Consider the following 108992-nt stretch of genomic DNA (forward strand, 5'->3'; position numbering starts at 1 on the left):
AGGCATCCATGCCTGTCACCTCCCTCCGCAAGACCTGCGTTCGGCCTTCTGAAGTCGCGAAGATCAAAAGCAAGATCCAAAGCCAAAGCAAGATCAACAGCAACAGCAACAGCAACAGCAAAAAGTTGACAATGTAAGGTCAGGAGTTAATACATGGCGTGCGAGCAGAATCAGGGTTCGCGTCGTTGCTTCATTAACGTGTGCTTGCCCAGACACTATGGTTAAGTGAGTTTCTGCCTGAAGCATTGCTGACTGAGTCGGGTCGGGTTTCCCTTGTTTCTATAGGCTAAGCGATAGCGCAGTTAAGATTATGACTTTGATAGTCAGAGGGGTATCCGTTTCTCCCGCTGGGCACGATTTTTTGCAGCACTGGTGTGCCGTATATTACCTCCATTATGGCATCCGTGCCTCCAGTTCGAACTTCACCTCATTCAAGTTACCTTCGACCTTGTAATAGGCCGTATTGTGAAATTCGTAGATCTTATTTAGGGTGCGTAGTTTTACGGAACGTCCGGTAATCTCGTGGACCGCACCCGTACTTCTCGTCACCAAAAAAGGGACTGAATCTTTGCTTCTCTGTAAGGCGGCTTCATGACTGGGCTGGACCTCCATCACGAAGTACCTGTACACATGAGGGACTGTAGCGCCCCCACCACTGTACCGAACTTCATAGATGGCGCCGTTCTCTCCGACACGGGACACGGAAATGATTTCATCGGGATCTGGCAAAGTACGGTTGGATGCATAAATGTAGATCATCTGGCCTAGGCAGAGCAGTGTTAATAACCAGAGGCAAATCCTAGTGTTCTTTGGACTTGGCATAATCAATACCTGCTTTAATCCATGCTTGATCTACTGGATCGTCACCGTATGGCGCCTCTGCCCACCAAGCGTCGAAATCCGCTTGCGATGTGCCTGAAACCAACTGTGCAGCCCCCGCAGCTCTTAAAAGGACGGCTTCGGATATCCCGCTTGCAGTACCTGTAGCACCATAATTGAAATTTCCAAAGCTTTCAAACTGCGGGCCCAGCTGCTTGTAATCCCACTCACCACGATTACGCACTTTCTTATAAAACCAGCTCAGTAGAAAAGCGGTACCACCATTCTTGAAGTGCTCTTTTTGAGCTTTGGATTCTTCGAGGTTCTGGTCAAGTGATACACCTGGGGGTGGAGAAGGATACTGATTCAGACGAATCTGTTCCATTGCCACGCTTAGTGCTTCCGCTGCGCGGATATTTTGTGTGCTTTCGATAGCTAAAAGGGTTTCTACACGCGCTCGTAGACGTTGTGCTATTTCAGTGTAAATTTGAAAAAGTTTAACAGCTTGTAAACTGTCCGCCCAGTCCGCTAGGCGCTTTTGGTCGACTACCACCTTGTAGCCTTTGGCGCGTACAAAGCTGGAGGGTTTGGCACTGGCCGGATCAAAGCCGTGATTGCTGGCGAAACGCAGTGCAATGGCGTTTTTTTTCAGTGGCGGTTGATTCTTTGGCCATGTAGAGTTTGATTAATAAATTTTTCTCGTTCCTGACAATATTGATGGGTGTTAATATGTCGATGGTCGTGTTTAGTCCGCCTGCCTCCAAGATGTCAGCATCTAGTTCGGCATCCAATGCGTTTAAGTTTTCATCATGTTGCTGATTAATTTCATTTTCTTTCTGTGTCATCCAGTCTTGGACATATTCGTTAGCGCGAATCAACCAGTCCAATGTGTCCTGTGCTTGGGGGTCAAGAGGTTCCACAGCTGGACGGACAGTGAGTGGCGAAAAATCGGCACGACGATCAGTAATGACCGTGGCAGGTAGCTCTCTTGGCATTTAAATGACCATTATCTAGATGTTACGTTTGAGTGGGGTGCCGTGAGGTTGCTCTCGGCTCAGGAACCTTAAAAAATAACCCGGGCGCACGCAAGATAATGAGATAAAACGAAACATATTCCTATTGCGGCTTCTGTGTCTATTCTGTTGTAACAAGAAGAAACGGATACGCATTTAGTTGTGTAGAAAGTTTTCTTCAATGCAGTGTCATGGCTCCTGGCCAAGTATTTAGATGCTGTACAGCGCGTCCCACGACTTATTATTGCAGGCGATAAATGCACCTTGACTTGGCTGGGCACACGTCACGATAGCGCGGTGCCCAATTCACACTACTGATGCCGCTAGACAGGTCAGCCGCCTAGCCACTTGGGTCGCCCGCGTGGCCGCGGGCCCATATGGACGGCTCAAAGATTCAGGCCAACAGGCCATCCCCCTCACACTCCCTGCGAAAGCACCCGATCGATACAGTCCACAAAATAATCCACACTCGCCCGCGTGGTGCACATCGGCGGTTTGATCTTCAGGATGTTCAGGTAATCGCCCGTCGGCTGCATGAAAATCCCCAGCTCGCGCAGACGGTCACACAACACCATGGTTTCCTCGGACGCAGGTTCCAGTGTATCCCGGTCGCGCACCAGTTCCAGCCCCAGATAAAAACCCGAACCATGCGCCGCCCCCGCCAAGGGGTGCTTGTCGACCAGCGCTTGAAGCTGGGCCTTGAAATAGCGCCCCGTCTCGCGGGCGTTGTCCCACAGGCCCTCCTGCTGCAACACATCCAGTACCGCCATGCCAATGCGGCAACTGACCGGGCTACCGCCGGCAGAGGAAAAGAAGTAACCCTCAGCCTCCAGCGCCTCGGCGATTTCGCGACGCGTGATCACCACCCCCAGCGGCTGGCCATTGCCCATGCCCTTGGCCATGGTGATGATATCCGGCACCACGCCTTGCTCCTCGAAACCCCAGAAATGTTCCCCTAGACGGCCATAGCCCACCTGCACTTCGTCGGCGATGCATACCCCGCCGCGTGCGCGCACCTTCGCATAGGCCGCTTGCAGGTAGCCTGGCGGCAAGGCAATGCCGCCGGCATTGCCATACACAGGTTCGCAGATGATCCCAGCCAGCTGGCGCCCGTTCGCATCAAGTTCGGCCAGCCGGTTATCGACGTCGCGCAGGTAGTCAGCAGCGCTGTCCGGGCCTCGGAAACGGCCGCGGAACGTGTTGGGGGCTTCGACCGGGTGCACCCAGGCGGGGCGGGTTTCCAGGGCCTGCGGGTTGTCGGCAATGGACGTGGAGATCGCATCGGTCGCCACCGACCAGCCATGGTAGGCCTCCAGTACGCTGAGCATGTCGCGTCCACCGCTGTAGGCCCATGCCAGGCGGATCGCCAGGTCATTGGCTTCGGTACCGCTGTTGACCATGAACACGCGGTCGAATCCGTCGGGCGCCAGGGCCAGCAGGCGTTCGGAAAATTCGGTGACGGCGGCGTAGTGGAAGCGCGAATTGGTGTTGAGCAGCGACCATTGCCGTGCCGACTCGGCCGCCATGCGCGGATGACCGTGCCCGAGTACGGCCACGTTGTTGAGCATGTCCAGGTATGAGCGACCTTGCAGATCGATCAGGTAGTTGCGCCAGCCGCGCTCGATCTGGGGTGGGTCTGGGTAATAATGCTTCTGCGACCGGGCAAAACTGGCCTCGCGTCGAGCCAGTAACGCGTGAGGGTCTGGCAGGGCGTCTGCGTTGCAGTCCAAACCCAGTAAGCCCGCAGGGGAAGGGCATAGGGCCAGCCATGCTGGCGCGTGGGAGGGCGCGGCGAAGAACGGCGGTTCGAGGCTGCTGTCCAGGCATAGCTGGACGCTGAGCCTCTCGCCGCTGTTGCCCACTGCATCGCCCTTTCGCAACCATTGCCCATCGGCGGGGGCCTGTGCCAAACCATTGAGCCACAGGTCCCATGAGGAGGTGCGCAAGTACCCGCTATGTTCATCTACAGACCGCCATGTGCCGTCCTCCGGCGCCTGCACGGCCGTGCCAGGCTCCAGTTTCAGCTCCACCCCCAATGCGCAGGTTGCCGGTTCTTCGCTGCGATCAATGTGTGTCTGGGACAAGCGATACTGCCCATGCAACGTGCACGCTGGCGCTGACTGGGCTGCCAGCAGGCGCTGGTCGAACCCTGGCACCTCCCAGTTGCCGGCATCGCAGTGCACGCTCAGCACCCCCAAATCGAGGCGGGCGACAGGGTGGCCAGCCACGGTAGGTAGCAGCGGTGCGCAATCATCGAAGCGGGGGGCCGAAGGCGCCAAGCCAGCTGCCTGTAAAATGGCGACTTCCATCAGTGCCAACGGTGCGGCCTGCGCAGTCTCGAAAATCTGCCATTCATGGGCGGCGTTATCGCGAATGTAGTGGTTACCGGGGTCGATGGCCTGCTGTTGAGCGCTGCTGAGCACCAACACGATTGCACGGTTGAGCACCAAGGGCCACAACGCGCGTAGTTCTGCCTCGGTCAGCGGATTGACCGCCTGATAGGCACTGACGGCGGCGAGCACCCTGAAGGGGTCGCCGTCGGCATGATGCAGCAGCGCTGCGCAGGTCACCGACAGATCGGCAACGCGCCAGGTGCGAACCAGGTCGCCGAAATCGATAAGCCCCTGCAGTTGCCACTGGCGCTGCGCATCTTGAGCCCAGACGGTGTTGTCATCGGTGATGTCCAGGTGCACGGCCTGGATGGGCAACTGCTTCATCAGCGGGGACAGGCGGATGGCAGCGGCTCGTGCTGCCTCGCTCAGCCGTCCGCGTAGCCTGGGGTCTTCCACCTGTGGCAGCAGGCGGTCAATCAGTGCCGGGGCGTGCCTGGGGTCCCACTGCAGCGTGCGCGCCAGACCTTCGTGGTCGAAATCTGCAAGGGCCCTGTCGACCCGCGCGCAGAGCTTGCCCATCGCCTGGATCACAGGGGCTGGAAGCCACCCGCATCGGGTCAAGGGCTGTCCTTGCAAGTACTCCAAGACCCGGACCCTTAGCGCCTGCCCTTCGATATCCAGTGTCAGCAGGGTGTTGCCAGTCTTTGCGGCAACCACCGAAGGCACTGGCAAGCCCTGGTCACGCAGCACACCCAGCGCAGCATGCTGAGCGTGCAGCTCGGGCTCGGCATAGCTGGCATGGCACGCCTTGAGCACGAACTTGCCCTGGCCAGTATCCATAAGCACATTCAGATCCTGTTGACTGCCCAGCGGCTGTAGTTCACCGCAGAGGCCGTAGTGCTCCGAGAGCAGTTCACGTGCCTGGGAGGGTGCTAGACAGGGCGCTGGCAGGCTCACACGTTCTGTGATCTGGCGAAGGACGGTGGCGGCATCAAGAAGACGTGTAGGCATGGGTCGTACCGGGTCATAAGGAGACTGACGTTATTTATGCGCGTTCTGGACGATGAAGAAAGACGATTGTCTTCAGTTTTTTTGAAAACCTTCCACGCGGCAGCGCGGAGCAAAGGCCCTTGCATTCTACTTGTACACAGGTGATTTCTTGTACAGAAAGGTGATGTCTGGATGATGGCGTCCTTCGCCGCGCCTTCGTCCTGTTCAATCACATTTATTAAGCCTTTCTATAGGAACGACCGCCGTATCTTCGAGTCGAAACGGCATCAGGGACGTGATGGCTAGACCCCAGGTACCCCATTGGACCGCGCTGTGGGTCTGTACAAGTATTGACTGATCTGTCACACGTAAGCAGTGACAGTACGCTGGTGCTGACGCACCCCACCCTCAGGTGACCCCCATGTTCAATCGGCAACTCAAAGCTACCTTGGCCGCCCGCGAAACCGAACTGGCTACGCTTCGCCAGCGCCTGGACGTTTTGGAAAGCGGCGCGTTCCTGCGCCTTGATGCACAACGTCGCGCTCTGGAATGCAGCCCGGCGTTCGCCACCGCCTTGGGCGTTTCGCCCGAAGCGGTGGTAGGGCAGCCACTCGGGAACTGGCTGGCGGCTCCTGCGCAAGAAAGCCAGGCGCTGCTGGAGGCCCTGTTGCGCTCCAGCGCCATCATCCAGTTCGACCTTGAGGGCAAGGTGCTGGCCGCCAACCCCAACTTCCTGACGGCGTTGGGTTACCGCCTGGACGAAGTGGTGGGGCAGCATCACCGCATGTTCTGCAGCCCTGATGAGGTCAAGAGCGAGGCATACAGCAACTTTTGGCGCACCCTCAACGCAGGTCGCTACGTGACCGGGCGTTTCAAGCGCCTGGACCGCCACGGGCATGAGGTCTGGCTCGAGGCCAGCTACAACCCGGTCAGCGATGCCAGCGGCAAGCTGGTGAGGGTGGTCAAGTTCGCTTCCTTGGTGACCGACCAGGTGCAGCGTGAAGAGGCCGTCAAGCAAGCGGCGCAGGTGGCGCTGGAGGTGTCGCTGCAAACCGATGGCAGCGCCAGCGAAGGGGTCGTGGTCATGCAGGAAGTGGGGCAGTCCATGCAGGGGGTCGCGCGTCAACTGCAGTCGGCCGGTGACACCATCAGCGCGCTTGGCCAGCAATCGACGGTGATCAGTGCCATCGTCCAGACCATTGGCGCCATTGCATCGCAAACCAACTTGTTGGCGCTCAACGCAGCCATCGAGGCGGCGCGGGCGGGTGATCAGGGGCGTGGCTTCGCCGTGGTGGCAGACGAGGTGCGCAAACTGGCCGGTCGTACCAGCGCGGCCACGGCGGAAATTGATGCGGTGGTGGCACGTAACCAAGCGTTGGTGACCCAGGCCGTGGGCGAAGTGCAAAGCAGCCGTGCCGAAGCGGCTAACGGCCTGCAGCTGGCTGACCATGCAGGGCATGTAATCAGCAGTATCCAGGAAGGCGCCAAGCGCGTGGTCGGCGCTGTCGAGCGGGTCAGCAAGGACCTGCGTTAGCGTCCTGCAGGTCCGGGCGCAGGGGGCAGGCCAGCTCCAGGCGGTGCAGCAAGGCTGCACGCAGCCCCTGCAGGTCGGCCATGCGCTGCTCGATGAGCGCCAGTTTATCGCGCAACAATGCTTCAACGGCTTGTGCCGGCTCGCTAGCGCTCCACAACTGCTGCACGTTGCTGCCAATTTCGCTGAGGCTGAACCCAAGCTGCTGCGCGGTACGGATGAAGCCGACCAGTTGTACGGTGTCATCGGCATAGTCCCGATAACCGTTGGGCGAGCGCTGGGCCTTGATCAAGCCCCGGGCCTCATAGAACCGCAGGGTATCGCGGCTGACCTCGCAGCAGGCGGCAAGTCGACCAATTCGCACAGCAATCTCCTTCTTGGGGTGCTTGACCCTGGAGCATACTCCAGGCTTTAGCTTAGGGCCTTCTTTACTTGAGGAAGGCGTTCGACGATGTGGAGCAAGGCCCAATACCGCAAGCTGGTGCGTACCAGTGGTTATTACGATTTGCTGATGACCATCGGTTTTGCGACCCCATGGACATTCGTCTGGTTGCACGGCTGGCTGGGTGACATGCACGCCTCCCTGGGGCTTTCCGGTGAACTGCCGGTGTTCGAGCCGATGCACATGTTGATGGCCAACCTCATGGGGTCGATCGTCTGCGTGTGGGCGTGGCTGCGCATACGTCATCCTCAAGTGCGGTTCGGACGTTATGATGCGGCCGGTCGCGTGCTGTTCAGTACCTGGCAGCTCTATGCGCTGATGCACGGCGGTTCAGTGCTGATCTGGGGCATCCTGGTGATGGAAGTGGTGTGGGCAATTCTGCAATTGATGCCCGTCACCGGTCGTTGTCAGGCGCAGTGTGAAACGCCCGCCGCCGCCTGACAGCGTGTCAAACCGACGCGCCCTGTAGAAGAGCGCGCCGGGCCGGGACACGGTTAACGCGCCGTGGGCGTTAACGGGCTTCAGGCTGCAAGAACGCGGCCTCCAGCAGTTGCTGGGTGTAGGGGTGTTGCGGGGCCTGAAAGATGGTTTGAGCATCCCCTTGCTCGACCACATGGCCTTGCTTGATCACCATCAGTTGATGGCTCAAAGCCTTGACCACTGCCAGGTCGTGACTGATGAACAGGTAGGTGAGGTTGTATTTCTGTTGCAGGTTGCGCAGCAGCTCAACCACCTGGCGCTGTACCGTCCGGTCCAGCGCGGAGGTGGGCTCGTCCAGCAGGATCAGCGCCGGCTTGAGCACCAGGGCCCTGGCGATCGCGATGCGCTGGCGCTGGCCGCCTGAGAACTCATGGGGGTAGCGATGGCGCGTCTGCGGATCCAGTCCGACCTCCTGCAGCGCTGCGATGATGGCGGCTTCCTGTTCCTGGGCGGTCCCGATACGGTGGATGCGCAGGCCTTCACCCACGATCTCGGCCACGCTCATGCGGGGGCTGAGGCTGCCGAACGGGTCCTGGAATACCACCTGCATTTCCCGCCGCAGGGGGCGTACGGCTTGCTGGTTCAGCCCTTGCAGTTCTTTCCCGTGGAAGCGGATGCCACCTTGGCTCCCGATCAAGCGCAGAATCGCCAGGCCCAGGGTCGACTTGCCTGAGCCCGACTCGCCCACGATGCCCAGGGTCTGCCCCTGGGGCAGGCTGAAATTGATACCGTCCACGGCTTTGACGTGGTCGACGGTGCGGCGCAGCAAGCCTCTCTTGATCGGGAACCAGACCCTCAGGTCATCCACTGCCAGCAGTGGCGAGCCGGGGATGTTGTGCGCTGGCAAACCGCTGGGTTCGGCGTTGATCAGCATCTGTGTATACGGGTGCTGTGGGGCATCGAATAGCGTGGCGCAGTCGGCTTGCTCGACGATCTGCCCCTGCTGCATCACGCACACCCGGTGCGCGATTCGCCGTACCAGGTTCAGGTCGTGGCTGATCAACAACAAGGCCATGCCCAGGCGCGCCTGCAGCGCCTTGAGCAGGTCAAGCACCTTGAGTTGCACGGTTACGTCCAGCGCGGTGGTCGGTTCGTCTGCAATCAACAATTCTGGCTCGTTGGCCAACGCCATGGCGATCATCACACGTTGACGTTGCCCGCCCGAGAGTTCATGGGGTAGCGCCTTGAGGCGCTTGCGCGGCTCTGGGATGCCGACCATCTCCAGTAACTCAAGGGTGCGAGCGGTGGCCTGCTTGCCGGTCAGCCCCTTGTGGATGAGCAGTATTTCGTTGATCTGCTTTTCGATGCAGTGCAGCGGGTTGAGCGAGGTCATCGGCTCCTGGAAGATCATCGCGATACGGTCGCCACGAATGCGCTGCATGCTCCTTTCGTTCTGCTGCAGCAAATCCTTGCCTAGGTAGCGGATCGTGCCACCGGGATGACGCGCCAGGGGGTAGGGCAGCAAGCGCAGGATCGAGTGGGCAGTCACCGACTTGCCCGAACCGCTTTCTCCGACCAGCGCCAGCGTTTCACCTTTGCGGATGTCGAAGCTGATGCCGTCGACCACCCGGTTGGTGTGCTCGCCGTTCACGAACTCGACGGCAAGGTCGCGCACTTCGATCAGGTTTTCTTCGCTCATGTCACTTCCTCGGGTCGAAGGCGTCGCGGGCGGACTCGCCGATAAATACCAGCAGGCTCAGCATCACGGCCAGCACGGCAAATGCGCTGATGCCAAGCCACGGCGCCTGCAGGTTGGACTTGCCCTGCGCAACCAATTCGCCAAGCGACGGAGCGCCCGGAGGTAGCCCGAAGCCGAGAAAATCCAATGCGGTCAGCGTGCCGATCGCGCCGGTGAGAATGAACGGCATGAACGTCATGGTCGAGATCATGGCATTGGGCAGGATATGCCGGTACATGATCGCGCCGTTGCGCATGCCCAGTGCGCGCGCGGCGCGAACGTACTCCAGGTTGCGTCCGCGCAGGAATTCGGCGCGGACCACGTCCACCAGGCTCATCCAGGAAAACAGCAGCATGATGCCCAACAACCACCAGAAATTGGGCTGCACGAAGCTGGCCAGGATGATCAGCAGGTAGAGCACTGGCAAGCCGGACCAGATTTCCAGGAAGCGTTGCCCTGCCAGGTCCACCCAGCCACCATAGAACCCCTGCAAGGCACCGGCGATCACGCCGATGATGGAGCTGAGCACGGTCAGGGTCAGGGCGAACAGTACCGAAATGCGGAACCCGTAGATCACCCGTGCCAGCACGTCGCGCCCTTGATCATCGGTGCCCAGCCAGTTGTCGGCTGAGGGGGGAGCGGGGGCGGGCACGCGCAGGTCGTAGTTGATGCTCTGGTAGCTGAACGGTATGGGTGCCCACAGCACGAAGCTGTCCTTCTTGGCCAGCAGGTCGCGCACGTAGGGGCTCTTGTAGTTGGCTTCCAGCGGGAACTCACCGCCAAACGTGGTTTCCGGGTAACGCTTGAAGGCAGGGAAGTACCACTGGCCGTCGTAATGCACGGCAATGGGCTTGTCGTTGGCAATCAGCTCGGCGCCCAGGCTCAGCCCGAACAGGATCAGGAACAGCCACAGCGACCACCAGCCACGGCGGTTGGCCTTGAAACGCTCGAAGCGACGACGGTTCAGGGGGGACAAGGCCATGTCAGTGCTCCCGGCTGGCAAAGTCGATGCGTGGATCGACCAAGGTGTAGGTCAGGTCGCCGATCAGTTTCACCACCAGCCCCAGGAGGGTGAAGATGAACAGGGTGCCGAAGACCACCGGGTAATCGCGGTTGATGGCCGCTTCGAAACTCATCAGGCCCAGCCCGTCGAGGCTGAAGATCACCTCGATCAGCAGCGAGCCTGTGAAGAAGATGCCGATGAACGCCGAGGGAAAGCCTGCGATCACCAACAACATGGCATTACGGAACACGTGGCCGTACAGCACCCGTGACCGGCTCAGGCCCTTGGCCTTGGCGGTGACCACATACTGTTTGTTGATTTCGTCGAGAAAACTGTTCTTGGTCAGCAGTGTCATGGTGGCGAAGTTGCCGATCACCAGGGCCGTGATCGGCAACACCAGGTGCCAGAAGTAATCGAGGACCTTGCCCGTGGTGCTCAGCTCATCGAAGTTGTTGGAGGTCAGGCCGCGCAGTGGGAACCAGTCGAAATAGCTGCCGCCGGCGAACAGCACGATCAGAAGGATCGCGAACAGGAACGCCGGGATGGCATAGCCCACGATGATTGCCGAGCTGGTCCACACATCGAAGTGACTGCCATGGCGAACCGCCTTGGCGATCCCCAGGGGGATCGAGATCAGGTACATGATCAACGTGCTCCAGAGCCCCAGCGAGATCGATACCGGCATCTTCTCCAGGATCAGGTCGATGACCTTGGCGTCACGGAAGAAGCTGTCGCCAAAATCCAGCCGGGCATAGTTCTTGATCATGATCCACAGGCGTTCGGGCGGCGATTTGTCGAAGCCGTACATGCGCTCGATCTCCGCCACCAGCGCAGGGTCCAGGCCTTGGGCACCCCGGTAGTTGGAGCCGGCCACCGACACCTCGGCGCCCCCACCTGCGATTCGGCTAGTGGCGCCTTCGAACCCTTCGAGCTTGGCGATCATCTGCTCTACGGGACCGCCAGGAGCGGCCTGGACGATGATGAAGTTGATGATCAGGATGCCGAACAATGTGGGGATGATCAGCAGCAGTCGCCGCAGGATATAGGCCAGCATGTCAGTTGGCCTCGCTGGCAGTGGCCTGGCTTGCCTTGGGCGATGTGCCGGGCTTGAGCCACCAGGTGTCGATGCCGATGTCGTACTTGGGCGAAACCTTGGGGTGACCGATGTGGTTCCAATAGGCCACGCGCCAGGTCTTGATGTGCCAGTTCGGAATCACGTAGTAGCCCCACAGCAATACCCGGTCCAGGGCGCGGCAGTGGTCGATCAGGCTCTGGCGCGACTCGGCGTTGATCAGGCCATCGACCAGTTGGTCGATGGCAGGGTCACGCAGGCCGATGAAATTGCGGCTGCCGGGGTTGTCGGCGGCCGCGCTGGACCAGAATTCCCGTTGCTCGTTGCCAGGGGAGTTGGACTGGGGGTAGCCGCCGACAATCATGTCGTAGTCGCGCGAGCGCAGGCGGGTGATGTACTGAGACACATCGACCCGGCGGATGTTGAGCTCGATACCCAGGTCCGCGAGGTTGCGCTTGAAGGGCAGCAAAACGCGCTCGAACTCGGTCTGGGCAAGCAGAAACTCGATGCTGACCGGCTGGCCGTTGGTGTCGACCATCTTGTCGTCGACGATTTTCCAGCCCGCCTCCTGCAGCAACTTGTAGGCTTGGCGCTGCTGCTCCCGGATCATCCCGCTGCCGTCGCTGACCGGGTTATGGAAGGCCTGGGTGAAGACCTGCTCAGGCACCTGGCTGCGCACCGGTTCGAGGATTTTGAGTTCGCCAGGGCCGGGCAGGCCACGGGCCGCCATCTCGGAGTTCTCGAAGTAACTGCCGGTGCGCGTATAGGCGCCGTTGAACAGCTGCTTGTTGGTCCATTCGTAGTCCAGCAGCAGGCTCAGCGCCTTGCGCACGCGTATATCCTGGAAGACCGGCCGGCGGATGTTGAAGATGAAGCCTTGCATGCCGGTGGGGTTGCCATTGGGCAGCTCCTCCTTGATCAAGCGGCCGTCGCGCACGGCCGGCACGTTGTAGGCTGTGGCCCAGTTCTTGGCGCTGACCTCCAGCGCATAGTCGAAGGCGCCGGCCTTCAGTGCCTCCAGCGCAACCGTAGTGTCGCGGTAGGAATCGAAGGTCATGGCGTCGAAGTTGTAGAAACCACGGTTGATGGGCAAGTCCTTGGCCCAATAGTCCTTGACCCGCTCATAGCGCACCGAGCGCCCGGCCTTGACCTCGGCCACCTTGTAGGGCCCGCTGCCCAGCGGAATTTCCAGGTTGCCGCGGTTGAAGTCGCGCTGCGCGTACCAATGCTTGGGCAGCACGGGCAACTGGCCGAGAATCAGCGGCAGTTCACGGTTGCCCTTGTGCTTGAACTTGAACACGACCTTGAGCGGGTCTTCGGCGACCACCTCGGCCACGTCCGCGTAGTACTGACGGTACAGGGGGGCACCGTCCTTCATCAGTGCATTGAAGGTGAACACCACGTCTTCGGCGCGCATGGGATGGCCATCGTGGAACCGCGCCTCGGGGCGCAGGTAGAAGCGCACCCAGCTGTTGTCAGGCGCCTTCTCGATCTGTCGAGCGACCAGGCCGTATTCGGTGAAAGGCTCGTCCAGGCTCTGGCGCATCAAGGTGTCGTAGATAATGCTGATGTTTTCGGCAGATACCCCCTTGTTGATGAAGGGGTTGAGGCTGTCGAACCCACCAAAGCTGGACTGGCGGAAGGTGCCACCCTTGGGAGCGTCCGGGTTTACGTAATCGAAGTGCTTGAAATCCGCTGGGTATTTGGGCGGCTCGTCGTACAGGGTGAGTGCGTGCTGCGGCGCTGCCAGCGCGGGAAGGCTCAGGCAGGCCAGCAACAGGCTGCCGGCCAGCCGGCGCAAGGAATGCGTGGGCGTCATTGGGCTTTCTCCGAAGTCTTGATCCACCAGCTGTTCAGCCCGAGGGTATAGGGCGGCGTGGTGACGAAGCCGAACCGATTGCGGTAGGCCAGGCGGTGGTTGTCGAGGTACCAGTTGGGAATCATGTAGTGCTGCCATGAAAGCACGCGGTCCAGCGCTCGCGCGGCTGCGACCTGGTCATCACGGGTGCGCGCCGCCAGCAAGGTGTCGAGCAGATGATCGACCACAGGGTCGTCAACCCCGGCGTAGTTCTTGCCGCCCTTGGTGGCCGCCTGGCTTGAATGGAAGTACAGCCACTGCTCGAGGCCCGGGCTCAGGGTCTGGTTCAGGGTCATCAGAATCATGTCGAAGTCGAACTGGTCCAGTCGCTGTTTGTACTGGGCGCGGTCCACGGTTCGCAAGCGCGCGTCTACACCGATGCTGGAGAGGTTTTCGACATACGGCTGCAGGATGCGTTCCAGGTTGGGGTTTACCAGCAGCACTTCCATGCGCAGCGGTTGGCCCTTGCTGTCGACCAGGCGCTGACCCTTGAGTGTCCAACCGGCCTCCGCCAGCAAGGCTAGGGCCTTGCGCAACGTCTGCCGGTCGATCCCGCGCCCGTCCGTGCGGCTGACCTGGTAGGGTTCGGTGAACAGCTTGGCCGGAAGCTGGTCGCGAAACGGGGCCAGCAACAGCCATTCCTTGCCCTGGGGCAGGCCGGCGGCTGCGAATTCACTGTTGGGGTAATAACTGGTCGAACGGCGGTAGGCGCTGCTGAACAGCGCACGGTTGGTCCACTCGAAATCGAACATCAGGCCCAGCGCCTGGCGCACCCGCGGATCGCTGAAGGTGGCCCGACGGCTGTTCATGAACAGGCCTTGGGTCTGGGTCGGGATGCGGTGGGGGATCTGCGCCTTGATCACCTCGCCACGCCGTACGGCGGGGAAGGTGTAGCCGTTGGCCCAGTTCTTGGCCTGATGCTCGATGTAGATGTCGAACTCGCCTGCCTTGAATGCTTCGAAGGCAACGGTCGAATCGCGGTAGAACTCGTACTCGACACGGTCGACGTTGTACTTGCCGCGATTGACCGCCAGATCCTTGCCCCAGTAATTTTTGACGCGCTCGAAAACCAGGCGCCGGCCTGGCTGTACCTGGGTCACCCTGTAGGGCCCGCTGCCCAGCGGGGGCTCGAAGGTGGTGGCCTTGAAGTCGCGTGTGCGCCAGTAATGCTGGGGCAGAACGGGCATTTCCCCAAGGCGCAGGATCAGCAGCGGGTTGCCGGCACGCTTGAACACGAAGCGGATACGCAGCGGCCCGAGAATGTCCACCCGCTGAACTTCCTGCAGGTTGGTCCGGTAAAGCGGATGGCCTTCCTTGAGCAGTGTGCGGAAGGAGAAGGCCACGTCTGCCGACGTGATGGGCTTGCCATCGTGCCAGCGGGCTTGCGGGCGCAGGTTGAACACCACCCAGCTGCGGTCCTGGCTGTATTCGACCGAGCGGGCGATCAGCCCATAACTGGAGGTCGGCTCATCGCCCGAGGGGTCGTACTGGCCAGTGCCCACCATGAGGGTTTCGTTGAGTTCGTTGACCCCATACTGTTGAAAGTTGGGCGTGCTCACCGGGCTCGTACCCTTGAAGGTATAGGGGTTGAGGGTGTCGAACGTACCGAAGGCCATCGCCCGCAAGGTGCCACCTTTGGGGGCTTGCGGGTTGACCCAGTCGAAATGGGTGAACGAGGCCGGGTACTTGAGCGTGCCGAACTGCGCGTAACCGTGGCTTTCGCTTACGGTTGCGACGGCGGGAAAGCTCAAGGCCAGGCTGAGTGTAAGAAGGAGGGGACGTATCAAGTCGGCATCCGATCCAAAGGCATTGGGCTTTGATCGGGCTACAGTAACAGTTTGCACTGGCGCGGCAAGCGCCAAACGGCAAGAAAACACAGGTACGCGCACGTACGGGTGTCCCCTTGCCGCCAGGGGTCAGTGGCCGACGTAGACGGTCAGGGTCTGGCCTGGTTTCAGCGCATGGCCACTGCGCGGGTTCCAGCGCTTGAGGTGGGTCATCTCGACATTGAAGCGTTTGGCCACCAGATACAGCGAATCGCCCTTGCGCACCTTGTATTGAGTAGTGCGTTTTGCCGAACTGGCGACCCGGTTGGCGGCGCCACTGGAGGCTTTGCCGCCGCGCAGGGCTAGCACCTGGCCTGCGCGCAGGCTGCTGCCCGAAAGGCGGTTCCAGCGCTTGATGTCCGCAATGGAGACACGGTTGGCCTTGGCGATGGCCCCCAGGTTGTCACCACGCCTGACCTTGTAGCTGCGCGCGGCTACAGGCGCCTGGGCTTCGGCCACGGCGCGAGCGAAAGCTGCCTTGGGGGGCTGAAGGGTGACCAACTGCTCGGGGTTGAGGTTGGAAAGGCTGGCCGAGAGCAACTGCGCCTTGGCCGTGGGTACCAGCAACTGCTTCGGGCCATCGACCGTCATGCGCTTTTTAAAGGCTGGGTTCAGCTGGATGAGTTCGTCTTCGTCGATGTCGGCGAAGGCAGCCACCCTCGTCAGGTCGAGCCGGTCGTTGATCGCGACGGCCTCGAAGTACGGTTCGTTGGCAATCGGCGTCAGGTTCACGCCGTAGGCTTCAGGCGTGGAGACTACCTGTGACAAGGCCAGCAGTTTCGGCACATAGTCACGGGTTTCCTGAGGCAGTGGCAGGTTCCAGTAGTCGGTGGGCAAGCCCAGCTTCTCGTTGCGCTCCATTGCCCGGCTGACCGTGCCTTCGCCAGCGTTGTAGGCCGCCAGCGCCAGCAGCCAGTCGCCGTTGAACATGTCGTGCAGGCGCGTCAGGTAGTCGAGCGCGGCGTTGGTCGAAGCGGTGACATCGCGGCGCCCGTCATAGAAGTTGGTCTGGCGCAGGTTGAAGTGCCGGCCGGTGGCTGGCATGAATTGCCACATGCCGGCTGCACTGGCGCGTGAGTAGGCCATTGGGTTGTAGGCGCTCTCGATCGCTGGCAGCAGGGCCAACTCCAGTGGCATGCCGCGCTCTTCGAGGCGTTCGACGATGTAGTGCAGGTAGAGGCTGCCACGCTCGCCAGCACTTTCGATGAACGTCGTGTTGCTGGCAAACCACAGGCGCTGCTGATCGATGCGCGGGTTGACGTCGCGGTATTCCTGGAGCACGAAGCCCTGGCGCATGCGTTCCCAGACATCCCGAGGCGCTTGCTCGACCGGCTTGACCAGCAACGGTGCGGGTCTGGGCTTGATTCGCGCTTGCTGGCTGTGCGCACGGACGCTATCGGCTTCGTCGAGCTGACGCGTGCTCTGGCAACCCACCAAGGTGGCGGCCAGCGCGAGCGCACTGACCTGGGCCAGGCGCGTCAGCGCGACGGAATGAGAGGTTCTGCGGCTTCGGGAAGACATCGGCGGGCACAGGTATCCGGGCAAAAAATTTCGGCGATTCTAGGAACCGCTCCGGACCGGGTCAACCTCTGACCGCCACTTGCGATATATCTTGGGGTTATCAGAAGCTATCTTTCCAAGACCTCAAGGCAGCAAAAACAGCGACATGCGAGGTGTTGGAATGTCCCTTCCATTCGTCTGCTTTTTGTTTAACAGATGTTTCAGCGGTACGCAGGAAGGGGTTGGTCAGCCGTTCCAGGGCAATGGTGGTGGGCAATGTGATGCGATCTTGCGCACGCAGCCGAGAAACCGCTTCGAAGCGCTTCAATACATCTTCATTCCCAGGTTCCACGGCCTTGGCGAAACGCAGGTTGCTCAAGGTGTATTCATGGGCGCAGTAGACCTGGGTCTCGGCTGGCAGGGCTGCCAGGCGGGCTAGCGCCGGTTGCATCTGCTCGGCAGTGCCCTCGAACATGCGCCCGCACCCGGCTGCGAACAGGGTATCGCCACTGAACAGTACAGGTGTAGCCGCGCCAGCGTTGAAGAACGCGATATGCCCCAGCGTATGGCCCGGCACGGCAAGCACGTCATACACCTCTCCCAGCACCGTGACCTGATCGCCATCGTCCAGTGCCACATCCCTGCACGGGATGCGCTCGTTGGCTGGGCCGAACACTTGCGCGCCAGTCAACGCCTTGAGCCGCTCCACCCCGCCCACATGGTCGTTGTGATGGTGAGTGATGAGCATGGCGGTCAGCTGCCACCCAGGGTGAGCGGCCAGCCACCGTTCCACTGGGCCAGCATCGCCAGGGTCGACCACCGCGCAGTGGCGTTTGGCAGTATCCTGTAACAACCAGATGTAATTGTCCGAGAAAGCGGGCAACGCTTCGATCTGTATCATGGTGGGAATCCGATTCGCCTTGCTTGGCACATGAAGGCATCTTAGCCGCGATGGCGCGGTGGGAGAACCTTCCGAGGAATTGCACAATGACCGACCAAGCCTTCGCCCAGGCCGACCCGGACTGGGTCAAGCTGATCAGCCTGGCCCGTGAGTGGTTTCAGGGCCCGCTCGGCCAGTTGATGCTGCACGAAGAACAGAAGCTGCTGGAGGAAGAGCTGGGGCGCTTCTTCGGTGGCTACCTGGTGCACTACGGCCCTTGCGCCGATGCCCCGCCCAGTGCGCCGAAGGTCCAGCGCAACGTGCGCCTCGGCGCACCGCTGCCGGGGGTGGAGATCGTCTGCGAGGAACAGGCCTGGCCGTTGAGCGAGCACGCGGCCGATGTGGTGGTGTTGCAACACGGGCTGGATTTCAGCCTGTCGCCCCATGGGCTGCTGCGTGAGGCCGCCAGCGCCGTGCGCCCCGGCGGCCATCTGCTGGTCGTTGGGATCAACCCGTGGAGCAGTTGGGGGGTGCGTCACCTGTTCAGCCGTGGCGCTTTACGCAAGGCTCGCTGCATCTCGCCTTCGCGACTGGGTGACTGGCTCAATCTGCTGGGCTTTGCCTTGGAGAAACGCCGCTTCGGGTGCTATCGTCCGCCGCTTGCTTCGCCTGCCTGGCAGCAGCGCCTGCAAGGGTGGGAGCGCATGGCGGGCGGGTGGCAGAGCGCTGGCGGCGGTGTCTATGTGCTGGTGGCGCGCAAGATGGTCGTGGGCCTGCGTCCGCTGCGGCCCCAGCGTCGCGAGCCGATGGGCAAGTTACTGCCGTTGCCATTGGCCAAGGTCAACCGCACCTCGGTGACCCCCGATCCCGATAAGCAGTGAATACGAGTGGTACATGAGCGATAGCGTCGAAATGTTTACCGATGGTGCCTGCAAGGGCAACCCTGGCCCCGGCGGCTGGGGTGTGCTTATGATTTTCAAGGGCGTTGAAAAAGAGTTGTGGGGCGGCGAACGTGAGACCACCAACAACCGCATGGAGTTGATGGCCGCCATCCAGGGGCTCATGGCGCTCAAGCGTGAGTGCGAGGTCGTGCTGACGACTGACTCGCAGTACGTGATGAAAGGCATCAACGAGTGGATGGTCAACTGGAAAAAGCGTGGCTGGAAGACCGCGGCCAAGGAACCTGTGAAGAACGCCGACCTGTGGCAGTTGCTCGACGAACAGGTCAACCGCCACAAGGTGACCTGGAAGTGGGTGCGCGGCCACATTGGCCACCCCGGCAACGAGCGTGCGGACCAGCTGGCCAACCGTGGCGTGGACGAAGTGCGCGCCCGGGCCTGAAGCGCTGAACCCGATGCCAGGTGCGAAGGGGGCACAGCGCTCGCCTTCAGCCTGCTGTTATACTGCGCACCTTTGTAAGCGATGCAAGTTGGAGTCCCCCAGGTGGAGCAACAGCAAGACAAGCGGTTCGTTATCCTCGATACCGAAACCACGGGTATGCCGGTCAGCGAGGGGCACCGCATCATCGAGATCGGCTGCGTCGAGGTGGTCGGCAGGCGCCTGACAGGCAGGCACTTTCACGTCTACCTGCAGCCTGACCGCGAAAGTGACGAGGGCGCGATCAACGTCCACGGCATCACTGACGCCTTTCTGGTTGGCAAACCTCGCTTCAGCGACGTAGCCGAGGAGTTCTTCGCGTTCATCCAGGGCGCCACGCTGGTCATCCACAACGCAGCGTTCGACGTGGGGTTCATCAACAACGAGTTCGCGCTGCTGGGCCAGCAGGACCGTGCCGACCTGTCCCAGCACTGCACCATTCTCGACACCTTGTTGCTGGCGCGGGCGCGTCATCCGGGGCAACGCAACAGCCTGGATGCCTTGTGCAAACGCTACGATATCGACAACTCGGGGCGCGAACTGCACGGCGCGCTGCTCGACGCCGAGCTGCTGGCAGATGTCTATCTGGCAATGACCGGCGGCCAGACCAGCCTGTCGTTGGCAGGGCATGGCAGCGATTCGGACGAAAACGGGCAGGGCAGTGGTGGAGCTGATATTCGCCGCATCAGCGGACGTGCGCCGGGTCGGGTCATTCTGGCCGCATCGGATGAGCTCGAAGCCCATGCCGAACGCCTTGCAGCGATTGCCAAGTCCGCCGGCGGTCCATCGCTCTGGCAGTCGCTGACTGAGCCTTCAGCTGACTGAAAAAATTACAGCCTGCTCAACCAGGGCCGCCAAGCGATCCAGACATGATTGAGCAGTGATGGGCTAAGGCCGTCTTCCTGTCATGGGATACGAATGATTTCGACACCGGTGCGGGCAAGCTCGAATCGATTTTCACCCAGATAGTTGACGCGGTCGCCGATGGCAAGGCGGTAGGTAGTGATAGGTGCGCCGGTCGTGCTGCCGTCCAGTTGCAGGGTAGATTCCTGGAACTCGTGCACGGGATAGATACGGCCTTCGGCGTCGCGGGCATGGAATTGGCCGACCATTACTGCTGCCATTTGGGTGGAACCCTCTGAATTGCGTAGGAAATGTCTGTAGCAGTAGACCTTCCAAGGGCAAGGGAAGTTTTCGCGGCCAGGAAAAAAAACCAAAGCAGCGCAAAACGGTCATCTATAACTACATCGTCCCTGAAAACGTGAAGTTGGAGATTGCCATGACCCAGGTCTATTCGGTTGCCGTCGTCGTCGGTAGCCTGCGCAAGGATTCCTACAACCGCAAGGTGGCCCGCGCGCTGTCTGAGCTGGCGCCGTCCAGCCTTGCACTGAAGATCGTCGAGATCGGCGACTTACCCATGTACAACGAAGACCTGGAAACCGATACCCCGCCATCTGCCTGGACACGCTTTCGGGAGGACATCAAGGGCAGCGATGCGGTGCTCTTCGTCACGCCAGAGTACAACCGGACCATGCCAGGCTGCCTGAAAAATGCCATCGACGTGGGTTCAAGGCCTTACGGGCAAAGCGCGTGGGGCGGTAAACCGGCAGCCGTGGCGAGCGTGTCGCCAGGCGCGATCGGCGGCTTTGGTGCCAACCATTCGGTGCGTCAGTCTCTGGTGTTTCTGGACATGCCGTGCATGCAGATGCCGGAGGCCTACATTGGCGGCGCTGCCAGTTTGTTCGATGAGTCAGGCAAGCTTAACGACAAGACCCGGCCGTTTCTGCAGGGCTTCATCGACAAGTTCGCGTCTTGGGTGAAGCTCAATCGGTCCGTATGACGGTGGGCTAGGCGGCGCCACATTGCGCGGGCCAGCCGACCGGCGCAATGTCTATCAGCCAGAAAATGCTCGATTGTGGCAATCAATGGAAGGTATAGGACACTCCGGCATAGACCGCAGCGCCTTCCCCCGGGGTCGAGCGGGCAATGTCGCGCCCTGCGTCATTGAAGCCTGGGGTAACGGTCGCCGCGTAACGTTTGTTGGTCAGGTTGCGTAGATCCAGCCAGGTCTGCCAGTCACGCTGCGGCGAGTCCCAACCGAGACGGGCACCGAGCGTAGCGTAATCGTCGGCGTGGTAGCTGTTGGCATAGTCCACTTGCACCTTGGACGCCATCTGTGTGTTGAGCCCGGCGTAGAAGCCATTGGGCCAGTCGAAGCGCAACTCGGCCTGGTAGTAATGCATGGGGATGCCCGGCAGGCGGTTGTGGCCAAATTTTTCGTCGTCGCGGTAATGGAAGTCACTGAAGGTATAGGCCTGGCGCAGGCTCAGGCGGCCCATGCCTGACTGCTCCCACAGGGTGCTGTCCAGCCCGGCCTCCACGCCTTGATGCACCGTGGCGCTGGCGTTGAATTCCGAGGTGAAGTTCGGCACCAGCTCGACCGCGAGCAGTTCGTGGCGCACCTGGGAATAGTACCAGGCAAGGTCCCATCGCCCGACCGCGGATTCGCCGCGCGCACCCATCTCCAGCGTGGTGGCGGTCTGGTTCTGCATTTTGATCGGTTGAATCTGCTTGCCGCCAACGCTTGGCGCACTCCAGATCAATGACCAAGGGTGCGGCGGTTCTACCGACCGGCTGAGGTTGCCGTATACCTGCAGGTCGGGGCGTATGTCGTAGCGCAGGCCCACCCGTGGCGCATAGTCCCAGTCGTGCATGGACACCTTGCCGCCCTGGGCAGGGTAGGTCACGTCGCTCTCGCGGCGGGTATAGATCGCGGCCAGGCCTGTGGTCAGCCACACATTGGGTATCAGCTCCAGGTCGTTACCCACGTGCAACACGGTGTCTGAGCCTTGGTAGGTGAAGTCCCGGGTGCGGTCTGCGAATACGTGGCCGTTACGTGCAAACTGCGACGCGCCGCTGTTGGGCAGGTGTTTGGTGGTGCGCCAGCCGATTGTGGACTTGCTTTCGCGCCCGAACAACGTATCGCGGCGCCTGTAGTCGAGCGTGCCGCTGACGTCGGTATAGGCGACTTTCAGGCGCATGGGCCCTTCGCGAAGGTCCATGGGGTAATCGTGGTACACCAGGCCAGTTTCAAGCTTGGCGTCATCATCGAGGTAGAAGGTTGTTTTGTTGCCCACCCAAGTGCTGCCCGGTTGCGGGCGACTGTCATCGCGAGCCAGGTAGCTTGGGTTGGCTGCCTGCGGGTGGTGCTTGATCTGGTCTTTGGTCAGGCGGCCGGCCAGTTCGTTTTCGGTTTCCCGGTAACGCAGGTAGAACCGCGTTTCAAGGTTCGGGTTGAAGCGGTAGCCGATGTTGGCGGCCATCCCGCTGGCGCTGCCACTGCTGTGCCGCTGATAGCCGTTGTACTCGACGTCGGTAAGGGCCACGTAGTAATCCAGGTCACCGAGTACCTGGCCCGAACTGATGTGCCGATGCTGATAGCCCCGGCTGCCCACTTCGTAGCGTATCTGCAACGGCGCGGCATCGCGGCCCGTGTGGGTGACATAGTTGATCGCGCCGCCGAGGGCCAGGGCACCTTGATCAAAGCCATTGGCCCCCCGTAGCACTTCGGCGCGTCTCAACCATAACGGTTCGAACAGCTCGTAGGGCGTGCCACCTGGTCCAGTCAGGGGCAGGCCATCGAACAGGGTGTACACACCCGAGCCATGCGCACCCGGTGCCCGGTTGATGCCCGAGCCACGGATCGACAGCTTGATCCCATCGTTGCCTGCCGACTGGGCGAACACCCCTGGCTGGTAGGCCAGTACATCCTGGTTGCTGGCCACGCGGCCTTGTCCAATGCCGTGCATGTCCACCACGTTGCTGGCGCCCGGTATGGCCCGCAAGCGCTCACTGGCGGCGCTCAGGTCGTCCTGTTCCTCCTCGGTGATCAGCACCTGGCCCAGTTCGACCGGCGCTGCTGCCAGCGCGGGCTGGGCGGCCATGAAAACACCCAGCATACCCACGCAGGGGGTAAGGGACAAAACGCAACGCATTGTAGGGCTCCAGATAGATGGCGGACGAATATCAGCATTGAGACGAGCGAAATGGCGCTCGAAGCACGTCGAAAGTCGGCGAATCCATCGGGTTTCCAAGGCGCGCAAGTGTATGAAGTTTCTTTACAACGCCCGCCGCTAGAGCAGGCGCGTACTTGCTTCGTAAGGTGACGGCAGGCCGGCAGCATCGCCGGTCGTCACTTACTCCGAGTTCGAACATGGCTACCGATCCAAGAGGTCCACAACAATCCGTCTCAGCTAAACCCACAGGCGCGCCTACCGGCGACCCCACAATCGCCCCCGCGCGCCTGACGCCCCGCGAACAACAGGTACTGCTGTGGTGCGCCTACGGTAAGAGCTCGTGGGAAATCGGGCAGATACTGGGGTGTAAGGAGTCGACGGTGAATTTTCATGTATCCAACATCATGCGCAAATTCGATGTGCCTACCCGGGTAGGGGCAGTCATCAAGGCTATTCGTTATGGCCTTTTGGCCGAAGCGTGAGGTGATTTATGAACCATCAAGACACTGCTCGTGCTGGCGACTGCCATGACCCATTCTGGCCACGTATTGATCTGAACGGGCTGCGCAAGCGCTTGAAGTTGCAGCGAACCACGGGGGATGCGGCAATCGAGGTAGCTGCTCATTGCGCCGTGATCAAAGCCGCTCGCGAGTTTGCCAACTGGCGCGCCGCGTTGCGAAGCCTGGGCTACAGACGCCTGGATGATGTGTGCGGGCATGACCATGGGCGTGCGCTGCGCATTTGTTATCTGTGCTTCGTGGACGCGGCAATCATGCTCTACCTGGGCGTGCCCTACGTACGCTCACCACGCCGGGGTATGCGTCATGGCTGAACGACTTTACGCAGGGGGTGAATTCCACGCGGTCATGGAGCTGCTGAGCGCCGAAGCCAGCGTGTTGTTTGCCGCCTTGCTTGGCGCGTTGCTGGTCAGTGCAGCTCGAGATCGGCTGATCACCGACACGGCCAAGCGGCTTACATTGAGCAAGAAAATACTGCTGGTGTTCGTGACGGTTGGGGTAGGGCATCTGTTCGAACCCTTGATTTCGTCCATCGCGCCTTTGCTGACCCCTGGTATGTCGGCCTTCGTAGCCGCTGTCGTGGTCATTCCCATCAGCTTGAAGGTCATGGTCTGGCTGGATTCGCTGGATCCGCGGGAGCTGATTCAGCGTTGGCGCCGTCGGGGTTAAGGGGTACCGCTACCAGCCCCCTTACTGAGTTCGGTCAGTCGCTGTTCCAGCCGCTGTATCCGTTGCTTGTCCTTGATCAAAAGCAGGACGGCCTGCCGGTCAGTGGGGGACAGACTGCGCAATCGCGCCAGCAAATCCGACTCCCACTCAGCGTCGTCTTGAGGAATAAAGACAGAGTGGCCTTTGCCCAACAGCAACCAGTCAAGAGAGCACGCATAGTGCATGGCAGTTTCTACGCAAAGTGAGTACGGGACACTGTTGCGGACTTTCCAGCTGCTCAAGGTCTGCGGGCTGATCGACAACGCCCGCGAAAGCTCCGCATCGGTGTGGGTACCGGTCAGCTGCTTGAGACGGTCCATGACGGCAGCGAGCGCATGAGTACTCATAACAAATATCCATCACTGGTTTAATGATATTCCATGGGCTTAAACTACTCGTTACGAATACAGCCCTGTGCTTTAGGAGGATTCCCGCATGAGAAACTTGAAGATGAGCCACCCAGCCCTGAATTCAGCTAAAACTTACGTGGCTCTAGGATCATGCCTGCATCGTAGAAGCATGAACAATGCTAGCAGGTACTTCTCGTGAGTACTTATAAACTGGTTTGCCCGCATTGCCACAGCCGCATGCGCATACGTACCAGCGAAGGCCGTCATATTTTCCTGCGAATTGCCTATTTGCAATGCACCACCGAGGCGTGCGGTTGGTCAGTACGGGCTGAGTTCGAGATGACCCACGAGCTGTCCCCAAGCGGCATGCCCAACCCTGGCGTTTACCTCCCGCCCGCCAAGGGCGACGTGCGCAAGGCGGCATTACCGGATACAGCCGCTGAGCTGGCGCGGTGAGTGAGGCGCAACGATGTGGCCAAGGATGGCGTACGACGTTAATGGCGCGGATACAAAAACACCCCGCACAAGCGGGGTGTTTCGCGTTGCCAGACCGATCAGCCGATCAGTTGCAGGCTTGCTTGCTGGACAAGGTCCAGCAAGGGCTGTGGATACACGCCGAGAATGAACGCAAGCACGGCGACGGCCAGCAGCATGACGCCACCGGTGCGCTGTTCCCATTTCAGCGGGGCATCATGACGGCGCAGGTTCGGCTCTACCAGGTACAGGGTCACCATGACGCGCAAGTAGTAGTACACGCCAATGGCGCTACCGATTACCAGAGCACCTACTAGCCACCACAGTTGCGACTCGACACCGGTGGCAATGATGTAGAACTTGCCGATGAAGCCAGCGGTGAGCGGGATGCCGGCCAGCGAAAGCATCATCACGGTCAGCACGGCAGTCAGGTAAGGGCGACGCCAGAACAGGCCGCGGTACTCGTACAGCGCGTCAGCGTCGCGGCCACCGTAGGGCGACGACATCAGGGTGATGACACCGAACGCCCCCAGGCTGGTAAGCACGTAGGTAACCAGATAGACGCCCATGGCCTCCAGCGCCAAGCCCTTGCTGGCGACCAGCGCGATCAGCAGGTAGCCGAAATGGGCGATGGACGAGTAACCCAGCAGGCGCTTGAGGTTGTTCTGGGTCAACGCCAACAGGTTGCCGACCAGGATCGACGCCACGGCGATCACTGCAAGCACCGTGCTCAGCACACCGCTGCTGGCGGCAGGGGAGAGCATGAACAGGCGGATGACCACCGCGAAGACCGCTACTTTGCTGGCCGTGGCGAGGAACGCTGCGACCGGCGCCGGGGCACCTTCGTACACATCGGGCGTCCACAGGTGGAACGGTACCAGCGACAGCTTGAACGCCAGCCCGACCAGCATCATGCCCAGACCCAGTTGAGCCAGCAGGCTCGGCATGCTGGTGGCAGCCAGCGCCTTGCCCAGCTGGTCGAAGGTCAGGCTACCGGCGTCTGCGTACAGCAGCGCCATGCCGAACAGCAGGAAGGCCGAACCTGCGGCCGACAGCACCATGTACTTGATGCCGGCTTCAAGCGAGCGCTTGTTGAAGAAGGCGTAGGCCACCAGGCCATAGACCGGTACCGACAGCAACTCCAGGCCAATGAACAGGCCCGCCAGGTGGTTGGCGCTGACCAGCACCAGCCCGCCCAGTGCCGACATCAGCAGCAGCAGGTACAGCTCTTCGCGGTTGCCCGGGAAACCCTTGGCGCCTTCGCCCAGGTAGGCATGGGCCAGCGTCACGCACGCCAGGGTCGCGACCAGCATGATTGCCATGTACAGGCAGGCGAACTTGTCGATGGTGATCAGCGACGTGACCGCCAGGGGCGCGACCTTCAATGCCGGCAGGATCGAGAGCAGGGCCAGGTTCAGCCCCACAGTGGACAGCAGGAATGTCTGCGAGTGATTGCGCTTCCAGGCGATCGCCAGCATCACCACCACCGTGGTGATGGTGGTGATCAGCATCGGCGCCAATGCGATGAAGTGTTGAGTGGTGAATTCCATAGCGCTCTTACCGGGCCGAAGCGAGTTGAGTGAAAGCGGAACCGAGCCACTGCTGCACACCACTCATGGTGGCGGCAGAGGTGTCGAGGAACGGCTGTGGATACACGCCCAGCAGCACCAGCAGTACCGCCAGGCCCAGCACCATGACCAGCTCGCGGGTGTCCATGCCGGCCAGTACGGTGTCCGATTTGCTCGGGCCGAAGTAGGCGCGGTGAATCATGATCAGCGAGTAGACCGAGCCGAACACCAGGCCAGTGGTGGCGATGACGGTGATCCACGGCACGTGTACGAAGCTGCCGATCAGGATCAGGAACTCACCCACGAAGTTGCCGGTACCTGGCAGCCCCAGGGAGGCGGCAGCGAAGAACAGGCTGATGGCAGGCAAGTAGGCGATGCGGTGCCACAGCCCGCCCATCTGGCGCATGTCACGGGTGTGCAGACGCTCGTACAGCTGGCCGGACAGGATGAACAGCGCGGCAGCCGACAGGCCGTGAGCCAGCATCTGGATGACCGCACCTTGCAGTGCTTGCTGGCTACCGGAATAGATGCCGATCAGCACGAAGCCCATGTGCGAGACGCTGGAGAAGGCGATCAGGCGCTTGATGTCGGTCTGGGCAAAGGCCAGGAAGGCGCCGTAGAAGATGCCGATCAGGCCCAGGGTCATGGCGATGGGCGCGAACTCTGCCGATGCATTGGGGAACAGCGGCAGGGCAAAGCGCAGCAGGCCATAGGCCGCGGTCTTGAGCAGGATACCGGCCAGGTCCACGGAGCCTGCAGTTGGCGCCTGGGCGTGGGCATCGGGCAACCAGGAGTGGAACGGTACCACCGGCAGCTTCACGGCAAAGGCAATGAAGAAGCCCAGCATCAGCAGGTACTCGGTACCGGCCGGCAGGTCGGCTTTAAGCAGGTCGCTGTAGTTGAAGGTGATCACACCGGTGTTGGTGTAGTTGACCAGGACCAGGCCCAGGATCGCCACCAGCATGATCAGGCCGCTGGCCTGGGTGAAGATGAAGAACTTGGTCGCCGCGTAGATGCGCGTCTTCTTGCCGTCCGCCGAGCTATGACCCCAGAGCGCGATGAGGAAGTACATCGGCACCAGCATCATTTCCCAGAAGAAGAAGAACAGGAACAGGTCCAGCGCCAGGAACACACCGACCACACCGCCCAGGATCCACATCAGGTTCAGATGGAAGAAACCGACATGGCGCTGGATCTCTTTCCAGGAGCACAGCACCGACAGCACGCCCAGCAGGCCTGTGAGCAGAATCATCAGCAGCGACAGGCCGTCGAGCGCCAGGTGGATGCTGATGCCGAAGCGCTGGATCCACTGGACTTTGTATTCCAGGGCCCATGCAGGCTCAGCGCCCGGGGCGGGGGCAAGGGTGTAGTCGCCGTTCGCCCACAGCCACAGGCCGATGCCGAGCAACAGGGACATGGTCAGCAGCGCGATCCAGCGCGGCAGGGTAGCGCCGAAGCGCTCGCCCAGCCAGCACAGGAAGCCGCCGATGAAGGGGATCAGGATCAGCCAAGGCAAAATCATGACGGGTTGGTTTCCTTTTGCAGGGTCGCAAGGTTCGCAAGGTTCATGGTCATACCGCGGCCACCACCACAGCGCCAAGTACCAGCACTGCGCCAATGGCGATGGAGGCGGTGTACCAGCGCAGCTGGCCCGTCTCTGTCTTGGTCATGGCCACGTGGCCACCGCGAGCCAGGCGAGGAATCAGGCCGATACCGCGGTCAACCGGGTCTTTGCGCAGCAGGTGGCTGATCAGCAGGTAGGGCTTGACGAACAGCTTGTCGTAGATCCAGTCAAAGCCCCAGGCCGCGAACCACCAGGCCGACAGCACGCGGCCGATGCCACTGTTGGCCACCGCGCTGACGAAGCTGCGCTTGCCCAGGAACAGCAAGGCGGCGAGCAGGATACCGGCAATGGCGATGGCGCCCGAGGTGATCTCAAGGGCATGCTTGGCTTCACCGCCGGCATGGCCTGCGCTCTGTGGCAACACATCAGCCAGCGGCGGGGTGATCCATGCGCCGACGAAGGTCGACAGCACGATCAGCACGCCCAGTGGCAGCCAATGGCTGATGCCGTGGCCGGCATGAGCTTCGGTCTTCGCTTCGCCGTGGAAGGCGATGAAGATCAGGCGGAAGGTGTACAGCGAGGTCATGAAGGCGCCGACCAGACCGGCGTAAAGCAGGCCGGAGTTGCCGCTGGCGAAGGCTTCCCACAGGATCTCGTCCTTGGAGTAGAAGCCCACGGTCACGATCGGCAAGGCCGCCAGGGCAGCGCCACCGACCACGAAACTGGCGTAGGCCAGGGGCAGTTTCTTCCACAGGCCGCCCATCTTGAAGATGTTCTGCTCGTGGTGGCAGGCCACGATGACGGCACCCGAGGCCAGGAACAGCAGCGCCTTGAAGAAGGCGTGGGTCATCAGGTGGAAAATCGCCGCATCCCAGGCGCCGACACCCAGGGCCAGGAACATGTAGCCGATCTGGCTCATGGTCGAGTAGGCCAGGATACGCTTGATGTCGGTTTGCACCAGCGCAGCGAAGCCCGCCAGCACCAGGGTCACGCCACCCACCACGCCCACCAGGTGCAGGATGTCCGGCGCCAGCAGGAACAGGCCATTGGTACGGGCGATCAGGTAGACACCGGCCGTGACCATCGTCGCCGCGTGGATCAGCGCCGACACTGGGGTCGGGCCGGCCATGGCGTCTGCCAACCAGGTCTGCAGCGGTAGCTGCGCGGATTTGCCCACGGCGCCGCCCAGCAGCATCAGCGTTGCCAGCACCATCCAGGTATCACCGGCCTGGAATCTCTGCGGTGCCAGCACCAGCAGTTCCTGGACGTTCAGCGTGCCCAGCTGGGCGAACAGGATGAACAGGCCGATGGCCATGAACACGTCGCCAATCCGGGTGACGATGAAGGCCTTGAGCGCTGCGTTACCGTTGTTGCGGTTGCTGTAGTAGAAACCGATCAACAGGTAGGAACACAGGCCCACGCCTTCCCAACCGAAGTAGATGAACAGCAGGTTGTCGCCCAGGATCAGGAACAGCATGCTGGCGATAAACAGGTTGGTGTACGAGAAGAACCGCGAGTAGCCGGTCTCGCCACGCATGTACCAGGACGCGAACAAGTGGATCAGGAAGCCTACACCCGTCACTACGCCCAGCATGGTGACCGACAGGCCATCAAGGTACAGGGTGAAGTTCGGTGCAAAACCATCCACCGACATCCACTGCCACAGCAGCTGGCTGTACGCACCGCCTTCAGGCGGGGCGACGTTGAACTGCCAGATCACGTAGGCGGCCGTGGCCGCCGACAGGCCTACCGAACCGACGCCGATCAGGGCGGACAGGTTCTCCGAGAACCTCCCGCGCGAGAACGACAGCAGCACAAAGCCGATGAGGGGAAAGACGAAAGTCAGGAAGAGAAGGTTCATCCGCGCATCTCACTGGCAGCATCGATGTCGAGAGTGTGGAAGCGGCGATACAGCTGCAGCAGGATGGCCAGGCCAATGCTGGCCTCGGCTGCTGCCAGGCTGATCACCAGAATGAACATCACCTGGCCATCGGGTTGGACCCAACGGGCACCGGCGACGACGAACGCCAGGGCAGAAGCGTTCATCATGACTTCCAGGCTCATGAGCACGAAGAGGATGTTGCGGCGGACCATCAGGCCAACCAGACCTAAGCAGAACAGGATGCCGGCGACGGCCAGACCATGTTCGAGAGGGATAGCACCCATGATTTACTCCTTCGCCTCATTGCGGCCCAGGTGGAAGGCGGTGACAGCTGCCGCGAGCAGCAGCATCGACGCCAGTTCGACCACCAGCAGGTAGGGGCCGAACAGGCTCACACCCACTGCTTTCGGGCCCACGGTGGTACCGCTGATGGCAGCGCCGCTGGGTGCGACGAACAGCACGTACAGCAGCTCCACCAGCAACAGGGCGCCGAGGATCACCGGCCCTGCCCAGATACCGGGCTTGAGCCAACCGCGCTCCTGGGCGACTGACGCTGGCCCCAGGTTGAGCATCATCACCACGAAGACGAACAGCACCATGATGGCGCCGGCATAGGCGATCACTTCCAGGGCGCCCGCGAACGGCGCGCCAAGGGAAAAGAAGATCATCGCCACGGAAATCAGCGAGATGATCAGGTAGAGCAGGGCGTGCACGGGGTTTGTGCCGGTCACCACCCGAAGGGTGGAGACCACGGCGATCCCGGATGCGAAGTAGAAAGCGAATTCCATCTTTCTGTCCTTATGGGAGCAAGCTCTTCACGTTGATCGGCTCGGCTTCGTTCTGCGCAGCGCCTTTCGGCTTGCCAGCGATCGCCATGCCCGCAACACGGTAGAAGTTGTAGTCAGGGTTCTTGCCGGGGCCGGAGATCAGCAGATCTTCTTTCTCGTACACCAGGTCCTGACGCTTGAACTCGGCCATTTCGAAATCCGGAGTCAGCTGGATTGCGGTGGTCGGGCACGCTTCTTCGCACAGGCCGCAGAAGATGCAACGCGAGAAGTTGATGCGGAAGAACTCCGGGTACCAACGGCCGTCGTCGGTTTCTGCCTTCTGCAGCGAGATGCAGCCCACCGGGCAGGCTACCGCGCACAGGTTGCAGGCCACGCAGCGCTCTTCGCCGTCGGGGTCGCGGGTCAGGACGATGCGGCCACGGTAGCGTGGCGGCAGGTACACGGGTTCTTCGGGGTACTGCAGGGTGTCGCGCTTGCGGAACCCGTGGGAGAACACCATGGCCAGGCTGCGCAGCTGGGTGCCGGTGCCCTTAACGATGTCGCCGATATACTTGAACATGGGTCAAATCCTCACTGGGCCGCGACGGCTGGCGTGTTGTAAAGCACGATCGCAGCGGTCACCAGCAAATTGATCAGGGTCAGCGGCAGGCAGAACTTCCAGCTGAAGTCCATCACCTGGTCATAGCGTGGGCGCGGAATGGAGGCGCGCAGCAGGATGAACAGCATGATGAAGAACGCGGTCTTCAGGGCGAACCACAGGAACGACAGTTGCGGCAGGATGCCGAACGGGCCGTGCCAGCCGCCGAAGAACAGGGTGACCAGCAGCGCCGAGATGAGGATGATGCCGATGTACTCACCGACGAAGAACATGCCCCATTTCATGCCGGCATACTCGATGTGGTAGCCGTCGGCCAGTTCCTGTTCCGCTTCCGGCTGGTCGAAGGGGTGACGGTGAGTCACGGCCACGCCAGCGATGAAAAAGGTGCAGAAGCCGAAGAACTGCGGAATGATGAACCACAGGTTCTGCGCCTGGTACTCGACGATGTCGCGCATGTTGAACGAGCCGACCTGCACCACCACGCCCATCAGCGCCAAGCCCAGGAACACTTCGTACGACACGGTCTGGGCCGAGGCCCGCAAGCTGCCGAGCAAGGCGTACTTGTTGTTCGAGGACCAGCCGGCAAACAGCACGGCATACACCGACAGACCAGCCATGGCGAAGAAGAACAGCAGGCCGATGTTCAAGTCGGCCACGCCCCAGGTCGGGGTGATCGGGATGACCACGAAGGCGATCAGCAGGGCGCTCATGGCCACGACCGGTGCCAGGGTGAAGATCACGCGGTCGACGAAGGGCGGGTTCCAGTCTTCCTTGAAGAACATCTTGAGCATGTCGGCAGCGATCTGGAACATGCCGAACGGGCCGACGCGGTTCGGACCGTAACGGTCCTGCCACCAGCCCAGCAGGCGCCGCTCGATGAAGCTGAGCAGCGCGCCGCAGACCACCACCGCCAGCAGGACCACGATGGCCCGTAGCACGGTGAGGATCACGTCGATCACTTCGGGGGTGAACCAGCTCATTGTGCTGCCTCCTGCAGGCCTTCGACGGATGCCCCGAACACGGCTGGCGGGATGCCGGCCAGGCCCTTGGGCAGCGCGACCAGGCCAGCGCCCAGCGCTTCATTGATACGCAGCGGCAAGCGTAGCGCCACACCCGCGACGTTCAGGTCCAGCAGGGCGCCTTCGTTGACGCCCAGGCGATCGGCTTCGGACTTGGCCAGAGCCACGTAGGCAGCCGGAATGCGCTCTTGCACTGGCGCGGCACGCGAGGAGCTTTCTTCGCTGCCGAACAGGTGGAAGAACGGTACCGCCGTCCAGGTGCCGCGGGCCGGGTTGAAGGCGCCAGGCACCGTGGTGAACCAGGCCAGGCCATCACCTTTGGATTCGATCAGGCGCACGCCGGGGTCGCCGGCACGCAAGTGGCCGCCCACCTCGTCCTGAAACTTGTTCCAGGCCTGGGGCGAGTTCCAGCCTGGCGACCAGGCGAACGGGACCTGCTGACGTGGCTCGGCCGAGCCCGAATACCCTTCCATCGAGAAGGCAAAGGCCGTATCGCGGTCTTGCGGGGTGCGCGGCTCGTGCACGCTGATGTTGGCGCGCATGGCGGTGCGACCGGAGTAGCGCAGCGGCTCGCGGGCAAGCTTCAGGCCCTTGATGCGGAAGGCGGCGCTTGGCGCGGCGTCGACGATGCCAGCCAGTTGCGGGGCCGCCTGGGCGCAGGCGTGGGTCACGTGGTCCAGTTGGGTCCAGTCCACGGGCTTGGCCAGCAAGGTTGCACGCAGGGCGTGCATCCAGCGCCAGCCTTCGTGGACCTGGATGCTGCTGTCCAGGTACTGCGGGTCGAACACCTGGAAGAAGCGCTGGGCACGGCCTTCCTGGCTGACCAGGGTGCCGTCGCCTTCGGCGAAGGAAGCGGCTGGCAGTACCAGGTGAGCGCGCTCGACCGTTGGGGTTCTGGAGTGATCGGCAACGATGACCACTTTGGCCGCGGCCAGGGCAGCGTCCACTTTGGCCGCAGGCACACGGGCGTAGAGGTCGTTTTCCAGCACCACGATGGCGTCGGCCTTGCCGTCGATGACCGCATCCAGTGCAGCATCGACCGACTCGCCACCGAGCATGGCCAGGCCAAGGCTGTTGGCTTCAGGTACCACCAAGCTCAGCGAGCCTTGTTTGTCGCGCAGCTTCAGGGCTTTGGCGATGTTGGCAGCGGCTTCGATCAGCGAGGCATCGGCCAGCGAGGTGCCGGCAATCACCAGCGGGCGCTTGGCTGCGATCAGCGCATCGGCGATGCGCTGGGCCAGGGCCTTGGCCTCGTCGTCCAGGCCGGCGACGGCGGGTGCACTTGGGTCGATGGCATGGGCCACGGCAAAACCAAGGCGGGCCAGGTCTGCCGGGGCTGCATGCACGCATTCCTCAGCCACGTCGTCGAGCTTGGTCTCGGCCAGGCTGGCGATGAACAGGGGGTACAGCGCATGCTGACCGATGTTCTTGACGGCGGCGTCGAGCCACGGCTGAACCTTCATCGCCTCGGCCATGGCCTCGGCCTTGCCCTTGGTGGCCTGGCGCACGGCCAGGGCGACACGGGCAGCGGTCTGGGTCAGGTCTTCACCGAGCACGAATACCGCGTCGTGGTCTTCGATGTCGCGCAGGGTCGGAACGGGCAGGGGGCTGTTGTTCAGCACTTCCAGCGCCAAGCGCACGCGCGCCAGTTCACCGGCTTCCATCCCACAGTGGAAATACTCGGCACCGACCAGCTCGCGCAGGCCATAGTTGCTTTCCAGGCTGGCGCGTGGCGAACCGATACCGACGATGGTGCGGCCGCGCAGCAGGTCGGCGGCTTTGTCCAGGGCGGCGTCCAGGCCCAGCTTGGTGCCGTCGGCCAGTTGCGCCTGACGAGGACGATCCGTGCGGTTGACGTAGCCATAGCCGAAGCGGCCCCGGTCGCACAGGAAGTACTGGTTCACCGAGCCGTTGAAACGGTTCTCGATGCGGCGAAGTTCACCGTAACGCTCGCCTGGGCTGATGTTGCAGCCACTGGAGCAACCGTGGCAGATGCTCGGGGCAAACTGCATGTCCCACTTGCGGTTGTAGCGTTCGGAGTGGGTCTTGTCGGTGAACACGCCGGTTGGGCAGACTTCGGTCAGGTTGCCCGAGAACTCGCTTTCCAGCACGCCGTCTTCGACGCGGCCGAAATAGACGTTGTCATGGGCGCCATAGACACCCAGGTCGGTGCCACCGGCATAGTCCTTGTAGTAACGCACGCAGCGGTAGCAGGCGATGCAGCGGTTCATCTCATGGGCGATGAACGGGCCTAGGTCCTGGTTCTGGTGGGTGCGCTTGGTGAAGCGATAGCGGCGCTCGTTGTGGCCGGTCATCACCGTCATGTCTTGCAGGTGGCAGTGACCGCCTTCCTCGCACACGGGGCAGTCGTGCGGGTGGTTGGTCATCAGCCATTCGACGACGCTGGCGCGAAACGCCTTGGACTCGTCATCGTCGATGGAGATCCAGGTGCCGTCGGATGCAGGCGTCATGCAGGACATGACGATACGCCCGCGGGTGTCGTTCTCGTCGGTGTACTGCTTGACCGCGCACTGGCGGCAGGCACCGACGCTGCCAAGCGCCGGGTGCCAGCAGAAATAAGGGATGTCGAGGCCAAGTGACAGACAGGCCTGTAACAGGTTGTCTGCACCGTTGACTTCGAGCGCTTTGCCGTCTACGTGGATAGTGGCCATTGTTCAAAGTTCTTCGTTGGCCCGCGTGAGCAGGCGTGGCTAATGGAAATCGGTAAGCCTGCGACACGCCGCGATCGGGTCGGGCCTGTCGGCAAGCTGGCGGGTGGCACGGACCACCCGCTGGAACATGTTGTTATGCGCCGACTACGGTCGGCCCTGCCTGAAGCGGTCTTGCCAGGTCAGGGCGCAACGCCTCGCCAGCGACGACCGGCGCGACACCGGCCTCGAACTCCGAGCGGAAGTACTTGATGGCACTGCCAAGCGGCTCCACCGCACCCGGTGCGTGGGCGCAGAAGGTACGGCCTGGGCCCAGGAAGTTGACCAGCCCCAGCAGGGTCTCGATGTCTTCGGCACGGCCCTGGCGGTTTTCCAGGGCGCGCAGCATCTTCACGCTCCATGGCAGGCCGTCACGGCACGGTGTGCACCAGCCGCACGACTCACGGGCGAAGAACTCCTCCATGTTGCGCAGCAGCGAGACCATGCTGACGCTGTCGTCCACCGCCATGGCAAGGCCAGTCCCCATGCGGGTCCCGACCTTGGCGATACCGCCTGCGTACATCTGCGCGTCCAGGTGCTCGGGCAGCAGGAAGCCGGTGCCGGCGCCGCCTGGCTGCCAGCACTTGAGCCGGAAGCCGTCGCGCATGCCGCCAGCGTAGTCCTCGAACAGTTCGCGTGCGGTGACACCGAACGGCAGTTCCCACAGGCCTGGGTTCTTGACCTTGCCGGAGAAGCCCATCAGCTTGGTGCCATGGTCTTCACTGCCCTCGCGGGCCAGCGACTTGTACCAGTCGTTGCCGTTGGCGACGATGGCCGGCACGTTGCACAGGGTCTCGACGTTGTTCACGCAGGTCGGCTTGCCCCATACGCCCACGGCGGCAGGGAAGGGCGGCTTGGAGCGCGGGTTGGCGCGGCGACCTTCGAGCGAGTTGATCAGCGCGGTTTCTTCGCCGCAGATGTAGCGGCCTGCACCGGTGTGCACGAACAGCTCGAAATCGAAACCGCTGCCCAGGACGTTCTTGCCCAGCAGGCCAGCGGCCTTGGCTTCATCGATGGCGCGGTTGAGGTTTTTCGCCGCAGTGGTGTATTCGCCGCGCAGGAAGATGTAGCCGCGGTAGGCCTTCAGCGCGCGGGCGCTGATCAGCATGCCTTCGATCAGCAGATGGGGCTGTTGCTCCATCAGCATGCGGTCCTTCCAGGTGTTGGGCTCCATTTCATCGGCGTTACACAGCAGGTAACGGATGTTCATGGATTCATCCTTGGGCATCAGGCCCCACTTCACCCCGGTGGGGAAGCCAGCGCCACCACGGCCCTTGAGGCCGGAGTCCTTGACGCTTTGCACGATCTCGTCAGCCGACATCTGCGCTAGCGCCTTGCGGGCAGCGGCGTAGCCGTTCTTCGATTCGTACTCGGCCAGCCAGACCGGCTCGCCGTCTTCACGCAGGCGCCAGGTCAGCGGATGGGTTTCAGCCGAGCGCGCGATGCGGTTGGCCGGGCCGAAGGAAGTGATGGTCATGCGTAACCCTCCAGCAGCTTGGAGACGCCAGCAGGCTGCACGTCGCCAAAGGTGTCGTCATCGATCATCAGCGCCGGGGCCTTGTCGCAGTTCCCCAGGCAGCAGACCGGCAGCAGGGTGAAGCGGCCATCGGCAGTGGTTTGACCCAGGCCGATGCCCAGCTCGCTCTGGATCTGGCTGACCACCGACTCGTGGCCGCCGATGTAGCACACCATGCTGTCGCACACGCGGATGATGTGGCGGCCGACCGGCTGGCGGAAGATCTGGCTGTAGAAGGTGGCGACGCCTTCGACGTCGCTGGCCGGGATACCCAGCACCTCGCCGATGGCGTGAATGGCGCCGTCCGGCACCCAGCCACGGGCTTTCTGCACGATCTTCAGGGCTTCGATGGACGCCGCACGCGGGTCCTCGTAGTGGTGCATTTCATGCTCGATGGCCGAGCGCTCGGTTTCGCTCAGGGCGAAACGGTCTGTCTGGATAAGCGTGCTGTTCATGCTTAGCGGTCCACGTCAGCCATAACGAAGTCGATACTGCCCAGGTACGCAATGAGGTCGGCGACCATGCTGCCTTTGATCACCGAAGGGATCTGCTGCAGGTGCGGGTAGCTCGGGGTGCGGATCCGGGTGCGGTAGCTCATGGTGCCGCCGTCGCTCGTCAGGTAGTAACTGTTGATGCCCTTGGTCGCCTCGATCATCTGGAACGACTCGTTGGCCGGCATGACCGGGCCCCACGACACTTGCAGGAAGTGGGTGATCAAGGTCTCGATGTGCTGCAGGGTGCGCTCTTTGGGCGGCGGCGTGGTCAGCGGGTGGTCCGCCTTGTATGGGCCTTCCGGCATGTTGCGCAGGCACTGGTCGATGATGCGGATACTCTGGCGCATCTCCTCGACGCGGACCATGCAGCGATCGTAGGCATCGCCGTTGTGGGCCAGCGGCACTTCGAACTCGAAGTTCTCGTAGCCGGAGTAGGGGCGTGCCTTGCGCAGGTCGAAGTCGCAACCGGTGGAGCGCAGGCCGGCACCCGTAGTACCCCAGGCCAGCGCCTCTTGCGTGTTGTAGGCGGCCACGCCAATGGTACGGCCCTTGAGAATGCTGTTCTGCAGGGCGGCCTTGGTGTATTCGTCCAGGCGCTTGGGCAGCCACTCGACGAAATCCTTGACCAGCTTGTCCCAGCCACGCGGCAGGTCGTGGGCGACGCCACCGATACGGTACCAGGCCGGATGCAGCCGGAAACCGGTGATCGCTTCGATCACCGTGTACGCGCGCTGGCGGTCGGTGAAGGTGAAGAACACCGGGGTCATGGCGCCCACGTCCTGGATGTAGGTGCCCAGGAACAGCAGGTGGCTGGTGATACGGAAGAATTCGGCGAGCATGATGCGAATCACGTCGACCTTCTGCGGCACCTGGATGCCGGCCAGCTTTTCTACCGCCAGGACGTACGGCAGGTTGTTCATCACACCGCCGAGGTAGTCGATACGGTCGGTGTAGGGAATGAAGCTGTGCCAGGACTGACGTTCGGCCATCTTCTCGGCACCACGGTGGTGGTAGCCAATGTCCGGTACGCAGTCGACGATTTCTTCACCATCGAGCTGCAGGACGATACGGAAGGCACCGTGGGCAGACGGGTGGTTGGGGCCAAGGTTGAGGAACATGTAGTCCTCGTTGGCGCCCTGACGCTTCATGCCCCAGGCCTCTGGGTTGAAGCGCGCCGACTCTTCCTCAAGCTGCTGCTTGGCCAGGGTCAGGCTGTAGGGGTCGAACTCGGTGGCGCGGGCCGGGTAGTCCTTGCGCAGTGGGTGACCTTCCCAGGTCGGCGGCATCATGATGCGGCTCAGGTGCGGGTGGCCGGCGAAATCGATGCCGAACATGTCCCACACTTCACGCTCGTACCAGTTGGCGTTGGGCCAGATGCTGGTCACCGACGGCAGGTTCAGGTCGCCTTCGCTGAGCGAGACCTTGATCATCACATCGCTGTTACGCTCGATCGACAGCAGGTGGTAGAACACGCTGAAGTCGGCGGCAGGCAGGCCACGGCGCTGGGTGCGCAGGCGTTCGTCGACCCCGTGCAGGTCGTACAGCATGCTGTAGGGCTTGGCCACGCCACGCAGGAAGCTCAGCACTTCCTTGAGTTGGGCGCGCTTGACCCACAGCACGGGCATCCCGGTGCGGGTTTCCTGGGCGACGAATGCTTCGGCGCCAAAACGGTTGTGCAATTCGACGACCACATCTTGGTCGTTTGCCTTGTAGGGCGGAATGTAAATAGCGTTGTCCGCTGTCATGGTCTCGGTCGCTTTGGGTCAACGTTAAGAATGAAGCCAGGCCGCCGGCACCCTCGGGCACCGGCGGCAGGTCGCTGGATCAGACTTCGTCGGGGCTGCGCAGGTTGGTGACGGCAATGCGCTGTTCACGACGCAGCTCTTTCTGGGCAGGCATCTCGGCACGGTAAATGCCTTGATCCCCCACGACCCAGGAAAGCGGACGTCGCTCTTGGCCGATCGACTCCTGCAGCAGCATCAAGCCTTGCAGGAAAGCCTCAGGGCGTGGCGGACAGCCGGGCACGTAGACGTCCACGGGGAGGAACTTGTCGACCCCCTGAACGACCGAGTAGATGTCATACATGCCGCCGGAGTTGGCGCACGAACCCATGGAAATGACCCATTTGGGCTCGAGCATCTGCTCGTAGAGGCGCTGGATGATCGGCGCCATCTTGATGAAGCAGGTACCGGCAATGACCATGAAGTCGGCCTGGCGCGGCGAGGCCCGGATGACTTCGGCGCCGAAGCGGGCGATGTCGTGGGGCGCCGTGAAGGCCGTGGTCATTTCCACGTAGCAGCAGGACAGGCCGAAGTTGTACGGCCACAGGGAGTTCTTGCGGCCCCAGTTGACGGCGCCACGTAGCACATCTTCGAGCTTGCCCATGAAGATGTTCTTGTGGACCTGGTCTTCGAGCAGTTGATCGGTGACGGTTTCCCGTTCACCAACCGGATACTGCTCGTTGGGTGCGTCCGGATCGATTCTGGTGAGATTGTATTGCATGCCAAAGCCTCATTGTTTCAGCTTCGCTTGCCGCTTGCGGCGACCTTCGGGTGCCCAGTCAAGGGCCCCGACGCGCCATAGGTAGACAAGACCTGCCAACAGAATTGCTATGAAAACGAGTGCTTCGACGAACCCGGTCCAGCCGCTTTCGCGGACGGACACAGACCATGCAAAGAGAAAGAGGGCTTCGATATCGAAGATCACGAAGAGCATCGCGACCAGATAGAATTTTGCCGACAGGCGCAGGCGCGCGCTGCCGGTGGGCAGCATGCCGGATTCGAAGGGTTCGTTCTTGGCGCGGCCCCAGGCCTTGCTGCCGAGCAGGCTGGACAGGCCGAGCATGAAGGCGCACAGGCCGACGACACCCAGAAGGAAGATGGCAAAGCCCCAGTTGTGGGCGATGAGTCCTGCCGAATCGGACATGCTTTAAATCCTTATACAGAGACCCAGCTCTGCAGTCTGAAATAAGTGTAGAGCGGCGACGTGGTGTCGCACTTGCAGTGACCAAATGTCGCAGCTGAATCAATCCTGCTGATTTTATGGGTAAACCCGGGCCAAGTAAAATTTCCGTAGCAAATTTATTCGCAGGGTCAACAACATAATCGGCGTGTAACTGGCTGAAAGCCTTGAAATTCGGGCATTGCGCGCGCTTTTGTTAATTATGTTTCTTGCGAGTGGTAACGAATTACGAATTGAGTAATGATAATTAATATCATTTGGACTGATGCCGCTTATTTGGTCCGTTCTGCGCCTTGTAAAGTTCATCTGCAGATTTCCTCTGCTTGCAAATGCGAAAAGCTCGTGTTCTAGCACTTATCAACCCGCTGGGTACCGCCCTGGGTCAATACTAAAGCGCGTTTGCGGTGGTGGGGTCGCGCGTGGCGCTGTGCCTGCAAGCATAGACCAGGGTGCTCTGATTGCTCCTCGTCGTGGCTGCACGCGCTGGAAGGGCAGCGCTCGCTCTAGGCGACATCGCATACGCAGAGCGGGCTCAGCGCCAGGTGCAGTGAGGCGATGGGTCACTGGAATGTCGGATTTAACCCCTTCCCTGTAGGGCATTTCCCAAACATACTCTTGCCGCCTGTTTTCCGTTGCGGCTGTTCGGGTAGCGCTCTAGTCTCGGCCTGTCGTTGCTCATCAACGACACAGCTTTGACAGGCTGTGACGGTAAATAGTGCGCGGCTTTCCTATATGGTGGCTGTGCGTGCGGGCACGCTTGCGTGCGCCGGAACTTAGCTATTTCCGCCGGTCTGTCAACCCACGTACAGCTGCCGCCCTTCTGTTTGACAGCAGGTGGGTGGCCAGCCATAGAAGGTAAATAGCTATGTTGAAGATAGTCCCCGATCCACCTCGCATCTCTCATTCCCTCGAAGACACCCTGATCCAGGCCACCGACCACGCACTCTGCGCAGCGACCGTGGTGCATCAAGCCTTGCTCCAACAGCCCAAGTCCCCTGCATCGATCCTCATGATGACCTCGATGCATGAACTCGAAGCGCTTCGGGCTTTGCTTGAGTCGGCCTTGATTCAGGTGCAGATGCCAGCCGGTGCCAAGCCTTTGCACTGAGGCTGATCGATGTGTAGCGACAGCCGGCCTTTGGCGGGTAAGTCCACGCCTACGCAATCACCGCAGCCTGCAATGTTCCACATTGACGGCGGGAGCGGATCTGCCCGCATCGGGGGCCGGCCATGCAGTCGGAAATTTCCAGGGGATTCAACCATGACCACAGAAGACACCCAGTTCACCGTCGGTCAAACAACTTTTTGCCAAGGTGAAAACGGCACGCACGCGTTGTTTCGCATCGAGCCCGGCATACCGTGCCGGGATGCTCGCGAGCAGTCGTCAGAGTTGATGGGTTACGTTCGCGAACTGACCATCATTGGCCTGACGGAGGACAGGCCAATGATGATCTGGGCGGCCCACTACCTCAGCGCCATGGCCAAGGCATTGATGGATGATGCCGAGCTGGGCATGGCCCAGTGAGGTACTGTGCGGTCACATGTCTAGATGCAGTTTTGCATGGAGAGAGCTCAGCTGGCAGCTGAGTAGTCATTGCTTGATGCCTGCATGCCGTTGCAGGTGCAGTGTATGCCTGCTTGTGTCAGGTGCATGAGACAAAGCCCCAAGCTTAGGAAGCTTGGGGCTTTGTTCGATTGCAACCCACTATCAGTGGAACTGCTCTTCCTCAGTCGAACCGGTGAGCGCAGTCACCGACGAAGCCCCGCCCTGAATCACGGTGGTCATGTCATCGAAGTACCCCGTACCCACTTCCTGCTGATGCGCCACGAAGGTGTAACCCTTGCTGGCGTCGGCGAACTCCTGTTCCTGCAACTTCACGTAGGCGGTCATGTCGTTGCGGGCGTAGTCGTGCGCCAGGTTGAACATGCCATGCCACATGTTGTGGATGCCGGCCAGGGTGATGAACTGGTGCTTGTAGCCCATGGCCGAAAGCTCACGCTGGAATTTGGCGATGGTGGCATCGTCCAGGTTCTTCTTCCAGTTGAACGAAGGCGAGCAGTTGTACGAGAGGATCTGGTCCGGATATTCCTTCTTGATCGCTTCGGCAAAGCGGCGGGCTTCGTCCAGGTCCGGCTTGGCGGTTTCGCACCAGATCAGGTCGGCGTACGGGGCGTAGGCCAGGCCGCGGGCGATGGCCTGGTCTAGCCCTGCGCGCACTTTGTAGAAGCCTTCGCGGGTGCGCTCGCCGATCACGAACGGCTGATCGTAGGGGTCGCAGTCACTGGTCAGCAGGTCGGCAGCATTAGCGTCGGTACGGGCAAGGATGATGGTTGGTACGCCCGAAACGTCGGCTGCCAGGCGCGCGGCGACCAGCTTTTGCACGGCTTCCTGGGTTGGCACCAGCACCTTGCCGCCCATGTGGCCGCATTTTTTCACCGAGGCCAGCTGGTCTTCGAAGTGCACGCCCGCAGCGCCTGCTTCGATCATGTTCTTCATCAGCTCATAGGCGTTGAGCACGCCGCCAAAACCGGCTTCGGCATCCGCCACGATGGGCGCGAAGTAGTCGATGTAGCCTTCATCGCCTGGGTTCTTGCCAGCCTTCCACTGGATCTGGTCGGCGCGGCGGAAGGAGTTGTTGATGCGCTTTATCACCGTCGGCACGGAGTCGACCGGGTACAGCGACTGGTCGGGGTACATGGACTCGGCGGAGTTGTTGTCGGCAGCTACCTGCCAGCCCGACAGGTAGATGGCCTGGATGCCTGCCTTGACCTGCTGCACTGCCTGGCCGCCGGTGAGGGCGCCCATGCAGTTGACGAAATCTTTTTCCGGGCGGAACGATGGATGTGCACCTTGGGTAACCAGCTTCCACAGCTTTTCTGCACCCAGGCGGGCCAGGGTGTGCTCCGGCTGCAGGGAGCCACGCAGGCGAACGACATCGGCGGCGGTGTAGGTACGGGTCACGCCTTTCCAGCGCGGGTTTTCGGCCCAGTCTTTCTCAAGGGCTGCAATTTGCTGTTCGCGTGTCAGTGCCATGGAAGTAAACCTCGTCGCATCGATCTTGGGTTAGTTGTGCGGATGCTCGGGGCAGATCAGGGCGCTGGCGGCAGTCCTGTTCAAGCGGGTACGGCGGCATCGGGCAGGGATGAGGGGCAAGGCGGGCAGTCAGGTCCATCGGTGCCCCGGCAGGTCGGCTCGTGGATGCCTCGCTGCGGTGCTACGCGAATGCTGTGACGGCGGTGACGCACTTGAGTCCCTCGCAACCACTTGCTCGTTGCAGTCGCCACCTCGTCGAACCGCCTTGTGGGCTGTACGGACACAGGGCGCCTCCAAGGTGACAGAGAGCGCCCCGAAGGCCCTTGCCAGGGCCCCTGATTAGCGGGAGCGAGGCCATCATGCCCTCGTGAAAAAGTGCCTGTCAAACGTTTTGTAGTGCTTTTTTAGGTCTACTACATCTTTGGTCTAATACGACTCATCAGTCAGTTCAGAGGCCTTTGGTCGAGGCCGCAGACTGTCTGGGATCAGTCCAAAACATCGACTTTCACCCGCACTGTCATGTTTTTTCCCCGCTCGGTGCTGTAGATGTGGCTTGCGCTGCTGAAACCGGCCTGGCTCTGCTGGTTGTACCCGGCCATATCGATCCACTCGCCAACCGTGCCGGTCAGGGTTGTGTCGGTGCTTTGAACATCCACTACATCTGCACGTTCGCGGCTAATACGATCATTATTGGTGCTGATCTGTAGGCGAACGGTCTCCCCAGTAAGCGTCGGTGTTACGTAAAAACCTTGGGTGACATTGCGGTATTGGGTGTCGCTCTGCACACGCCCGTATCCATCGGTACTGGAGCTGGTGACGGGGATGCTCTGGCCGACCTGGATCAGCGCTGGTTGGCCTTCGCTGGCCTGGATCTGCTGTACGCCGCCGTCGCGGTTGGAGGTGCCGTGGCGGATGATCCTGGCGTTGCCGCGGGTATCCTGAAATTGGCTGTCGCTGGTGTCGACGCTGATCAGCAAGCGCTTGGCGGTCGTGTCCAGTTGCTTGAGCACGTTACGCAACTCGCCAATGCGTTGTGGGCTGGCATTGACGATGAGCTTGTTCTCGAAGGCACTGACGGTGCCGTCCTGGCCGATGAAGGCTTGCGCGGGCGCCAGCAATTCGGCGCTGCTGCGGTGCTGCAGCGGCACGACCTCAGTCTCGGCCTGTGCGCTCAGGCTGACCAGCAGGGCCAGCGATATGAAAAGCGGGCGTGTGGACATGGGCAGAGTCTCCGTAAAAGGTGAGTGTAATCGCTGCATCGGCAGCGCCTGGACTTCCTGAGCTATTTCGCAGCAATTAATTCCTGGATCGTCAGTGGTGCCATCTTGGACCTCGGCTTCCACAAGGAGGGTCCCGAAGGACAGGGCAGCGGCTGAACCTTGGCAGGGGCCGTGGGTCGCAATCACAGGCCATCCGGGGGCGACTGTCATGAAACGCTGGTTCATCGTATGGGGGTGCTTGTGGAGCGCCGGTTTGCAGGCAGCGCCTGATACGCTGCGCATCCAGCAACTGCAACGCTGCGGTGATGTATTGAGTACCGAACGCCAGCAGTGGTGCCTGCGCGTGACGGGGCTGGGTGAACAGCCGCCAACATTCAAGGTTGGGGGTGTGACAGTGCCTGCTAAAGCGTTGGAGCGCCAAGGCGACACGTTCACGCTGACCCTTGAACACCGGTCTGGGTCGAGTGCGCCGTTGTGGCTGGAGGTCAACGGGCAGGCCAGCAACTCCGTATGGTTGACCCGCCAGCGCAGCCATGTGATCGCCGCAGGCCCCGATGAAGTGGCCAAGAACATGGACGGCCTGACCACCTACCTGAATCTTGTCAGCGTGCTGATAGAGGAAAAGCACGACGGTCTGCAGGAGGCCCGTCGCATTGCCGAAAAGTACGGCGCGCAGGTGGTGGGCGCCATTGCGCCGCTGAACGTCTACCAGTTGCGCCTGCCGGTGCACGACCTGGTGCAACGGGACGCCATGATCCTGCGCATGGGTACGGAGGTCAGTGTCGATGCAGTGATCGTCGAAGAGTCGGCTCCCGAACGGGGCGAGGAGGGGGACGACCGCGCCGAGCCGGCTATCACCCAGGCGGATGAATGGGCCGCCAACCGCTTCATGGACGCCTTGTACTACTATCAGCGCCGCATTCCTGCTTCCCGAATCCCTGTCCAGCCTGTGCGTGTCGGGGTTATCGAAAGGGGTGTGGACTTCGATGCGGCTGGCTTCACGCGTTATCGCGGCGCCTGTGAGCACGGGCAGACGTGCGTGTATGCCAGGGACGGCAGCGCGTCTGCTAGCCATGGCACCCATGTGGCGGGGATCTTCGCCGCTCAGGACGAGGGTTTTCTCGCTGGGCTGGGCAAGGCAAGCCCGGGGTTCGATGTGATCGTCGACCGTAATTCCGACGCCGGTATCACGGCCAACATCGCCGCATCCGTCAACCTGGTGCAGGACGGTGTGCGGGTGCTGAACTGGAGTTGGGGCATTCACCGGGTAGGTGCCCGTAACATCAAGGGAGATGAGGTCGACTCGCTGGTCCGTTCCGGGCTGGCCATGAGCGGTTATGAAGAGCTGCTGGAGGAGTTTTTCCTGTGGCTGCGGGCCAAGCATCCGGATGTCATCGTGGTGAATTCGGCGGGTAATGGGGCTTCGTGGTCGGGCACGGACGAATACCGATTGCCGTCGTCATTCGTCACCGAACAGTTGCTGGTTGTAGGCGGCCATCAGCGCAGTGAGCACGCCGTACCCGTCAGTGACCCGCGGCATGTGCGCAAGCGCCATAGCTCCAACATCGACAGCCGTGTGGATGTCAGCGCCGCCGCATGCCTGCGCCCCTCCGGCGAAGCCAAACCGCATTGCGGCACGTCCTATGCCACGCCTTTGGTAGCGGCCACCGTGGCCGCGATGCTGTCGATCAACCCGGCGCTGACCCCGACGCAGGTGCGTATGCTGCTACGTCGCAGTGCCCTGACCCTTGGCGAGCTGCAGGATTTCGAGGCGATGGATGCCGAGGACTTGACTGCCCCCATTTTGCCGTCGGAGCGAGGCGGGCGCCTGGATGACCCGGACCTCGGGCGTTCTGCACGTCTGGACATGCAGCGTGCCCTGGATTTGGCGGTGCAGAGCCGCGATCGGGTGCGCTGATCGGTGGCTCCTGCCTGACAAATTCCGTAACATCGCGCCTTTGTTTTCGCACTCCGTCCGTTCTGGACCGTCACCTAGGAATTCCATGAAACCCGCTCGCCTACGTGCCGACCTGCTGGCCGGCTTGACCACCTCGTTTGCCCTCGTGCCCGAATGCATCGCGTTCGCCTTGGTGGCACACCTCAACCCCTTGATGGGCCTTTATGGCGCATTCGTCATTTGCACGCTGACCGCGCTGTTCGGCGGCCGGCCGGGGATGATTTCCGGTGCTGCGGGCTCGATGGCCGTCGTGATCGTCGCACTGGTGGTGCAGCACGGCGCGCAATACCTGCTGGCGACGGTGTTGCTCGGGGGCGTGGTGATGATCCTGTTCGGCGTGTTGCGCCTGGGCAAGCTGGTCAGGCTGGTGCCGTACCCGGTAATGCTCGGCTTCGTCAATGGTCTTGCGATCGTCATTGCCATGGCCCAGCTTGAGCATTTCAAGCAAGGCGAGCGCTGGCTGAACGGGGCGCCCTTGTACCTGATGGTCGGCCTGGTGGCCTTGACGATGGCGGTGGTCTACATTCTGCCCAGGCTCACGCGTGCTGTGCCTCCGGCGTTGGTTGCGATCCTGGGCGTAGGCCTGCTTGTGTACCTGTTCGATTTGCCGACCCGCACCCTGGGTGACATGGCCCACATTGCCGGTGGCCTTCCGCAGCTGGCCTGGCCGGCGGTGCCCTGGACCCTTGAAACTTTGCAGATCATTGCCCCTTATGCCGTGTTGATGGCCATGGTGGGCCTGCTCGAAACCCTGCTCACCCTCAACCTGACGGACGAGATCACCGAAAGCCGCGGCTTTCCGGACCGCGAGTGCGTGGCGCTTGGGGCGGCCAATATGGTGTCGGGATTGTGCGGCGGCATGGGCGGATGCGCCATGATCGGTCAGACGGTAATCAACCTCAGTTCCGGTGGGCGAGGGCGGCTGTCAGGGGTGATGGCCGGGGTGATGATCCTGTTGTTCGTGCTGTTCCTTTCGCCATTGATCGAACGTATCCCCTTGGCGGCCCTGGTGGGTGTCATGTTCGTGGTCGCCCAACAGACGTTCGCCTGGGCGTCGCTGCGGGTGCTGCACAAGGTGCCGGTGAACGACATGCTGGCGATCATTGCCGTCACCGTGGTGACTGTGTTCACCGACCTGGCCATGGCCGTGCTGTTCGGCATCGTGATCGCGGCGGTGAACTTTGCTTGGCAGCATGCGCGCGAACTGTACGCCGACAGCCATGAGGATGAGCACGGGCACAAGCGTTATCAGGTGCACGGCACGTTGTTCTTCGCCTCGACCGCGCCGTTCCTGAACCAGTTCGACCCGGCCACTGATCCGGCCGAGGTGACCTTGGACTGCCAGCACCTGAGCTTCGTGGACTATTCGGCCATTGCCGCGCTGAAAACCTTGCGTGAGCGCTATGCCAAGGCCGGCAAGCACCTGCGGGTGGTGCATTTGTCCGAGCGTTGCAAGAAGCTGCTCAAGCGGGCCGGCGAACAGCACTGAGGCGAGGGCCCGCCGAGTGAGCCGCAGGCCAGGGCTTCAGTCGGCCGGGGCCTGCAGGTGCCACTGTCCGTCCGCTTCATGGGCCAGCCCGCTGGCGGGCAGCAGGGCGAGCAGGCGCGGGTGCAGCGCCGCATCCGTGAAGGTCTGTACGGTGGCCAGGTCGAGGATGCCGGACAGCGTCAGATCCGCTTTGGTGTACGACAGCCAGGCCTTTTTCAGGACTTGCGCCACGTCGCTGGCGGCGGTACTGGCGAAGCGGCGATGCCATGGCCGGCCGTCGAACGAGAACGTGTGCGCCAGGGCGTAGGCCGTCTGGTCGGCGCCTTCAAGGCAACGGTGGCAGCGGCAGGGCCCCTCGCCAAACGCATTGCGCAGGAAGCTGTTGAAATCCACCACCGGCTTGAGGGACAGGCGTTTGTCGACGTCGAACAGGTCGGCGATCATGGGTTCTTCAGCGCTCACTCGGGATCCTCGTATGCTAGGGCGTGTATCGGCCGGCACCCTAACAGATCGTTGCAGGCAGATCACCTGTGTTGGTCTGCACCGCGCCGGTTCGGCAGGCGAACGCTAGAGACAAGGGGCGGCGGCTGCCGTACTCTACGCGCCCCTATGCCCACCCACGTTTCGAGGTAGACCCGCTTGAGCAACCAGTACCCGTACATCGCCACCATCACCATCAGCGCCGAAGACCGAGGCGGCGACATCGAAGCCTCGGAAAACGCCAGCATGCGCGTGGGCCTGGAAGCGGTGACCGAGACCCTCAAGAAGGTGCATTTCGTCGGTACGCTGGCCGCTCCGGAAAAGAACGCAACGCACATCTGCGTGACCCTGGAGAATGGCCTGACCTACTACGGCCCGATCGTCAACGGCCACGCCGAACTCGAAGGCGGTTGGATTGCCTTCGAGTCCGATATGCTTACCCCGCAAGAGCTGGGTCTCTAAGCCCCTCTTCAGGCGCCAAGCTCGGCAAGGCACTGCTCGAGAATATCCAAGCCTTCCTCGAGCACGTGGGCCTCGATGGTCAGCGGTGCCAGTAGGCGGATGATGTGCCGCGCCTTGCCGCTGGGCATCAGCAACAGACCTTTGGCGCGTGCCGCTTCCATCACCTTGCTCAGTTGCGCCGGTGCCGGGCTGCCGTCGGCATTGACGAACTCGATCCCGCGCATGGCGCCGACGCCGGTCAAGCGGCCGATGAACGGGCTCAGGCCTGTAGCCTTCCAGTGCTCGAAGCGGCGCACGATTGCGTGTTCCTGGCGTTCGCCCCAAGTCGCGATATTCTCGTCGGTCATCTGTGCCAGGCTGGCCAGGGCCGCTGCGCAGGCGATCGGGTTGCCTGAATAAGTGCCACCCAGGCCGCCCTTGGGCAGCGCTGCCATCAGTTCCTTGCGCCCGACCACCGCACCCAGCGGCATGCCGCCGGCAATGCTTTTGGCCAACAGCAGCAGATCGGGCTCAAGCCCTAAACGTGGGAAGGCGAAGCGCTGGCCGGTACGCCCGAAGCCCGACTGGATCTCGTCGATGATGATCAGGATGCCATGCTCGTCGCAGAAACGGCGCAGGGCCTGGGCGAACGTTGGGTCAAGGGCGAGGAACCCGCCTTCACCTTGCACTGGCTCGAAGATGAACGCCGCCACGTCCTCCACCGCCAGCTCGACGCTGAACAGGCGGTCCATGGCCTTGAGGGCCTGCTCGCAGGTAACCCCGGTGTCGGCGCTGGGGTAGGGCAGGTGGTACACCGGCCCCGGCAGCTCGCCGACCCGCTGCTTGTAAGGGGCCACCTTGCCATTGAGGTTCAGGGTGGCCAGGGTACGGCCATGGAAACCGCCATCGAAGGCGACGATGGCGCGCTTGCCGGTCGCCGCGCGGGCCACTTTCAGGGCGTTTTCGGCCGCCTCCGCGCCGCTGTTGGTCAGCATGCCGGCCAGCGGGTAAGCGACCGGGATGAATTGGCTCAGTTGCGCCATCAGCTCAAGGTAAGGGGCATGTGGGGCTGCGTTGAAAGCGTAGTGAGTCAGGCGGCTGGCTTGTTCCTGTATGGCCTGTACGACCGCCGGATTGCAATGGCCCAGGTTCAGCACGCCAATGCCGCCTACAAAATCGATGTAGCGTTTCCCTTGGTCGTCCCACACCTCGGCGTTGCGGCCATGTGTAAGGGTGATGGGATGAACGATGGCGATGGATTGGCTGATGCAGTCGTGGTTCATGAGGCGGGGACCTGTGGGCGATGTACTGCCTATCCAAGCGCGGAGGGTCAGGGGGTGCAAACGAATTATTGGATTGGTTTCATTCCTACGGTTCTTGATGTGTTCGAGGCTGTGATCAGTGGTGCACTGGTCATGCTCTTTGAACAACATGATTCACCCTTTTGCAAGGGAGGCTCATACGCCGTGCTAAGGGACGTAGTCCACATAGGAGAGCGCTTGATCATTCCCTCAAGGAATTACGTACTGATAAAACGTCGTTTGTGACACCCCTGGCAAGTCTCAATACTGACCCGGATCAAAAAATGACCGTGCGATCCAGTCAGAGGGTTCAACATGGCTTCCCCGAACAACAAGAAACAGCGTTCCTTGCAACATGGCCTGACGTCCCGTCAGGTATCGATGATTTCCATTGCCGGCATCATCGGCGCCGGGCTGTTCATTGGCTCCTCCAACGCCATCGCCACGGCAGGCCCGGCGATCCTCATTTCCTATGCCATGACCGGGCTGCTGGTGTTGCTGGTGATGCGCATGCTGGGCGAGATGGCCATCGCCAACCCCAATAGCGGTTCTTTTTCCACCTACGCCTCGCAGGCCATCGGCCCGTGGGCGGGCTTTACCATCGGCTGGCTGTACTGGTGGTTCTGGGTGCTGATCATTCCGGTCGAGGCCATCGCCGGCGCTGATATCCTGCATGCCTACTTTCCCGGGGTGCCGTCCTGGCTGTTCGCCTTCCTGATCATGCTCGTGCTATCGGGTACCAACTTGATCAGTGTCAAGAACTTCGGCGCCTTCGAGTACTGGTTCGCGTTGATCAAGGTCGTGGCCATCGTTGCCTTCATCGTCGTGTGTACCCTGGCGGTGACTGGCTTCTGGCCCTTGGCCGACGTGTCCGGGGTCAGCCGGCTCTGGGATGCCGGGGGCTTCATGCCCAACGGCTTTGGCACCGTACTGGGCGGTGTACTGATCACCATCTTTTCGTTCTTCGGCGCGGAGATCGTCACCATCGCTGCCGACGAAACGGCCAACCCCAAGGACAAGATCCGTCGTGCCACCAACCTGGTGGTGTACCGCATCGCGATCTTCTACCTGGCTTCGGTCTTCCTGGTGGTTTCGCTGGTGGCCTGGAATGACCCAGGGCTCAAGGCAGTCGGCTCGTTCCAACGGGTTCTTGAGGTGCTGAAGGTGCCTGGCGCCAAGCTGCTGGTGGACATGGTGGTGCTGGTGGCCGTGACCAGTTGCATGAACTCGGGGCTGTATACCGCCTCGCGCATGCTGTATTCGCTGGGCGCCCGCGGGCAGGCTCTGCCCATCACCCGGCGCATTGCAGGCTCCGGCGTGCCTACGGTCGCGGTGATCCTCTCGACGTTGGCAGGGTTTGCCGGGTGTCTGGTCAACTACGTGTTTCCAGGCAAGGTGTTCGGCTTTCTGCTGTCCACCACCGGTGCCATCGCGTTGCTGGTGTATCTGGTCATCGCCGTGTCCCAACTGCGCATGCGTGCGCGCGCGGAGCGCGAAGGGCGCTTGCTGGAGCTGAAGATGTGGTTGTTCCCCTGGCTCACCTGGCTGGTGATCGCCACCATCGTCCTGGTCCTGGGGTACATGTTGTTCAGCGATGCCTACCGTTACGAGACATTGATGACAGCCGGGGTCACGACGTTCATCCTCGTGGTGGCGCTGGCCAGGCGCCCCGGCAAGGCAAGCCTGCAAACCGCGTGACCTATCTGCTTTAATGGGGGCGTAGCGCGCCCTCATTACAACAAGCACAGGAAGCGTATGAACGATCAAGCCTTGAGCCTGCAAGCAGTGGCTGCCCCGGATGGCATTTGCTATGGCTGTGGCAGCGCCCATCCGCACGGGCTCCGTGTACAAAGCCATTGGGCCGAAGACGGCATTCATCTGATCTGTCGACACACCCCCGACGCTACCTTTACCGGCTGGCCGGGGCTGGTCTATGGCGGATTGCTGGCAATGCTGGTGGACTGCCACTCCAATTGGACGGCCATGGCCTATCACTATCGAAGCGAAGGCCGGGCGCCTGGCAGCTTGCCGCGTATCGATTGCGTCACTGGCCGCCTGGGGCTTGAGTACCTCAAACCGACACCCATGGGGGTTGAGCTGCTGCTCAAGGCTCGAGTCGAGGGGGAAGTGGCACGCAAAAGCCGGGTGATCTGCGAGGTGTGGGCCGATGGGGTGCTCACCGTCAGGGCCGATTCGGTGTTCGTTCGTGTCGATACCGATAAATTGCAGCGCCAAGCCCACGCAAGGGCGTGAGTTCGTTCCGACCAAGCCTGCCTGAGCGGGAGAACGCGTGATGCTGCAACTCATTCCTGCCACTGACAGTGATCTGACGTTCGCCCGCGACCTGACGCGCCGCCTCATGCTGCCTTATTACCACCGATACGACCTTCTGTGGGTGGAGCAGGCATTCGACCAGGCCTGGCAGTGGCGCGAGCAGTGGCTAGTGACCGACACCGATACCGACGCCGTGTTGGGTTTCTGCAGTCTCAGCCAGGATAGCCAGGCGCTTTTCATCCGGGAGTTGCATTTGCTTCCTGCTTACCATGGGCAGGGCGTTGGCAGCTGGGTGCTCGAAACGCTCGCGCAATGGGCAGCCCAACGACGCTTGGGCCTGCTCAGGCTGATGGTGTTTCGCACCAACCCGGCGCGCAGGCTTTACCAGCGGCGAGGGTTCGTAGAAATGGGCGAGGATGATTGTTTTGTGCGCATGCAGCGCAGGATCGATTGCTCAGGGCAATGATGCCTTGTCCCAGTCGTCCGTCAGCGGCATAGTGCCCTGTGTAAACGAGGCAGCGGTGCGTGCGGACGTGGCGCTGCTCGGAGATACCCAGGGACAAGGAGACGCCCGGATGAATGGAATCGGCCCCCGGCTGCGGGAAGAACGTGAACGGCTGGGTATGACCCAGCGTGTATTCGGCGATATCGGCGGGGTGGAACCCAACGCACAGGGCAAATACGAAAGTGGGGAGCGCATGCCACGTGTCGATTACCTGGCCGCGGTAGCGGCCAGGGGGGTTGATGCGCTGTATGTTCTGAACGGGGTACGCACCCCTGTACCCTTGCATGGGCTTAGTGCGCAGGAGTCGGACGTGCTCAACGCGCTTCGGGGCCTGGCTGAGGCCGACAAGGCGGCGATTGTTCACCTGTTGGAACGTCTGTCTGACCACAGGCATGAGCAGCCGGGGCGTATATATTCAGACCCAGGTTGTCAGTCGTTTATGACGAAAGCAATGCGCTAGGCCGGTCTTGAAAAATTTTGTTAAGGTGGCGTCATACAATCGCCCTGCTGAAGAGGTGTGTGCTTGATTAGGGTCCTAGTGGTCGACGACCACGATCTGGTGCGAACCGGTATTACGCGCATGCTGGCCGACATCGACGGCTTGCAGGTGGTAGGTGAGGGGGACTCCGGTGAATCGGCGCTCAAGCTTGCGCGCGAGCTCAAGCCAGACGTTGTGCTGATGGACGTCAAGATGCCTGGCATTGGCGGTCTTGAGGCCACGCGCAAGTTGCTGCGCAGCCACCCTGACATAAAGGTGGTGGCAGTGACCGTGTGTGAAGAAGACCCGTTCCCCACGCGCCTGCTGCAAGCCGGGGCGGCCGGCTACCTGACCAAGGGCGCCGGCCTCGATGAGATGGTCCAGGCCATTCGCCTGGCATTTGCCGGCCAACGCTACATCAGCCCGCAGATCGCTCAGCAGTTGGCGCTAAAATCGTTCCAGCCACAGGGCTCGCCATTCGATGCGTTGTCCGAGCGTGAAATCCAGATTGCCCTGATGATCGTCGGCTGCCAGAAAGTGCAGATCATTTCCGACAAGTTGTGCCTCTCGCCCAAGACCGTCAATACCTACCGGTACCGGATCTTTGAAAAACTCTCGGTCACCAGCGACGTCGAACTGACATTGCTGGCCGTTCGCCACGGTATGGTTGACGCAAGCCTGTAAACCTCATGTCTGAAGTCTTTGATGCCAGCGCATTCCTGGCGACCTGCAGTGGTCGCCCGGGTGTGTACCGAATGTTCGATGCCGATGCGCGGCTGCTCTATGTAGGCAAGGCCAAGAACCTCAAGAAGCGCCTGGCCAGCTATTTTCGCAAGTCCGGGCTGGCGCCCAAGACCGCCGCACTGGTCAGCCGCATCGCCCAGGTGGAAACCACCATCACCGCCAACGAAACCGAGGCGCTGCTGCTGGAGCAGAACCTGATCAAGGAGTGGCGCCCGCCGTACAACATCCTGCTGCGTGACGACAAGTCCTACCCTTATGTATTCCTCTCCGACGGTCAGTTCCCGCGGCTTGGCATTCATCGGGGCGCGAAGAAAGCCAAGGGGCGCTACTTCGGCCCCTACCCAAGTGCCGGGGCCATCCGCGAGAGCCTGAGCGTGCTGCAAAAGACCTTTTTGGTACGGCAATGCGAGGACAGCTACTACGCCAACCGCACCCGTCCATGCCTGCAATACCAGATCAAGCGCTGCAAGGGGCCTTGCACCGGCCTGGTCAGCGCCGAGGAATATGCCGAGGACGTACGCCATTCGGTGATGTTCCTGGAAGGGCGCAGCCAGCAGTTGGGCAACGAGCTCAATGCCGAGATGGAAAAGGCTGCCATGGACCTCAATTTCGAAAAGGCAGCCGAACTGCGCGACCAGATCGGCCTGCTGCGCCGCGTACAGGACCAGCAGTACATCGAAGGGGGCAGCGGCGAGGTTGACGTCATTGCCGCGTTCGTCAACCCCGGTGGCGCTTGCGTCCACATGATCAGCGTCCGTGGTGGGCGTGTGCTAGGGAGCAAGAACTTCTTCCCGCAGGTCGGCATCGAGGAAGACGTTTCCGAGGTGATGGCGGCATTCGTTTCCCAGTACTACGTCGGCAACCCGGAGCGTGAGTTGCCGGGGGAGCTGATCGTCAACGTGGTGCACGAGGACTTCGAGGCCATCACCGAGGCCCTCAATGCCCTGCGCGGCCGCGAGCTGACCATCAGCCATCGAGTGCGTGGCACCCGTGCGCGCTGGCAGCAGTTGGCAGTGACCAACGCCGAGCAGGCGCTCAACGCACGCCTGGCTAACCGCCAGCACATGGCAGCACGCTTTGACGCACTGGCCGAAGTACTGGGCCTGGACGAAGTGCCGCAGCGCCTGGAGTGCTACGACATCAGCCATTCCAGTGGCGAGGCGACGGTCGCTAGCTGCGTGGTGTTCGGGCCGGAAGGGCCGATCAAGTCGGACTACCGGCGCTTCAATATCGAGGGCGTCACGGCCGGCGACGACTACGCCGCCATGCACCAGGCCCTGACCCGTCGTTATGGGCGTATCCGCGATGGCGAGGGCAAGCTGCCGGACGTGCTGCTGGTGGACGGGGGCAAGGGCCAGTTGAACATGGCGCGCGATGTGATGCAGGAACTGGGTTTCAGCGAGCTGACCCTGCTGGGCGTGGCCAAAGGGGTCACGCGCAAGGCTGGCTTCGAAACCCTGTACCTGAACGATGTACACAACGAATTCACCCTCAAGGGTGATTCGCCAGCGCTGCACCTGATCCAGCAGATCCGCGACGAGGCCCACCGCTTCGCGATCACCGGCCACCGTGCCCGTCGCGGCAAGGCCCGGCGGGTGTCGAGCCTGGAGGATGTCGCAGGCGTCGGGCCCAAGCGCCGGCGCGACTTGCTGAAACATTTCGGCGGCCTGCAAGAGCTCAACCGCGCCAGTGTCGACGAGATTGCCAAGGCACCGGGTATCAGTAAAAAGCTTGCCGAGTCGATTTATGCCAGCCTGCATAGCGAGTAGAATGCCGGGTTCAACCCGCGGCCAGTCGTACCGATGAATATTCCAAACCTGCTCACCGTTCTACGCGTTCTGCTCATCCCGATTTTCATCCTGCTGTTCTACATGCCGTTCCATTGGAGCTACATGGCCGCCAGCAGCGTATTTGCCGTCGCCGCCGCCACCGACTGGCTGGATGGCTACCTGGCGCGTCGGTTGCAGCAGAGCACCCCGTTCGGTGCGTTCCTGGACCCGGTGGCCGACAAGTTGATGGTTGCCGTTGCGCTGGTGCTGCTGGTGCAGACCCACGCCAACTTCTGGCTCACCTTGCCGGCTGCGGTCATCATCGGTCGCGAGATCGTGGTGTCGGCGCTGCGCGAGTGGATGGCCGAACTGGGCGCGCGGGCGCACGTGGCCGTGTCCAACCTGGGCAAGTGGAAGACGGCTGCACAGATGCTGGCGTTGGTGATCCTGCTGGGTAATCCGCCAGCGGTAACCTTCTGGGTGATCCTGGGTTATGGGTTGTTGTTAGTCGCGGCGGGCTTGACCCTGTGGTCGATGGTGCATTACCTCGTGGCTGCCTGGCCGCACCTGCGCGAAGGCTCGGAGCAGAAATAAAAGTTTTTTTGAATCAAGGGGTTGACGCCGTTTTGGATATCGCTAGAATGGCACCCATCACGACGCGGGAATAGCTCAGTTGGTAGAGCACGACCTTGCCAAGGTCGGGGTCGCGAGTTCGAGTCTCGTTTCCCGCTCCAAATATCGATCTATGGGGCCTGTTGGTTTCTTGGATCATCGAAAAAAGACGCTTAGGCGTCTTTTTTCGTTTTTGTCATTTCATGCGCCTACTGACCGCAAGCCTGCTTCTTTTTTCGTTCGCCTGGATCAATACCGCCATGGCATTGGATCCGAACGAGCAAGCCGATGCCGTATATTCAGTGACCTGGCAACCGACGTTCTGCAAGATGCGGGTTTGATGAATAGTTCAAGCCCCGCACAGCTGGTAATTTTGCCAGTTGTGCAGGGCTCTTCTCCCCCTGACACTGCACCCGTGTGTGAAGGAACTGAACCGAATGATAACTAAGGGCGCGCCTGCCTCTGGTCCAGTTCTTTCACACTCCTACCTTTTTCCTGTGCAGATCAATCCATCCCCGAACACCTGGCCTGGGTACGAGCCGCTGGCCTCACGGCTTGACGGACGTCGTGGAGCACAACGACATCGTAGGCCGGTCGTCAGGCGTGAATGCCATTGCAGCATCGAGGGGGTTAGTGGTCATCATACGCATGGCGCCTTGCTGCTCAGACTCGACGTGCGGCGTATGTTCCACAGGTTGCACCACCAGGGACGTCACGCTGGCCTGCTCGCGATGGTGCTGCAGCAGTTTGTCGACCATATCCTGTGTGGTCGGCGTCTGAGCCCGGTCGATCACTGACAGCACGCCGCCAGAACGAAGAATGCGGTCGGCGATCTCGTAGACCCTGTTCTGCACGAAGATCCGATGTTCATAGGCTGTGGGCATCAGCCCCAGATCGACCGCGGCGTTGTGCCCACGTGCATCATGGGTACCCAGCAACCAGCACGCGACGGCGTCGAACTTGGGCTGACGTTCGAGCCATGCTTCGAGGGCGGGGTCGTTCAGGGCATCGCCCTCGATGAGCAAACAGTCCGCTTCGGGCGCTTCTGGGATTTCGCTGTAGATCAGCCGGTAAGCGTTTTCATCGAGGCTAACCGGCATTTCCCTGGCAATGACCTCGACGCTGAAGCCCTCGTCGGCCAGCCGCTTGCGCGTCGCCGCAATGCACTGGGGGTTCTCTTCCACGCACACGACGGTATGCCCCTGTTGCAGCAGCGCCAGCGTGGAATGGCCGACGCCACAGCCGATCTCCAGGGTACGTGGGAAGCCCTTCACGCGTTCGGCCATCCAGGGGTAGTGGCCCTGGGCCAAGTGACCTTCGGAGTTGATGCCCCAGCTCTTGATGTACGCTTTGCGAAAGCTATTCAGCTGGTAGAGGGCTCGCGGCTGCAGGCCACTGCCACCGCCGCTAGCAGGCTTTCTCTTGGCTTTTTTCAGGTCACGTCGTCTTTTGCTGTTGATGCTCATGGCTGCTCTCCCTGCGGGCCTGGGTGTGCATCAGGATCTTACTTGGGACGATCGTGCTTGGCTGTAAACAAGGGGTTTGCACATCTGACAAGGGTTCCGACGTGTAGGAAATGGCCCTCAAGGTACCGCCGAAAAAACCGACCCCGTGATGCGCTCACTCAGCAATTCCAATGCGCGAATACCTGCCAGCGAATTGCCAGAAGCGTTGAGCGCTGGCGACCAGACGCAGATGCTGTATCGCCCGGGGACCACTGCCACGATGCCGCCGCCCACGCCACTCTTGCCCGGCAGGCCCACACGATAGGCGAAATTGCCGGCTTCGTCGTACAAGCCGCTGGTAGCCATGATCGCGTTCACCTGCTGGGCCTGACGTGCGCTGAGCACGTGTTCACCGCTGTGCGGGCAATAGCCGCTGTTGGCCAGAAACGCAAAGCCCCGCGCTACGTCGACGCAGTTCATCGACAGCGCGCAGTGATGGAAGTAGCTGCTCAGCACCGCGTCCACGTCGTTATGAAAGTTGCCAAACGCAGTCATCAGCCAGGCCATGGCGGCATTGCGTGCGCGGTGCTGGTATTCGGACTCGGCCACCACCGTGTCGCTGATGATACGCGGGTTGCCAGCCAGGCGGCGAACGAAGTCGCGCATCGACAGGGCAGGGGTGGCGAAGCGTGACTGGTTGATGTCGCAGATCACCAGTGCACCAGCATTGATGAACGGGTTGCGCGGGCGACCCTTTTCCACCTCCAGCTGCACCAGCGAATTGAAGGCCTGCCCCGAAGGCTCGTAACCCAGGCGCGACCAAATGTCTTCGCCACTATGGTTGATCGCCTGGACCAGGCTGAACACCTTGGAAATGCTCTGGATGGAAAAGGGCGTGTAGGCATCGCCAGCGCAGTGCAGCTGGCCATCAAGGCTGTGCACTGCGATACCCAGCTGGTTGGGGTCGACCTGGGCCAGGGCGGGGATGTATTGCGCGACCTGACCCTGGCTGAGCAGTGGGCGCACCTGGTCGAGGATCTCTTGCAGCATGTCTTGCATCGCGACGGCCTTGGGAACGAGGAAGGATGGGTCTCAGACGCTGCGGTACGCCGGCAGGGCACGCCTTCGATCAACGTGCCCGGGCGAGGGTTGAAGTTTAGTGGGCCGTGTGCGGCAGCGGGGTCAGGCCGCTTTTCTCGATGGCGGCGTCCGCCTGGGCAGAGGCCATGTAGTCAAGCAGCGCCTGGGCCGCCGCCCGGTGCTGGCTGTTGGCAACCACCGCACCCGAATACATCGTCATCTTTTGCCCCTCGGCCGGGATCAGCCCCACGATGTCGATGCCGGCCACCGGCTTGAGCTCGCTCAGTTGCTGGAACCCGATGGCTGCCTGGCCGCGTGCGACCACCTTGCCGACGGGCTCGGCGGGGATCATGTGGGCTTTGTGGGTGAAGCCTTCGCCAAGGTTCATGCTCGGGAACAAGGTTTTGGACAGGTAGACCCCGCTGGCGCTGTCGGAGTAGGCAACCGAGGGGCTATCGAGCAGCACCTGACGCAACTCACCCATTGTGCCGATAGCCGGCTTGGGCTCACCTTTGCGTACGGCCATGGCAATGAACGACTTGCCCAGGTCGATGCGGCTGGCCTTGTCGGCCTTGCCGTCGGTGACCAACTTGTCCAACGCCGAGCCCACCATCAGCACCACATCGGCCGGCTCGCCCCGTTGCAGCCGATTCGGGATGGCTTGCGGGGTCTGGCCCATCGATGGCGCGGCGAGCACGTTGAGCTTGACCCCGTAGGTGTGTTCATAAGCCGGTGCAACGTTGCGGATGGCGCCCATGATGCCGCCGGAGCTGAGCACGGTCAGCGTGGGGGCTTGGTCAGGGGTGGGCTCTGCGGCAGAGCAGGCAAAGGTGGCGACCAGCAGGGCCGTGCAGGACAGCGTCTTGAGCATGGGAAAACTCCGGATAAAACGCACAGCTTATTGGCAGGCGGGCCCAGGGCTGAATTAACCGGCGTTAAGAATGTTTCATGCTCAGCGGTTCGGCCATTTCTCCAGCAGGATCGACACGAACTTCTCCGCTGCCGGCGACAGCGAGGCGCCGCGGCGGTAAACCAGGCCCAAGGTGCGGGTGACCTCCGGCTCAATCAACGGCACGCTTACCAGGGTAGGGTGGTCTGCACTGGGCATGGCCAGGCTAGGCATGGCCGATACGCCAAGCCCGGCCTCGACCATGCCCAGGGACGTGGACAGGTGCTGCACTTCGTAGAACCATTTGGGTCGCAGATTCAGCCCGGCCAGAGCGTGGTCGAGCAACATGCGATTGCCGCTCAACCGGCCGACACCGATCAAGCGATAGTCGGCAAGCTCGGTCCAGGTCACTGCATTGCGGTTGGCTAATGGGTGATCGCGCCGGCAGGCCAGCACGAAGTGCTCCTGCACCAAGGACACGAACTCGATGTCCGGATGCTGGCCGCTCATCATGTTGATGCCAAAATCGGCTTCCCCGCGCAGCACGGCCTCCAGGCCGTCATTGGCGCTCAGGTCCAACAGGCGAATGCGGATCTTGGGGTACTGGTCGTTGTAGTCGCGGATCACCGACGGCAAGAAATAGAACGCTGCGGTCGGTATACAGGCCAGCGTCACCTGTCCGGTCTGGCGCTCGGCCAGCTCCCGGATGCTGAGAATCGAATCCTCGAAGTCGTCCAGCAGGCGCCTGGCCTTGGGCAGAAAATCGCGGCCTACGCTGGTCAGGCTGACACGGCGGGTGGTGCGCTCCAACAGTGAGGTGCCTAACCCTTCCTCCAGCTTCTTGATACGTCGACTTAAAGCCGGCTGTGACAGATGCAGCACTTCGGCGGCCTCGTGGAAGCTGCCGAGTTCGGCGATTTTCACGAAAGATCGTATGTCTTGAAGCTCATATTCCACGATTCACCTCAGGTCCAAGTCGATTTTTATTATGTTGTATAACGGAATAATCGCTACGATATTTGCATTGGAATGATTTATCCATCCCTGTCACTCTTTTGCTCACGGCATCAATGATGTCCATTGATCAACAAGAGTGCGAAATCATGCAACGAATTCCTTGCGTACTCATGCGCGGCGGCACCTCCAAAGGGCCGTTCTTCCATGCCTGGGACTTGCCTGCCAATGTGGTCGAACGCGATGAATTGCTCATCGACCTGATGGGGTCCGGCCATGAGCTGGAGATCGACGGTATCGGTGGCGGCAGCCCGCAGACCAGCAAGGTCGCGATCATCAGCCCGTCGCTGCATGCCGACGCCGACGTCGATTACCTGTTCGTGCAGGTGATGGTCGCCCAGCGCCGCGTGGACACTGCGCCCAACTGCGGCAACATGCTGTGCGCGGTCGGTCCTTTCGCCATCGAGCAAGGGCTGGTCAAGGGCCAGGAAGGCAAGACCCTGGTGCGTATTCGTAACCTGAACACGGGCACCTTCGTCAACTCGCTGGTCGAAACCCCGGGTGGCATCGTGCGCTATGAAGGGCGTACCGCCATCGATGGCGTGCCGGGCACTGCCGCGCCGGTGCACCTGACCTTCCTCGATGCGGTTGGCAGCAAGACCGGCAAGCTGTTCCCCACCGGGCAAGCCAAGGATGTGATCGATGGCGTGCCCATGACCTGTATCGACATGGCCATGCCCATGATGGTCATCCAGGCCAGTGACCTGGGCATGACCGGCGCCGAAACGCCCGACGAGCTCGACGCCAACGGCCCTCTGCTCAAGCGTCTGGAAGCCCTGCGCCTCAAAGCCGGCAAGGCCATGGGCCTTGGCGATGTCAGCGGCATGGTGATCCCCAAGCCGGTGCTGGTGTCCAAGCCGCGCTACGACGGCACGCTCCAGGTGCGCTACTTCATGCCGCACAATTGCCACCGTGCCCTGGCGATCACCGGTGCTGTGGGGCTGGCCACTGCCTGTGTCAGCCCCGGCAGCGTCATTGTGGATCTGCTGGGCGAACAAGCCCTGGACCTGAGCCAGGTTCGTCTTGAGCATCCAAGTGGTGGCATCGACGTCGCGTTGTCACGCAGCGGTGCCGATGGCAAGACCCTGCAAGCCTCTGTGGTACGTACTGCCCGGCGGCTCTTTTCAGGGTTCGTCTACGCGCCTACCTTGCGCAGGATGGCTGGCTAGCCACCCAAAGGGTCGACCGCTGCACCTTGCAACAAGCGCATCCGCACAATATGAACAATGGGTGATGCCTCATGAAACTTGCCAAATCGCTGTACTTCCAGATCCTCTGCGCCGTCGTGCTGGGCGTAGTGGTCGGTCACTTCTGGGCGCAACAGGCCGTTGCGCTCAAGCCCTTGGGCGATGCCTTCATCAAGCTGGTCAAGATGATGATCGCGCCCGTGGTGTTCTGCACCATCGTCACCGGTATAGCCGGCATGACCGACAAGCGCTCGCTCGGGCGCCTGATGAGCAAGACGCTGTTGCTGTTCCTTGGGCTGACCATTGTCAGCCTGATCATCGGCTTGGCTGCGGTGTACCTGTTCAAGCCAGGGGTCGGCATGAACATCGACCCGGCCACCCTGAGCACCGAGGGCCTGACCCAGTTCACCGCCTCGGCCGCCAAACTGGGCGTGGTGGACTTCTTCATGCACATCATCCCGGACACCTTCATGGGGGCGTTCAACAAGGGTGAAGTGCTCCCCGTGCTGTTCATTGCCGTGCTCAGCGGTTTTGCGCTGTCGTCCATGGGCGAGAAAGGCAAGCCGGTGCTGGACGTACTGGAAGCGGCCTCGGCCATGGTGTTCCGCATCTTCGGCTACCTCATGCGTTTCGCACCGGTCGGTGCGTTCGGTGCCCTGGCGTTCACGGTCGGGCAGTACGGCGTCACCTCGCTGGGGTCGCTCGCCAAGCTGATCGGTACGCTCTACATTGCCTGTGCGTTCTTCGTCCTGGTCGTGCTGGGCGGCATCTGCCGCGCCCATGGTTTCAGCCTGTGGAAGCTGCTGCGCTATTTCCGCGAAGAGTTCCTGGTGGTGCTGGGCACTTCTTCCACGGAGCCTGTGTTGCCGCGCATGCTGGAGAAGCTGGAAAAGCTTGGCTGCAAGAAGGGGGTCGTTGGCCTGGTACTGCCTACCGGCTACTCGTTCAACCTCGACGGTACGGCGATCTACCTGTCCTTGGCTGCCGTGTTCATTGCCCAGGCCTGCAACATCGACCTGAGCCTGGGCCAGGTGGTGACGATGCTGGCGATCATGCTGCTGTCGTCAAAAGGCGCAGCGGGCGTGACCGGTAGCGGCTTCGTGGCCTTGGCCTCGACCCTGACAGTCATCCACGACATCCCGCTGGCAGGCCTGGCCCTGCTGATCGGCATCGACCGCTTCATGTCAGAGGCCCGCGCCCTCACGAGCCTTGCCAGCAACGCCGTGGCCACCGTGGTGGTGTCGATTTCCGAAAACGCGTGTGACAAGCAGATACTGCTCAGCCGCCTCAATGGCGAGCCTGTGGTCGAGCAGGCACCCACTACGGTCGGCCCTGACGCCACCTGGGTCGCCAAGCCAAGCCATCACGGCTAGGACGCCCGTAACACCCTGACCTCAAAACGCTGCAACCCGCGCGCAGGAACGCGCGCGGGTAGGGGGCTCGTCTGCGCCATCGACGGCCCAACCCGGATAAAAACAAGAGAGAAAAAGCCATGCTCGCACTCCTGGGCCTGATCATGGTGGTGACGTTCACCTACCTGATCATGAGCAAACGCCTGTCCCCGATCGTCGCCTTGACGGTCGTGCCGATCGCCTTCGCACTGGTGGGGGGGCTTTGCGCCTGACCTTGGCAAGATGATGCTCGACGGGCTGAAAATGGTAGCCCCGTCGGCCGCCTTGCTGCTGTTCGCCATCCTGTTTTTCGGCTTGATGATCGATGCCGGCCTGTTCGACCCTCTGATCCGTAAAATCCTCAAGCGTGTCAACGGCGACCCCATCAAGATCGCCATTGGCACTGCATTGCTGTCGCTGCTGGTGGCGCTGGACGGCGACGGCACCACCACCTACATGATCACCTGCGCGGCCATGCTGCCCTTGTACAAGCGCATCGGCATGAACCCGATGATCCTGGCAACGGTGTCGATGCTGTCGCTGAGCATCATGAGTGGCATGAGCCCCTGGGGCGGGCCCGCCACCCGCGCCATCGCAGCACTTGGGCTCGATGCCACCGACTATTTCATTCCCATGCTGCCCACGGTGATCGGCGGCGCCGCCTGGGTGGTGTTCACCGCCTACCTGCTGGGCCGTGCCGAACGACGCCGCATTGGCAACGTGGCCCTGGAGTCCGGCGGCGGCAACTGCTACATCAAGGAAATCCTGGGTGATACGCCCCACAAGCGCCCGCGTCTGGCCTATGTGAACCTGGTGCTGGTCATCGTGGTCATGACCGCGCTGGTGCTGGGCCTGATGCACGCGGCGATCCTGTTCATGATCGGTTTCGTTGCTGCGCTGATGATCAACTACCCGCAGCTGGAACTGCAGAAAGAACGTATTCTGGCCCATTCGGGCAACGCCATGACCGTGGTGCTGCTGGTGTTCGCCGCCGGTATCTTCGCCGGTATCTTCTCGGGCACCAAGATGGTCGATGCCCTGGCGCAAACCCTCGTGGACTGGATCCCGGAAGCCTGGAGCCACTGGTTCCCGCTGGTGGTGGCGCTGACCAGCATGCCGCTTACCTTCGTGCTGTCCAACGATGCCTATTATTTCGGCGTGGTGCCGATCCTGGCCAACGCAGCCGCCGCCTATGGCATCGACCCGGTGGAGATCGCCCGCGCCTCGGTGCTGGGTCAGCCGGTGCACTTGATGAGCCCGTTGGTCGCCTCGACCCTGCTGCTGGTGGGCATGGTCGACAAGGACATCGGCGACTTCCAGAGAGCCACGGTGAAGTGGGCAGTGCTCACTTCGCTGGTCATCACTGCATTGGCGGTGTTGACCGGCGCGCTGTCGTTCTTCGTCTGAACGGTGCGGGCGCCGCCGGGCGCCCGCCATCGCTTACACCCTAAAAACAACAATAGAGTACCGATCATGTCCTTGACCCTCGCGCGAGGGGCCGCCTGTGGCCTGCTCTGCGGCTGCCTGCCTGTGGCCGGCGCTACCGATTTCATTGAAGACAGCAAGCTCAAGCTGCAACTGCGCAACGTCTATTTCAACGAGAACTTTCGCGACGAACAGGGTATGAGCCCCCGCGCCGCAGCCACTGCCAAGAGCGAGCGTACCGAGTGGGCGCAGGGCTTCTTGCTCGATTACCAGTCGGGTTACACCCCCGGTACCCTGGGTCTGGGGCTCGATGCACTGGGCCTGTTGGGCGTGCGCCTGGATTCGGGGCGTGGCCGCAGTGGCACGGGCCTGTTGCCTGTGCATGACGATGGCCGGGCCGCCGACACGTTCGCCAGTGCCGGCGTTACGGTCAAGGCGCGTGTTGGGCAGAGCGTCGTCAGGCATGGCACCCTGTTGCCCAAGTTACCAGTGCTGGTGCACAACGATGCTCGTTTGATGCCGCAAACCTACCAGGGTACGCAGCTCACCAGTACCGCACTCGACAACCTGACCCTCACGGCCGGGCACCTGACCCGTTTCAAGCAGCGCGATTCATCCAACAGCACCGGCCTGTACCTGGACGGCTACAGTGGCGGCGAAGCCGGAGACTTCAGCTTTGCCGGCGCCGACTACACCTTCAGCAAACAGCTGCGCCTGAGCTACTACCACGGCCAGCTCGAGCACTTCTATCGTCAGGACTTCGCCGGCTTGGTTCACGACCATGCGCTGGCTGGCGGTGTACTGACCACGGACCTGCGCTACTTCAAGAGCAAAAGCACCGGTGCGGCCTACGGTGGCCCCATCGACAATGACATGCTCAGCGGGCAAATCGCCTACATGCATTCCGGCCATACGTTCGGCGCAGGTTATCAGGTGCTCAGTGGCGAAGCGGGGTTGCCGTACATCAGTGGCGCGACGGTGTACTCATTCAGCAACGTGGGCATCGGCAAGTTCATCGAAGAAGATGAAAAGACCTGGATGGCGAGCTATGTCTACAATTTCGCCGCTGCCGGGGTGCCGGGGTTGACCTTCATGACCCGTTACCTGAGCGGCGATAACGGCCGTTCTGGCGCGGCGGGCCTGAGCGAATGGGAGCGCGACGCAGAGCTTGCGTATGTGGTGCAATCAGGCCCCGCCAAAGGGCTTGGCGTCAAGCTGCGCAACTACGTGTACCGCTCGGACTTTGCCCGTGGCCGCGACAGCAATCGGTTGTACCTGACGTACGACATCGCGCTGTGGTGAGGCGCTCAAAGCGCAGGCTTGAGCGTGCGTTGGTTTCGTTTCACGTCCACAGCCCCAGCAAGATCAATACGGCCATGCCCAGCGCGGCGGCAATCGAGCATCCACCCAACGACAGGGCAGCGCGACCCTTGCGATACCAGCCGTCGCGGCCCAGGGCCAGTGCAGGCGCGTACAGGCTGCGCCAGCGCAGTTCGGTAGCGTGGAACGCCTGCAAGTGGTTGGGCGAGGCGTCCAGCCAGCGACGAAAGTCGATACGCTCGCAGGCAGTGACATCCGGGCTCTGCAAGCGCACATACCACTGTGCTGCCTGGCTCGTCGGGCCATCAGGGCGGGGCTGACCGGCAAGCAACGCCTGCACCATCAGACGCTCGACACTGGGTAGGGGCAGGCCCAGACGTGTGGCGACCCTGCCCTGGGTCAACTGATCGAGACGGCTTAGCAGAAACACTTGTTGCGCAGCACGTGGCAGGCGCTTGAGTGCGAGCAGCAGGGCAGCATCGCTATCGGCAGCGTGCTCCGGCAGAGGCGCATGGAGGCGCAAGAGCGTGCGGGTCATGAGCAGTTCCTTGCTGGAGAGCAGGTGGGGGATATTCGTAAAAGCCGAGCTTAGGCTTAACGAGATTGATTCTCAAGTGCTGAATCGGCAAACTTTTGTAATGGCCGTTCACCCCCGGAAACACTTTTGCTACCATCGCCGCCATCACGATCTTCATTAGCCTGAAGAGCCAAAAAAAAGACCCAGCAAAAAGCTGGGTCAAAAACCGTGATTAGCCTGATGAGGAGATAATCCGAGAGCGACCTAAGCTCCGGTTTATCCAGCTGATCTCGCGATCAGCTGAGTGCAATAATAATCGTTATCATTTGCCAGTCAAATGATTTTTTATTCACTACGGTAGAAAGTCTACCGCTGCGCTTCCTTGTCCCCCAAAAAGGGGCCTTGGCTTTGCACGCCAAGCGCCTGCTGCGTTCCCTCCCATTCACAACAACCTGCCTCAAGCGGCGGGGTCTGCCGTGCGCTGGTGTTCCAGCAGCGCGCGAGCCATGTCCATCATGTGCATCAAGGCAAACAGCAGCTCTCGCTGGCCACCATGCTGGTGGGTGGCGGTTTCCTGGGCGGTTGCTGCCGCACAGCGCAGCAGGGCAATGGCATGCTCCTGTGCTTGATCACGTGTGACGCCTTCGTGAAGCGTCCAAATCCTGTTCTCAAGCGTAGGGCGGGGCGGGTTGGGATTCAGGTAGTAGTCCAGCGCGCGGCGGGCGGCTTCGCTGTCGAGATCTGTTTCGTCGTTTTTCGGATGTTTCATTGCGATACCTTCCAGGTTCTCGTCAAACACAATGAACTCAGAGCATAGGTCAATTTGTATTTTCTAGCGCCAAATAAATAATTCAGATTGTGTATTGCTGCTTCCAATACAGTCCGTATTGTTGCCGCTCATGGAAAATTGGAATGCATTTCTCAAGCGCTACAAGCGCGAACACAACCTCAGCCAGTTGAAACTGGCCGAGCGCCTGGGCATGACGCAAGGTGGGGTAGGGCACTGGCTTCGCGGCACCCGTCGTCCCACGTTGGAGACCATCAACGAAAAACTGGAAAAGCTCGGCCTGGTCTTTCTGGAGGCGCAGGTCATGGTGGTCGAGCGCGACCTGATGCGCGAATCACCTGGCCACTACGGTGCTGAGCCGCCTGTTTCCGCACAGGCCCTGCTCTATGCGAGCTTTCGCTTTCCGGTGCTCAAGTGGGCGGACTTGCAGGGCCCGTTGCCTGAAACCAGCGAAGTGCACGAGCAGACCGACTACATGCCTGCCGGCAATGCGTTCTGGCTTGCCGTGGAAAACGACTCGATGAACGCTGCCAGCGGCAAGAGCGTGCCCGAAGGCATGCGCGTGCTGGTCGATACCGGGTTGCCCGTGGAGCCCGGCAGGTTGGTGATCGCACGCCAGCCTGGCAAAGCCCCCGTGCTCCGCCAATTGGTCGAAGAAGGCGGCGACAAGATGCTCAAGCCGTTGAACACCCGTTACCCCACGGTGCTCTGCGAAACCGGCTGTGAGTTCCTGGGGGTGGTGGTGCGGGTACACGGGGCGTTCTGAGGCCACGTGGCCCGTGCGGTGAGGCAAGGGCCGCAGGCCGTCAGGCACCGCGACCCCGCGGCCTTCACGGTTCCAGTTCGACCAGCGCTGCCCCCTCGCTGACCATGTCGCCTTCCTGGCACAGCAAGGCTTTGACCATGGTGGCCTTGGGGGCCCGAATGCTGTGCTCCATCTTCATGGCCTCCAGCACCACCAGCGGGGCACCTGCTTCTACCGCCTGACCCACCTCGACCAGTACCCGCACAATGCTGCCGTTCATGGGGGCGGTCAGGCCGCCTTGATGGACAAGGTCGATGGCTGCCTGGGCGAGCGGGTCGAATGCTTCGAGGGTGTGGAGTTCTCCATCCCAGTGCAGATACAGGCTGGCACCTTTGCGAATGGCCAGGTGGCGGGTGCGCAGGCCTGCCTGCTCTCGCATCAGCCAATCCCCTTGCAGGCTCCAGATGCCTTGGGTCTTCTGGTCAAGCGCAACGGCCTGGTCATGCCCATTGTGGGTCAGATGCACATTCAGCGAAGTTCCAGCCCCCAAGCGCAGCCCGTCTTGTCGGGCCCATGGGGAGTGTGGGTCGTCCACGCGTGCGCAGGCAGGTTCGCTCAGCAACCACGCCTGGGCTGCAGCCTCCCAGCCCTCGGCCGACAATGCCTGCGCGGCGGGCAAAAGCGTTTCCTGATGACGCGGGATGAAGTCGGTATCCAGCTCGGCTGCTGCAAACCCAGGGTGGGCCAGGATACGTCGCAGGAAGGCGATGTTGGTCTTGACGCCGCCTACCGCGAACTCATCCAGCATGGCCAGCAAGCGCAGGCGGGCCTGCTCCCGGTCTTCGCCCCAGGCGATCAGTTTGCCCAGCATCGGGTCGTAGAAGGGCGACACCGCATCGCCTTCGCTCACACCGCTGTCCACGCGCCGGCCCGGGCCGCAAGCCGGTTCCCGGTAAAGCGTCAGGGTGCCGGTGGCCGGCAAGAAGTCATTGGCCGGATCTTCGGCGTACAGCCGCACTTCGATGGCATGGCCGTTGAGCGGTACCTGGTCCTGGGTGAGGGGCAGGGGCTCACCGCAAGCCACGCGAATCTGCCAGGCCACCAGGTCCAGGCCGGTGATGGCCTCGGTGACGGGGTGCTCCACTTGCAGGCGCGTGTTCATCTCCATGAAGAAGAACTGGCCACGGGCGTCCAGCAGAAATTCCACGGTGCCAGCGCCGACATAGCCGATGGCCTGCGCCGCGCGTACTGCCGCCTCGCCCATGGCGCGGCGCAGGTCTGCCGAAAGGCCCGGGGCAGGGGCTTCCTCGACCACCTTCTGGTGACGCCGCTGGATCGAGCAATCCCGTTCGTTGAGGTACAGGCAGTGGCCGTGGTGATCGGCAAAAATCTGGATCTCCACATGGCGCGGCTTTAATACGTACTTTTCCACCAGCATCCGCGCATCGCCAAAGGACGACAGGGCTTCACGTTGCGCCGACGCCAGGGCATCGGCCAACTGGCTTTCGTCCTCGACCACCTTCATGCCCTTGCCGCCACCACCGGCGCTGGCCTTGAGCAGGACCGGGTAGCCGACGTGCCGGGCGGCTTGCTTGAAGGTGTCCAGGTCCTGGGCCTGGCCATGGTAGCCCGGCACCAGCGGCACGCCTGCGGCCTCCATCAAGGCCTTGGCGGCCGACTTGCTGCCCATGGCGTCGATGGCCGACGCAGGTGGGCCCAGGAACATCAAGCCAGCGGCTTCGACTGCGCGGGCAAAATCTGCGTTTTCCGAAAGAAAGCCATAGCCAGGGTGAATGGCCTGGGCACCGCTGGCCTTGGCCGCTGCCACCAGCTTGTCGATCTGCAGGTAACTGTCTGCCGCCTTGTTACCGCCCAGGTCCACGCACACATCGGCTTCACGGCTGTGGCGGGCATTACGGTCGATGGCGCTGTGCACCGCCACCGTGGTCAGGCCCATGGCCTTGGCGGTGAGCATCACCCGGCAGGCGATTTCACCACGGTTGGCCACCAGCAACGTTGTCAATGGCGGGCGGTTCATGGGCGTGGCTCCTTGTTTGCATCGGCCTGCCAGGCAGGTTGGCGTTTTTCCAGAAACGCACGAAGGCCTTCCTGGCCCTCGGCGCTTACGCGGATTCGCGCGATGGCGTTCTCGCAATAACGACGCAGGCCAGGGCTGAGGGTACCGCCGTCGACCTCGCGCAGCAGCTCCTTGGTCGCGCGCATTGCCTGGGGGCTATTGGCCAGAAGGGTTTCAACCCACTGTTTCACGCTGGCCTCCAACTGGCTGGCCGGGTACACCTCGGCCAACAACCCAAGGGCCTGGGCCTGCAACCCGCTGAAGCGCTCTGCCGTGAGTGCATAACGGCGGGCGGCGCGCTCGCCGATGGCCTTGACCACGAAGGGACTGATCACCGCCGGTGCCAGGCCGATGCGCACTTCCGACAGGCACAGCTGGGCGTCTTCGGCACCGATGGCCATGTCACAGCAACTGATCAGGCCCAGGGCGCCGCCGAATGCGGCGCCCTGTACCACTGCCAGGGTCGGCACCTTGATGCGGTGCAGTGCATACATCAACTCGCCCAGCTCGCGTGCGTCATCCAGGTTGGTGTTGAAGTCCAGCTGCGCCGACTGCTGCATCCACGCAAGGTCGGCGCCGGCACTGAAATGCCGTCCCCGCCCGCGCAGCAACACGAAGCGCACGCCCGCGTCGTCGGCAAGCTGCCCCAGGGCAATGTTCAGCTCGCGGATCATCAAGGCATTGAAGGCGTTGTGCTTGTCCTCGCGGCTGAGCCACAAGGTGGCGAAGCCACGTGGATCGTGGCTCACCTCTACCGTAGTGAAATCGCTCATGGGGTCACATCCTGAATATGCCGAAGCGGCTCGGTTCGATCGGTGCGTTCAGCGCCGCAGACAAGGCCAGGGCCAGCACATCGCGGGTCTGCGCTGGGTCGATGACGCCGTCGTCCCATAGGCGGGCGCTGGAGTAGTAGGGGTGGCCCTGATGCTCGTATTGATCGAGGATCGGCTGCCTGAGCCTGGCCTCATCCTCGGCGCCAAACGGCTCGCCGCTGCGCTCGCTCTGCTCGCGCTTGACCTGTACCAGCACGCCGGCAGCCTGTTCGGCGCCCATCACCCCGATGCGCGCATTGGGCCACATCCAGAGAAAGCGCGGGTCGTAGGCGCGTCCGCACATGCCGTAGTTGCCGGCACCGAAACTGCCGCCAATGATGACCGTGAACTTGGGTACCTGCGCGCAGGCCACGGCCGTGACCAACTTGGCGCCATGCTTGGCGATGCCGCCTTCTTCGTACTTCTTGCCCACCATGAACCCCGTGATGTTCTGCAGGAACAGCAGCGGGATACCACGCTGGCAAGCCAGCTCGATGAAGTGCGCGCCTTTTTGCGCAGCCTCGGCAAACAGGATGCCGTTGTTGGCCAGGATGGCGATCGGGTAGCCGTGCAGGTGGGCGAAGCCGCACACCAGCGTGGTCCCGAACAAGGCTTTGAACTCATCGAACACCGAGCCATCAACCAGCCGTGCGATGACTTCACGCACATCGAAAGGCTGCTTGGCGTCAGCCGGAATCACGCCGTATAGCTCCTGCGCCGCATACAAGGGCGCAACGGGCGGCTTGCATTGCAGGGCACCGAGCTTGCGCCAGTTGAGATTGGCCACGCAGCGCCTGGCCAGCGCCAGGGCATGCTCGTCGTTCTCGGCGTAATGGTCGGCTACACCGCTGGTGCGGCAATGCACATCGGCGCCGCCTAGCGCCTCGGCGCTCACCACCTCGCCTGTGGCCGCCTTCACCAGCGGTGGGCCGGCCAGGAAGATGGTGGCCTGTTGACGCACCATGATCGCCTCGTCCGCCATTGCCGGCACGTAGGCGCCGCCTGCGGTGCATGACCCCATCACCACGGCGATCTGGGCGATGCCCAGTGCGCTCATGTTGGCCTGGTTGAAGAAAATCCGCCCGAAGTGCTCACGGTCGGGAAACACCTCGTCCTGGCGCGGCAAGTTGGCGCCGCCAGAATCCACCAGGTAGATGCACGGCAGACGGTTCTGCAAGGCAATGGTCTGCGCCCGCAGGTGCTTTTTCACCGTCAGCGGGTAGTAAGAGCCACCTTTGACGGTGGCGTCGTTAGCCACGATCATGCATTCCACGCCTTCCACGCGCCCGATCCCGGCGATCAGGCCGGCTGCCGGAACGTCTTCGCCGTAGACCTGGTGTGCAGCCAACTGGCCGATCTCGAGAAAGGCGGAACCGGCATCGAGCAGACGTTCGATTCGCTCGCGGGGCAGCAGTTTGCCTCGCGAGGTGTGCCGCTCCTGAGCCTTGGGGCCGCCACCCTGGGCTACCTGGGCAAGCAGCACACGCAGGTTGTCGACCTGGGCCTGCATGGCTGCCTGGGACTGGGCGAATTCGGGTGACCGGGGGTTCACTTGGGATTTCAGAATCATCATGACTCCTGGTGCAGCGGCGCGCCCTTGGCTTGGCCGTGCAAGGTTGTCCGGTGTGGCCACGGCGGGCGTATGAGCCGGCCGCAGCGCCAGCGTGTTCAGCGGGTCTCGTTGAACAACTCGCGGCCGATCAGCATCCGGCGGATTTCGCTGGTGCCGGCGCCGATTTCGTACAGCTTGGCATCGCGCAGCAAGCGACCTGCGGGAAATTCGTTGATATACCCGTTGCCGCCAAGAATCTGGATCGCCTCCAGGGCCATCTGCGTGGCGCGCTCGGCGGTGTAGAGGATCACCCCGGCTGCGTCCTTGCGGGTGGTTTCGCCGCGATCGCACGCCTGGGCAACGGCATACAGGTAAGCGCGGCTGGCGTTGAGCTGGGTGTACATGTCGGCGACCTTGCCCTGGATCAACTGGAACTCGCCGATGCTCTGCCCGAATTGCTTGCGGTCATGGATGTACGGCACCACCAGGTCCATGCAGCTCTGCATGATGCCGGTAGGGCCGCCGGCGAGCACCACGCGCTCGTAGTCCAGGCCGCTCATCAACACCCGTACGCCGCCATTGAGTTGGCCGAGGATGTTGTCCTCTGGCACGTGCACGTCATCGAAGAACAGCTCGCAGGTGTTCGAACCACGCATGCCCAGCTTGTCGAACTTGTTGCTGCGGCTAAAGCCTGCCCAATCGCGCTCGACGATGAACGCAGTGATGCCATGGGGGCCTTTTTCCAGATCGGTCTTGGCGTAGATGACGTAGGTGTTGGCGTCGGGCCCGTTGGTGATCCACGTCTTGCTGCCGTTGAGCACGTAGTGGTCGCCGCGTTTGTCGGCGCGCAGTTTCATCGACACCACGTCCGACCCTGCATTGGGTTCGCTCATCGCCAGGGCGCCGACGTGCTCGCCGCTGACCAGCTTGGGCAGGTACCTGGCCTTTTGCGCGGGCGTGCCGTTACGGTTGATCTGGTTGACGCACAAATTGGAGTGGGCGCCGTAGGACAGCGCGACTGAGGCCGAGGCGCGGCTGATTTCTTCCATAGCCACCACGTGCGCCAGATAACCCAAGCCTGCGCCACCGTATTCTTCCGGGACGGTGATGCCGAGCAGGCCCATGTCGCCGAACTTGCGCCACATGTCGGCAGGGAACAGGTTGTCGTGGTCGATCTGCGCGGCGCGAGGGGCGAGCTCGGCGGCGGCGAAGGTGCGCACCTGGTCGCGAAGCATGTCGATGGTCTCGCCCAGGGCGAAGTTCAGGCTGGGGTAATGCATGCGAGGGCACCTTGTTGTTCTTGAAATGGGATCACGCTGCTAGCGGCAAGCTTGCCTGGGCAGGCAGCTGACGCAGAAAGCATGCTCAGCTGCCTATCACCTTTACGTAAACGTAAACCTGCACCTGCTTTTTTGTCAATTTATCCGTCACCTTTACGTAAACGTAAATCTGAGCCAAAGTGATTGGCGCGCATTTGGCCCCTATCCAGAACAATCAAAAGAAGGGACGCACATGACTCAACCCAGCTATACCCGCGGTCGCCAGGACCGCCCCTTGCTTACTCAAACCATTGGCCAGGCCTTCGACGCGACCGTGGCGCGCCTGGGCGAGCAGGAAGCATTGGTGGCTCGGCACCAGCGCCTGCGCTACAGCTGGCGGCAACTGGCGGAGCAGGTCGAGTCGTGTGCCCGGGCGCTGATGGCCCTTGGGATCGGAACCGGTGACCGCGTGGGTATCTGGGCACCCAACTGCGCGCAGTGGTGCATCCTGCAGGTGGCAACTGCCAAGGTGGGCGCCATCCTGGTCAACGTCAACCCGGCTTACCGGGTGGGTGAGCTTGAGTACGTGCTGCGCCAGTCAGGGTGCAGCTGGCTGGTCTGTGCCGACGCATTCAAGCATTCCGATTACCACGCCATGGTCCAGGCCTTGGTGCCGGAGTTGGCGACCGCAGCACCCGGTCAGATCAGCAGTGCCGCGCTGCCCGCCTTGCGCGGGGTCGTAAGCCTGGCCAACGATCCGCCTGCTGGCTTCCTGCCGTGGGAGGCACTGGCCACTTGGGGCATGTCCGTAAGCCGCGAAGCGTGCACGGGCCGGCAAAACAGCCTGCATTTCGACCAGCCGGTGAACATCCAGTACACCTCTGGCACCACCGGCGCGCCCAAGGGCGCCACCCTCAGCCACTACAACATCCTGAACAACGGCTTCATGGTTGGCGCAAGCCTAGGCTTGACTGCGCATGACCGCATGGTGATCCCGGTGCCCTTGTATCACTGTTTCGGCATGGTCATGGGCAACCTGGGCTGTATCACCCATGGCACCACCATGATCTACCCAGGCGAGGGCTTCGACGCCGAGTTGGCCTTGCGCGCCGTGGCCGAGGAACGCGGCACCATCCTGTACGGCGTGCCCACCATGTTCATCGCCATGCTCGATCATCCGGCCCGCCAGCGTATGGACCTGTCGTCCTTGCGCAGCGGCATCATGGCCGGCGCCACCTGCCCGATCGAGGTCATGCGCAGGGTCATCGACCAGATGCACATGGCCCAGGTGCAGATCGCCTATGGCATGACTGAAACAAGCCCGGTGTCGTTGCAAACCGGCCCGGATGATGACCTGGAGCTGCGCGTCACCACTGTGGGCCGTACCCAGCCGCAACTGGAAAGCAAGATCATCGACCCGCAAGGCGCAACGGTTGCGCGCGGTGAAACCGGTGAGCTTTGCACGCGCGGCTACAGCGTGATGCTGGGTTACTGGGATAATCCCGAGGCCACGGCCAGTGCCATCGACGCGGCCGGATGGATGCACAGCGGTGACCTGGCGGTGATGGACGAGGCGGGCTATGTGCGCATCGTCGGGCGCAACAAGGACATGATCATCCGCGGTGGCGAAAACATCTATCCGCGTGAAATAGAAGAGTTCTTCTATACCCACCCGGCGGTTGCCGATGCCCAGGTCATTGGTATCCCGTGCAGCCGCTACGGCGAGGACATCGTCGCCTGGGTCAAGCTGCATCCGGGTCACCAGGCCACTGCCGAGGAGCTGCAGGCCTGGTGCAAATCCCGTATCGCCCACTACAAGGTGCCCCGCCATATCCGCTTCGTCGATGAGTTTCCCATGACCGTGACGGGCAAGGTGCAGAAGTTCAGAATGCGGGAGATCAGCGTGGCTGAACTGGGCAGGGTCGAGTAGGAATGTCAGCTACAGATGCCGTGGCAAGCCCTCACCTTGACTGCGTGGCTTTCCAGAGTACCTCGGCCAACTGACTGACCGTCATTGTCGCCTGATACTTGAAACTCACCTGGCTGTCTTCCTTGATCTGATCGACAGCACGGCGGACGGCTCCATCATCGAGTGACTGCAGCACCGTTGCGGGCTGTGGGTCTTCTATGCCTGCATCCTGAAGGCACTCGATGATGTAGATTTCGTATTCGTCTCGTTCGCTGGGGCTCATACCATCATGCGTCATATCCATAACTCCTGAATCACAAAGGTGACTCATGATCGGAACAACGCAGCCGATGCGCCACTGGCAAAACTGACAGTTTTCGACTTCAGTCGACCGCCTTTATCGGGGGTTCTTGACTGGGTGGGTCACCCACGGTTGGCGGCTCGGTCGGCTGAATCGGCAGGTCATCCGGGTCACGCTCAGGCTCCGGGGGCGGGAGGTTGGGATCGTCAATGTTCGGATCGGGCGTTTCCGGGGGCGTTGGGAGCGTCATGGCCATGCCTCGTGGGGTTGAGTGAACCTGTCCTGCAGCGTTCGACCGCTGGTGCTTCGAATCAATTCATTTTTGAACCCAGGCTCGGTCGCCGCGCTCTCAATCCTTACCGCCACCAGTCCCAGGGAGCAAGGCCTGATGTCTTTGAACGAGCCCTTCGAAAGCGTGCCCACGGCAAATGATCATCCGGACCAGGTCATCAGCCTGTCCCAGGCCTTGATGGCAACGCGTATCGCCATCGAGGACACCCAGCCGGTGCTCGACGGCGGCGCCTTTGCCGCCAAGGCCATCAGCAACCAGCCGGTTTCGGTCAGCACCAAGGTATTCACCGACGGCCACGACCGGATGGCTGTGGTGTTGAACTGGCGCCAGGCCGGTAGCCGTCGCATTCATTGCGTGCCCATGACCTCGCCCGGCAATGACCTGTGGCTGGCAGAATTCACCCCCACTGAAATCGGGCCGCATGTGTTCAGCATCGAAGCCTGGATCGACCCCTACGCCACCTACTGCTACGACCTGGAGAAAAAGTTCAATGCCGGCGTCGGCGTAAAGCTTGAACTCGAGGAAGGGCGGTTGCTGCTGGGCAAGGGCATCGAATTGAGCAGCGGCGCCTTGCGCGAGCAATTACAGGCGCTGCAAGCCACGTTGCAGACGCTGCCTGAGGATGAACAAGTGGCCCTGCTGCTGGGCGCCGAGGCATCGCAGATGATGGCCGCCGCCGAGCACCGCAGCTACCTGACCCGCAGTTGCGATTACCCGCTGGATGTGGACCGCCCGGCCGCGCAATTCGCCAGCTGGTATGAGCTGTTCCCCCGTTCGATCACCGATGATCCCCAGCGTCATGGCACCTTCAACGATGTGCACCAGCGCCTGCCGATGATTCGCGACATGGGCTTCGACGTGTTGTATTTCCCGCCCATTCACCCCATTGGCATGCAGCACAGAAAGGGCCGGAACAATTCGTTGCAGGCCCAGCCGGGGGACCCTGGCAGCCCCTATGCAATTGGCAGTGCCGACGGTGGGCACGATGCGATCCACCCCGAACTCGGCACGCGTGAAGATTTCCGTCGCCTGGTATCGGCGGCAGCCCAGCACGGTCTGGAAATCGCCCTGGACTTCGCCATCCAGTGCTCCCAGGACCATCCGTGGCTCCAGGAACATCCAGGCTGGTTCAGCTGGCGCCCTGACGGCACCATCCGCTATGCCGAGAACCCGCCGAAGAAGTACCAGGACATCGTCAACGTCGACTTCTACGCGCCCGATGCCGTGCCTGGGCTGTGGATCGCCCTGCGTGATGTGATCATCGGTTGGGTGGAGGAGGGCGTGAAAACGTTCCGGGTGGACAACCCGCATACCAAACCCCTGCCGTTCTGGCAGTGGCTGATCGCCAATGTGCGCAGTCAATACCCGGACGTGTTGTTCCTGGCCGAGGCGTTCACCAAGCCCGCCATGATGGCCCGCCTGGGCAAGGTCGGCTATGCGCAGAGCTACACCTATTTCACCTGGCGCAACACCAAGCAGGAGCTGAGCGAGTATTTCGAAACGCTCAACCAGCCGCCGTGGAGCCAATGCTACCGGCCGAACTTCTTCGTCAACACGCCAGACATCAACCCGTTCTTCCTCCAGCAAAATGGCCGGGCCGGCTTCCTCATCCGGGCCGCACTGGCGACCATGGGGTCGGGCTTGTGGGGCATGTACTCGGGCTTCGAGCTGTGCGAAGCGGCAGGGCTGCCGGGCAAGGAAGAATACCTGGACTCGGAGAAGTACGAGATCCGCCCGCGTGACTTTACACAGCCGGGCAACATCATCGCCGAGATCGCCCAGCTCAACCGTATCCGCCGGCAGAACCCGGCCCTGCAGAGCCATCTGGGCCTGACGCTGCTCAACTGCTGGAATGACAACATCCTGTATTTCGCAAAGCGCACCCCCGCCCGTGACAATTACATTCTCATCGCCGTGAGCCTGGACCCGCACAACGCCCAGGAAGCCCATTTCGAACTGCCGTTGTGGGAGCTTGGCCTTGATGACGGTGCCGAAACCCACGGGGAGGACCTGATGAATGGTCATCGCTGGTCGTGGTACGGCAAGACCCAGTTCATGCGCATCGAGCCTTGGCATCAGCCATTCGGTATCTGGCGAATCAGCAAAGTCAGCTGAGCGTGGCAGGGAGCGGGCACCCCCGCTCTCTGACGGGTTTTACCGATCAAGCATTCAGAGGAATGGTACATGGCCAAGCGTACCCGCCCGGCAGCCTTCATTGACGACCCGCTGTGGTACAAGGATGCGGTGATCTACCAGTTGCACATCAAGTCCTTCTTCGATGCCAACAACGACGGTATCGGTGACTTCGCCGGGTTGATCAGCAAGCTCGACTACATTGCTGACCTTGGCGTAAACACGTTATGGCTGCTGCCTTTCTATCCCTCGCCCCGGCGCGACGACGGCTACGACATCGCTGAATACAAGGCGGTGCATCCGGACTACGGCACCCTCGCCGACGCCCGCCGCTTCATTGCCGAGGCGCACAAGCGCGGGCTGCGGGTGATCACCGAGCTGGTCATCAACCACACCAGCGACCAGCACCCGTGGTTTCAACGTGCCCGCCATGCCAAACGTGGCAGCAAGGCCCGTGACTTCTATGTGTGGTCCGATGACGACCACAAATACGACGGCACCCGCATCATATTCCTCGATACCGAGAAGTCCAACTGGACCTGGGACCCGGTGGCAGGCCAGTACTTCTGGCACCGGTTCTATTCCCATCAGCCGGACTTGAACTTCGACAATCCGCAGGTGCTCAAGGCTGTAATCGGCGTGATGCGTTTCTGGCTGGACCTGGGCGTCGATGGCCTGCGGCTCGACGCCATCCCGTACTTGATCGAGCGCGACGGCACCAACAACGAAAACCTGCCCGAAACCCATGGTGTGCTCAAGGCGATCCGGGCCGAGATCGATGCCAATTACCCTGACCGCATGTTGCTCGCCGAGGCCAACCAATGGCCGGAGGACACCCGCCCTTACTTTGGCGAGGGTGACGGGGACGAATGCCACATGGCGTTCCACTTTCCTCTGATGCCCCGCATGTACATGGCGCTTGCAATGGAAGATCGCTTCCCCATCACCGACATCCTGCGCCAGACCCCGGAGATTCCGGCCAACTGCCAGTGGGCCATCTTTCTGCGCAACCACGATGAGCTGACCCTGGAGATGGTCACCGACCGTGAGCGCGACTACCTCTGGAACTACTACGCCGAAGACCGCCGCGCCCGAATCAATCTCGGCATCCGGCGCCGCCTGGCGCCGCTGCTGCAGCGCGACCGGCGCAGGATCGAGCTGCTTACCAGTCTGCTGCTGTCCATGCCAGGTACACCGACGCTGTACTACGGCGATGAGCTGGGCATGGGCGACAACATCTACCTGGGTGATCGCGACGGTGTGCGTACGCCCATGCAGTGGTCGCCTGACCGCAACGGCGGCTTCTCCCGCGCCGACCCACAGCGGCTGGTGCTGCCACCGATCATGGACCCGCTCTACGGCTACCAGACGGTCAACGTCGAGGCCCAGAGCCACGATCCCCATTCACTGCTCAACTGGACCCGTCGCCTGCTCGCCGTGCGCAAGCAGCAGAAAGCCTTCGGCCGCGGCACGCTGCGCACCCTGACACCCAGCAACCGACGCATCCTTGCCTACATCCGGGAGTTCACCGATGCCGATGGCCACACCGAGGTCATTCTCTGTGTCGCCAACGTGTCGCGCGCGGCCCAGGCTGCGGAACTGGACTTGTCCCAATACGCCGACAAGGTCCCCGTGGAAATGATCGGGGGCAGCGCCTTCCCGCCCATCGGGCAGCTGCCGTTCCTGCTGACCTTGCCGCCTTATGGCTTCTACTGGTTAGTGCTGGCTGCCCACGATCGCATGCCCAGCTGGCATAACCAGCCTACTGAGGGGTTACCGGAATTGACTACATTAGTGCTACGCAAACGTCTGGAAGAGCTGCTCGAGTCGCCTTCACGCGACGCCCTGCAGTCCACCATCCTGCCCCAGTACCTGCCCAAGCGGCGTTGGTTCGCGGGCAAGGAAGGGCCTATCGATCAGGTCGACCTGAGCTATGGTGTGCGCATGACCACGGCCGGTACGCCCGTGCTGCTCAGTGAAATCGAGGTGATCAGCGACGGGGTGACAAGCCGCTACCAGCTGCCGTTCGGCCTGCTGCCCGAGGAGCAGATCAGTACGGCATTGCCGCAGCAGTTGGCCTTGTCGCGCGTGCGACGGGCCAATGAAGTGGGCCTGATCACCGATGCCTTTGTGCTTGAGCCGTTCATTCGCGCGGTGCTCAAGGCCTGTCAGGAAGGTCTGCGCTTGCCCTGTGGGAATGATCAGGGCGAGCTGCACTTCAATCACACCGAACAGTTGGCTGGCCTGGCACTGGGTGAAGACAGCCCGGTGCGCTACTTGAGCGCCGAGCAGTCCAACAGTTCGGTAGTGGTTGGCGATTCGGTGGTGCTCAAGTTGATCCGGCGGGTCAACGCAGGCATTCATCCAGAGCTTGAAATGAGTGCTTATCTCACCGCAGCCGGCTTTGCCAACATCTCGCCGTTGCTGGCCTGGGTCAGTCGCGAGGATGCCCAAGGCGCACCGCACCTGTTGATGATCGCCCAAGGCTACCTGAGTAATCAGGGCGATGCCTGGGCCTGGTCCCAGAACACCCTGGAGCGCGCCATTCGCGACCAGATGCAGCCCTCCAGCAACGAAGGTGAACCGCATACCGACGCGGTCAACGAGCTGCGCGACTTCGCTTCGCTGCTCGGCCAGCGCTTGGGCGAGATGCACCTGATGCTCGCGGCACCTACCGAGGACGAGGCTTTCGCGCCTTATCCGAGCAGTGCCGAAGACAGCGAGCGGTGGAGTGCACAGATCAGCACAGAACTGGCCCATGCGCTGGATCTGTTGGCGCAGCACCGTGACAAGCTCGACGCTGAAAGCCAGGCATTGGTCGATGACTTGCAACAGCAGCGCGACGGGCTTGACCAACGCGTGGCTGAACTGGCACAGCAGGCGCAGGGTGGCCTTTTGATGCGTGTGCATGGCGACCTTCACCTGGGCCAGGTGCTGGTGGTGCAAGGCGACGCCTACCTGATCGACTTCGAGGGAGAACCGTCCAGGCCACTTGAAGAGCGCCGGGCCAAGCACAGCCCGTACAAAGATGTCAGCGGCGTGTTGCGGTCTTTCGACTATGCTGCTGCGATGATCTTGCGCAGCGCCTCTACCGTGGACCTTTCCGAGCCGGCGCGACAAGCTCGGCAGCGGGTGGCCCGACAGTATCTTCACCAGTCCCGGCATGCATTCATCGAGGCTTATGGCCTGGCCACCGCGGCCATGCCCCACGCCTGGGAACAAGCCGAAGGCGAGCGTGCGGCACTTGAGCTGTTCTGCCTGGAAAAAGCGGCATACGAAATAACTTATGAAGCCGAAAACCGTCCAAGCTGGCTGGCCGTGCCTTTGCATGGCCTGCATGGACTGATCAGTACCTGGGGAGAGTCAGAATGAACGTTTCAACGCGTGAAAACGGCGGTCTTGGCCAACGGGACTTGGATGCCCTGGCGCGCGCCGAGCACGCCGATCCTTTTGCGGTACTGGGGCCTCACACCGATCCTGCAGGCGGCGTGACCATCCGCGCCTACCTGCCCAATGCACTGGGTGCCCGCGTGCTGGCGCGCGACGACCAGCGCGTGCTGGCCGACATGCGGCCCGGCGCGATACCTGGCCTGTTCACCGCGCACTTGAACGAGGCGCTTCCCTATCAGTTGCACATCAACTGGGCTGGCGGCGAGCAAGTCACGGAAGACCCCTACAGCTTCGGCCCGCAGCTTGGCGACATCGACCTGCACCTGTTCGCCGAGGGTAATCACCGGGACCTGGCAGGGCGTTTCGGTGCCCAGCCGGCACAGGTCGACGGGGTGGACGGGGTGTGCTTCTCGGTATGGGCACCCAATGCGCGCCGGGTATCGGTCGTGGGCGAGTTCAACAACTGGGACGGTCGTCGGCACCCGATGCGCCTGCGCCACGGTGCCGGTGTCTGGGAGCTGTTCATTCCACGCCTGGGCGTGGGTGAAACCTACAAGTTCGAGGTGCTGGGCAAGGATGGGATCCTGCCGCTCAAAGCAGACCCATTGGCCCGTGCTACCGAATTGCCGCCCAGCACCGCTTCCAAGGTGGCTGGTGCGCTAGCCCATGAATGGCGCGACCAGCAGTGGATGGACGAGCGCGCCCAGCGCCACGCCTACAGCGCCCCCTTGTCGATCTACGAACTGCATCCCGGGTCCTGGCGCTGCGAGCTGGACGAAGCCGGCGAAGTGGGGCGTTTCTACAACTGGCGCGAGTTGGCCGAGCGCCTGGTGCCTTACGTGCAGGAGCTGGGTTTCACCCATATCGAGCTGCTGCCGATCATGGAGCACCCCTTTGGCGGCTCGTGGGGCTACCAGCCCCTGTCGATGTTCGCCCCGACGTCGCGCTATGGCACGGCAGAGGACTTCGCCGCCTTCATCGACGCCTGCCACCAGGCCCGCATCGGTGTGATCCTGGACTGGGTACCAGCGCATTTCCCCACAGACGAACATGGTCTGGCGCGCTTCGACGGCACGGCCCTCTACGAATACGACAACCCGTTCGAAGGCTATCACCAGGACTGGAACACGCTGATCTACAACCTCGGCCGTAACGAGGTGCGGGGCTTCATGATGGCCTCGGCGCTTCACTGGCTCAAACACTTCCACATCGACGGGTTGCGGGTAGATGCCGTGGCGTCGATGCTGTACCGCGACTACTCGCGCAAGGCTGGTGAATGGGTGCCCAACCGCCATGGCGGGCGTGAGAACCTCGAGGCCATCGACTTCATCCGCCACCTCAACGGCGTGGCGGCGCATGAAGCGCCGGGTGCCTTGATCATTGCCGAGGAATCGACGGCCTGGCCTGGCGTGAGCAAGCCAACCGAAGAGGGTGGACTGGGTTTCCACTACAAGTGGAACATGGGCTGGATGCATGACTCGCTCAGCTACATCCAGAACGACCCTGTGCACCGTACTCATCACCATAACGAGATGAGCTTCAGCCTGGTATACGCCTACTCCGAGCACTTCATCCTGCCGATCTCCCACGACGAGGTGGTACACGGCAAGCGCTCGTTGATCGACAAGATGCCGGGCGATCGCTGGCAGAAGTTCGCCAACCTGCGTGCCTACCTGGCCTTCATGTGGATGCACCCGGGCAAGAAATTGCTGTTCATGGGCTGCGAGTTCGGCCAGTGGCGCGAATGGAACCACGACCACCAGCTGGACTGGTACCTGCTGCAGTATCCGGAGCACCAGGGTGTACAGCGCCTGGTGGGCGACCTGAACCGCCTGTACCGCGATGTGCCTGCCCTGCATGAGCAGGACTGCAAGCCCGAGGGCTTCCAGTGGTTGATCGGCGATGACGCGCAGAACAGCGTATTCGCCTGGCTGCGGTGGAGCAGCGCGGGCGAGCCAGTGCTTGTGGTTGCCAACTTCACGCCCGTGGCGCGTGAGGGCTATCGCATCGGTGTGCCGTTCGGGGCGCAATGGCAGGAGCTGCTCAACAGCGATGCCGAAGCCTATGCGGGCTCCAATGTGGGCAACATGGGTGCGGTCGCCACGCAGCAGACCCCCTGCCATGGCCAGCCGTTGTCGCTGGCGCTGAACCTGCCTCCGCTGGCGATACTGGTGCTCAAGCCGGTCTGATCGTCAGCTACCCGCGGGCGTTCTGCCCGCGGTGGCTTTACTGCACTGGCCGGCCGTCATGGTCCGGTTGAAGGTCTAGAGCGTGCCTGCCGCAGGCTCAAGCGGTAAAAGTCGAACCACCAGAAAAAACCCGCCGGGCAATCCCTGTCTGAGATTGCCCGGCGGGTTTGCAACGGCTACGTCACGCATTGCGCGTGACGTATGCGTTTGCCATCACTCTTCGCTGTGCTGGAGCACCATCAACGCCACCGAGCGCCCTGTCAGGTCAAATGAGCTGTCGAATGGCAGGTCTTCGGGTTTGCGCAGTTGTGGCCTGTCTGTATCCATCACGCAGCTCCAGTGTTCGCCCTCTGGAACGCTGGGCAGTTTGAACGGCACGGTGTCGTGGTGGGCGTTGACGATCAGCAACACGGTGGACTCCGAACCTGGACGGGCAATGCCACTGACCTGCGCACGACCATCGATCAGCATGCCCAGGCAGCGGCCGTTGGGGTCTTCCCACTGTTCAACGCTCATCTCGTTGCCATCCGGCGCCAGCCATGTCACGTCCTTGACGCCGATTGCCTCGTTGTAATCGCCCACCAGGAAGCTTGAGCGACGCAGCACCGGATACTTCTGGCGCAGACGGGTCAGGCGCTTGACGAACGCCAGCAGCGCCTGGCCTTCTTCATCCAGATCCCAGTTCACCCAACCGATTTCGCTGTCCTGGCAGTAGGCATTGTTGTTGCCATGCTGAGTGCGGCTGAATTCATCGCCGGCAACGATCATCGGCGTGCCCTGGGCAAACAGCAGGGTCGCGAAGAAGTTACGCATCTGGCGCATGCGCAAGGCGTTGATTTCCGCATCTTCGGTCGGGCCTTCGGCGCCGCAGTTCCAGGACAGGTTATTGCTGGTGCCATCCTGGTTGTTCTCGTCGTTGTCCTCGTTGTGCTTCTCGTTGTACGACACCAGGTCGCGCAAGGTGAAGCCGTCGTGGGCAGTGATGAAGTTGACCGACGAATACGGCCTGCGGCCGCGGTTGTTGAACATGTCGCCAGAGCCGGTCATGCGGGCGGCAAAATCGGCCAGTTGGCCCTCGTCGCCCTTCCAGAAGGCGCGCACGGTGTCACGGAAACGGTCGTTCCATTCAGCCCAGCCCGGTGCGAAATTGCCCACCTGGTAGCCACCTGGGCCACAGTCCCATGGCTCGGCAATCAGTTTGACCTGCCGTAGCAGCGGGTCCTGGCGGCAGGCTACGAGGAAGCTGTGACGCTCACTGTAGCCGTCGTGGTAGCGACCCAGAATGGTCGCCAGGTCGAAGCGGAAGCCGTCGACATGCATCTCGCCTGCCCAGTAGCGCAGCGAATCGGTCACCAGTTGCAGGACGCACGGATGGCTCAGGTCCAAGGTGTTGCCGGTGCCCGAGTCGTTGATGTAGTAACGCTTCTGATCGGGCATCAGGCGGTAGTACGACGCGTTGTCGATGCCGCGCATGGAGAGGGTGGGGCCCATCTCGTTGCCTTCGGCGGTGTGGTTGTAGACCACATCGAGGATCAGCTCCAGGCCCGCGTCGTGCAGGTGCGCCACCATCTCCTTGAATTCGGCGATCTTGCCGCTGGCCAGGTAGCTTGGGTGCGGTGCGAAGAACGCGATGGTGTTGTAGCCCCAATAGTTGTTCAAGCCCTTGTCGAGCAGGTGCTGATCATTGACGAATGCATGGATGGGCAGCAGCTCGATGCTGGAGACGCCCAGGTCCTTGATGTGCTTGAGCAGCTCGTCGTTGGCAAGGCCTGCGAAGGTGCCTTGCAGGTTTTCAGGCACGGCCGGGTGGCGCTTGCTGATGCCCTTGGTGTGGGCCTCGTACACGACGGTCTGGTCCCAAGGGGTTTGGACACGGTTGTCCCGGCCCCAGGTGAACGCCGGGTCGATGACCTTGCACTTGGGCACGAAGGGGGCGCTGTCGCGCTCGTCGAACGACAGGTCACCGTCTGGGTGGCCAATGGTGTAGCCAAACAGCGCCTCGGACCATTTCAGCTCACCGACCAACTGCTTGGCGTAGGGGTCGATCAGCAGTTTGTTAGGGTTGAAGCGGTGGCCGTTCTCAGGCTCGTAAGGGCCATGCACGCGATAGCCGTAGATCAGGCCCGGGTGCGCGTCAGGCAGATAACCGTGATAGATCTCGTCGGTGTATTCAGGCAGCTCGATACGCTCGAGCTCTTTCTCGCCGGTGGCGTCGAATACGCACAGCTCGACCTTGGTGGCGTTCGCCGAGAAGATGGCGAAGTTCACGCCCAGGCCGTCCCAGGTGGCGCCGAGGGGGTAGGGTAAGCCTTCGCGAATGCGCGACGGTGCAACGGAGCGGGTTTTCTTTGCGGTGCGCGGGCTCATGGCAATCCTCGAATGGCCTTGTCTGGAAAATAAGGTTGGGTACTGCAACGGCCCTGTCGTCATCAGGCCTGGCAACCGAGGTGTTCGGTGCCAGTGCGGCGCTGAAGACGGCAGGGCCGTGGATGGTTCAGCTAGCGGTCGGCTTTTTCGGTGCGCGTGGCTTCTTCGAAGCCGCAGGCTTCACCCCTGGCAATGCAGCGACTTTAGGGTCAGCTGGCGGCTTGGGTGCAGCAGCGGTCTTGGGTTTGGCAGGCGCCTTTGGCTTGGCGGGGGCCTTGGCTTTGGCCCCGGGGGCTTTGGCTTCGGCTTCTGCCAATTTGCGGGCCATGTCCCAGTGACGTTCTTCCTCGCCGTGTGGCTTACCTTCCGACTCCCAGATCTGGTAGGCAAACTCGCGAATGCGTTTATCATCGACACTCATATGACGCTCCTGAATGCTAGTTATCTTCGATCAACAGATTGACTGGAAAGTCCGACAGCACAGCACAAACCATCAACTCTCTTACAGGGCTGACAACGGCCCCACCGAAAAGTCCAGTCGAATTGGCAGGTGAGAAGTCGAACGGCAATATGACCCGGGTATCTTCCCAGTTCTGTGGGGGTACTTGAGGGCTCTGTGCCGCGCCCAGCAGACCGCTGGCCAAGCGAGGCGCGACGATCACGGCGCGTTGTGAGTCGCCCAGGCGGGCGAAGGCGACGACCTTGTCGGCATGGCGCCCCTTGACGGTCAACGGCAGGTAACTGCCCCGGCGGAACAGCTCCGGGTTGGCCATGCGGCAGTCAAGCACGCGGGCCACCAGCGCCTGCTTCACCCGGCCGTCGTGCCAGTGGCTCAACAACACGTCGAGCGGCGCGGCCTCTGCCAAGGTGCTGCGTCGAGCGGGATAGTCGACGGGCCGGCGGTTGTCTGGGTCCACCAGGCTGAAGTCCCAGTATTCGTTACCCTGATACAGATCAGGCACCCCTGGCACGGTCATGCGCATGAACGCCTGCACCAGGCTGTTGAGCGCACCCGGGCAACTGATCAGCTGCGCCGCCTCGGCAATGGAGGTGCGCAGGGGCAGGGCATCGGCCTTCAGCAGTAGGCCTTCGAGATAGCGAGCACAGCCCTTTTCGTAGGCGTCGTTGGGGGCGTTCCAACTGCTGCGCAGCTTGGCCTCGCGCAGCGCTTTCTGTTGCCACTGACCGACACGCTCGGCGTATTGCTCAAGGCCTTGGGCGTCATCGACGGCCAGGCCCAAGGGCCAGGTGCCCAACAGGGTCTGGAGCAGCAGCATTTCATCACCAGGGCTCGGCGCCAGCCCATCCTCGAGCGGTGTGCGCAAAGGCGCTGCCAGCTCGCGCCAGTGCGCCATGCGGCTGGCCAGCCAGGGGCCGCGCTCGCTCAGCACAGCCAGGCGGGCGCGCGTGTCTTCACCGCGCTTGTGGTCATGGGTGGCGGTGGCCAGCAGGTTATCCGGGAAGTCCCGCAGGCGTCGCTGAGCCTCGTTGTGGAAGTGCTCCAGCGGAGCGCTGAAGCGTTCGGCCTCAAAGCCCACATCGTTGCGCGAGAGCAACCTTGCGCTGCGGTAGAACGCGGTGTCTTCGACGGCCTTGGCCGCGCTGGGGGCCGTCAGCTGCTGGAAGCGTACGCAGGCGTGGCGCAGTTGCTTGCGGGTACGGCCAGGTGGCAGTTGGCGCCAACCTTCGCCGCCCAACCATTTTTCCAGTTGCTCGAGCAAGGGCCAGTCGGCCTCGCTCAGGTCCTGGCGCGCATCGGCCAGGGCCTGCTGGAAGAATGCCTCATCCTCGGCCGGGCGGCCGCACGCATTGAAGTAGGTGCGGTAAACCGGGTAGTGCGCGACCAGTGCCTGCAGGGCGCGACGAATGGCACCCAAGGATAAATCGCGGGTCATCAGGTCGTTGCGCGCAACCTGCAGCAGGGCTTGCGCCACCGACTCGCAGTCACCTGCAAGGCTTGCGTTGAGCACCAGATGGCGCGCCAGGCGTACTTCTTCGGTAAATGGCGGGCGTTCGCTGACCGTCGACCACAGTTCGGTCAGCGGGGCCTCACCGGCCGGGTCGTGCTGCAGCAGTGAGACCTGGTTCATGAACTCGTAGCCGGTGGTGCCATCGGTGAGCCAGTCGCGGTGCAGATGCTCATCGACGCCCAGGATCTTCTCGACGTAGATGGGGAAGTGCTCTACGCCAGCGTCCAGTGGGCGGCTGGCCATCAGGCTGTCCACGCGTCGGCGCAGCTTGCGGCAATAACCGCGTGGGTCTGCCAGGCCGTCGATGTGGTCAATGCGCAGGCCATCGACCAGGCCGCGTTCAATCAACTCGAACAGCTTGGCGTGGGTGGCTTCGAACACCACCGGGCGCTCGACCCGCAAACCGCCCAGCTCGTTGATGTCGAAAAAGCGCCGCCAGTTGATGTCGTCGGCAGCGGTGCGCCAGCTGGCCAGGCGATAGGTCTGACGCTCCAGCAGCAGGTGAAGGCGCTTGAAGCCGGCCTCGCTGCGGCTGTCGAATGCCACCAGGGCCGAGGCCAGGTCGGCGCCTTCGTGCACCCGACGGGCTAGTTCGGCTTGCAGCGGCGCGGCATCGTCAAGCGGGGTGGCGGACTCGCCGAGTGCAGTGAATTGCTCGGCCAGGCTGGTCAGGGTCGGGTCAGCGCTGAGCGCCAGCACCCAGCCGTAATCGACCGGGCAGATCGGGAAGCGGTGCTCATAGTGAGCGATTTGCAATACTCCCTGGTCGGCGTCGAATTCCAGGGGGATCTGGCCTTCCTTCAGCGCTACACCGTAATCGCTGCCCAGGAACGGCAACAGCAATTGGCCAGCGAGCAGCGGGTCGGTGGAGTGCCACTGGATATCGAAGAACTCCGCATACGGGCTGCGGCGCCCCCAGGCCAGCAGGCTCTGCCACCAGGGGTTGTCAGCCCCGCCAACGGCCATGTGGTTGGACACGGTGTCCACGATCAGGCCCATGCCGTGCTGGCGCAGCGCTTTGACCAGGCGCTCGAGCGCCGCTTCGCCGCCCAGTTCCGGGTTGACCTGGGTGGGATCGACGACGTCGTAGCCGTGGCGCGAACCTGCGCGGGCCTTGAGGATCGGCGAGGCGTACAGGTGGCTGATGCCCAGTTGAGAAAAGTACGGCACCAGCGGCAGGGCATGGTCCAGGGTAAAGTCGCTGTGGAACTGCAGGCGCAGGGTCGCGGTAAGCGGTTTCATCGGTCGCGCTCCCACGCCTGCTCGCGCGCTTGCGCCAGCACTTCCAGGCGCCGTGCGGCATCCTTGTCGTCAAGCATGTGGCTTGCCGCCTCGGTAAAGCGGCGGCGCCAGTTGGGATGCCCTTCGGTGGTGCCGGGCATGTTCGGCTGTTCTTCCAGACCCAGCAGGTCTTCAAGCGGGACCAGCACCAGCGGAGCTTTGGTGTGGCCTACATAACCAATCGCGGCATCGATCACGGCAGTGTCGTCCTTCAGCGGGCCATAGTGGGTTTCAAGCGTGCGGCGCAAGCCGTCGTGTTCTTTGCGGCGGTCATCGCGCCATTGCTGCTCGGTGGATTCATCAATCAAGCCCAGGCGCCGGCTCCATTCGACGTCGCGGTTTTTCAGCCAACCTGCCACGGTCGCCAGGTCATGGGTGCCGGTGGTCGCCAAGGCGTCGTCGGGCCACTGTAGCTGGGGGGTGAATTGGCCTGGGGAGGCCTGCTCGAAGGGCAGCACGCGCATGCCCAGGATGTTTTTCTGCGCCAAGGCCTCGCGTAGACCGTCCGGTACCGTGCCCAGGTCTTCACCCAGGATGATTGCACCGTGGCGGCTGGCTTCGAGCGCCAGCAAGCGCAGCATGTCTTCGAGCGGGTAGTACAGGTAGGCGCCTTCATTGGGTTTGCAGCCGCGCGGGATCAGCCAGAGCCGTTGCAAACCCATCACATGGTCGATGCGCAGGCCACCGGCGTGGGCAAGGTTCGCACGCAGCATCTCGATGAACGCGCGGTAGCCGTTGCGCTTGAGCCCTTCGGGCGAGAACCCGCAGATGCCCCAGTCCTGGCCCGAGCGATTGAGGATGTCAGGCGGCGCGCCAACGGTAAGGTTGGCCAGCAGTTCGTCCTGGCGGCTCCAGGCCTGGCTGCCAGCGCCATCGGCGCCAACGGCAAGGTCGGCAATCAGCCCCACTACCATGCCGCTGCCTTTGGCCGCCTCCTGGGCGCGCTGCAGGCTGCGCTCGGTCAGCCATTGGCAGAACGCGTGAAACTCCACCCTGGCCGGGTAGCTTTCGGCCAAGGCGCGGACTTCGGTCCCAAATGGGTCGCGCCACGCCTCTGGCCAATTGCGCCAATCAGCGCCATGGCCTTTGTCGACCGCCTCGGCTTGCAGCACCTCAAAACGGCAATGGTGCTCCAGCGCCTCGCCTGCGGCCTGGCGATAGTTTTCGAAATCGGCGCGTTGCGGGTGATCGCCTTGGCTGAAGTGCTGGTAAAGCGCATCCAGCAGCTTGTACCGGGCATCGGCTGCGCGCGGCCAGTCCACCAAAGGCTCTTGCTCGAGCGAGGTCAGGGTCTGCTCCAGGTGGCAGGCCTCGATAGCCAGGCGCACGGTGCGCTCACCCAGGATGGCCGCCGGGCTTGCGTAAAGCGTATTGAGCAGCAGCCTGCTCGATGGCGAGTAGGGGCTATAGTGCTGCTGATCGAAGGCCGACAAGGCATGGATAGGGCTGATCGCCACTGCATCGGCGCCCCGTTCAGCGGCGCTGCGCACCAGTTGCTCCAGGGCCATGCAGTCGCCGTAACCCCCATCGCCGGGGCGGCGCAGGCTGTAGAGCTGCGCCGACAAGCCCCAGCAGCGTGCGGGTGCCGCCTCGACCAGAGCATGCAACGACGGGCAACTGGACGGGGCGACGGCGAGCGTAAAGCGGTGCTGGGCCACCTCCAGTTGGTGATAGCCGACCGGCAAATCACCTGGCAGGTGGGCCTGAGCATCAAGCTGTAAGTCGATGTGACTGCCATCTTCCAACTGGCCGCGCACGCCGGCCTGCCCTGGGAAATACCGCGAGAGGTCGAGCGGCTTGCCCTGGTCGGCAGTGAGCAGCGGCGGAACGTGTTGTGCGTCGTCGCTGCGTTCGAGCCTGGACAGGCTGTCCTGCAATTGCGCCTCGTCGCTAGCCCTATGGCCAAGGGCTTCGAGCAGTTTGCGCAGTACCTCATCGGTCACTTGTTGCGGTTTGTTGTTGGCATCCACCCAGTCGCGGGCAAGGCCCGCGCGCTGAGCGAGCCGGTGAAGCAGGGAATCGCTCATTGCATCTCCTGGTCTGGGGGTAGCAGGGTGACCACGCAGCTGTAGGGCGAAAGCGTCGAGCCGGCGTGCGCCTTGTCGCCGCTGTCGAAAAGGCAGCTGCCGGCAGGCGCAGCCTCCAGGTGCAGAGACTGGTCGCCCAGGTTCAGGTCGATGCGCAATGTGCTGCCATCGCCCAGCTGCCAGCGTGCAGTCAGTGCCTTGTCAGCCAACACCTCGGCGCCCAGGGGGCGGGTACCGGGCAGGCGTGGGACAAGGTGCTGACGGCGCGCAGTGAGCAGCTGCTGGTACAGCCCATGCCAGCCGGCAATCACATCCTGCGGATCAGGCCTGGAGGCGTGGAACGTCTGCTCGGCGTTGGGGTCGGGTATACGCGCGCGCTTTTCGGGGTCGGCAAAGGCGGCAAAATGTTCGAACTCACCGCGCCGGCCTTCGCGCACCGCATCGGCGAGCTCATCATGGAAGTCGGTGAAGAACAGGAAGGGTGCACGGCTACCGTCGTCATCGCCCATGAACAGCAAGGGAATCATGGGGCTTAGCAGCAACAGCCCGGTTGCTGCGCGCAGGGCCGCAGGCGACGTCAGCCGGGTCAGGCGCTCGCCCATGGCGCGGTTGCCGATCTGATCGTGGTTCTGCAAAAACAGCACGAAGGCGCTGGGCGGCAGGTGGCCGCTGGGTTCGCCGCGTGGTTCGCCGTGGCGGTTGGGCTGGCCCTGGAACACGAAGCCCTCGCCAAGGCAGCGCGCCAGCTTGCCGATCGGGTCATCCTTGTAGTCTTCGTAGTAACCCTCGGTTTCATCGGTCAGCAACACGTGCAGCGCGTTGTGGCCATCATCGTTCCACTGCGCGTCGAAGCCTTGTTCGAGCAAGAAAGCTTGGTTGTGTTCGTTTTCCAGCACCAACCAGACGTGTCGACCCGGCTCGACGGCCCCACGCACACGCTGGGCCAACTCCTTGAGGAAGTCTGGCTGGTTGATGGCATGCACCGCATCGAGTCGCAGGCCATCGATGCGGTAGTCGCATATCCACATCAGCGCGTTCTGGATGAAGAATTCGCGCACTTCAGGCCGCCGGAAGTCGATGGCGGCGCCCCAGGGGGTGTGGCGGTCTTCTCGGAAGAACGAACTGGCGTATTCATGCAGGAAGTTGCCATCAGGGCCGAAGTGGTTGTAGACCACATCGAGCATCACCATCAGCCCGTGGCCGTGTGCCTGGTCCACCAGGCTGCACAGTTGCTCGGGGGTGCCATAGTTGTGCTGCGCTGCATAAGGCAGCACGCCGTCGTAGCCCCAGTTGCGGGTACCTGGGAATTGGCTGATCGGCATCAGTTCGATGGCGGTGATGCCGGTCGAGGCGATACGTTGCAAATGGCTCGCCACACCTTCATAGCCACCCAGGACGCCCACATGCAGCTCCTGGATCACCGCCTCGTGCCAGGGGCGGCCTTGCCAGGGATGCTGCCAGGCGTAACCGGCCAGGTCCACGACCTGGCTGGGGCCATGAACGCCTTCGGGTTGGAAGCGCGAGGCAGGGTCGGCGACACGAAGCTCGCCATTGATGCAGTAGCGGTACAAGTCCCCTGGCTTGGCAGGGGCGGTGCCGGTGAACCAGCCATCGGCCTCGGGGGCGAGGGCGACGGCGTCCTGGTGCTGCAATTCCACACTCACGCTGCGCGCGTCGGGTGCCCAGAGGGCGAAGCGCGCCGACGTGGCGTCCTCAAAGTGTGCGCCATGCCTTTGCATCTTCGACCTCTCTTCAGTAATGAGCCAGCTGGGCTTGCTTGACCAGGTCTTCGTACAGGCGTGCGTAGGGTTCCACTGCCTGGCACCAGTTGAATGGCTGGGTCATGGACAGGCAGCGCATGGCATTGAGCAGGTCTTTTTTCTGGTAGATGTAGAACGCCCGGCTGAGCGCCTCGCGGTAGCTTTCCACCGTCGATTCGTCGAACAGGAAACCTGTAACGCCGTTCTCGATGGTGTCAGCCAGCCCGCCGGTCTTGCGCGCAACGGGCAGCGAGCCGAAACGCTGGGCGTACATCTGGCTCAGGCCACAGGGCTCGTAGCGCGAAGGCATCAACAGGAAGTCGCTGCCGGCGAACATGCGGCGTGCATCGGTTTCGTTGAAGCCGATGCGCACACCAACACGGCCAGGATGACGCAGGGCCAGTTCGCGCATGGCCTGCTCTTCCTCGGGCTCGCCACGGCCGATGATTGCAATTTGGCCGCCTTGCTCGACGATGTACTCGGCAACGCCCAGGGTCAGGTCCAGGCCTTTCTGGTAGACCAGGCGCGAGACCACGGCGAACAGCGGCCCCTCGGAAGGGTCGAGCTGGAACAGCTCGCGCACCGCCTGGGCATTACGCGCCTTGCCCTCCCAGTCGTTGATGCTGAAATTGTGCTGCAGGTGCTTGTCGGTAGCTGCATCCCAGCTTTCGTCGATACCGTTGGGAATGCCGCCCAACAGCCCTTGTTGCGCCTTGCTGGCCAGGAAACCGTCCAGGCCGCAGCCGAATTCGGGCGTGGTGATTTCCTGGGCGTAGGTGGCACTGACCGTGGTGATGTGGCTGGAGTAGGCCAGGCCAGCTTTCAGGAAGGAGAGCTTGCCGTAGAACTCCATGCCTTCCTGCTGCATGGCATGGTCGGGGATGGCCAGCTCCGGGCTGCAGCCACGGCTGTAGACGCCTTGATACGCCAAGTTGTGAATGGTGAACAGGGTCGGCGTACTCAAGCCGCGCCAGTGCATGTACGCAGGGGCCAGGCCCGCTGGCCAGTCATGGGCATGCACCATCTCCGGTTTCCAGTGGATCATGCCTTCACCGGCTGCGATTTCTGCAGCCGCCAGGCCCAGGCGGGCGAAACGGATATGGTTGTCCGGCCAGTCGCGACCGTTTTCTGCTGCGTAGGGCGTGCCGGGTCGCTGGTAGAGCTCCGGGCAGATCAACACGTAGATCACCAGGCCGTCGGGCAAGTCCATCCGGCCAATCTTGCAAGGTGGCAAGGCCGCGTGGCCGCCCAGCTCGCCGACGATGTGGATGGGGTTGTCGCTTTCAACGACCTGTGGGTAGCCCGGGATCAGCACACGCACGTCGTGCAGGTGCGCCAGCGCGCGAGGCAGCGCAGCGGAGACGTCGCCCAAGCCACCGGTCTTCACCAGGTCAGCGATTTCCGAGGTGACGAAAAGGATCTTGCGTTTGTTCGGGTTGTTCTGGCGCTGGGCGCCAGGTGCCTTGCCTGTCTTGGCGAGCTCCGGGATGAGCGGTTCGCGATGTTCCGAGGTAAAGGTAGCTACTTGAGTCGCGACAGCGGCACTGATCATTGTTTCTCTCCGTCCCTAAGCTTGGCCGGGCACTGATAAACCGCGGCGGTCTTTCGTGTTGATTCTCTCTTTGCGAATTCTGCGTATTGCAATCCTTGCCCCCGAGTCGTGCGCACAGGCACAGCGCATTCGGCATTCCGGCCAAAAGGCGAGTGGACTGGTTGGGGTGGGCGGGCCGTGCGTGGGAATAACCCATTTCATCTGGCCTGCTTAGTTCCTGACCTGCCGGCTTTCCTTAAAGTTCGACTTTTTTTCCGTTGCTCTTCCAATGAGCAAATGGCGGGCCGGAACCTGAGTGTAGGAGAGAAATATTACAAATGTGACCGAACGGTCATTCCAGGCGGCCCGCGTGCTAGACGCAAACGTTGGCATCCGCCCGCCGCGTACGCCGAACGCGTTGAACGCACACTATCGCTAGGCGACGAGTGGCGCTTTGCCCAGGGCCTTGCACCTTAATGGTGCGGTCGGTGCTGCATGACAGCGCTCTGATCGATCCAGCGCTACTGAATGCCTCTGGCGCACCGAAACGAGCAGAGAGAAAGGAGCTTTGGCCCCAGCGAGCGAACATGAACATACCGCCCGTCGCTGAACCCTCATGCAGTCCACTGGACTAACCTGAAAGGCGAAACGTCGTCACTCATTCCAGAAGGGGAGCACCTGCTCATGCAATTGGGAATTGTCGGGCTGGGCCGCATGGGCGGCAACATTGCAAGGCGGCTTATGCTCGCCGGCCATCACACGGTGGTGCACGATCGCAACGCACAAGCTATCACCGCCCTTGAGGGCGAAGGCAGCGTGGGGGCGGCTGACTTGGCCGCACTGGTCGAGAAACTCCAGGTGCCTCGTGCTGTCTGGGTCATGCTTCCCGCTGGGGCGCCTACCGAGCAGACCATTGCCCAGCTGGCTGACTTGCTGGAACCTGGCGACTCGATCATCGACGGCGGCAACACCTTCTACAAAGACGATATGCGCCGCGCTGCTGAACTGTCGCAGCGTGGGCTTCACTACCTGGATGTGGGCACCTCCGGCGGTGTATGGGGGCTCGAACGTGGGTACTGCATGATGATCGGCGGGGAAAAGGACGTGTTCGAACGTCTTGAGCCACTGTTTGCAGCGCTCGCCCCCGGTGTCGGGGATATCCCACGCACCCACGGGCGCACCGGTGAACACCAGCGCGCCGAGCATGGCTATATCCACGCCGGCCCGCCGGGCGCTGGGCATTACGTGAAGATGGTGCACAACGGTATCGAATACGGCTTGATGCAGGCTTACGCCGAAGGCTTCGACCTGCTGCGCAGCAAAGGCGGTGCCGAGCTGCCTGAGGACCAGCGCTTTGACCTGAACGTGGCCGAGATCGCTGAAGTGTGGCGCCGTGGCAGCGTGGTCACGTCCTGGCTGCTGGACCTGACCGCCGACGCGCTGGTGGCCGACCCGCAGTTGGCTCAGTTCAGCGGCTCGGTGTCCGATAGCGGGGAAGGGCGCTGGACCATCGATGCGGCCGTCGAGCAGGCGGTGCCGGTTCCGGTGCTGTCCAGTGCACTGTTCGCGCGTTTTCGTTCGCGCCAGCAACAAGGCACTTATGGCGACAAGATTCTCTCGGCCATGCGCCTTGGGTTCGGTGGACACGTCGAGAAGAAACCTGAATGAGCAAAAAACCGGCAACGCCTGCTGCTCCACCCTGCACGTTGTTCCTGTTCGGCGCCAATGGTGACCTGGTCAAGCGCCTGCTGATGCCCGCGCTCTACAACCTCAGCCGCGACGGCCTGCTCGATAAAGACCTGCGCATCGTGGGTGTCGACCATAACGCGGTCAGCGCCGAGGCATTTGCTGAACGTTTGCACGCGTTCATGGCCGAGCGCGACAAAGGCGGCGAGGGTGCCCCGGCGAACCTGGACGAAAAGCTCTGGGCCAGCCTTGCCAAGCGCCTGGACTACCAGACCGGGGACTTTCTCGACGCTGCGACTTATGAGGCTATTGCCAAGCGCATCGACAAGACCAGCCATGGCAACGCCATTTTCTACCTGGCGACCTCCCCACGTTTCTTCCCCGAGGTCGCCAAGCGCCTCGGCGAAGCCGGGTTGCTGGACGAGTCGGGCGGCGGGTTTCGCCGGGTGGTCATCGAGAAGCCGTTCGGCCACGACCTTGCCAGCGCCGAGGCGCTCAACGCTTGTTTGCTGAACGTGATGGGCGAGCGTCAGATCTACCGGATCGACCATTTCCTGGGCAAGGAGACCGTCCAGAACATCCTGGTCAGCCGTTTCTCCAATGGGCTGTTCGAGTCGTTCTGGAACAATCACTACATCGACCATGTGCAGATCACCGCCGCTGAAACCGTAGGGGTCGAAACCCGCGGTGCGTTCTATGACAGCACCGGTGCAATGCGTGACATGGTGCCCAATCATCTGTTCCAGCTGCTGGCGATGGTGGCCATGGAGCCGCCTGCGGCGTTTGCCGCTGACGCGGTTCGCGGGGAGAAGGCGAAGGTGATCGGCGCGATCCGCCCGTGGTCGACCAAGATGGCGTTGAAGAACTCGGTTCGGGGCCAGTACGTAGCCGGCACCCTAGATGGGAAGAACGTGCCGGGATACCGTCAGGAAACCAAGGTGGAGCCTGACAGCCAGACCGAAACGTTCGTGGCCATGAAGATCATGATCGATAACTGGCGCTGGGCCGGTGTGCCCTTTTACCTGCGCACCGGAAAGCGCATGAGCGTGCGCGATACGGAAATCGCCATCTGCTTCAAGCCGGCGCCGTACGCCCAGTTCCGTGAGTCCGCGCTGCAAAGGCCCAAGCCCAATTACCTGAAGATTCAGATCCAGCCCAATGAAGGCATGTGGTTCGACCTGCAGGCCAAACGGCCAGGGCCGGAGCTTGTGATGGAGAATGTAGAGCTTGGGTTTGCCTACAAGGATTTTTTCAAGATGACCCCGGCCACCGGCTACGAGACCTTGATCTACGACTGCCTGACGGGCGACCAGACCTTGTTCCAGCGCGCCGACAACATCGAGAACGGCTGGCGCGCCGTCCAGCCGTTTCTCGATGCCTGGGCCGAAGGCGGGCAAGTGCACGACTATGAGGCCGGCCAGGATGGCCCGCAGGCAGGCGACGAACTGCTGGCTCGGGACAAGCGCGAGTGGCACCGGCTGGGTTGATAGCGCACCGTTTTGATCCGATCGCGTGATGCCGGGCCTCTTCGCGAAGGCGGGTCCGGCACAAGTGACGCACTGAATTTCTGGAGTCTCGATGCCTGCCCATATTGAAGATTATGCCCTGTTGGGCAATTGCCGCAGCGCAGCCCTGGTCAGCAGTGATGGCTCGCTCGACTGGCTGTGCCTGCCGCGTTTCGATGCGCCAGCGGTGTTCGCGGCCTTGCTGGGCAACGAGGAAAATGGCCGTTGGCGCCTGGCGCCTTCGGACCCTGTGATAGAACGCACCCGGCGCTACCTGGACGACACGCTGGTGCTTGAAACCGTCTGGGTCACGGCCTCGGGAAAGGCGCGGGTGCTGGATTTCATGCCCTTGGGTGACGAGAACGCAGTGGTGCGCATCGTCGAAGGCCTTTCGGGGCAGACCACGTTCGAAATGGACCTGGTGATGCGCTTTGACTACGGGCGCAGCGTCCCTTGGGTGGAGCGACTCGACCCACTGACCCTCAGCGCGGTGGCAGGCCCGGACCGCTTGATCCTGTCCTCGACCGTGGCGCCCCATGCCCGCGATCACCACACGGTGGCGCGTGTGCGGGTAGGCGAGGGCGAGCGGCACGTGTTCAGCTTGCGTCATCACCCGTCCCACCTGCCGGTGCCCGCCGAACAGGACATCGATGCCTGCCTCAAGGCCACCGTGGATCAGTGGCAGGCCTTCGCAGCCAAGTGCCCCGACGTGGGGCCGTACACGGCCCTGGTGCGGCGCTCGTTGCTGGTACTCAAGGCCATGACCTATGCCCCCACGGGCGGGATCGTGGCGGCAGTGACGACTTCGTTGCCCGAGCGCGTGGGCGGTGAGCGTAACTGGGACTACCGCTTTTGCTGGCTGCGCGACGCCACCATGACCTTGCTGGCCTTCATGAACCTGGGCTACTTCGAAGAAGCCCAGGCCTGGCGCGAATGGCTGTTGCGTTCAGTGGCGGGCAACCCGGAGCAGATGCAGATCATGTACGGCCTGGCCGGTGAGCGCGATCTTCAGGAATACACCTTGCCCTGGCTGGCCGGTTACGAGCACTCCCAGCCGGTGCGGGTGGGCAACGCAGCCGCCGCGCAAACACAGCTGGACATTTACGGTGAGCTGGCCGACGCCATGAGCCAGGCCATCCGCGGCGGTCTGCCCAGGCACCCGCGCAGCGCCGCCATTAGCCGAGTGATCATGCCGTACCTGGAAAGCATCTGGCGTGAACCTGATGAAGGCATCTGGGAAGTGCGCGGTGGTCGGCAGCACTTCGTGCACTCCAAGGTCATGGCCTGGGTGGCGTTCGACCGTGCTGCAGGGCTTGCCGACACCACCGAGGAGGATCGTGAACGGGGCCTTCACTACCGGCAGGTCGCCGATCAGATCCGCCGCGAGGTGTGCGAGCAGGGCCTCGATGCCCAGGGCCAGCACTTTGTGCAGGCCTACGGTTCTTCAGAGATGGATGCCAGCCTGCTGCACATCGCGCTGACCGGCTTTCTGCCGGCCCATGACCCGCGCTTTCTGCGCACCCTGGCCCAGATCGAAAAACGCCTGCTGCACAACGGCCTGTTGCTGCGCTACGACACCGACAGCTGTACCGATGGCCTGACGGCAGGCGAGGGTACGTTCCTGGTGTGCTCCTTCTGGCTGGCCGACGTGTACGTGCTGCTGGGACGCCAGGACGAAGCGCATGCGCTGTATCAGCGGCTGACAGACCTGTGCAACGATGTGGGCCTATTGGCCGAGCAGTACGACCCGGTAGGCAAGCGCATGCTGGGCAACTTCCCGCAGGCGTTCAGTCACATCGGCATCATCAATACCGCGCTCAACCTGCACCGGGCGCAGTGCCCTGCGCGTGTGCGCGCCAGTGCCTGAAGCTTGGCAGCCGGCGCTTGCGCCGGCTGATGGTTTCGCTGCGCAAGCGGAGTAGACTACGGGACATTTCCGAGAGCACGGAGCGTTCATGGGCATTCGCGGTAGGGATCGGCAGATCGATAATATCGAGTTCAATGTTAGCGACATCGCGCGCAGCAAAGCATTCTACGCAGCGGTGTTCGGCTGGACGTTCACCGATTACGGGCCAGCCTACACTGAGTTCAGCGATGGTCGGCTGACGGGCGGTTTCACCACGGGTGAGCCCGTGCGACCAGGAGGGCCCTTGATCATTCTCTATGCAGATGACTTGCAAGCCACCCAGCGCCGCGTGGAGGCAGCGGGCGGCACTGTCAGCCGGGCAGTGTTCGCGTTTCCGGGCGGTCGCCGTTTTCATTTCACCGATCCGGATGGCTTCGAGTTGGCCGTGTGGACGGCCGACGCCTGATGGCCAACCACAAGATTGAAATCCGTCGTCGCAACATCGAGAGGATTCTGCAAGCCGCCGAGCGTGTGTTCGCCGAAAAGGGCTTCGCTGCCACGTCCATGGGCGACATCGCCGAGCAGGCGCAGCTGCCGCGCTCGAACCTTCATTACTATTTCAAGACCAAGGACGACCTGTTTCGTGCGGTATTGCAGGACTTGCTCGAAGTCTGGAAACAAGATGCCCTGAGTTTCGAGCACTTCGATGACCCCCGCGTCGTGTTGACCAGCTACATACGCGCGAAGATGGCACACTCCCGTTCACGGCCGCTGGGCTCGAAAATCTGGGCCGAGGAGATGCTGCACGGTGCGCCGGTGCTCAGGGCCAACCTGGATGAAAGCCTGGTGCCCTGGGCCAGACTCAAGGAAGCCAAGATCCGCCGCTGGGTGGAGCAGGGGCGCATTCTGCCAGTGCAGCCGTCGGCGCTGCTGTACATGATCTGGGCATCGACCCAGCATTATGCCGACTTCGGGTACCAGGTGGCCTTGCTCAACGACGGCGAGCCGCTGTCCGACCGGGATTTCGAAAGCGCCGTGCAGACGGTGACCAGCGTAATCCTGAGGGGCATTGGGTTGGAGCCTTGAGCGAACTACCACGCAGGGCTGAAATCGTGGGGCCGCTGCGCGGCCCATCGCGGCACTAGGCCGTTCCTACACTGGATTCGATAGCCTCCAGATCTGATAGAAAGCGGATGCCTTCTCGAATTTTGGAAATCGAACGTTGCGCTGCAGCTACCCCTTGTAGGAGCGGCCCTTGTGCCGCGATGGGCCGCGCAGCGGCCCCACGATTTCCGCCCTGAATCCCAATCATCAAGGCCCATGTGCGCCCCACCGCGACGGCTCCGGCGCCTGGCGAAACTGCGCCTGCATTCACACTCCCAGCCTCAGCCAGCCTCCCGATAGGGGTTACGCGGGTCCTGCGTCCAGTTCAGGTACGGCTTGCCAGTGTCCTGCGCAACCATCTCGATACAGTCTTCCACGGGGCAGGTGATCTGGCACAGGTTGCAGCCCACGCATTCTTCCTCGATCACGCTATAGGCATGGGTCCCGTCGGCCTTCACCGTGCTGGCGATGGCCTGGTGCGAGGTGTCCTCGCAGGCGATATGGCACCGGCCGCAACCAATGCAAGCATGCTGATCGATGTGCGCGATGGACTTGTAGTTGATGTCCAGGTACTTCCAGTCGGTGGTGTGGCCGACCGCCTGGCCTCGGAAGTCCTCAAGACGGGCATGCCCATGCTGATCCATCCAACGTGCCAGGCCGTCCTTCATATCCTCGACGATGCGAAAGCCATGCAGCATGGCGGCCGTACAGACTTGCACCGCGCCGCTGCCAAGGGCAATGAACTCGGCAGCGTCACGCCAATTGCCAATACCGCCGATCCCGCAGATCGGCAAGCCCTGGGTGGCGGGGTCGCGGGCGATTTCCGCGACCATGTTCAGCGCGATGGGTTTGACGGCCGAGCCGCAGTAACCCCCGTGCGTGCTCTGGTCGCCGACAATCGGGTGGGCCACCATGCGGTCCAGGTCCACGCTGGTGATGGAGTTGATGGTGTTGATCAGCGACACCGCATCGGCGCCGCCCCGGTGCGCGGCTCGGGCCGACTGGCGAATGTCGGTGATGTTGGGGGTGAGCTTGACGATCACTGGCAGCGAGCAGTAGGTCTTGCACCAGCGCGTGACCATCTCCACATACTCAGGCACCTGGCCCACCGCCGCCCCCATGCCACGCTCGGGCATCCCGTGGGGGCAGCCGAAGTTCAGCTCGATGCCATCGGCCCCGGTGGCCTCGACCAGCGGCAGGATGAATTTCCACGATGCCTCCTCGCACGGCACCATCAGCGATACGATCAGTGCCCGGTCCGGCCAATCCTTCTTGACCTGGGTGATCTCCCGCAAGTTGATCTCCAATGACCGATCGGTGATCAACTCGATGTTGTTGATGCCCTGAACCAGGCGGTTGGCGCCAAAGTGCGCCGAATAACGCGACGAGACGTTCACCGCTGCAGGGTCTTCCCCCAGGGTTTTCCAGACCACGCCACCCCAGCCCGCTTCGAAGGCGCGTACCACGTTGTAGGCTTTGTCGGTGGGCGGGGCGGAGGCCAGCCAGAAGGGGTTGGGGGCGCGAATGCCGGCGAAGACGATAGACAAGTCAGCCATTTACGCGGCCTCCACATTGAGCATGAGTTGGGCATGGATGGCCTGGGCCGCCACCTTGCCATGTTGTACGGCCTGCACGGTGAGGTCCTGGCCCAGGGCGGTGCAGTCACCGCCGGCATACACGCCCGGTAAGCTGGTCTGCATGCACTCATCGACGTGGATGCGCTCCCCATCGCGGGCCAGCTGCGCGGCGACTGGGTCAGCCAGGCTTTGGTCTTCCAAGCACTGCCCGATGGCCTTGAAGATCGCGTCGGCAGCCAGCTCGAAGGTTTCCCCGGTATCACCCAGGCGACCGTCCACCATCGCCGTGCGCGCGAAGCGCATGCCGCGCACGTTGCCATCGTCGCTCAGCAGTACGGCGTCGGGGCGCGCCCAGGTATGCAGGCGCACCTGGTTGGCCTTGGCGATGGCTTGCTCGTGGCCCGTGGCGCCCATGTCGGGCGCCCCACGGCGATACACCAGGTTGACGTCGCGTGCCCCCAGGCGGCTCATCTGCACGGCCATGTCGATCGCCGTGTTGCCGGCGCCGATCACCAGGCAGCGGTCGGCCAAAGGCAAGCGGCTGAGGTCATCCGCCTGGCGCAGCTCGCGGATGTAGTCGGTTGCAGCCAGCAGGCCCGGCACCTGCTCATCGGGCAGGCCCAGTTGCCGCACGGCACTGAGCCCAAGGCCGAGAAACACGGCATCGTACTGGTCCCGCAAGTCACCGAGCCTCAGGTTGCTGCCCAGGCGCTGGTTGTAGCGGATCTCGATACCACCGATGCCCAGCAAAAACGCCACTTCACGCTGGGCGAAATCATCCACCAGCTTGTAGCGGGCGATACCGTACTCGTTCAGGCCGCCCGGTTTTTCACTGGCTTCGAAGATCACTACATCGTGCCCGTGCATGGCCAGGCGATGTGCGCAGGACAAGCCCGCCGGGCCGGCACCGACCACGGCGATGCGCTTGCCGGTCGCCACAGAGCGCTGGAAGGGATGCCCGCTGAACTGGGCATTGTCCAGGGCATAGCGCTGCAATTGACCAATCAGCACCGGCGCGCATTCCTGCGCGTTGTTGCGCACGCAGGCCTGTTCGCAAAGGATTTCGGTCGGGCAGACACGGGCGCAACTGCCACCCAGGATGTTGGCCGACAGAATCCGTTCGGCAGCACCTTGCAGGTTTTCATCACTGATGCGGTGGATGAAGGACGGAATGTCGATGTCGCTGGGGCAGGCGTTGATGCATGGGGCATCGTAGCAGTACAGACAGCGCGCGCTCTCCACGGCGGCCTGGCGCGCGGTCAGTGGTGGGACCAGGTCGCTGAAATGCTCGGCCAACTGGTCGCTACCGGCCCTAGGGCGCGGCAAATGGTTCAGTGCGTCGATCACGGTGGTAGCCTCTCTTTCTTGTCGTGGGCTTGAAAGGGTGGGGCGCAGGCGGCCCCGCTCACCGGCACGCCGTGCCCCAGGCACGGGTTGGCCTGACGAGTCAGTCTTGCAATGAAAGCCGGTCGATCAGTGTCAGCGGCTAGCGGGGCACGGGGATGGGCCGATGGTGGTCGGCCCGACGCTCGAGCAGTTCGTACACCGACGGGTAGGCCGGGCGTTCGACATACCGTCCGGCACCGACTTCGGCGCGCAAATCACCGTCGGCCCACACCACCTTTCCCTGGCTGATGGTGTGGCTGGGCACGCCGCGCACGGTACGGCCTTCGAAGATGTTGAAGTCCACCTGCTGGTGATGGGTCTTGGCCGATAAAGTGCGCGTGCCCTGTGGGTCCCACAGCACCAGGTCGGCGTCGGCGCCGACACGAATGGCGCCTTTGCGTGGGAACAGGTTGAAGATCTTCGCCGTGTTGGTGGACGTGACGGCGACGAATTCGTGCATCGACAGGCGACCTGTGTTCACACCGGCATCCCACAACACCGCCATGCGGTCCTCGATACCGGCCGTACCATTGGGAATGCGGCTGAAGTTGTCGCGTCCCATGGCCTTCTGCTCAGCGCAGAAACAGCAATGGTCGGTGGCGGTGGTGTGCAGGTTGCCCGACTGCAGGCCGCGCCACAGCGCCTCTTGGTGTTCACGCGGTCGGAAGGGCGGGCTCATCACATAGCCTGCTGCCGTGGCCCAGTCCGGGTCGCGGTAGACGCTGTCGTCCAGCAGCAGGTGGCCAGGCAAGACCTCGCCGTAGACCGGCTGCCCCTTGCCGCGAGCGTAGGCAATCTCATCCAGCGCCTCGCGGCTGGAGACATGCACCAGGTACAACGGCGTACCGAGGGTTTCTGCGATACGGATGGCGCGGCTGGCCGCTTCGCCCTCGACCTGGGGCGGACGTGACAACGGATGCGCCTCGGGCCCTGTCATGCCCTGGGCCAGCAACTTGCGTTGAAGGTGATCCACCAGCTCGCCGTTTTCGGCGTGCACCGTGGGCACGGCGCCCAGTTGCAGGCAGCGCTCGAAGCTGGCGACCAGGGTGTCGTCAGCGGCCATGATCGCGTTCTTGTAGGCCATGAAGTGCTTGAAACTGTTCACCCCATGGTGGGCAACCAGCTCACCCATTTCCTCGGCTACCTGGTCGCTCCACCAGGTGATGGCCACGTGAAAGCCGTAATCGCTGGCGCTCTTCTGTGCCCATCCGCGCCAGGTGTGAAACGCCTCCATCAGCGACTGCTGGGGATTGGGGATCACGAAATCGATGATGGAGGTGGTGCCGCCTGCCAGCCCGGCGGCGGTGCCGCTGAAAAAGTCCTCGCTGGCCACGGTGCCCATGAATGGCAGCTGCATGTGGGTATGCGGGTCGATCCCGCCGGGCATCAGGTACTGGCCGCTGCCATCGAGCACCTTGCAACCGACCGGTGGGTCGAGGTCCTGGCCGATGGCCTGGATCAGGCCGTTTGCACACAGGACATCGGCGCTGAAGCTTTCTTCGTGGGTGACCACGGTGGCGCCACGGATCAACAGGGACATGCCGTTTTCCTCGCAGGCTGACCGGTCTGTGCCGGTTCTTGGAATTGTGTAGGCCAGGGTGGCAGAGAGATCCTGTCATCGCTGACAAGATTCGAGGCTAGATGCAGATTCTGGATTCAGCAAGAAAAAAATCACACGAATTTTGTGGTTTTTAACTTGCTGATTAATAAGGAAATAAAACTGAGGGTGGCTCTAGCATAGGCGTTTCGGATCATGCTGACGAACTTGACAAGATCCAAATTTGGTCGAAATTTCTACCCACATTCTGCGTGTGTACTCCGGCCATCGACTCGCCCCGATGAGCGAACAACTACAACAACATTCTGGAGAAGGCCCCATGCAACAGAGCAGATCGCACGTGGTTGATCGCAACGGCCTGGTAGAGCTGTGCGAAGGCGCCGACGTGCTCGACAGCCCGCGCTACAACCCCGACATCGCTCCCACCAAGGTGCATCAGCGCACCTGGAACAGGTGGCACATCACCGCCCTGTGGGTAGGCATGTCCATCTGCGTGCCTACCTACACCCTGGGCGGGGTTCTCACGGCATATTTCGGCCTGAGCGTAGGTGAAGCGCTGCTGGCCATCTTGCTGGCCAACCTCATTGTGCTGATTCCACTGACGCTCAACGCCTTTCCTGGCACCAAGTACGGCATACCCTTCCCGGTGCTGCTGCGTGCATCCTTCGGCATCCTGGGTTCCAACGTGCCTTGTCTGGTGCGAGCGGTGGTCGCCTGCGGCTGGTTCGGGATCCAGACGCTGTTCGGTGGGCTGGCAATTCATCTGTTCCTGGGCTCGGTATTCGAGGGCTGGAAGGCCCTGGGCGGCACCGGCGAGGTGATCGGTTTCGTGATTTTCTGGTGCCTGAACCTGTGGGTGGTGCTGCGCGGCGCCGAATCGATCAAGTGGCTGGAAACCCTGTCAGCCCCTCTGCTGGTGTCGGTGGGTATCGGGCTGCTGGTGTGGGCGCTGCCGCACATGTCCATGACCGAGCTGCTGGCCCAGCCACCGAAGCGTCCGCAAGGGGCCAGCGTGGTGGGTTACTTCTGCGCAGGGCTCACTGCCATGGTGGGCTTCTGGGCCACCCTGTCGCTGAACATCCCGGACTTCAGTCGTTATGCCCGTAGCCAGAAGGACCAGATTCTGGGGCAAATATTCGGCCTGCCCCTGACCATGTTCCTGTTCGCCTCGCTGGGTGTGGTGTTGACGGCGGCCTCGGCCTCGCTGGTGGGCGAGACCGTTTCCGATCCGGTTACGCTGATCGGCAAGATTCAGAGCCCCTTCTGGGTAGCGCTGGCCATGGCCTTGATCGTGATCGCTACCTTGTCCACCAACACGGCGGCCAACATCGTCTCGCCCACCAACGATTTCCAGAACATTGCGCCGCGCTTGATTGGCCGCAGCCGGGCGGTGTGGCTGACCGGTTTCATCGGGCTGGCGCTGATGGGCCACGAGCTGCTCAAGAAGCTGGGCTGGATCGTTTCCGACATCAGCCTTGAAAGCGTCTATTCCAACTGGTTGCTGGGGTATTCCAGCCTGCTGGGTCCCATTGCCGGGATCATGGTGGTGGACTACTTCCTGGTCCGGCGTCAGCACCTGGACCTGGCCGGGCTGTACCGCGATGACGTCTATCCCGCCTGGCACTGGCCGGGCTTTGCGGCCTTTGCGTTGCCCGTGGCGCTCACAGTAATGGCCATTGGCAACAGTCACTTCAGTTGGTTCTACGACTATGGCTGGTTCACCGGCTCGCTGCTTGGCGCTGGCTTGTATTACGTCTTCGCCGCCATGGCCGCCCGCAGCCCGGCGCGCATGGCCAAGCCTTTGCCTTGAGTAACCTGCTCGTCGCAGTGCGGGCAGGCCCGCGCCGTGGCTTACACATCTGACAAGAAAAGCCTGAGGAGAAACCTATGACCCGCGCTCAAGACGTTCTTCAATCGACTGCCCGGCATGTCGATAGCGCACGCCTGTGGCAATCGCTCATGGACCTGGCGCGCCTGGGGGCCACCCCCAAGGGTGGCGTGTGTCGCCTGGCCTTGACCGATCTGGATCGACAGGCCCGCGACCTGTTCGTGCAGTGGTGCGAGGCGGCAGGGTGCACGGTGACGGTCGACGGAGTGGGTAATCTGTTCGCCCGCCGGCCAGGGCGCAACGCAGCGCTGCCGCCGGTGATGACGGGCAGCCACATCGACACCCAGCCCACCGGTGGCAAGTTCGATGGCTGCTATGGGGTCATGGCTGGGCTGGAGGTCATCCGCACCCTCAACGACCTGGGCGTTGAAACCGAAGCACCGCTGGAAGTGGTGGTATGGACCAACGAGGAAGGCTCGCGCTTTGCGCCGTGCATGATGGGCTCGGGGGTCTTTGCCGGCAAGTTCAGTCTCGAGCAGACGCTGGCAAAGCGCGATGCCCAAGGGATCAGCGTGGGCGAAGCGCTGAATGAAATCGGCTACGCCGGGAGCCGGGCGGTGACGGGCCACCCGGTGGGGGCGTATTTCGAAGCCCACATCGAACAAGGCCCGATCCTGGAAGACCAGGCCAAGACCATCGGCGTGGTGCTCGGCGCCCTGGGCCAGAAATGGTTCGACCTGACGTTGCGTGGGGTGGAAGCCCATGCCGGGCCAACACCCATGCACCTGCGCAAGGATGCCTTGGTCGGCGCCGCTGCCGTGGTCGAGGCGGTCAACCGCGCCGCCCTGGGCCACCAGCCGCACGCCTGCGGTACGGTGGGCTGCCTGCAAGCCTATCCTGGCTCGCGCAATGTGATTCCAGGCGAGGTGCGCATGACCCTGGATTTGCGTCACCTCGAAGGCGACCGGTTGGAGGGAATGATTGCCGAGGTCCGCAGCGTGATCGAACAGACCTGCGAACGGCATGGGCTGACGTATGAGCTGTTGCCCACCGCAGATTTTCCGGCCTTGTATTTCGACAACGGCTGCGTGGGTGCGGTACGTGAATCGGCCCAGGCGCTGGGGTTGCCGCACATGGATATCGTCAGCGGGGCAGGGCACGACGCGATCTTCCTGGCTGAACTCGGGCCCGCTGGCATGATCTTCGTGCCGTGCGAAAACGGCATCAGCCATAACGAAATCGAGAACGCTACGCCAGAGGATCTGGCGGCGGGGTGTGCCGTGCTGCTGCGCGCCATGTTGGCGGCGTCCGAGGCGGTGGCCAAGGGGCGAATGGCGGCTTAGCGGCGGGGCTGTTCACGCTGTTGTGGACGCCGTGGGCGCTATAGCGGTCTGGTTGACAGGCGCTGCGAGGATGAAGCTGTAGGCAGTGCGATGGTTCAGCTTCGCGGTTTACATTGCCGGGTCCGCTGCGCGGCCCATCGCGGCCGGTCCGGCGCTCCGGCTAGGCCGCTTGTATGGTTAAACTTGAAGGGGTGGTGGGACGCTAAAGCCGATTCTGACTGTCAGCAGCAGTACAGACT

General features: G+C 62.1%; 88 protein-coding genes, 1 tRNA gene and 3 pseudogenes. 40 read left to right on the forward strand and 52 right to left on the reverse strand.

The features are described 5' to 3' along the window. Nucleotides 1-799: 799 nt before the first annotated feature. The 3 genes from FS767_RS15480 to FS767_RS15490 form a co-directional block, all read right to left on the reverse strand. Nucleotides 800-1372 carry a polymorphic toxin type 44 domain-containing protein gene (locus tag FS767_RS15480; RefSeq protein ID WP_256674278.1) on the reverse strand — a complete coding sequence of 191 codons (573 nt, stop codon included), beginning with the start codon at nucleotides 1370-1372 and terminating at the stop codon, nucleotides 800-802. Between the two features lie 49 nt (nucleotides 1373-1421). Continuing rightward, nucleotides 1422-1814 carry a hypothetical protein gene (locus FS767_RS15485; protein ID WP_144966674.1) on the reverse strand — a complete coding sequence of 131 codons (393 nt, stop codon included), beginning with the start codon at nucleotides 1812-1814 and terminating at the stop codon, nucleotides 1422-1424. A gap of 434 nt (nucleotides 1815-2248) precedes the next feature. Beyond that, complete coding sequence (locus FS767_RS15490) at nucleotides 2249-5176, reverse strand: aminotransferase (protein ID WP_144966676.1); 2928 nt, start codon at nucleotides 5174-5176, stop codon at nucleotides 2249-2251. Between the two features lie 400 nt (nucleotides 5177-5576). Between FS767_RS15490 and FS767_RS23535 the strand changes: the two are divergent. Next, a pseudogene (locus tag FS767_RS23535) lies at nucleotides 5577-6152 on the forward strand (PAS domain S-box protein); the annotation flags it as partial. 105 nt (nucleotides 6153-6257) lie between these two features. Then, nucleotides 6258-6689, forward strand: a pseudogene (locus FS767_RS23540) (methyl-accepting chemotaxis protein); the annotation flags it as partial. Here the strand turns inward: FS767_RS23540 and FS767_RS15500 are convergent. Continuing rightward, nucleotides 6670-7050, reverse strand: a complete 381-nt coding sequence (locus tag FS767_RS15500; RefSeq protein ID WP_144966680.1) for a MerR family DNA-binding protein — start codon at nucleotides 7048-7050, stop codon at nucleotides 6670-6672. The pseudogene FS767_RS23540 and the gene FS767_RS15500 sit on opposite strands and share 20 nt — an antisense overlap. Nucleotides 7051-7137: 87 nt before the next feature. Between FS767_RS15500 and FS767_RS15505 the strand changes: the two genes are divergently transcribed. Further along, nucleotides 7138-7569 (forward strand): hypothetical protein, encoded by a 432-nt coding sequence (locus tag FS767_RS15505; RefSeq protein ID WP_144966682.1) that lies wholly within the window; start codon nucleotides 7138-7140, stop codon nucleotides 7567-7569. Nucleotides 7570-7639: 70 nt separating this feature from the next. Here the strand turns inward: FS767_RS15505 and FS767_RS15510 are convergent, their stop codons facing one another. From FS767_RS15510 to gloB, 7 genes are all read right to left on the reverse strand, one after another. Continuing rightward, nucleotides 7640-9247 (reverse strand): ABC transporter ATP-binding protein, encoded by a 1608-nt coding sequence (locus FS767_RS15510; protein ID WP_144966684.1) that lies wholly within the window; start codon nucleotides 9245-9247, stop codon nucleotides 7640-7642. A gap of 1 nt (nucleotide 9248) precedes the next feature. After that, the gene (locus FS767_RS15515; RefSeq protein WP_144966686.1) at nucleotides 9249-10268 is read right to left on the reverse strand and encodes an ABC transporter permease; all 1020 of its coding nucleotides are present in this window, start codon (nucleotides 10266-10268) and stop codon (nucleotides 9249-9251) included. 1 nt (nucleotide 10269) lies between these two features. Beyond that, nucleotides 10270-11343 (reverse strand): microcin C ABC transporter permease YejB, encoded by a 1074-nt coding sequence (locus FS767_RS15520; RefSeq protein ID WP_023534831.1) that lies wholly within the window; start codon nucleotides 11341-11343, stop codon nucleotides 10270-10272. 1 nt (nucleotide 11344) lies between these two features. Next, entirely contained in the window at nucleotides 11345-13180 is a 1836-nt protein-coding gene (locus FS767_RS15525; protein WP_144966688.1) for an extracellular solute-binding protein, read from the reverse strand. Continuing rightward, a complete protein-coding gene (locus FS767_RS15530; RefSeq protein ID WP_144966690.1) occupies nucleotides 13177-15006 on the reverse strand; it encodes an extracellular solute-binding protein in 1830 nt (609 codons plus the stop codon). Before FS767_RS15530 ends, FS767_RS15525 begins: the two co-directional genes overlap by 4 nt. Nucleotides 15007-15135: 129 nt before the next feature. Continuing rightward, nucleotides 15136-16566 carry a lytic transglycosylase domain-containing protein gene (locus FS767_RS15535; RefSeq protein ID WP_144966692.1) on the reverse strand — a complete coding sequence of 477 codons (1431 nt, stop codon included), beginning with the start codon at nucleotides 16564-16566 and terminating at the stop codon, nucleotides 15136-15138. Nucleotides 16567-16666: 100 nt separating this feature from the next. Beyond that, entirely contained in the window at nucleotides 16667-17446 is a 780-nt protein-coding gene (gene gloB / locus FS767_RS15540) for a hydroxyacylglutathione hydrolase (RefSeq protein ID WP_144966694.1), read from the reverse strand. 86 nt (nucleotides 17447-17532) lie between these two features. On the opposite strand from gloB, the gene FS767_RS15545 reads away from it, so the two are divergent. From FS767_RS15545 to dnaQ, 3 genes are all read left to right on the forward strand, one after another. Next, entirely contained in the window at nucleotides 17533-18306 is a 774-nt protein-coding gene (locus FS767_RS15545; RefSeq protein ID WP_144966696.1) for a class I SAM-dependent methyltransferase, read from the forward strand. A 13-nt stretch (nucleotides 18307-18319) separates the two neighbouring features. Further along, nucleotides 18320-18766 carry a ribonuclease HI gene (rnhA, locus tag FS767_RS15550; protein WP_023534768.1) on the forward strand — a complete coding sequence of 149 codons (447 nt, stop codon included), beginning with the start codon at nucleotides 18320-18322 and terminating at the stop codon, nucleotides 18764-18766. Between the two features lie 156 nt (nucleotides 18767-18922). Then, the gene (gene dnaQ, locus FS767_RS15555; protein WP_240928597.1) at nucleotides 18923-19627 is read left to right on the forward strand and encodes a DNA polymerase III subunit epsilon; all 705 of its coding nucleotides are present in this window, start codon (nucleotides 18923-18925) and stop codon (nucleotides 19625-19627) included. Nucleotides 19628-19707: 80 nt separating this feature from the next. On the opposite strand, the gene FS767_RS15560 is transcribed toward dnaQ, so the two are convergent. Continuing rightward, nucleotides 19708-19926 (reverse strand): hypothetical protein, encoded by a 219-nt coding sequence (locus tag FS767_RS15560; RefSeq protein WP_023534782.1) that lies wholly within the window; start codon nucleotides 19924-19926, stop codon nucleotides 19708-19710. 155 nt (nucleotides 19927-20081) lie between these two features. On the opposite strand from FS767_RS15560, the gene FS767_RS15565 reads away from it, so the two are divergent. Continuing rightward, entirely contained in the window at nucleotides 20082-20642 is a 561-nt protein-coding gene (locus FS767_RS15565; protein ID WP_144966700.1) for an NADPH-dependent FMN reductase, read from the forward strand. 82 nt (nucleotides 20643-20724) lie between these two features. On the opposite strand, the gene FS767_RS15570 is transcribed toward FS767_RS15565, so the two are convergent. Continuing rightward, complete coding sequence (locus FS767_RS15570; protein ID WP_144966701.1) at nucleotides 20725-22797, reverse strand: TonB-dependent receptor domain-containing protein; 2073 nt, start codon at nucleotides 22795-22797, stop codon at nucleotides 20725-20727. A 218-nt stretch (nucleotides 22798-23015) separates the two neighbouring features. Here FS767_RS15570 and FS767_RS15575 point away from each other — a divergent pair, with 218 nt between their 5' ends. Genes FS767_RS15575 through FS767_RS15585 form a run of 3 tightly spaced genes read left to right on the forward strand, consistent with a single transcriptional unit; the run spans nucleotide 23016 to nucleotide 24005 of the window. Next, nucleotides 23016-23300, forward strand: a complete 285-nt coding sequence (locus FS767_RS15575) for a helix-turn-helix domain-containing protein (RefSeq protein WP_230380112.1) — start codon at nucleotides 23016-23018, stop codon at nucleotides 23298-23300. 8 nt (nucleotides 23301-23308) lie between these two features. Then, on the forward strand, nucleotides 23309-23650 hold the full coding sequence (locus tag FS767_RS15580; RefSeq protein WP_144966703.1) for a head completion/stabilization protein: 342 nt from the start codon (nucleotides 23309-23311) through the stop codon (nucleotides 23648-23650). A gap of 34 nt (nucleotides 23651-23684) precedes the next feature. Continuing rightward, nucleotides 23685-24005, forward strand: a complete 321-nt coding sequence (locus FS767_RS15585) for a hypothetical protein (protein WP_228385183.1) — start codon at nucleotides 23685-23687, stop codon at nucleotides 24003-24005. On the opposite strand, the gene FS767_RS15590 is transcribed toward FS767_RS15585, so the two are convergent. Then, nucleotides 24002-24391 carry a helix-turn-helix domain-containing protein gene (locus FS767_RS15590; protein ID WP_144966707.1) on the reverse strand — a complete coding sequence of 130 codons (390 nt, stop codon included), beginning with the start codon at nucleotides 24389-24391 and terminating at the stop codon, nucleotides 24002-24004. The genes FS767_RS15585 and FS767_RS15590 overlap by 4 nt on opposite strands. Nucleotides 24392-24589: 198 nt before the next feature. Between FS767_RS15590 and FS767_RS15595 the strand changes: the two genes are divergently transcribed. Beyond that, nucleotides 24590-24850, forward strand: a complete 261-nt coding sequence (locus FS767_RS15595) for an ogr/Delta-like zinc finger family protein (protein ID WP_144966709.1) — start codon at nucleotides 24590-24592, stop codon at nucleotides 24848-24850. A gap of 98 nt (nucleotides 24851-24948) precedes the next feature. Here the strand turns inward: FS767_RS15595 and nuoN are convergent, their stop codons facing one another. The 13 genes from nuoN to FS767_RS15660 form a co-directional block, all read right to left on the reverse strand. Further along, a complete protein-coding gene (gene nuoN, locus FS767_RS15600) occupies nucleotides 24949-26418 on the reverse strand; it encodes an NADH-quinone oxidoreductase subunit NuoN (RefSeq protein ID WP_058605086.1) in 1470 nt (489 codons plus the stop codon). 7 nt (nucleotides 26419-26425) lie between these two features. Next, the gene (nuoM, locus tag FS767_RS15605; protein ID WP_023534786.1) at nucleotides 26426-27958 is read right to left on the reverse strand and encodes an NADH-quinone oxidoreductase subunit M; all 1533 of its coding nucleotides are present in this window, start codon (nucleotides 27956-27958) and stop codon (nucleotides 26426-26428) included. Between the two features lie 49 nt (nucleotides 27959-28007). Next, the gene (gene nuoL, locus FS767_RS15610) at nucleotides 28008-29861 is read right to left on the reverse strand and encodes an NADH-quinone oxidoreductase subunit L (RefSeq protein WP_144966711.1); all 1854 of its coding nucleotides are present in this window, start codon (nucleotides 29859-29861) and stop codon (nucleotides 28008-28010) included. Continuing rightward, nucleotides 29858-30166 carry an NADH-quinone oxidoreductase subunit NuoK gene (gene nuoK / locus FS767_RS15615; protein ID WP_003251446.1) on the reverse strand — a complete coding sequence of 103 codons (309 nt, stop codon included), beginning with the start codon at nucleotides 30164-30166 and terminating at the stop codon, nucleotides 29858-29860. The genes nuoL and nuoK overlap by 4 nt, the downstream gene beginning before the upstream one ends. Nucleotides 30167-30169: 3 nt before the next feature. Beyond that, entirely contained in the window at nucleotides 30170-30670 is a 501-nt protein-coding gene (gene nuoJ, locus FS767_RS15620; protein ID WP_023534783.1) for an NADH-quinone oxidoreductase subunit J, read from the reverse strand. A gap of 10 nt (nucleotides 30671-30680) precedes the next feature. Then, nucleotides 30681-31229 (reverse strand): NADH-quinone oxidoreductase subunit NuoI, encoded by a 549-nt coding sequence (gene nuoI / locus FS767_RS15625; RefSeq protein WP_023534793.1) that lies wholly within the window; start codon nucleotides 31227-31229, stop codon nucleotides 30681-30683. 11 nt (nucleotides 31230-31240) lie between these two features. Then, nucleotides 31241-32248, reverse strand: coding sequence for an NADH-quinone oxidoreductase subunit NuoH (nuoH, locus tag FS767_RS15630; RefSeq protein ID WP_027916254.1), 1008 nt, complete (start codon nucleotides 32246-32248; stop codon nucleotides 31241-31243). Continuing rightward, entirely contained in the window at nucleotides 32245-34959 is a 2715-nt protein-coding gene (gene nuoG / locus FS767_RS15635; protein ID WP_144966713.1) for an NADH-quinone oxidoreductase subunit NuoG, read from the reverse strand. The genes nuoH and nuoG overlap by 4 nt, the downstream gene beginning before the upstream one ends. Nucleotides 34960-35092: 133 nt before the next feature. Next, the gene (nuoF, locus tag FS767_RS15640) at nucleotides 35093-36472 is read right to left on the reverse strand and encodes an NADH-quinone oxidoreductase subunit NuoF (protein WP_023534745.1); all 1380 of its coding nucleotides are present in this window, start codon (nucleotides 36470-36472) and stop codon (nucleotides 35093-35095) included. Further along, a complete protein-coding gene (gene nuoE / locus FS767_RS15645) occupies nucleotides 36469-36966 on the reverse strand; it encodes an NADH-quinone oxidoreductase subunit NuoE (protein WP_027916252.1) in 498 nt (165 codons plus the stop codon). Before nuoE ends, nuoF begins: the two co-directional genes overlap by 4 nt. A 2-nt stretch (nucleotides 36967-36968) precedes the next feature. Continuing rightward, nucleotides 36969-38750 (reverse strand): NADH-quinone oxidoreductase subunit C/D, encoded by a 1782-nt coding sequence (nuoC, locus tag FS767_RS15650; RefSeq protein ID WP_023534867.1) that lies wholly within the window; start codon nucleotides 38748-38750, stop codon nucleotides 36969-36971. A gap of 79 nt (nucleotides 38751-38829) precedes the next feature. Further along, the gene (locus tag FS767_RS15655; RefSeq protein ID WP_023534774.1) at nucleotides 38830-39507 is read right to left on the reverse strand and encodes an NADH-quinone oxidoreductase subunit B family protein; all 678 of its coding nucleotides are present in this window, start codon (nucleotides 39505-39507) and stop codon (nucleotides 38830-38832) included. Between the two features lie 9 nt (nucleotides 39508-39516). After that, nucleotides 39517-39930: an NADH-quinone oxidoreductase subunit A gene (locus FS767_RS15660; RefSeq protein ID WP_008096178.1), complete on the reverse strand. Its 414-nt coding sequence runs from the start codon at nucleotides 39928-39930 to the stop codon at nucleotides 39517-39519. A 901-nt stretch (nucleotides 39931-40831) separates the two neighbouring features. On the opposite strand from FS767_RS15660, the gene FS767_RS15665 reads away from it, so the two are divergent. Then, nucleotides 40832-41074, forward strand: a complete 243-nt coding sequence (locus tag FS767_RS15665; protein ID WP_058639792.1) for a hypothetical protein — start codon at nucleotides 40832-40834, stop codon at nucleotides 41072-41074. A 153-nt stretch (nucleotides 41075-41227) separates the two neighbouring features. Further along, the gene (locus tag FS767_RS15670) at nucleotides 41228-41491 is read left to right on the forward strand and encodes a DUF3077 domain-containing protein (protein WP_058639791.1); all 264 of its coding nucleotides are present in this window, start codon (nucleotides 41228-41230) and stop codon (nucleotides 41489-41491) included. 183 nt (nucleotides 41492-41674) lie between these two features. Here FS767_RS15670 and aceA read toward each other — a convergent pair whose 3' ends face one another. Together aceA and FS767_RS15680 are read right to left on the reverse strand one after the other, a co-directional pair. Next, nucleotides 41675-43000, reverse strand: coding sequence for an isocitrate lyase (aceA, locus tag FS767_RS15675; RefSeq protein ID WP_144966715.1), 1326 nt, complete (start codon nucleotides 42998-43000; stop codon nucleotides 41675-41677). A gap of 485 nt (nucleotides 43001-43485) precedes the next feature. Continuing rightward, complete coding sequence (locus FS767_RS15680; RefSeq protein WP_144966717.1) at nucleotides 43486-44220, reverse strand: secretin N-terminal domain-containing protein; 735 nt, start codon at nucleotides 44218-44220, stop codon at nucleotides 43486-43488. 208 nt (nucleotides 44221-44428) lie between these two features. Here FS767_RS15680 and FS767_RS15685 point away from each other — a divergent pair, with 208 nt between their 5' ends. Both FS767_RS15685 and FS767_RS15690 read left to right on the forward strand, forming a co-directional pair. Next, nucleotides 44429-46138, forward strand: a complete 1710-nt coding sequence (locus FS767_RS15685) for a S8/S53 family peptidase (protein WP_144966719.1) — start codon at nucleotides 44429-44431, stop codon at nucleotides 46136-46138. An 85-nt stretch (nucleotides 46139-46223) separates the two neighbouring features. Then, a complete protein-coding gene (locus FS767_RS15690; protein ID WP_144966721.1) occupies nucleotides 46224-47666 on the forward strand; it encodes a SulP family inorganic anion transporter in 1443 nt (480 codons plus the stop codon). Nucleotides 47667-47702: 36 nt separating this feature from the next. On the opposite strand, the gene FS767_RS15695 is transcribed toward FS767_RS15690, so the two are convergent. Then, nucleotides 47703-48128 (reverse strand): hypothetical protein, encoded by a 426-nt coding sequence (locus FS767_RS15695; protein ID WP_144966723.1) that lies wholly within the window; start codon nucleotides 48126-48128, stop codon nucleotides 47703-47705. A 177-nt stretch (nucleotides 48129-48305) separates the two neighbouring features. Here FS767_RS15695 and FS767_RS15700 point away from each other — a divergent pair, with 177 nt between their 5' ends. After that, entirely contained in the window at nucleotides 48306-48608 is a 303-nt protein-coding gene (locus FS767_RS15700; protein WP_027916244.1) for a hypothetical protein, read from the forward strand. A gap of 8 nt (nucleotides 48609-48616) precedes the next feature. Here FS767_RS15700 and FS767_RS15705 read toward each other — a convergent pair whose 3' ends face one another. After that, a complete protein-coding gene (locus tag FS767_RS15705) occupies nucleotides 48617-49870 on the reverse strand; it encodes an aspartate aminotransferase family protein (protein WP_144966725.1) in 1254 nt (417 codons plus the stop codon). 333 nt (nucleotides 49871-50203) lie between these two features. Here FS767_RS15705 and FS767_RS15710 point away from each other — a divergent pair, with 333 nt between their 5' ends. From FS767_RS15710 to FS767_RS15745, 8 genes are all read left to right on the forward strand, one after another. Next, nucleotides 50204-51586, forward strand: coding sequence for an amino acid permease (locus FS767_RS15710; protein ID WP_144966727.1), 1383 nt, complete (start codon nucleotides 50204-50206; stop codon nucleotides 51584-51586). Between the two features lie 57 nt (nucleotides 51587-51643). After that, the gene (locus FS767_RS15715) at nucleotides 51644-52141 is read left to right on the forward strand and encodes a PaaI family thioesterase (RefSeq protein ID WP_144966729.1); all 498 of its coding nucleotides are present in this window, start codon (nucleotides 51644-51646) and stop codon (nucleotides 52139-52141) included. A gap of 37 nt (nucleotides 52142-52178) precedes the next feature. Further along, nucleotides 52179-52628 carry a GNAT family N-acetyltransferase gene (locus FS767_RS15720; RefSeq protein ID WP_144966731.1) on the forward strand — a complete coding sequence of 150 codons (450 nt, stop codon included), beginning with the start codon at nucleotides 52179-52181 and terminating at the stop codon, nucleotides 52626-52628. A gap of 109 nt (nucleotides 52629-52737) precedes the next feature. Further along, the gene (locus FS767_RS15725) at nucleotides 52738-53127 is read left to right on the forward strand and encodes a helix-turn-helix domain-containing protein (protein WP_144966733.1); all 390 of its coding nucleotides are present in this window, start codon (nucleotides 52738-52740) and stop codon (nucleotides 53125-53127) included. A 63-nt stretch (nucleotides 53128-53190) separates the two neighbouring features. Continuing rightward, a complete protein-coding gene (uvrY, locus tag FS767_RS15730; protein WP_027916239.1) occupies nucleotides 53191-53829 on the forward strand; it encodes a UvrY/SirA/GacA family response regulator transcription factor in 639 nt (212 codons plus the stop codon). A 5-nt stretch (nucleotides 53830-53834) separates the two neighbouring features. Beyond that, entirely contained in the window at nucleotides 53835-55658 is a 1824-nt protein-coding gene (gene uvrC, locus FS767_RS15735; protein ID WP_058605068.1) for an excinuclease ABC subunit UvrC, read from the forward strand. A gap of 33 nt (nucleotides 55659-55691) precedes the next feature. Then, nucleotides 55692-56252 (forward strand): CDP-diacylglycerol--glycerol-3-phosphate 3-phosphatidyltransferase, encoded by a 561-nt coding sequence (gene pgsA, locus FS767_RS15740; protein WP_023534788.1) that lies wholly within the window; start codon nucleotides 55692-55694, stop codon nucleotides 56250-56252. A 64-nt stretch (nucleotides 56253-56316) separates the two neighbouring features. Further along, nucleotides 56317-56392 (forward strand) — tRNA-Gly (locus FS767_RS15745). A 426-nt stretch (nucleotides 56393-56818) separates the two neighbouring features. On the opposite strand, the gene FS767_RS15750 is transcribed toward FS767_RS15745, so the two are convergent. From FS767_RS15750 to FS767_RS15765, 4 genes are all read right to left on the reverse strand, one after another. Further along, entirely contained in the window at nucleotides 56819-57736 is a 918-nt protein-coding gene (locus FS767_RS15750; protein ID WP_144966735.1) for a class I SAM-dependent methyltransferase, read from the reverse strand. 117 nt (nucleotides 57737-57853) lie between these two features. Continuing rightward, nucleotides 57854-58774 carry a glutaminase B gene (gene glsB, locus FS767_RS15755; protein ID WP_058605066.1) on the reverse strand — a complete coding sequence of 307 codons (921 nt, stop codon included), beginning with the start codon at nucleotides 58772-58774 and terminating at the stop codon, nucleotides 57854-57856. A 97-nt stretch (nucleotides 58775-58871) separates the two neighbouring features. After that, nucleotides 58872-59666, reverse strand: a complete 795-nt coding sequence (locus FS767_RS15760; protein ID WP_078478320.1) for a substrate-binding domain-containing protein — start codon at nucleotides 59664-59666, stop codon at nucleotides 58872-58874. Nucleotides 59667-59747: 81 nt separating this feature from the next. Next, complete coding sequence (locus FS767_RS15765; RefSeq protein WP_058605064.1) at nucleotides 59748-60641, reverse strand: LysR family transcriptional regulator; 894 nt, start codon at nucleotides 60639-60641, stop codon at nucleotides 59748-59750. 146 nt (nucleotides 60642-60787) lie between these two features. Between FS767_RS15765 and FS767_RS15770 the strand changes: the two genes are divergently transcribed. The 4 genes and pseudogenes from FS767_RS15770 to FS767_RS15785 all read left to right on the forward strand — a co-directional run bounded on the left by FS767_RS15770 (nucleotide 60788) and on the right by FS767_RS15785 (nucleotide 66003). Next, the gene (locus FS767_RS15770) at nucleotides 60788-61867 is read left to right on the forward strand and encodes a 4-oxalomesaconate tautomerase (RefSeq protein WP_144966737.1); all 1080 of its coding nucleotides are present in this window, start codon (nucleotides 60788-60790) and stop codon (nucleotides 61865-61867) included. 71 nt (nucleotides 61868-61938) lie between these two features. Beyond that, on the forward strand, nucleotides 61939-63258 hold the full coding sequence (gene dctA, locus FS767_RS15775) for a C4-dicarboxylate transporter DctA (RefSeq protein WP_058605062.1): 1320 nt from the start codon (nucleotides 61939-61941) through the stop codon (nucleotides 63256-63258). A gap of 119 nt (nucleotides 63259-63377) precedes the next feature. Further along, nucleotides 63378-64683 (forward strand): annotated as a pseudogene (locus tag FS767_RS15780) (CitMHS family transporter). A gap of 66 nt (nucleotides 64684-64749) precedes the next feature. Continuing rightward, on the forward strand, nucleotides 64750-66003 hold the full coding sequence (locus tag FS767_RS15785; RefSeq protein WP_144966739.1) for an OprD family porin: 1254 nt from the start codon (nucleotides 64750-64752) through the stop codon (nucleotides 66001-66003). 40 nt (nucleotides 66004-66043) lie between these two features. On the opposite strand, the gene FS767_RS15790 is transcribed toward FS767_RS15785, so the two are convergent. Continuing rightward, the gene (locus tag FS767_RS15790) at nucleotides 66044-66559 is read right to left on the reverse strand and encodes a DUF4880 domain-containing protein (protein WP_144966741.1); all 516 of its coding nucleotides are present in this window, start codon (nucleotides 66557-66559) and stop codon (nucleotides 66044-66046) included. A gap of 436 nt (nucleotides 66560-66995) precedes the next feature. Next, complete coding sequence (locus tag FS767_RS15795) at nucleotides 66996-67307, reverse strand: DUF6124 family protein (RefSeq protein WP_144966743.1); 312 nt, start codon at nucleotides 67305-67307, stop codon at nucleotides 66996-66998. Nucleotides 67308-67437: 130 nt separating this feature from the next. Here FS767_RS15795 and FS767_RS15800 point away from each other — a divergent pair, with 130 nt between their 5' ends. Beyond that, nucleotides 67438-68091: a LexA family transcriptional regulator gene (locus FS767_RS15800; RefSeq protein ID WP_058605058.1), complete on the forward strand. Its 654-nt coding sequence runs from the start codon at nucleotides 67438-67440 to the stop codon at nucleotides 68089-68091. 64 nt (nucleotides 68092-68155) lie between these two features. On the opposite strand, the gene FS767_RS15805 is transcribed toward FS767_RS15800, so the two are convergent. From FS767_RS15805 to FS767_RS15820, 4 genes are all read right to left on the reverse strand, one after another. Next, complete coding sequence (locus FS767_RS15805) at nucleotides 68156-70108, reverse strand: acetyl/propionyl/methylcrotonyl-CoA carboxylase subunit alpha (RefSeq protein ID WP_144966745.1); 1953 nt, start codon at nucleotides 70106-70108, stop codon at nucleotides 68156-68158. Continuing rightward, complete coding sequence (locus FS767_RS15810; protein WP_144966747.1) at nucleotides 70105-70920, reverse strand: gamma-carboxygeranoyl-CoA hydratase; 816 nt, start codon at nucleotides 70918-70920, stop codon at nucleotides 70105-70107. The genes FS767_RS15805 and FS767_RS15810 overlap by 4 nt, the downstream gene beginning before the upstream one ends. Before the next feature lie 4 nt (nucleotides 70921-70924). Then, nucleotides 70925-72532, reverse strand: coding sequence for a carboxyl transferase domain-containing protein (locus tag FS767_RS15815; RefSeq protein ID WP_144966749.1), 1608 nt, complete (start codon nucleotides 72530-72532; stop codon nucleotides 70925-70927). A 95-nt stretch (nucleotides 72533-72627) separates the two neighbouring features. Further along, nucleotides 72628-73791, reverse strand: coding sequence for an isovaleryl-CoA dehydrogenase (locus tag FS767_RS15820; RefSeq protein ID WP_144966751.1), 1164 nt, complete (start codon nucleotides 73789-73791; stop codon nucleotides 72628-72630). Between the two features lie 232 nt (nucleotides 73792-74023). Between FS767_RS15820 and FS767_RS15825 the strand changes: the two genes are divergently transcribed. After that, the gene (locus FS767_RS15825; RefSeq protein WP_144966753.1) at nucleotides 74024-75700 is read left to right on the forward strand and encodes an AMP-binding protein; all 1677 of its coding nucleotides are present in this window, start codon (nucleotides 74024-74026) and stop codon (nucleotides 75698-75700) included. 31 nt (nucleotides 75701-75731) lie between these two features. Here the strand turns inward: FS767_RS15825 and FS767_RS15830 are convergent, their stop codons facing one another. Further along, complete coding sequence (locus tag FS767_RS15830) at nucleotides 75732-75977, reverse strand: hypothetical protein (protein WP_144966755.1); 246 nt, start codon at nucleotides 75975-75977, stop codon at nucleotides 75732-75734. An 85-nt stretch (nucleotides 75978-76062) separates the two neighbouring features. After that, a complete protein-coding gene (locus FS767_RS22885; RefSeq protein ID WP_167339594.1) occupies nucleotides 76063-76230 on the reverse strand; it encodes a hypothetical protein in 168 nt (55 codons plus the stop codon). A 138-nt stretch (nucleotides 76231-76368) separates the two neighbouring features. Between FS767_RS22885 and FS767_RS15835 the strand changes: the two genes are divergently transcribed. The 3 genes from FS767_RS15835 to glgB all read left to right on the forward strand — a co-directional run bounded on the left by FS767_RS15835 (nucleotide 76369) and on the right by glgB (nucleotide 83984). Further along, nucleotides 76369-78387, forward strand: coding sequence for an alpha-1,4-glucan--maltose-1-phosphate maltosyltransferase (locus tag FS767_RS15835; protein ID WP_144966758.1), 2019 nt, complete (start codon nucleotides 76369-76371; stop codon nucleotides 78385-78387). A 69-nt stretch (nucleotides 78388-78456) separates the two neighbouring features. Continuing rightward, nucleotides 78457-81777 carry a maltose alpha-D-glucosyltransferase gene (gene treS, locus FS767_RS15840; RefSeq protein WP_144966760.1) on the forward strand — a complete coding sequence of 1107 codons (3321 nt, stop codon included), beginning with the start codon at nucleotides 78457-78459 and terminating at the stop codon, nucleotides 81775-81777. Next, nucleotides 81774-83984: a 1,4-alpha-glucan branching protein GlgB gene (gene glgB, locus FS767_RS15845; protein WP_144966762.1), complete on the forward strand. Its 2211-nt coding sequence runs from the start codon at nucleotides 81774-81776 to the stop codon at nucleotides 83982-83984. The genes treS and glgB overlap by 4 nt, the downstream gene beginning before the upstream one ends. 213 nt (nucleotides 83985-84197) lie before the next feature. Here glgB and glgX read toward each other — a convergent pair whose 3' ends face one another. The 6 genes from glgX to glgA form a co-directional block, all read right to left on the reverse strand. Next, nucleotides 84198-86351, reverse strand: coding sequence for a glycogen debranching protein GlgX (gene glgX / locus FS767_RS15850; RefSeq protein ID WP_144966764.1), 2154 nt, complete (start codon nucleotides 86349-86351; stop codon nucleotides 84198-84200). A 127-nt stretch (nucleotides 86352-86478) separates the two neighbouring features. Beyond that, nucleotides 86479-86772 carry a DUF2934 domain-containing protein gene (locus FS767_RS15855; protein WP_144966766.1) on the reverse strand — a complete coding sequence of 98 codons (294 nt, stop codon included), beginning with the start codon at nucleotides 86770-86772 and terminating at the stop codon, nucleotides 86479-86481. Nucleotides 86773-86788: 16 nt separating this feature from the next. Continuing rightward, nucleotides 86789-89563: a malto-oligosyltrehalose synthase gene (locus FS767_RS15860; RefSeq protein ID WP_144966768.1), complete on the reverse strand. Its 2775-nt coding sequence runs from the start codon at nucleotides 89561-89563 to the stop codon at nucleotides 86789-86791. After that, the gene (malQ, locus tag FS767_RS15865; protein WP_144966770.1) at nucleotides 89560-91629 is read right to left on the reverse strand and encodes a 4-alpha-glucanotransferase; all 2070 of its coding nucleotides are present in this window, start codon (nucleotides 91627-91629) and stop codon (nucleotides 89560-89562) included. Before malQ ends, FS767_RS15860 begins: the two co-directional genes overlap by 4 nt. Then, nucleotides 91626-93368, reverse strand: a complete 1743-nt coding sequence (gene treZ / locus FS767_RS15870; RefSeq protein ID WP_144966772.1) for a malto-oligosyltrehalose trehalohydrolase — start codon at nucleotides 93366-93368, stop codon at nucleotides 91626-91628. Before treZ ends, malQ begins: the two co-directional genes overlap by 4 nt. A gap of 13 nt (nucleotides 93369-93381) precedes the next feature. Further along, entirely contained in the window at nucleotides 93382-94941 is a 1560-nt protein-coding gene (gene glgA, locus FS767_RS15875) for a glycogen synthase GlgA (protein WP_027916213.1), read from the reverse strand. A gap of 663 nt (nucleotides 94942-95604) precedes the next feature. On the opposite strand from glgA, the gene gnd reads away from it, so the two are divergent. From gnd to FS767_RS15900, 5 genes are all read left to right on the forward strand, one after another. After that, nucleotides 95605-96588, forward strand: coding sequence for a phosphogluconate dehydrogenase (NAD(+)-dependent, decarboxylating) (gene gnd / locus FS767_RS15880; protein ID WP_144966775.1), 984 nt, complete (start codon nucleotides 95605-95607; stop codon nucleotides 96586-96588). Continuing rightward, nucleotides 96585-98093 (forward strand): glucose-6-phosphate dehydrogenase, encoded by a 1509-nt coding sequence (gene zwf, locus FS767_RS15885; RefSeq protein WP_144966777.1) that lies wholly within the window; start codon nucleotides 96585-96587, stop codon nucleotides 98091-98093. The genes gnd and zwf overlap by 4 nt, the downstream gene beginning before the upstream one ends. 91 nt (nucleotides 98094-98184) lie before the next feature. Next, on the forward strand, nucleotides 98185-99978 hold the full coding sequence (locus tag FS767_RS15890; protein ID WP_144966779.1) for a glycoside hydrolase family 15 protein: 1794 nt from the start codon (nucleotides 98185-98187) through the stop codon (nucleotides 99976-99978). An 88-nt stretch (nucleotides 99979-100066) separates the two neighbouring features. After that, nucleotides 100067-100423, forward strand: a complete 357-nt coding sequence (locus FS767_RS15895) for a VOC family protein (protein WP_144966781.1) — start codon at nucleotides 100067-100069, stop codon at nucleotides 100421-100423. Next, nucleotides 100423-101043 (forward strand): TetR/AcrR family transcriptional regulator, encoded by a 621-nt coding sequence (locus FS767_RS15900; protein WP_144966783.1) that lies wholly within the window; start codon nucleotides 100423-100425, stop codon nucleotides 101041-101043. The genes FS767_RS15895 and FS767_RS15900 overlap by 1 nt, the downstream gene beginning before the upstream one ends. 299 nt (nucleotides 101044-101342) lie before the next feature. Here the strand turns inward: FS767_RS15900 and preA are convergent, their stop codons facing one another. The 3 genes from preA to hydA all read right to left on the reverse strand — a co-directional run bounded on the left by preA (nucleotide 101343) and on the right by hydA (nucleotide 105564). After that, on the reverse strand, nucleotides 101343-102617 hold the full coding sequence (gene preA, locus FS767_RS15905; protein ID WP_144966785.1) for an NAD-dependent dihydropyrimidine dehydrogenase subunit PreA: 1275 nt from the start codon (nucleotides 102615-102617) through the stop codon (nucleotides 101343-101345). Continuing rightward, on the reverse strand, nucleotides 102618-103985 hold the full coding sequence (locus FS767_RS15910; RefSeq protein WP_144966787.1) for an NAD(P)-dependent oxidoreductase: 1368 nt from the start codon (nucleotides 103983-103985) through the stop codon (nucleotides 102618-102620). Nucleotides 103986-104124: 139 nt separating this feature from the next. Further along, nucleotides 104125-105564 (reverse strand): dihydropyrimidinase, encoded by a 1440-nt coding sequence (gene hydA, locus FS767_RS15915; protein ID WP_144966789.1) that lies wholly within the window; start codon nucleotides 105562-105564, stop codon nucleotides 104125-104127. A gap of 337 nt (nucleotides 105565-105901) precedes the next feature. Between hydA and FS767_RS15920 the strand changes: the two genes are divergently transcribed. Continuing rightward, complete coding sequence (locus FS767_RS15920) at nucleotides 105902-107392, forward strand: NCS1 family nucleobase:cation symporter-1 (protein ID WP_144966791.1); 1491 nt, start codon at nucleotides 105902-105904, stop codon at nucleotides 107390-107392. A 77-nt stretch (nucleotides 107393-107469) separates the two neighbouring features. Then, nucleotides 107470-108753, forward strand: a complete 1284-nt coding sequence (locus FS767_RS15925) for a Zn-dependent hydrolase (RefSeq protein WP_144966793.1) — start codon at nucleotides 107470-107472, stop codon at nucleotides 108751-108753. The last annotated feature ends 239 nt before the right edge of the window (nucleotides 108754-108992 follow it).

Origin of the sequence: Pseudomonas sp. DE0010 (genome assembly GCF_007680745.1) — a bacterium.
In the GTDB taxonomy this organism is placed as follows: Bacteria; Pseudomonadota; Gammaproteobacteria; order Pseudomonadales; family Pseudomonadaceae; genus Aquipseudomonas; species Aquipseudomonas parafulva_B.

What these genes read in the sequence shown, in the direction of transcription:
- FS767_RS15585 (WP_228385183.1), top strand. Translation starts at nt 23,685, where the DNA reads ATGGAGCTGCTGAGCGCCGAAGCCAGCGTGTTGTTTGCCGCCTTGCTT.
- zwf (WP_144966777.1), top strand. Translation starts at nt 96,585, where the DNA reads ATGAGCAAAAAACCGGCAACGCCTGCTGCTCCACCCTGCACGTTGTTC.
- FS767_RS15750 (WP_144966735.1), bottom strand. Translation starts at nt 57,736, where the DNA reads ATGAGCATCAACAGCAAAAGACGACGTGACCTGAAAAAAGCCAAGAGA.
- FS767_RS15795 (WP_144966743.1), bottom strand. Translation starts at nt 67,307, where the DNA reads ATGAAACATCCGAAAAACGACGAAACAGATCTCGACAGCGAAGCCGCC.
- nuoN (WP_058605086.1), bottom strand. Translation starts at nt 26,418, where the DNA reads ATGGAATTCACCACTCAACACTTCATCGCATTGGCGCCGATGCTGATC.
- FS767_RS15825 (WP_144966753.1), top strand. Translation starts at nt 74,024, where the DNA reads ATGACTCAACCCAGCTATACCCGCGGTCGCCAGGACCGCCCCTTGCTT.
- pgsA (WP_023534788.1), top strand. Translation starts at nt 55,692, where the DNA reads ATGAATATTCCAAACCTGCTCACCGTTCTACGCGTTCTGCTCATCCCG.
- FS767_RS15785 (WP_144966739.1), top strand. Translation starts at nt 64,750, where the DNA reads ATGTCCTTGACCCTCGCGCGAGGGGCCGCCTGTGGCCTGCTCTGCGGC.
- glsB (WP_058605066.1), bottom strand. Translation starts at nt 58,774, where the DNA reads ATGCAAGACATGCTGCAAGAGATCCTCGACCAGGTGCGCCCACTGCTC.
- FS767_RS15685 (WP_144966719.1), top strand. Translation starts at nt 44,429, where the DNA reads ATGAAACGCTGGTTCATCGTATGGGGGTGCTTGTGGAGCGCCGGTTTG.
- treS (WP_144966760.1), top strand. Translation starts at nt 78,457, where the DNA reads ATGGCCAAGCGTACCCGCCCGGCAGCCTTCATTGACGACCCGCTGTGG.
- FS767_RS15580 (WP_144966703.1), top strand. Translation starts at nt 23,309, where the DNA reads ATGAACCATCAAGACACTGCTCGTGCTGGCGACTGCCATGACCCATTC.
- FS767_RS15760 (WP_078478320.1), bottom strand. Translation starts at nt 59,666, where the DNA reads ATGCTCAAGACGCTGTCCTGCACGGCCCTGCTGGTCGCCACCTTTGCC.
- nuoH (WP_027916254.1), bottom strand. Translation starts at nt 32,248, where the DNA reads ATGAGCTGGTTCACCCCCGAAGTGATCGACGTGATCCTCACCGTGCTA.
- FS767_RS15925 (WP_144966793.1), top strand. Translation starts at nt 107,470, where the DNA reads ATGACCCGCGCTCAAGACGTTCTTCAATCGACTGCCCGGCATGTCGAT.
- FS767_RS15560 (WP_023534782.1), bottom strand. Translation starts at nt 19,926, where the DNA reads ATGGCAGCAGTAATGGTCGGCCAATTCCATGCCCGCGACGCCGAAGGC.
- rnhA (WP_023534768.1), top strand. Translation starts at nt 18,320, where the DNA reads ATGAGCGATAGCGTCGAAATGTTTACCGATGGTGCCTGCAAGGGCAAC.
- glgB (WP_144966762.1), top strand. Translation starts at nt 81,774, where the DNA reads ATGAACGTTTCAACGCGTGAAAACGGCGGTCTTGGCCAACGGGACTTG.
- FS767_RS15920 (WP_144966791.1), top strand. Translation starts at nt 105,902, where the DNA reads ATGCAACAGAGCAGATCGCACGTGGTTGATCGCAACGGCCTGGTAGAG.
- FS767_RS15575 (WP_230380112.1), top strand. Translation starts at nt 23,016, where the DNA reads ATGGCTACCGATCCAAGAGGTCCACAACAATCCGTCTCAGCTAAACCC.
- FS767_RS15520 (WP_023534831.1), bottom strand. Translation starts at nt 11,343, where the DNA reads ATGCTGGCCTATATCCTGCGGCGACTGCTGCTGATCATCCCCACATTG.
- FS767_RS22885 (WP_167339594.1), bottom strand. Translation starts at nt 76,230, where the DNA reads ATGACGCTCCCAACGCCCCCGGAAACGCCCGATCCGAACATTGACGAT.
- dctA (WP_058605062.1), top strand. Translation starts at nt 61,939, where the DNA reads ATGAAACTTGCCAAATCGCTGTACTTCCAGATCCTCTGCGCCGTCGTG.
- nuoI (WP_023534793.1), bottom strand. Translation starts at nt 31,229, where the DNA reads ATGTTCAAGTATATCGGCGACATCGTTAAGGGCACCGGCACCCAGCTG.
- FS767_RS15690 (WP_144966721.1), top strand. Translation starts at nt 46,224, where the DNA reads ATGAAACCCGCTCGCCTACGTGCCGACCTGCTGGCCGGCTTGACCACC.
- hydA (WP_144966789.1), bottom strand. Translation starts at nt 105,564, where the DNA reads ATGTCCCTGTTGATCCGTGGCGCCACCGTGGTCACCCACGAAGAAAGC.
- uvrC (WP_058605068.1), top strand. Translation starts at nt 53,835, where the DNA reads ATGTCTGAAGTCTTTGATGCCAGCGCATTCCTGGCGACCTGCAGTGGT.
- FS767_RS15545 (WP_144966696.1), top strand. Translation starts at nt 17,533, where the DNA reads ATGACCGACCAAGCCTTCGCCCAGGCCGACCCGGACTGGGTCAAGCTG.
- nuoE (WP_027916252.1), bottom strand. Translation starts at nt 36,966, where the DNA reads ATGAACAGCACGCTTATCCAGACAGACCGTTTCGCCCTGAGCGAAACC.
- FS767_RS15835 (WP_144966758.1), top strand. Translation starts at nt 76,369, where the DNA reads ATGTCTTTGAACGAGCCCTTCGAAAGCGTGCCCACGGCAAATGATCAT.
- FS767_RS15660 (WP_008096178.1), bottom strand. Translation starts at nt 39,930, where the DNA reads ATGTCCGATTCGGCAGGACTCATCGCCCACAACTGGGGCTTTGCCATC.
- FS767_RS15810 (WP_144966747.1), bottom strand. Translation starts at nt 70,920, where the DNA reads ATGAGCGATTTCACTACGGTAGAGGTGAGCCACGATCCACGTGGCTTC.
- FS767_RS15855 (WP_144966766.1), bottom strand. Translation starts at nt 86,772, where the DNA reads ATGAGTGTCGATGATAAACGCATTCGCGAGTTTGCCTACCAGATCTGG.
- glgX (WP_144966764.1), bottom strand. Translation starts at nt 86,351, where the DNA reads ATGAGCCCGCGCACCGCAAAGAAAACCCGCTCCGTTGCACCGTCGCGC.
- aceA (WP_144966715.1), bottom strand. Translation starts at nt 43,000, where the DNA reads ATGGCACTGACACGCGAACAGCAAATTGCAGCCCTTGAGAAAGACTGG.
- FS767_RS15680 (WP_144966717.1), bottom strand. Translation starts at nt 44,220, where the DNA reads ATGTCCACACGCCCGCTTTTCATATCGCTGGCCCTGCTGGTCAGCCTG.
- FS767_RS15570 (WP_144966701.1), bottom strand. Translation starts at nt 22,797, where the DNA reads ATGCGTTGCGTTTTGTCCCTTACCCCCTGCGTGGGTATGCTGGGTGTT.
- FS767_RS15815 (WP_144966749.1), bottom strand. Translation starts at nt 72,532, where the DNA reads ATGATGATTCTGAAATCCCAAGTGAACCCCCGGTCACCCGAATTCGCC.
- FS767_RS15820 (WP_144966751.1), bottom strand. Translation starts at nt 73,791, where the DNA reads ATGCATTACCCCAGCCTGAACTTCGCCCTGGGCGAGACCATCGACATG.
- dnaQ (WP_240928597.1), top strand. Translation starts at nt 18,923, where the DNA reads ATGCCGGTCAGCGAGGGGCACCGCATCATCGAGATCGGCTGCGTCGAG.
- FS767_RS15860 (WP_144966768.1), bottom strand. Translation starts at nt 89,563, where the DNA reads ATGAAACCGCTTACCGCGACCCTGCGCCTGCAGTTCCACAGCGACTTT.
- FS767_RS15510 (WP_144966684.1), bottom strand. Translation starts at nt 9,247, where the DNA reads ATGAGCGAAGAAAACCTGATCGAAGTGCGCGACCTTGCCGTCGAGTTC.
- nuoL (WP_144966711.1), bottom strand. Translation starts at nt 29,861, where the DNA reads ATGAACCTTCTCTTCCTGACTTTCGTCTTTCCCCTCATCGGCTTTGTG.
- FS767_RS15790 (WP_144966741.1), bottom strand. Translation starts at nt 66,559, where the DNA reads ATGACCCGCACGCTCTTGCGCCTCCATGCGCCTCTGCCGGAGCACGCT.
- FS767_RS15725 (WP_144966733.1), top strand. Translation starts at nt 52,738, where the DNA reads ATGAATGGAATCGGCCCCCGGCTGCGGGAAGAACGTGAACGGCTGGGT.
- gnd (WP_144966775.1), top strand. Translation starts at nt 95,605, where the DNA reads ATGCAATTGGGAATTGTCGGGCTGGGCCGCATGGGCGGCAACATTGCA.
- FS767_RS15505 (WP_144966682.1), top strand. Translation starts at nt 7,138, where the DNA reads ATGTGGAGCAAGGCCCAATACCGCAAGCTGGTGCGTACCAGTGGTTAT.
- FS767_RS15705 (WP_144966725.1), bottom strand. Translation starts at nt 49,870, where the DNA reads ATGAACCACGACTGCATCAGCCAATCCATCGCCATCGTTCATCCCATC.
- FS767_RS15590 (WP_144966707.1), bottom strand. Translation starts at nt 24,391, where the DNA reads ATGAGTACTCATGCGCTCGCTGCCGTCATGGACCGTCTCAAGCAGCTG.
- FS767_RS15655 (WP_023534774.1), bottom strand. Translation starts at nt 39,507, where the DNA reads ATGCAATACAATCTCACCAGAATCGATCCGGACGCACCCAACGAGCAG.
- preA (WP_144966785.1), bottom strand. Translation starts at nt 102,617, where the DNA reads ATGGCTGACTTGTCTATCGTCTTCGCCGGCATTCGCGCCCCCAACCCC.
- FS767_RS15535 (WP_144966692.1), bottom strand. Translation starts at nt 16,566, where the DNA reads ATGTCTTCCCGAAGCCGCAGAACCTCTCATTCCGTCGCGCTGACGCGC.
- nuoK (WP_003251446.1), bottom strand. Translation starts at nt 30,166, where the DNA reads ATGGGTGCTATCCCTCTCGAACATGGTCTGGCCGTCGCCGGCATCCTG.
- FS767_RS15770 (WP_144966737.1), top strand. Translation starts at nt 60,788, where the DNA reads ATGCAACGAATTCCTTGCGTACTCATGCGCGGCGGCACCTCCAAAGGG.
- FS767_RS15895 (WP_144966781.1), top strand. Translation starts at nt 100,067, where the DNA reads ATGGGCATTCGCGGTAGGGATCGGCAGATCGATAATATCGAGTTCAAT.
- gloB (WP_144966694.1), bottom strand. Translation starts at nt 17,446, where the DNA reads ATGATACAGATCGAAGCGTTGCCCGCTTTCTCGGACAATTACATCTGG.
- FS767_RS15710 (WP_144966727.1), top strand. Translation starts at nt 50,204, where the DNA reads ATGGCTTCCCCGAACAACAAGAAACAGCGTTCCTTGCAACATGGCCTG.
- glgA (WP_027916213.1), bottom strand. Translation starts at nt 94,941, where the DNA reads ATGATCAGTGCCGCTGTCGCGACTCAAGTAGCTACCTTTACCTCGGAA.
- FS767_RS15490 (WP_144966676.1), bottom strand. Translation starts at nt 5,176, where the DNA reads ATGCCTACACGTCTTCTTGATGCCGCCACCGTCCTTCGCCAGATCACA.
- malQ (WP_144966770.1), bottom strand. Translation starts at nt 91,629, where the DNA reads ATGAGCGATTCCCTGCTTCACCGGCTCGCTCAGCGCGCGGGCCTTGCC.
- FS767_RS15665 (WP_058639792.1), top strand. Translation starts at nt 40,832, where the DNA reads ATGTTGAAGATAGTCCCCGATCCACCTCGCATCTCTCATTCCCTCGAA.
- FS767_RS15830 (WP_144966755.1), bottom strand. Translation starts at nt 75,977, where the DNA reads ATGACGCATGATGGTATGAGCCCCAGCGAACGAGACGAATACGAAATC.
- FS767_RS15805 (WP_144966745.1), bottom strand. Translation starts at nt 70,108, where the DNA reads ATGAACCGCCCGCCATTGACAACGTTGCTGGTGGCCAACCGTGGTGAA.
- FS767_RS15900 (WP_144966783.1), top strand. Translation starts at nt 100,423, where the DNA reads ATGGCCAACCACAAGATTGAAATCCGTCGTCGCAACATCGAGAGGATT.
- nuoF (WP_023534745.1), bottom strand. Translation starts at nt 36,472, where the DNA reads ATGACCATCACTTCCTTCGGCCCGGCCAACCGCATCGCGCGCTCGGCT.
- FS767_RS15715 (WP_144966729.1), top strand. Translation starts at nt 51,644, where the DNA reads ATGAACGATCAAGCCTTGAGCCTGCAAGCAGTGGCTGCCCCGGATGGC.
- FS767_RS15515 (WP_144966686.1), bottom strand. Translation starts at nt 10,268, where the DNA reads ATGGCCTTGTCCCCCCTGAACCGTCGTCGCTTCGAGCGTTTCAAGGCC.
- FS767_RS15525 (WP_144966688.1), bottom strand. Translation starts at nt 13,180, where the DNA reads ATGACGCCCACGCATTCCTTGCGCCGGCTGGCCGGCAGCCTGTTGCTG.
- treZ (WP_144966772.1), bottom strand. Translation starts at nt 93,368, where the DNA reads ATGCAAAGGCATGGCGCACACTTTGAGGACGCCACGTCGGCGCGCTTC.
- FS767_RS15670 (WP_058639791.1), top strand. Translation starts at nt 41,228, where the DNA reads ATGACCACAGAAGACACCCAGTTCACCGTCGGTCAAACAACTTTTTGC.
- nuoM (WP_023534786.1), bottom strand. Translation starts at nt 27,958, where the DNA reads ATGATTTTGCCTTGGCTGATCCTGATCCCCTTCATCGGCGGCTTCCTG.
- FS767_RS15485 (WP_144966674.1), bottom strand. Translation starts at nt 1,814, where the DNA reads ATGCCAAGAGAGCTACCTGCCACGGTCATTACTGATCGTCGTGCCGAT.
- nuoC (WP_023534867.1), bottom strand. Translation starts at nt 38,750, where the DNA reads ATGACAGCGGACAACGCTATTTACATTCCGCCCTACAAGGCAAACGAC.
- FS767_RS15890 (WP_144966779.1), top strand. Translation starts at nt 98,185, where the DNA reads ATGCCTGCCCATATTGAAGATTATGCCCTGTTGGGCAATTGCCGCAGC.
- FS767_RS15565 (WP_144966700.1), top strand. Translation starts at nt 20,082, where the DNA reads ATGACCCAGGTCTATTCGGTTGCCGTCGTCGTCGGTAGCCTGCGCAAG.
- nuoJ (WP_023534783.1), bottom strand. Translation starts at nt 30,670, where the DNA reads ATGGAATTCGCTTTCTACTTCGCATCCGGGATCGCCGTGGTCTCCACC.
- FS767_RS15800 (WP_058605058.1), top strand. Translation starts at nt 67,438, where the DNA reads ATGGAAAATTGGAATGCATTTCTCAAGCGCTACAAGCGCGAACACAAC.
- nuoG (WP_144966713.1), bottom strand. Translation starts at nt 34,959, where the DNA reads ATGGCCACTATCCACGTAGACGGCAAAGCGCTCGAAGTCAACGGTGCA.